Raw genomic sequence first — 115,343 nt, 5'->3', positions numbered from 1 at the left:
AGAGCGCAATACGCTCAAAATCGGTATCATGGATGAAGAGCGCCGTATGACGGTCAACTTAAAAGAAGCAATCCGCCAAGCCAAAGAGCGCGTTATATTCATTAACACAGGTTTCTTAGATCGTACTGGTGATGAGATGCATACCAGCATGAATGCAGGTCCATTTGTACCAAAAGGCGAGATGAAATCGCAAGCATGGCAGCCTGCTTACGAGCAGTGGAACGTCGATATCGGTCTAGAGACAGGCCTACAAGGTCGCGCGCAAATCGGTAAGGGTATGTGGGCCAAGCCTGATGAGATGAAAGAGATGATGGATACTAAAGCCGCTCATCCTAAGTCTGGTGCTAGCACTGCGTGGGTACCTTCACCAACGGGAGCTACCTTGCATAGCATACACTATCATCAAGTGAGCGTAGCTGATGTACAAGACACGCTAAAATCACGCGAGCGTGCTAGCTTGGATGACATCTTGACCATTCCATTGGCGAAAAATACCGACTGGACTGATGAAGAAAAGCAGCAAGAGCTTGAAAATAACGCCCAAGGTATCTTGGGTTATGTCGTACGCTGGGTAAATCAAGGCGTTGGTTGCTCCAAGGTGCCTGACATCAACGATGTCGGTCTCATGGAAGATCGTGCTACTTTGCGTATCTCAAGCCAACATATTGCCAACTGGTTGCATCATGGCGTGGTTAGTGAGCAGCAAGTGATGGATACAATGAAACGCATGGCCAAGGTCGTCGATGAGCAAAATGCAGGCGATGATGACTATCAATCGATGGCAGATAACTTGGATAGCTCTTATGCATTTAAAGCGGCTTGCGATCTAGTATTCAAAGGACGCGCACAGCCTAGTGGTTATACTGAGCCATTGTTGCATCAAGCACGTTTGGATCTTAAAGCAAACGCTTAGAACAATAGACCAAATATGACAGGTATCTAAGCATATTTGATGAGCAAGTATGCCAGTCAGTCTTGCTCGTTTGTAACTACCAAATGTGTCAAACATAAGTCAGAAACTGTTTTATGAGCGCTATTTGTGATCGATAAATAGCGCTCTTTTTTGGTATATTACTTAGTATCTATTATGTGCGTTTAAGACTATTAGTAACGGTATTAACCAATATTATTCGTATCTGATTGAGTAAATAGAAGTTTTTTCACAATCGTTCAAATATAAGAAAGTATCTGTTATTCGATAACGCGTGTATCGAAAAAGCAAAAAAATATGTTGCAAATTATGTCAAAGTTGTTATGCTTGTATTCGAAGTATGAGTTTGGTAACGGATGTTACGCACGGAGCAATAAAGACCAAACGTTACATGGCAGTTGCGTTGTTTAATCCCAGTCATGTGAGTCATGGTTTTTTATCTTAACTGTAATAGAAATTCGCCACACTTGTTTCTGACTAATCTCGGTAGCCAGTTACACATTATATCTTTGAGGATTTGTGACGATACCAATATGGGCGCCAGCTAATAATAGCTTGCTCATTACTAAAATTGTAAAGTGGAGATACCCCATGAAAAAACTACTTTTAGCTACAGCCGTTGCTGCTCTATCTGTTTCTGCAGCACAGGCAGCACCTACCGTTTATGGTAAAGTATTCGTTACTACTGATTACGTTAATGCTGAAATTGATGGTCAGAATATGGATAATAATAACAGAATTAATGAAGACAACGGTTCATTACAAGTTAATTCTAATCTTTCACGTTTAGGCTTCAGAGGCTCTGAAGCGATAACGGCCAACACTGACGTAATTTACCAATTAGAGTACGGCGTTAAAGTTGATGATAGTGGTAGCGATAACATTGGCTTCAAAAGTCGTGATACTTATTTAGGTTTAAAAAATAAAGACTTCGGTGAATTCCGCTTTGGTCGTAACTACACAGTCATTGACTATATCAATAACGTATCAGTTAATGAAGGTTATTGGGATAATCTTGGCTCTAGTACTCTGAACAACAACGACAGCTTTGCTAATATTTTGACCCCGACCGTTGGTAACCGTATCAATAATTCAATCGTTTGGAAAGCGCCTAAATACAATGACCTACCATTAGCGCTTGCGCTGATGTATGGTGCTGATGAAGACTTTATATCTGAGAGTGATCGTGACGCAGGCTATGGTGCCTCATTGATGTTTGATCCAGGTACAGGCATTACCGCTGGTATTGCTTATGAGCAAGACATGAGTGTTAGTGGTGATATTATCCGTGGCAGTGCTAGCGTCGATTTAGGTAAATATATCGCAGCTCCTGTAAAGTTAGGCGTTCTATATCAAGAAGCTGACTATGCCGGTACTACTACTGCAACAGAGGACGGTTTAGTGGTGAGTGCTGAAATGGGTCTTTCGAATTTTGCCCGTCCAGCCTCTGTTTATATTCAGTATGACAAAACCGACAATATCAGTGGTCTTGAGAATAATGACTCAAATCAAGTCGTTGTAGGTGGCAAATATGCGTTTAAAAATAATATGATCGCTCATGCCTATGCTGGTCTAAATTCAGCGGAATTAAACAATGGTCGTTTTGGTTCGAGAGACGAAGACGGCAATGTTAATGAAATCGACTTACGTGGTGATATTGATGTACTCGCTATCGGTGGCGGTCTAGAATACTTATTCTAATCTAAACATTAGAAACGTATTATAAAAAACTCATCCTTCGGGGTGGGTTTTTTTGTTTTGTAATCAATACTGTGTCTTGAACAACAGCGTGTCTTAAATAACAGAATCCGTAAAATTAATAATAACATTTGTGTAAACTTTGGTTTTTTCATCTTACTGTAATATTTGCTTGGTAAAGTTATGTCTAAGCAGTTCTTATGGCTCGCTATATATATGGTTTCGAAGGTATAGGACCTTGCCATTATATATCTAATGATCTTAGACCATTTATCACTCAAATCGTAAAGTGGAGATATCCTTTGAAAAAATTACTTTTAGCCACAGCCGTCGCTGCACTTTCAGTTTCTGCTGCCCATGCTGCTCCAACTGTATATGGTAAAGCATTTTTAACCTTAGATTATGTTAGTACAGACTACGATGCAGCTAACAAGACAGATGAAGATACATTTAAACTTAACTCTAATCAATCACGTATCGGTTTTAAAGGTGACGACGATTTAACTGATACCACTAAACTTATTTATCAATTAGAATATCAAATCTACCATGATGACGATAGCCAACAGTTTAGATCACGTAATACTTATGTAGGCTTAGCCCACAACACTTTAGGTACTGTACTAGCGGGACGCCATGATACCCCATTGAAACTTGCACAAAACAAAGTTGACGTGTTTAATGATAGCTTATTTGATATTAAAAATGCGGGTGTTTCAGGTGAATACCGTGCTAACAATATGGTGGCCTATCAATCACCTGTTATTGTCGGTATGCCAGTGAGTTTTATGGCAGCTACCGCATTATCAGAAACTGATGCCGACGGTGATATTCTCGTTTCCGCAGCATCTGGTACGAAGCCTGCAGTCTATCGTGATAGAAAAGTAAAAGATAACGGTTATTCTGCTTTATTAGCCTATGACAAAAATGGTGTTTATCTAGCCGGTGCTTATGACAAAGACATGGGTGCTAACAATGTAAATACTGGCGTGATTGATAATACGTGGCGTTTGGTTGCTGGTTTAGATATGGGCAAAATGAATATGGTTTCGGGCTTAACTTTAGGTGCTCTATACCAACAAAGCCAATACTACGATAATTATAGCATCGTTAACAACAACCGCGTTAACAAAGCCAGTGAAGATGAAAAATCTTGGCTAATTAGTGGTAAATATAAAGTTGGTGCAACACCTTGGGCAGTTAAAGCACAGTATGTTAATACCACTGACGAAAAAGGCGTAAAAGATGCTGATGTAAATGAAATCGCAGTTGGTGGAGAATATGCATTCAATAAAGCGACCACGGGTCATATTTATGCAGGGCAAATCAGCCGTGACAATAACAAAGATGACTTGATTGTAGGTACGGGTATTGAATACAAATTCTAATCTAAACATTAGAAAACGTATTATAAAAAACTCATCCTTCGGGGTGAGTTTTTTTGTTGTGACCTTTTTAAAGCCGCAGTGGGTTATAATAGCTACGTATTTACGATGATTACGCACTTATGACAATTAAGCGTTAAAAACTGAGTGTTTTAAAGAGTTTGCGCTTTTGCCCTATATTTTGTGGCGTATTTTTAGTAAAATCCTTCTTTACCAATTACCGACAGAGTACTATGACCAAGTTTATATTTGTGACCGGTGGGGTAGTGTCCTCACTAGGAAAAGGTATTACCGCAGCCTCTCTTGCCGCAGTCCTTGAAGCACGTGGCGTGAGCGTGACGATGACCAAAATGGATCCGTATATCAACGTCGATCCAGGTACGATGAGTCCGTTTCAGCATGGTGAGGTGTTCGTCACCGAAGATGGCGCAGAGACAGATTTGGATTTGGGCTATTATGAGCGCTTCTTGCGTCACTCAAAGATGAGTAAAAGTAATAACTTCACCAGTGGCCGTATTTATCAAAATGTTTTAAATAAAGAACGTCGCGGTGAATACCTTGGCGGTACGGTACAGGTGATTCCGCATATCACTGATGAAATCAAAAGTAAAATTCTTGCCAGTGGCGAAGGCTATGATATCGCCATTATCGAGATTGGCGGTACGGTCGGTGATATCGAGTCACTTCCTTTTATGGAAGCGGTACGCCAAATGCAAGTAGAGCTTGGACGCAATCGCGCTATGCTCATGCATCTAACGCTGGTGCCTTATATCGCTAGTGCAGGTGAAACCAAAACCAAACCTACCCAGCATTCGGTAAAAGAGTTACGTTCTATCGGTCTGCAGCCAGATATCTTGATCTGCCGCTCTGACCACCATATCTCGCAAGACAACCGCCGCAAGATTGCGCTGTTTACCAATGTCGAAGAGCGCGCAGTCATCATGTGTGAAGATGCCCAAAGCATCTATCAAATCCCGCGCACCCTACATGAGCAAGATCTTGACGATCTCATCTGTGAGCGTTTTGGTCTTGACGTCCCTGAAGCGGATTTGAGCGATTGGGACAAAGTGGTCGAAGCCCAGCTCAACCCTCAAGCGGTAGTGACGGTTGCGATGGTCGGCAAATATGTCGAGTTACCAGACGCTTATAAGTCGATCAACGAAGCGTTGCTACATGCCGGTATCGTGCATCAGTCAGATGTCAAAATTGACTATATCGATGCTGAGCTACTAGAGACGGACGATGAGCTGTATGCGCGTCTAAACGACGCCGATGCGATTTTGGTCCCAGGTGGTTTTGGTGAGCGCGGTACCACTGGTAAAATGAGAGCCATCACTTATGCTCGTGAAAACAACGTTCCATATTTAGGCATTTGCCTTGGTATGCAGTTGGCGGTGATTGAATATGCCCGTAATGTGCTGCATATCGATGCCAATTCCTCTGAGTTCCATCGTACCGCGGCCGAGCCTATCATCGGTTTGATTACCGAGTGGTTGGATGAGCGCGGCGAATTGCAGATTCGTAGCGATGATTCAGACCTCGGTGGCACCATGCGTTTAGGCGCGCAGCAAGCGGAACTGGTGGCTGGTAGTAAGCTTGCGCAAATCTATGGTTCAACCAATATCACTGAGCGTCATCGTCATCGTTATGAGATGAATAATCGCTATATCGAGCCATTAGAGCAAGCAGGTATGACGATATCAGGCTATTCTGCCAAGCAGCATTTGGTTGAGTCGGTTGAGATTCCTAACCATCCTTGGTTTATCGCCGTACAGTTCCATCCTGAATTTACCAGCTCGCCACGCGGTGGTCATCCATTGTTTAATAGTTTTGTAAAAGCGGCGAAGAACCATAGCGAAGCAAAATAACTCTCAGAATGTAATGTATATTGAAAGCGTTTATTATAAAAAAGACTGATCTTCGGATTGGTCTTTTTTTTGGCTAATAGTTATTAACAAGTCAATATCCTCATTAATAATCTCTAATTACGCTTGCATACTTTTTTTAATCAGGCTATCGGTTACAATATGGGATAGAGATATTAATAACAAAATAAGAGGTAATGGCTTCATGGAAAACCTATTGACCGCACAATCACATATCACGCTCAACACTCCTAACAACGATACGATTAATATTGGTAACGACCAGCCTTTTGTATTGTTCGGTGGTATGAATGTTTTAGAGTCTAAAGAATTGGCATTTGAGATTGCTGAGCAGTATGTTGATATTTGCAAGCGCTTGGGTATCGGCTATGTTTTTAAAGCGAGCTTTGATAAAGCCAATCGTTCAAGTCTGCATTCGTATCGTGGGCCCGGTTTAGAGCAGGGTATCGATTGGCTAGGTCAGATCAAAGAAAAATTCCAAGTACCGATTATCACTGATGTGCATGAACCACATCAAGCAGCACCCGTCGCTGAAGTGGCCAATATTATTCAGCTACCTGCATTTTTGTCGCGTCAGACAGATCTAGTGCATGCGATGGCAAAAACAGATGCCATTATTAATATCAAAAAGGCGCAGTTTTTGGCCCCTCACGAGATGCGTCATATCGTCAATAAGTGCTTAGAGGGCGGTAATGATAAATTGATACTTTGTGAGCGTGGTAGTGCCTTTGGCTATAATAATCTGGTCGTGGATATGCTTGGTTTTGATACCATGAAGCAGATGGATATACCGGTATTCTTTGACGTGACGCATAGCTTACAACAGCCAGGTGCACGTAGTGATAGTGCTGGTGGACGTCGTGAGCAGATTACAACGCTTGCCCGTGCAGGTATGGCCACAGGGTTGGCAGGGTTGTTTTTAGAAGCGCATCCAAACCCAGAAACTGCAAAATGTGATGGTCCATGTGCGCTGCGTATGAGTCAACTAGAGCCGTTCTTACGTCAGCTTAAGCAAATTGATGATTTGGTCAAAGGTTTTGAAGTATTGGATACTCATTGATACGGTACGCGATAAGAGGGCTATACAATGGCAATTCAAATGGCACAAGTAAGCATCGAAAATATCGATGATGTAGAAGGCTTAAATAGCATAATGACTGCGCTTAAGAACATCTCAGGCGTGACGGCTATCAATTTGGATCCTAAGCATAATGTCGCAACGGTAAGCTATGATGATACAGATACTAGTATCCATGCCTTAACAGCAGCGATTAGTATGGTGGACTATGTGACTCAGCCATTTCCGATTGATTCACCGCAGAACCCGCACCATAACGATTTATAATCACAAATAACTATTGTTATAAACTTGTCGATGCGCTCTTTTACGTTATTTGTTAATAAGTTACTGTTTCGTTAATAGCATCTCGTTAATAGCATCTCGTTAATAAAGCAACAACCAAACGGTCTTGTTGTCGAGGATAATAGGGCTTATGCTTATTTAATGTAGCTTTGATAGTTGCTCTTACTTTGATAACTTAAAAAATATCAAAGTAAGTATTAACAGAATCACTATTAGAGTTACTCATTACTGATAAAAATAAGGAGCCCAATATGGCAGATCAAACACGTATTATTAAAATTGACGGTATGACTTGTGGCGGATGCGTAGCAAGCGTACATACGGCAACAGCCGATATTGATGGATTAGAGACTATTACTGTTGACCTCGCTGATAACCTAGCGACGATAACCTTTGATGATAGCAAAACCAGTGCAGAGGCTATTGCTTCAGCTATTGATGATGCCGGATTTGAGGCGACAGTTGCTAACTCATAAATCTCATCACTTATTTACAAAACCAGCTAACATGTTATTACAAGCATGATAGCTGGTTTTTTAATGATTAACGATTATGAGCATTCAGTCTCAATACTTTGATACATTGCTACTTTGTCTAAAATACTCATACTGAATACGATATAACCTAATTGCTTTATTTGAATTTTTTGCCTACCCACTGATATTTTATCGTGGTTCCTACAAATTTATAGGCACCATGACGAGTTTTATTTATGAACGATACCACCCGTACTACCAAAGATGAGTCTTATGATGTCGAAACTGATGTTGAGTCCAACACGTCACTGACACCGCAACGCGCGCATTTGCAATTGGCGATTGACGGCATGACTTGTCAGGCCTGCGCCTCAAGAATCGAGAAGGTGCTTAACAAAAAGCCTTCGGTGTACGAGGTAAGTGTAAGTTTTGCTGGCGAGACTGCCAATGTTGATTATGATCCGACCCAAACGACGCCCGAACAGGTGACGGAGTGGGTGAATAAAACAGGCTTTGTGGCTAATGTGCAGGCAGCCGATAGCCTATTTGCTCAGACTGACGAAGATACCGCCACTCAATACCCATGGCGTTTGATCGGATTATGGGTTTGTTTGGTGCCATTTTTAGTGGGTATGGCAGGTATGTTGACGGGTTTTGGCATGGCGTGGATGCCGCCAGTCTGGGTTCAATTTATTTTAGCGACTGTAGTACAGTTTGGTTTAGCGTTACCATTTTATAAGAGCGCATGGGCATCTATAAAGGGCGGCCTTGCCAATATGGATGTGTTGGTAGTCATTGGTACAGTGACGATATGGGCGTATTCGACTTATCTTTGGCTCACGCATGGCGATGGTACTTTAAACAGTCTATTGCAAAGTGGGCATTTGGGCGAACACTGTGCGAGTAATAGCCCAGCCGTATATTTTGAAGCAGGGGTGATGGTCATTGCCTTTGTACGTACAGGTAAATATCTTGAGGAACGTACCAAGAAGCACAGCCTAAACAGTATTGATTTATTATTGTCATTGACACCTGATGAAGTAGAGCAGCAGCAGCCAAATGGTGAATTTCATAATATTGCGTTATCTGATGTACAAGTAGGTGACGTCCTACGTGCAAAACAAGGCAGCCGTGTCGCTACAGATGGTACCGTCATAGAAGGCAGCGGCTGGTGCGTGGAGAGTCATTTAACTGGCGAGTCGGTAGCTCTCAAAAAAGAACAAGGCGATGGATTGCTGGCAGGTGCTTTGGTAGAGAATGGCAGTCTGCTATACCGTGTCAGTGCGAAGGGCGGTGATACTAAGCTGGGTGATATGGTGCAAGCATTGAGTGATGCACAAGGTTCAAAAGCCAATCTAGCGCGTCTCGCGGATCGAGTAACGGCTATTTTTGTCCCTGTAGTGGTAACGATTGCGTTGGTTACCTTTGGAGTCACATGGTGGCTGACAGGTATGGTTGATACTGCACTAATGCACGCCGTATCGGTATTGGTCATTGCTTGTCCTTGTGCGCTTGGCTTGGCCACGCCAGCGGCGATCATGGCTGGTATGGGTGTGGCGGCGCGTCATGGTGTATGGTTTAAAGATGCGCAAAGTCTCGAGGCGGCAGGTAATATTGATACGGTGGTACTTGATAAAACAGGCACGCTGACCATTGGTAAGCCGACTATCGTTGATCAGGTCATGGTGGATAAGTCACTGGCCGTTGACGATGTGTTGCAGATTGCTGCCAGTGTCGAGGCGCACGCCAGTCATCCATTAGCAACAGCTCTGATCAATACGGCTAAAGACCGTCAACTATCTCTATTTAATGTGACTGACATCAGTGTGATAAAAGGCGCTGGTATACAAGCAAATATCGAAGGTCTTGGGCTGATAAAAGTAGGTACGGCAGAGTTTGCGAACTTGACGTTGCCAAGATTCATGCCAAAAGTATGGCAAATTGCCAGTACCGTTGCGATTAGTATCAATGATGAGCCACTAGGTGCGTTTGCACTAGCCGATGACTTAAAAGCAGATACGTCGCAAGCAATCGCTGCACTACAAGATGCGGGTATCAATGTCATTTTGATGAGTGGTGATAAGCAGTCCGTCGTCGATCATGTAGCAGGGCAGTTGGGTATTGATAAGGCTTATGGCAAGATGAGCCCACGTGACAAGGCCAGCCAAATTGCACTATTGCAAACTGCTGGTCATAAGGTAGCGATGGCAGGAGACGGTGTCAACGATGCGCCAGCGATGGCTACTGCCGATGCCAGTTTTGCGATGTTTGAGGGGACTGATGTCGCGCAGCATAGTGCCTCTGCACGTCTCATGGGCGAGTCGCTCATGCATATCGATGCGGCACAAAAAATCGCTCAAGCAACGCTACGCAATATTAAACAAAATCTATTTTTTGCCTTCATTTATAACTGTCTTGGTATTCCGCTTGCGGCATTTGGGTTTTTAAATCCGATGATTGCAGCCGCTGCTATGGCGCTTAGCTCCATCTCAGTACTCATGAATGCACTACGATTGACACGGTTTAAGACAGAGATTGAGTTAGATAATACGGTATCCACCTCTCATACGGATAATAAGCGCATAGCGAAATAGTAGCTATCATATTTGCTTAGGTATTCTACAAATATAAAAGAGGCAACCACCGCATATATGTATCTCTAAGATTGTTTTTATGACGGCAAGTCGGTGTAAGATAAGGGAAGTTTGGTAAAATATATGCTATGATGCCAAGCACTATAGCCGACTATTAATCTGCTTGATACACCTCTAATTGCTGGGTAACTATAGCCACAAGATGGAAAGGTATGAAGGGTTTTTAGGATTACGCGCTATATGATATTTTGCTTTATCTTTTTTGTATGCTAGCTGCCGTTATTTATCTCACAAACTTGGCATGACCAAAGGAATTAACAGACATTATGTACGCTGAAGAAACCAACAACGTCACCGCAATTAAAGACATTCGCGCTCGTGAAATTTTAGACTCGCGCGGCAATCCAACTATCGAAGCTGATGTTATCTTAGCTGACGGTACTGTCGGCCGTGCTGCTGCTCCAAGTGGCGCATCAACAGGCTCACGTGAAGCGCTTGAGCTACGTGATGGCGACAAAACCCGCTTTATGGGTAAAGGCGTCAAAAAAGCCGTTTCTAATGTCAACAGTCAAATCCGCAGCGCCTTGATTGACAAAGATGTGACTGAGCAACAGGCCATTGATGATGCCATGATTGCATTAGATGGTACAGAAAACAAAGAAAGCTTGGGCGCCAATGCCATGCTAGCTGTGTCACTTGCTACAGCCAAAGCGGCAGCCAAGTCACAGAATCTGCCATTACATCAATACATTGCCAATCTACGTAACCAAACGTCGTTGACCATGCCTGTGCCGATGATGAACATCTTGAACGGTGGTGAGCACGCGGACAACACGGTTGATATCCAAGAGTTTATGATTGAGCCTGTGGGCTTCACTAGCTTCTCAGAAGCGCTACGTGCTGGTACAGAAATTTTCCATAGCTTAAAGTCTGTGTTGAAATCACAAGGTCTAAACACTGCCGTTGGTGATGAAGGTGGTTTTGCACCGAACCTACGTAGCAACGAAGAAGCTATCACGGTTATCATGCAGGCGATTGAGCAAGTTGGCTATAAAGCTGGTGAAGATATTCATCTTGCGCTAGATTGTGCGGCTAGTGAGTTTTACAAAAATGGTCAATACGTTTTGGCAGGCGAAGGTAATAAAGCCTTTGATAGCCAAGGGTTTTCAGACTACCTAGTTGGGCTGGCACGTCAGTATCCTATTATCTCTATCGAAGATGGTCTTGATGAGTCGGATTGGGATGGCTGGAAGTATTTGACCGAGCAGATTGGCGATAAAGTCCAATTGGTTGGTGATGATTTGTTTGTGACCAATCCTGCGATCTTGCAAGAAGGTATTGATAAGCACATTGCCAATGCAATTTTGATTAAATTTAATCAAATTGGCACCTTGTCAGAAACGCTAGATGCGATTTATATGGCTAAGAAAAATGGCTATGCAACCATCATTTCACATCGTTCAGGTGAAACTGAAGACAGCACCATTGCAGATTTGGCAGTTGGTACAGCGGCAGGCCAGATCAAAACTGGCTCACTATGTCGTTCAGACCGAGTAGCGAAGTACAACCAATTGCTACGTATCGAGCAGCAAGTACGTGCAAGCTATCGTGGCCGTGAAGAGTTTATCGGTCTACGTGGCTAAAAATCTGACTGGCTTTTTAGCGTAATATACGTTGAAAAGCCTAGACTCATTAGCTGAAGTCAATATTTGGGCGATATATAATCATTTGTATATCGCCTAATCAGCTTAAATTTTACTATCCTCTTTTATACCGTTTGGCGTTATCACCTTATGAAATATTTTAGCCAATTTATACTACTTGCTTTAGCCGTTGCAGTGCTTTTAGGATTGCAATATCAGTATTGGTTGGGTGAAAATGGCCGTTTTGAACACAACAAGTTGACAGCTCAAATCGAAGAGCAACAACGTTTGAATGACAATCAAGTTGCGGCAAATAATCTATTACGCACCGATGTTCAAGATTTGAAAACGGGGCTTGAGGCCGTAGAAGAGCATGCTCGCTTAGATTTAGGTTTAATCAAACCGAATGAGACTTTTGTCCAAGTATCCACCGCACCAACCACGCACAGCAACTATTAGCTTTATAAATACACTAACTTTCACGGATATACTAACTTTTACGACATGAATTAATTTTCATGATGCAGCATCATAGTGTTGTTATCTGACACCATTCATCATACTTAACATCTGATTTATTCCTCTCTACATATACTGTCATGGGCTCAAACCATGAGTACACTACTATGAATACAACCCCTAATATACATGCCATGATCGTCGCAGCTGGTCGCGGCAGCCGTTTTGGTGCATCTATCGCCAAGCAATATACAATGCTAGAAGGTCAGACGCTGTTGCAGCATAGCGTGGCACGACTTGCTTATAGCGATTACATTGATAAGTGTCTATTGGTCATATCAGCCGATGACAGCACGGCTCAACAATTAAAGTTTGCACTTCCTGTACGATATGCAGTCGGCGGAGCAGAGCGTTGGCAGTCAGTACAGTCGGGCGTTGAGGCAATTAGTCAGACAGGTGCTGATGATTCAGATTTGGTGCTTATTCACGATGCAGCACGTCCCGCTGTACCGAATGTAGATATCGATCAAGTGATTGAAGCAGCGATGCTGGAGCCTTACGGCGCTATTCTAGCGACACCAGTGGCCGATACGTTAAAAGCTTCCTATCAGCAAGTTACCTCCGCAGAAGAGAGTCGTCCACATTCTTATACCAAAACTACCATTGATCGTAGCAACATGTGGCAAGCACAAACCCCGCAAGTTTTTCGCTTAGGTCAATTGAAAAAAGTCCTAAAACATGTGTTTGAGCACCAGCTCAGCATCACAGATGAGGCCAGTGCTTTTGAACAACTAGATTTACCAATCCGCTTAGTCTCTGGTAGTCGCCAGAATATAAAACTGACCTATCCTGATGATGCGGTACTGTTAACAGCGATTATGGCGCTTCAGTCTTAGTTTCAACTCTGCTTCCGCTAACGAGCATCAGTTTTACTCCTTTTATACTTAATGGTGGCCATGATAAGAATTATGGCTTCAGTAGCCACTATATCCTCGTTAGACTTTTCTGTACTATTCTTAAAAATTAATGAATCCAAAAATAATCTATTACTAAAGCCTATACCCAGAATATATATAATCTACTTTGGAATATAATATGGTTATTACATATGTTTTTTGTGTCTGAGCGGGCCTATGTCCAGTAATAGGTTGCTTTAATGACCAAACTAACCTATGATGTAACTAACTTAATACAATTAATATAAAAACTTATAAAATCAATAATATATCAGACCGATTCATTACACTTAGTTATGTTGTCTCTATATTTTTTCTGAAGTTAGTATGATTGTTTTAGCGACATTTACCTGATAATAGGGAGAAGCTGATTGTCAACAATCAACGATTCAACAAATCCAGTAACGCCAGATCTCTGCCAGCTTGTATATATAAGCCGGATTACCTCTACTGGTCTTTCAAGTCCTAGTACGCTTAATGATATCTCAGAGACCGCGGTTGAACGCAATCAAATAGATAATGTCACGGGTATTCTTTGCTATGGCAATGGCTACTTTTTACAGTGTGTCGAAGGCTCAGAGCAGGCACTAACCAATCTAAAAAATCGTTTGTTGGTAGATGATCGACATAAAGAATTAAAGATTTTAGATTTTTCTGAAATTACCAAACGCCGTTTTGCCAGTTGGTCATTACGTTCGATTACCCTTGAGCGTTGGATGACTAAAGAGCCTGAGCTTAAAAAGTTAATGCCATTCAAGCCGTATGAGTGGGATTCTAATGAGTGGCAGAAGTTCTTGGACATATTGCAGGGCTACTATGAAGAGCAAACGAGAACAGGTAACGTTGATACGCCTCCTGTCAAATATAGTACGCTAGGGGTCACTTTAAGTAAGGTTGTAGGGCAGCATCAAGCGTTCTTTTTAATCCAGACGATATTGGGATTGATGATAGTTGCTACGTTGCTATGGTTACTGCTGTAATCGATAGATATGAATAAAGTACCCATTGAGCCAAGCTATATTTATAATTAATAAGACAACCAAATAAAAAAGGCCAGCATTCAATTGATGCTGGCTTTTTTATTTAAAAAAATAAGTTGGCTCTTAAGGAGAGACATAAAAAAACCCAGTTCATAATAAATTATGAACTGGGTTTTGGTGGTACGCTTGTTAGTCTAATCTAATGCTAACAAGTGACGCCAAATAGTGGCGTCCCCAGGGGGATTCGAACCCCCGTTACCGCCGTGAAAGGGCGGTGTCCTAGGCCTCTAGACGATGGGGACTAGTAACAACACTTCAACTGCTTTCACCATTTATGCTGAAGTGGTGCGTATTTTAATAGCGTCGGCGCTTCCTGTCAAGCCTTTTTCTACGTCTTTTTAAAATTAAATATCTTTTTTTAATTGCGCGACGTGGATGCAGGTCATTTCGCTTTAAATGATAGCGAATCCATAAAGAAGTACAGGCGCTAATCGTCAATGCGAGCAGCATATAGCCGAGAATGGTGCCCCATAACTTGAGCTGTGGATCCATAATAAAGTCCCTCCTATTAATCTTGATAGTGCTTGCTATCAAGACAGTGTGAGCAACTTAAACCATCTATAGGATATAACTACATCGCTTAAGAGTGATATTTTATCATCAGACCGTTATTCATATCGAATAAAACAACTACGTTTTTCATCACGAAAATAGTTCCGTCTATTTATTATGATATCAATCATATCCCTATTGATTGCCAAATCAAGATGTCAAAGTCATCAAGTATTACAAATAGCACTATTATGTATGATTGGCAATATAGGATATGTGACTTATTGACTGTCGTTATCAGTTGACTCTTCTTTCGCGTCTTCATTATGCAGCGCATTGGCCAACATGGGATAGTTATTCAGTATATGACAGAATAGTTCAGCAGTCTTTTGAGTGTCATACAGAGCTGAGTGAGCATTCTTACCATCAAACTCTAACCCTGCTGCTTTACAAGCGCGTGCTAGGACGGTTTGACCAAAAGCTAATGCTGATAAGGTGACGGTATCGAATACTGAAAAGTTATGAAATGGATTGTGGTTTTTGCTATTGGTTCGTAGCACAGCTGCATTTAAGAAAGCCAAGTCAAAATGGGCATTGTGTCCAATTAAGACACATTGACGGCATTCTTCGTCACGGCGTACGTCTTTTAACCCTTTAAAGATTCGGCGCAATGCTGTTTTTTCATCTTCAGCAATAGCTTTGCGCATTGGGTTTTTAGGGTCAATACCGGTAAAGGCAAGCGCACTTGGCTCTAAGTTTGCGCCTTCAAAAGGCTCGATATGAGCGTTAAAAGCTTCACCTGGATAAAATACACCTTGTTCATTCACTAAGACGGGAATACAGGCAATTTCTAACAGTGCATCGGTCTGGGCATTGAAACCTGCTGTTTCCACGTCGACGACGACAGGCAAGAACTTGCGAAAGCGGTCTTTTAAGGCCATAGGCGCTTGCTCATCTGTCACTGAAGCTGCATCTTCAGTAGAAGTGCTTAGAGTAGCATCAAGACTGGCAGATTTAGGGTTTGATAAGTCTTCGTCAGGCAAGGTCGCTATGTTTTGATTGGTCATATAAAGTTAAATCACTTTTATCAGTCGTACTAATATATTGAATAAAAAATAAACATCCTATGATACTAACTGCACCTTTAGTACAAAGAAATCTACTACAAAGGTATCATTAATATCATAGGACAAAATAATAGGTCGTTTATTGAATGCTAAACTTTGCGGGCGTTAAGCCTTAATCGACCAAGGTAGCGTCTCACCTGCCATCAAGGGCGTCAATGATGCACCATCAAAATAAGGATAGTCAGTAGGTACTTGCATAGGCGTGTTGACAAGCGTGATAGTGCTTTCATTTAGAGGTAAGCCGTAGAACTGAGCACCAAAACGACTGGCAAAGCCCTCTAATTTGTCTATTTTTCCAACACTATCAAAGGCGGTCGCATACAAAGGCAGCGCCGTGGCTGCACTATAGCAACCGGCACAGCCACAAGCGGCTTCTTTTTTGTCTGTTGCATGTGGCGCAGAGTCAGTACCCAAGAAAAACTTTGGATTACCACTAGTGGCCACATCTAATAGCACTTTTTGGTGGCTCTCACGCTTTAAGATAGGTAGGCAATAAAAATGCGGTTTGATACCACCAACCAATAGATGATTGCGGTTAAACATCAAATGCTGCGGCGTAATAGTGGCAGCAACATGGTTACCTTGTGACAATACAAAATCTGCTGCATCGCTGGTAGTGATGTGCTCTACTACTATTTTCAACGTAGGGAATTTCACGATAATTTGTGCCAACACTTCATCTAAGAAACGCTTTTCGCGATCAAATATATCTATATGGTCTTGTGTCACTTCGCCATGTATCAGTAGTGGCAAGTTGTACTTTTCTAATGCTTCAAAGACATCGACGCAGGCATTGATGTTGGTGACGCCGTCTGCAGAGTTGGTAGTCGCTCCAGCAGGGTAGAGTTTGACAGCTTGTACGATACCTGACTGCGCTGCCAACTCGATATCTTGGGCAGTGGTGTTATCCGTTAAGTATAGAGTCATACGTGGATCAAAAGCTGACTTGCGCTCAAGACTTAAATCACTTGCTGCTAATTGCTCCATGATACGTGCGCGGTAAGCAATAGCATCCTGCGCATTTTTGACTGGAGGCACAAGGTTTGGCATACAGATGACACGGTTAAAGCTGCTTGCTGCATGAGGTACGGTCGTGCTCAAGGCGAGATCGTCACGCAAATGAATATGCCAGTCATCTGGCTGAAGGATGGTCAATTCTCTAATCGAATCAGTCATAGTGTCAAAGCGCTCTATATCGTCAAATAAAGGAAACAAAAGGGAGTGTTACTGTGGGTCTATCATAACAGATTTGCCCACTTGACTAAATATAAGGCTAGATATCTGTACATAATTCATCGGGCTAAGATTAATATCTTGTCGTTAAATGATGTTTAAATTCTAGTGGCAAAAATGAGGTTGACTAGAATTTAAGTCAAAAGCGCACGCCTTATGGCAGTTAGACTTTTGCCCATAGTAAATATGATGTACACTGAGCAGGTAATTATCGTTCGACTTGCTTTTGATTTGATCGTCGCCTTTTCTAAAACTATATTTCATAATGGGAGTTATTCATGGCTCAACTTGATCCAAAAAATATCAATAAAATTGTCTTGGCTTATTCAGGTGGTCTTGATACCTCAATCATCGCTAAATGGCTACAAGAAACTTATGATGCGGAAGTAATCACCTTTACCGCTGATATCGGTCAAGGCGAAGAAGTTGAGCCAGCACGAGCCAAAGCTCAAGCAATGGGTATCAAGCATATCCATATCGAAGATTTGCGCGAAGAGTTCGCTCGTGATTATGTATTTCCTATGTTCCGTGCTAACGCCATTTACGAAGGTGAGTACTTACTAGGTACGTCTATTGCTCGTCCATTGATTGCCAAGCGTTTGGTTGAGATTGCTAAAGAGCATAATGCCGATGCTATCAGCCATGGTGCGACTGGTAAAGGCAATGACCAAGTTCGTTTTGAGCTAGGTGCTGTCGCTTTGTCACCAGACGTAGTAACTATTGCTCCTTGGCGCGAGTGGGATCTATCAAGCCGCGAAAGCTTGATGAAATATGCTGAAGAGCATGATATCGCAATCGATTATGCGGGCAATAAGAAAAAATCTCCTTACTCAATGGATGCAAACTTACTGCATATCTCTTATGAAGGCGGTGTCCTAGAAGAACCATATACTGAAGCAGAAGATGATATGTGGCGCTGGTCTGTTAGCCCAGAAGAAGCACCTGATGAAGCACAGTATCTAGAACTAGAATACGAAAAAGGCGACATCGTTGCTATCGATGGTGAAGCACTTAAGCCTTATGAAGTCATGATTAAGTTGAACGAAATCGGCGGCAAACATGGTATCGGCCGTTTAGATATCGTTGAAAACCGTTACGTCGGCATGAAATCACGTGGTTGCTACGAGACGCCAGCGGGCACGATTATGCTAAAAGCGCATCGCGGTATCGAATCACTAACGCTTGATCGTGAAGCTGCCCATCTAAAAGATGAGCTAATGCCACGCTACGCAAAAATCATCTACAATGGCTATTGGTTCAGCCCTGAGCGTATGATGCTACAAGCATTGATTGACAAATCACAAGAATACGTCAACGGCACTGTACGTGTAAAACTGTATAAAGGTAGCGTGAGCGTCGTCGGCCGTAAATCTGACGATTCATTATTTGATGAAAAAATTGCCACTTTCGAAGATGATGCAGGCGCTTATGATCAAAAAGACGCAGAAGGCTTTATCCGTCTAAATGGCTTACGTCTAGCTATCGAAGCTAGCCGTGGTCGCGATTTATCTAAGTAAGTTTTTGGGCTACTGATAGCCAATTCATAACTTAGATCGCATAATAAAAAAGAGACTCTATGTTGATAGGGTCTCTTTTTTTATGGTTAGTAAATGATTGCTAAAACCATCACTTTTAGAATAGCTGTCTTAATAGTAAAGATTTTTACTCAGCTTTTTCTGTCTCTGTAACGTTAGATTCATCTTCATCTACCATGACGATGGCTACATCTTGCTGTTGACGCTCATCAATAGCATCTTGTTCTAATACTTCTTCAGTTGCCAGGATGGCTCCATCAGATTTTTGCGACTGGTATTTTAAAGTAGCGAGTGCACCAAGGACACCAACGACAAGTATGATGATAAGAATGACAGGATTTTTCCATAGCGGTGTGGAAGCCTCATATTCGATGGGCTTTTCACTAGTGGTGGTTGGTGTATTATCATTATTGCCGCCGATTAGTCCCAAACTTACTAAAGGCGGTTTAGGCGGATTGGCTGGTTCAGAGTTAACGCGCAGTCGATTTCGACTGAGATAGATATCTGAGATTTTGGCTAATTGAAGCAGCCAACGTTGATGTGGTAAGGCAACGGCATGCATCTCCGTAAATACTAGCATATCGTTGTGACGACCCTGCTGTAGATTGTCAGGTGAACGCCCAATGGCTTTTAGATAATTGCCTGTTGCCATTTGCATATCTTGCACAGGTTCATAGTTTTCAGGTTTGAATCCGGACAGTTCATACCAGTAAGGATCAAAAGAAGGTGGAATGCTTGATAACTGCTCAGCATTTAGTAACGTACGTTCCGCATTATTCTCTGAGTTGTTCTCTATCGCTTCAGCAGCTTCAGTAGTTGATTGGGGCAAGTCACTATTGCTTTCTGTCTCAGCAGATGAGGTATGCGCATGCTTTGGGCTAAATCGTGCCGCTGATAAAAACTGTGGTTGTAGTGCAAACCATTTATTGATCTCATCACTGTCTAGTTGACTGTATTCTGTCAGGATAGCCAATTCACGCAGCACAATCACGCATAAAGAGGTGAGTAGAGTTTGAGCCTGCTGCGTCGTTGCATCAATCTTCTCAGCGATATGTTCGCTTGCCTTTATGACACGGGCGTTATCACTAAATACAGCATCTGCTGCATCGTGACGATGGTAGAGTGTGGCGCTAATGGTTGCAAAGTTCATTGAGTTATACTGTCGTAACTCTTTGACAGCACTACGACCAAACAGCTTTTTGCTGACTGCTTGTCCCTGATGACGCTGCTGATAGGCGAGAAGCGCACTTACGATGGCTTGTAGACTGGCATCCATCCCTAAGCGAGCTTGCGGTAGAGAGAGCTGTGCCGCATCGGCCAAAAGTGACAGCATAGGCTGGGTATCATGATATAAAAAATCATACATCGACACACGTGTCGGTGAAATAGTCGTCATAATCTGCTAGCATCAAAAAGTGTGCCCCTATATTACGGTGCCAAATGTCTTGATACAATCCCTTGATAATAGAAATTTTCAATCATTTTGCTAATAACCTTGATAGTAATCTGATGAATGACTGATAGTCGGAAGCATTTATGACCAATAATAAGACGCTTGATAAACAACTCGTGATTAATATCGCTGAGCAAACATTGACGCTGTACCAGCAGCAGACTGAGGTTGCGAGATATGTAGTCTCCACTGCAAAGAATGGTATTGGTAGTCAGCAGGATAGTGGTTGCACGCCGCTTGGCAGGCATGTGATTGAACAGAAAATAGGTGGTAGTGAGCCTATGAATGCGGTATTTGTCGGGCGTGTACCGACAGGTGAGATATACGATACAAATCTTGGTGAGCTACATCCCAAGCGTGACTGGATATTGAGCCGTATTCTTTGGTTAAGCGGTCTTGAAGAAGGGTTAAACAAAGGTAGCAATAGCCAAGGTGGTTGCGATACTTATGAGCGCTATATCTATATTCACGGCACACCAGATACTGAACCAATGAGTATTCCGCTATCACATGGCTGTATCCGTATGCGTAATGAAGATATCGTAGAATTATTTGAGCAAGTAGAAGAGGGTATGCCCGTTACGATCGTTGCTAACTAGGTCGTTTTGCACATTTAGCCATGACGCTAACAGGAGCTATTTAAACACAATAAAAAAAGACAGTCTGTTATATAACAAACTGTCTTTTTTATGGAGTGGTTTTACTTTATGAAAGCAGTATTTGTCATAAAAACAATATTCCTACTTCTACCAAAACGTTGAGCTATCCGCAAATTTTGCTAAACATGCATCAATATGACTCTGGTCATCAGTCAGTATGGCCGTAAACCAACCTGCACCATATAAAGCATTAGCATCTGTTGTTGATTTCAATTCATAAAACTGCTGATATTGATTATCATCGTTCAGTTGTTCTAACGCTTTTTGCGCTTTTATTAGCCGTTTTAGCCAACGTTTGGTTTTCTTTTTAGCTTTTTTCTTGCTTAGTAAAGGTGTGGAAAATTCACTGATGTAACGCGAATCTTTTAATTGACTAAGCAGGTCGCTTTCAGGTTGGTCATTATCAGCAATGTCTGTGTTTACATCTAGATCTACGTCATTGCTCACAAGCTCGGTAACACTTACTTCATCACTTATTTCGTCAGCTTTTTTATTGGTCTTAAGGCATTTCTTATATTGTTTAGAGAGGACTTTAGTTAGCTTATCGCGGGCAAGCTGATCAGTCTGAGGTTCAATGCTTGGGTCGCTCATAGTAAAGGCAATCAGCTCTAACAGCGTTATCTGAAAGTCATTGGCTTGTAGCGTATTGATAGGTGTGATCTTGATATTTTCAATATCTGTCGTCCAGTCAACGGCAGGCGCGCCACATGCTTGTAGCTCAGGTTCGATCTGTGCGTTGATATAAGCAAGTTGATAGTAATCGCTAAGTAAGGTTGCAGTTTGCTTTAGTATCGGTAGCCATTCAGGGTTAATCTCATCAGAGAAGTCGGTAAATGCTTTCAACGCAGTACGCAAGCGATCAATACCAATCCGCAACTGTAGAATATGATCGTCATCTATGCTGCCAGCGACGATAGCACTGCTGTTTGGTAATATCTGCAATAAGCAATTGTGTACGACCGCACGTATAAAGGCAGGTGCGCTGCTGTCTTTGTCTATTTGCAATTGACTTAGGTTTGCGTTGACTGCTGGACTGTGATTTTGTCCGTTAATAAGTAAGCCGCCGTTTTCAGCTTTGGTAACGGTAGATAGACACAGCTTATAGCGTTTGCACCATGTTTTGGCAGTCGTAAATAGGAAATCTAAATCTCCTGACGCCAATTCAAATTCTATCTCTTGAATGGCTTTGCGTAGCGAGTCATCAGTACCATGAATAATCTCTCCATGATCGTAAGCCATTTCGATACAGTTATCGGTTTCATCCTCATTACTTTCTGTCAGCAACCGCGTAGTGCGCTCGACGTCAGTAACATAAAGTCGTGTCAGGTTTTTCGCCAACTTTTTGAGTTTAAAGTCAGCCAATGCTGCAGCGATTGGAGTGTCTTGATATATCGTTAAATCAGGCATCAACTCATTATTATCGAGCATCGTTTGTACTTGCTCATTATCGAGTGCGGCATTGTGCTCCAAGCGTGCCGCGATACCGTCACCACCAGCTTTAATGGTTTGAACCCATGTATCGCCTTCTTTGCGAATACGAAGACCGATACCTGCCTGTGCAAGCTGTTGGTCAGGCGTATCGTAATAATGTGCAGCCAGTTGCGTCACTTGTGAGGATTTAACGTGCGTTTGACGCATTAAACCCTTTAGCCGTGACTCTGGTACCAAAAACTTCAGCTCTATCTCTTGCATATTAGCTCCTAATAATTCTGACTGATGGCTCTGATCGATGGTCGTGATAAACCATTATTAGTCTACCATTCTCTGATTATTTAAACCGCAATAAAAAACCGCCCTACATGATGTAGGGCGGTTTTTTGATAAATACTGCTAGTCTGTCGGTTATTAGAACTGGTTCATCGTGTTCTTGCCGCCGCCAGCTTTCAGAGCGTTATCGCCTGAGAAGATTTCTTTGTGGTCATCGCCAAGGTCAGAACCAGCCATTGCTTGGTGCTTAACACAAGAGATACCTTCGCGGATTTCTTTACGCTGTACGCCAGCTGCATAAGCAAGCATGCCTTCTTCACCGAAGTAGCCTTTAGCAAGTTCATGAACGCTAAGAGCAGTCGTGTGGTAAGTCGGTAGCGTGATTAAGTGATGGAATACACCAGCTTCACGTGACGCATCACGTTGGAAGTTCTTAGCGGCTACGTCAGCTGCTGCATCAAGCTCAGTACCGTCATAATCAGCACTCATCAAGTCATCTTTATTGTATGCAGAGATGTCTTTGCCTTCTTCTTCCCACTGAGCGATAACTTGCTTACGGAAGTTAAGCGTCCAGTTGAATGATGGGCTGTTGTTATATACAAGCTTGGCCTTAGGCTGTTGCTCTTTGATACGGTCAACCATCATTTTGATGTGTTCTACGTCTGGAGTCGGTGTTTCGATCCATAGTAGGTCAGCGCCGTTTTCTAGAGCAGTTACACAGTCAAGTACAACACGGTCAATGTTAGTCTCTTCACGGAACTGATATAGACCGTTAGGTAGACGAACTGGGCGTACTAGTTTGCCGTTGTGCTTAAGTAGGCTGTCGTTTTCTTGAGCATTTTCTAGCGTTACTTCTTCCATTTCGATGAAATCGATGTATTTAGAAGCAAGATCGCCTGGCTCATTTGATACTGGGATTTTTTGCGTTAGTGATGCGCCTTCAGAATCAGTACGAGCAACGATAACGCCGTCTTCAACACCAAGCTCTAGGAATGCATAACGGATAGCGTTTAGCTTAGAGATGAAGTCTTCATGCGGTACAGTTACTTTACCAGCCTGGTGACCACATTGCTTAGCATCAGATACTTGGTTTTCAACCTGAATAGCACAAGCACCAGCTTCGATCATTTGCTTAGTCAATAGGTAAGTAGCTTCTTCATTACCAAAACCTGCATCGATATCAGCGATGATTGGCACAACATGTGAATCAAAGTTTTCAATTTTTTCTAGGATAGCAGAAGTATCTTGGCCAGCTTCTTCAGCAGCGTTTAGCTCACGGAAGTAGTCGTTCAATACTTTAGCATCTGCTTGACGTAAGAAGGTGTAGATTTCTTCGATTAGCTTAGGTACTGACGTTTTTTCATGCATAGATTGGTCAGGTAGTGGACCAAACTCAGAGCGTAGAGCAGCTACCATCCAACCTGAAAGGTAGATGTAAGTTTTAGAAGTCGTACCGAAATATTTTTTCTTAGCGTACATAGTTTGCTGTGCAACAAAACCATGCCATGCACCTAAAGACTGCGTGTACTGAGACGTATCATTGTCATAATCTTCCATGTCTTGACGCATGATTTTTGCAGTATATTTTGCGATATCCAAACCCGTTTTGAAACGGTTTTGTGACATCATACGTGCAGCATCAACTTCGCTAATGTTCTGCCAGTTGCCGTGCTTTTGCTTTAATTCACGTACTAAGTCGATCGCTGATTTATATGCAGTTGACATCTATAGTCTCCTTGGTGGGGTGTAAAAACAAATAAGTTAATTGTTAAAATAATGGGTATGTCGTTTTACTAAAATCCGCTTTACTAAAATCTTTGTACTAAAAAGTAATATTCAAAATTTGGTCTATCATTTATCTATTGAAGCTCTATTTACCCTAAACAAACCGCTAGGCTATTACAAGAAATTTGCTGAACTCAACAGTTGAAAATAATTGCTGGTTTATAAATATTTATCGATTCTCACTATATATCTAAAAGGTATCTGAATACTTAATAGCCAGTGATGTCATAATCGGTAGCAAGAGATGTTACAATAATGAGGTCGATTAACCGTATTTAACGACTGATAAAAACCATTAATATATTACTCAGCGACAATATTTAATCGGATAAAAACAGCTTATGAACCTAAAGTTCGTCCTCTATGCTGCAAATCCTTTATAGAACTCACTATAACCACCTTACCAAGATTTATCTAATTTATGATAGTTATCTTTGGTATTTCTGTATGATATAATGTTTATATAACAGGGTCTTACGATAGGTTGAATGAGTTATAATGTATATCTACCAGAAAAAACTAGAACGAAATTAGTAAAAAATAATGAAATTATGCTGTTATAGCGCACAAATCACCGTAGCAGCACTACAAATGCCAGCCTTAATATGGCGTTTATTCAAAAGCCAAGAGAACCAAATATGAATTTGCAGCGGGTTGATTTAAATTTATTAGTCCATCTAGATGTGTTGCTACGAGAAAAAAACGTTACTCGCGCAGCCGAGCAGCTTGGGATTACTCAGCCTGCTATGAGTAATATCTTGCGCCGTTTGCGTAAGCTGTTTAATGATCCATTATTGGTACGCTCGTCTGAGGGTATGACACCGACTGAACGCGCCCTTGAGCTACAGCCACGTATCCGCGAGATACTTGCTGACTTGACTCAAGTGTTGGAGCCGCGTACTGAATTCCGCCCTTATAGTACCTCTCGTGTGTTCCGTATCATGACATCGGATTATGCCGAAGCGACCCTAGTACCTAAGCTAGTAAAAGCACTACGTTCTGAAGCACCTAATGTGATTTTGGACTTTTTGACTCCATCAGACGTCTCTTATCGAGATATGGAGCAGGGACGAGTTGATTTGGCGATTAACCGTTTTAATGAGATACCACAAAGCTTTCATCAGGTTCTGGTATGGCGTGATACTTTTAGTTGCCTATTATCTTCTGACAGTCCTTATGCCAATCGTTTTAATCTGAAAAACTACCTTAAAGCACAGCACGTATGGGTATCTAAAACCGGTATGGGTGTGGGTTTTGGGGTTAATCCAGAGAAATCTGGTGGACTAGGATCTATCGATCAGGCCCTACAGCGCCTTGGGCAAAAACGTCAAATCAGTGTCTTTACTCGACACTATCAAATGCCTGCTATGCTTGCAGCAAATAAAGATTTGATAGCGACTTTGCCCACGCGTGTGGCAAGAATGCAGGCAAATAACGACAGCATTATGATGGAAGATCCGCCGTTTTTTATTCCTGAGTTTGAGCTTACGATGGCATGGTCTCCTTTGTTGCAGCATCACCCAGCCCATCGCTGGTTACGTCAGTTAATTATGCATGTGGCACGACAAGTCGTTGCTGAAGAAGAAAATCCACCACAAGAGATACCGGTTATTAATCATTTGTTTTGATTGGTTTGTGTGAGTTAAATCTATCTTTTATTAGAGCAGAATATTTTTGATTATCTGAATTTTAATAAAAATATTTTTCTTTAGCTCCCACTATATATAGTTATTAGACCAGCCACTAGGCTGGTTTTTTGTGTTATAGCGTTTAAGAGTTAGTATATGATATTTAGTTATACTTAATAAGTTAGTCACACTATTAACATCTTCAACACACTTCACAATATATTGTAAAACTCTTCATCAAATAGCTTGTTAACATAACGGCAGATAGAAAACGAGCTACCAATAGATTGTGCTATCGACGTAAATTTAATAATTAAAACTGTCACAGCAAAATAACTACAAGTGACAGTAAACCCGATTATAAATCCCAAATATAAATTCGAATAATAAGGACAGTAACTATGTCAGACATTACTACTATTAACCCAACCACGGGCGAAGAAATCAGTAACTACAATTATATGAGCAACGATGAAGTCAACAAGATTGTCGATGCTTCACATAACGCATTTCTAGAATGGCGTACAGTGAGCCATGAAGAACGTGGCCGTATCATCAAGTCTATCGGTGATAAGCTGATGGAATACAAAGAAGATCTGGCTAAGCTGATGACTGAAGAGCGCGGTAAGTTATATAGTCAGAGCATGCAAGAGATTGATCTCTGTAAAGCTATCTGTGATTACACTGCTGAAAATGGCGTCGCTTCTTTGGCTGATGATGTACGTGATATCGAAAGCATGAAAAAAGGGTTAGTGACGTATCAACCTATCGGTATCATCTATGGCATGCAGCCTTGGAATTTCCCAGCGTATCAAGTATTCCGTTATACCATCGCAAACTTGATGGCAGGTAACAGTGTTTTACTAAAACACGCATCTAACGTAACAGGCTCTGGTCTACTAATCGAAAAAATTCTTCATGAGTCTGAATTACCAAGTGATTTGTTCCGTACGATTATCATTGACCATGATCAATCAGAAGCATTGATTGGCAATGACAAAGTACGTGGCGTGACACTAACAGGTAGTGACAAAGCAGGCGTGATCGTTGGACAGCAAGCAGCTAAAGCAATTAAGAAAGCTGTATTAGAGCTAGGTTCAAACGATGCATTTATCGTATTAGAAGATGCAGATATCGAAACTGCAGTAGAAACTTGTACTCAAGCACGTTTAATCAACAACGGTGAAACTTGTGTAGCAGCCAAACGCTTTATCGTAGTTGATAGCGTATATGACGAATTCCGTAAGCGTATCGTTGAGAAATTTGAAGGTACTAAAGCGGGTGACCCAATGGATGATAGCTCAGATATCGGTCCATTAGCACGTGCAGATCTACGTAAGCAGCTACATGAGCAAGTAGAGCAAAGTGTGGCTAAAGGTGCAACGATTGCTGTTGGCGGTAAAGTACCTGAAGGTAAAGGTAGCTTCTATCCAGCAACTATCCTAGAGAACGTTGAAAAAGGTCAACCTGCATACGATGACGAACTATTTGGCCCTGTCGCTTCATTGATTCGTGCCAAAGATGAAGACGATGCAATGCGCATCGCTAACGACAGTCGTTATGGTCTAGGTGGCGCGATTTTCTCAAAAGACGAGGAGAAAGCTGTTCGTCTAGCACGTGAGCAGTTCGATACTGGTATGGTCTATATTAATGGTTATGGTCTTGCCAATCCTGCACTGCCATTTGGTGGCGTGAAAAACTCAGGCTATGGCCGTGAGCATGGCGGCTTCGGTATCAAAGAGTTTGTCAACATTAAAGCGGTTCATGTATTTTAAGAATGAACTAACTAGACAAATTACCTAAATAGATAACTATTTACGATTTTAAATGATAGTAAATAATAAACAGTTATCAAATAAAAAAGCCCAGTTGCTCGTAATGAGTAACTGGGATTTTTATTGAGCTATATAAAGTGGTATAAAAAGCAGCTTAATAAGCCGAGATTCTTATCCGTCTATAAGCAATTGCAAAGGCAACTTAGGTAGGTAAGTCTCCGTTTGCGATGATGTATTATTTGCTTCAAGTGACAATACGTTTTTTGCTTCAAGTGACAATACGTTTTTTGCTAACAGTAAAATCGTCCAAGGCAGCAATTGATGTTCAAGTTTCTGTACCCGTGACTGTAAGCTCTCTGCAGTGTCGTTAATATCGACATTCAATACAGCTTGAGTCAATACCTGACCCGCATCAAGCTCCGCTGTGACTTTATGAATACTACAACCGTGACGACGTTCACCCGCTTGTATGACCCGTTTATGAGTATCTAAACCCTTATAAACCGGAAGTAGAGAAGGGTGAAGGTTAATCATGGGCGCTGGTACATTGTCAATAAATGAGCCACTTAATACACGCATAAACCCAGCCAAGACGATCAAGTCAGGTTGCCATGCTATTAGCTGCTCGTTGGCATGGGTTTCAAACGTTTTAATGCCCATACGTTTACCACTAGCAACGTGTGACAATACCGCAACTGGAATATTGGCATCTTTAGCACGAGTCAATGCATAAGCATCTTCACGGTTACTGATAACACCAACGATTTCAATCGGTAGCGCACCTGCTTGCATTGCATTGATTAACACTTGCAGGTTGCTACCACTTCCTGAGACTAGAACAGCAATACGCAATGGTTTGATAGGCTGGCTTGCAGTATCAATTGACATTAACGGTACACCACTGCATCCGCCTGGTCATCAGTGCTGCGTTTGACCATTTCACCTAGTTGCCAAGCTGTCTCGCCTGCATCAGTCAAGGTCTGGATAGCAGCTTCTGCTTTGTCTTTTGGCATAACGATGACAAAACCAACGCCGCAGTTAAAGGTACGGTACATTTCACTCTGTGCGATATTACCTTGGGTCTGTAGCCAAGTGAATAGCTCTGAGAACTGCCAGCTATTGGTATCGATGCTAGCCGCTAGGTTATCAGGTAGTACACGTGGTAAGTTATCCGTTAGACCACCGCCTGTGATGTGTGACATCGCATGTAAGGCTGAGCTACCAAGCGTGTCTTGTAATGCTTTGATTGCTTTTACATAGATACGGGTAGGAGCCATTAGAGCGTCTTGAATAGGCTGACCGTCTAGTTGCTCGTCACTACTCGTAACATCCACACCGCTAACTTCGATGACTTTACGAACCAATGAGTAGCCGTTTGAGTGTGCGCCACTTGAGGCAAGTGCAATCAGTACGTCGCCTTCTGCGACATTTTCACCAGTGACGACTTCTGCTTCTTCAACCACACCTACACAAAAACCAGCTAGATCGTAATCATCATCTTGATACATGCCTGGCATTTCAGCAGTTTCACCACCGATAAGCGCACAGTTAGCTAACTTACAACCATCGCCAATACCAGTCACGACAGTCGCCGCTACATCAACATCTAGCTTACCAGTTGCATAGTAGTCTAAAAAGAATAATGGCTCTGCGCCGCAAACCAGTAGATCATTGACGCACATCGCGACCAAATCAATACCAATCGTGTCATGACGGTTCAGCTGTAGCGCCAGTTTTAGTTTGGTGCCGACACCATCAGTGCCAGAAACCAATAATGGTGAGGTATAACCTGTTGGGATACGGCATAACGCACCAAAACCGCCAAGTCCACCCACGACTTCAGGACGAGTAGTGGCTTTTGCAACGGACTTGATTCGCTGAACCAAAGCATCGCCTGCATCGATATCAACACCGGCATCTTTGTAGCTTAAAGAAGGCTTGTCACTCATAGTCATCTCACAGTTGGGGATAGATAATTGGGATTAGAAGGTAAAGTAATTGAGCACGCAAAAATCAGCGTTATAAAGTTCAAAAGCAAAGTTTAAAGACAGTGCGCGCATTATACCCAAAAACAGACCGTACTCGCAAAGCAACTTGCCAATATTTGACTAAGATTTGCATTAAGTGGCAAATAAGCCGTTAAGAAACAAAAAATGACTGATTTTTTGTTGTACTCTGCGATAATAGAACGCTAAATTTATTGTCAATAATGGCCTTAATAAAAGTTCAAATGTGATTGACAGAATAAAAAATACTAAACATAAATTTATTAAGAATCAGGCTTTTTAGGAACTTTGATACGTCTCAGTCTAGCTAGCTAAAACTAATGAGAAAAGAAAGCAATTCGCTTAGTGATACATCGTGATGGTTATAGTTATATCATTTAGTAATCGCTATTACTGACTCCCTGTCACTTTTTCAAACCTGTCACTTTTTTAACCTCGTCCAACTATAGGATTACTTGCCATGATGAACCAACCAATAGATCCTTTTTTTCGGCGTTTATTTATTGTCGTGGCGTTAGTTGTGGCTGTGTTTCTTTTGTATTTAATGATGCCCGTCATCGTGCCCTTCGTTTTTGCCTTTATGCTGGCCTACCTATTTAATCCTCTAGTCAAGCGCCTATCAAAATACATCAAGCGCTGGGTCGCGATTATTATCGTCTACTCAACGATTACTTTGGGGATGGCGTTATTATTATGGTGGTTGGTACCGACATTGTGGCATCAGCTGCAAGCGGCGTGGGATTATTTGCCAAAGATATTTAATTGGTATAACCAAGTAGTACGAGAGTGGTTCAATAGTAATACTCGTATCAAATTGCCCCAATTAGAGTCTAAAGAGTTTTCCGATACTCTCGTCGATTATATGCAAACGAACTATAAGTTCGCTGATGCTAGCACCATGATGAGCCAAATACTGACCTCAAGTATGAACTTCATCAATAATGCAGGTCTTATTGTATTAGTACCTATTTTAACCTTTTACTTCCTATTTAATTGGGATCAGCGTTTGCATAACTGGAAAATGGCGATACCAGGTGCTTACTGTCAAAAAGTGACTGAAATAGCCAAAGAATGTGATCTAGCATTAATGGCATTTATCAAAGGTCAATTGTTGGTAATGGTATTGCTAGGCGCTATTTATGCTGTACAGTTACAGCTCATTGGGCTAGAGCTTGGGCTTATCATTGGTATGGTAGCAGGCATTGCCAGTTTTGTGCCGTACTTAGGATTCGGCATTGGTTTTATCGCAGCTATTATCGCCTGCCTATTTCAGTTCGGATTGGACTGGACGTATTTGTCATTGGTCGTAGGGGCGTTCTTGATTGGACAAGCTGCAGAAGGTTATATCCTACAGCCATTGCTGTTAGGTGATAAGATTGGTCTATCGCCATTGTGGGTTATATTTGCCGTATTGGCAGGTGCCAGTCTATTAGGTTTCGTCGGTATGCTAATCGCCTTGCCAGTATCCGCTGTCTTAAACGTCCTGTTCCGCCATTTATACAACTACTATCGAACCACTGACTTTTATAAAGGCCGTAAACAACTGGCACTGTTTGAAAAAAGATAATTATCTTATTATTGAATACACTAGATAAAGATTGATATCTAATATCAAGATAGGAACGCAATGATTGATAAGGCTTAATGGGTAAAAGACTTGTCAGTCATTTTGTAAATATGTTATATATAGGCACAGTGTTGATAGTATCAACCGTTTTGGTACCAGCTTTCCTAAATTTGTTTTCGATAAAGCGACTAACCAATTTTTGCAAAGGCTATAGGGCCATCACTTACAGTTATATCGGCTAGTATTGACAGTAATGAATACAGCTCAAAGTAACCTTTCTTTTTCTATTATATTTTTCCATTGCACTACGCAACACGAGTTGATGATTCATGGCAGAAGCACAGCTAAGTCTCAATCTGGACATTAAGCATGATGCAAGTCTCAGCGACTTTGCCGGTCCCGGTTGGATGTCGATTATCGATGCAGTACGGCAGTTACATGTCGGCCTGATCGGTCAACTATATCTGTTTGGTAGCCCTGCTACAGGTAAGTCCCATTTGCTGTCTGCTATTTGCGAGTCATTTATCGAGATGGACAAATCGGCTATTTGTTTGTCCCTTAATGAGCTGATTCATACAGATGTCCACGTACTATCATCGTTAGAAAACTTTGATCTGATTGCTATCGATGATTTGGAAGTGCTTGAGCAAAGCAGTCAGTGGCAAGAAGCTTTATTTCATCTGATTAATCGTAGTCGAGAAGGGCAACGCCAGTTATTGTTTGCCGCTAATAAACCAGCCGACGACTTACCATTTCAGTTAAGAGATTTAATGACGCGTTTGGCACAAGCACCGACCTTTAAAGTGCCTACTGGTCATGATTTTGCAGATAGACAAGCATTATTACAGTCTATTTTGCGTCGACGTGGATGGCAGTTTGACGATCGAATTATTGATCATTTATTGACCGATGGACCGCATCGTATCGGTGCGATGATGGAAGTACTTAATTATATTCAACCAATGTTCTCTAACCTTGGTCGCAGTAATATCTCAAAAGCAGTCATAAGTGATGCTTTGCGCACCATCGATGAGCAGACGCTTGCCGCGGAACTGGCGGATATCGCTCAAGAGACACAAGTAGATAATGACACGCCTGATCAAGACCAACATACGATGCCACTTGATTTTTAGCAGCAAAACTCTTAGCAGTAAGACCTTTAGCAGCAAAAAATGAATAGCCGTAAGAATACGAATCTTTTGTCCAACTCGCTTTTACTATTAATGGAATAACTTATGAAATCGAATACTTTTTTGCTAAAGAAATTAACGATAGGCACGTTGTTGGTAGGTGCTGCCTCGGTCTCTATGTTGTCACAGGCAGCGGTTACTCTACAGGTTGATGACCATATCAAAGTAACTGCTATTAATGGGCAGGAAATTCAGCAGAGCGCTTTTCAGCCGCTGCAAAAAACATTTACGTTACAGCCTGGACAACATGCTATTACTGCTAAGTATGACCGTTTATATAACTTGCGTCGAGATGAGCATGATTATTTGCGTTCAGGTAATGTCAGTGTGACGGCACAATTGGCCGACAATCAAACATATCGTTTGACTATGCCTAATCAACCAGAAGATTATGAAGCTGCTAGAGAATATGCCAAGCAGCCTACGCTCGCTGTGCAACAAAACAATACTGTCATTGCTAGCCAGCAAAGTATGGCCGGTAACCAAGGTGGTTTATTTTCAGGCCTTGGTAAAGCGCTAGGCGGCGTGTTCGGCGGTGCAGGTGATGCAGAGTTACAGAACCAACGTGCTATCGCCTCTTTAGATCAACCAGCAGTAAATGCTACTAGCAACGTCAACACTGGCACGACCACTGTTAAGCAAACATCTAGCGTAAATACTTCTACTAGTACGTTAGATACGTTTATGCAAGTATGGCTACAAGCCACGCCTGCTGAACGTGAAAAAATGCGTCAATGGATCGAAAAATAAAACAGTCTTTTCTAAAAGATAGACAATAAAAAAGCACCTAATTAGGTGCTTTTTTATTATTTAGTATTTGATGATCATTAGGCTTATTAAAATTTAGCCTAGTAAAATCTAACGATTCTTAACCCAAAAACGCGTTATACATCCATACCAGTTTTTCTTGCTCTTGTACGTAAGCATCGATTAGGTCAGCTGAACCTTGGTCTTCGCTCTCTTCTGCTAACGCTGATACTTGGCGTTGCTCTGCAATTAACGCTTGTAAGCCAGTGACTACGCCTTTGACACAGCTTGTGCCATCTTTGACGTTTTTGTCTTCACTAATACTAGTATGCTGCGTAAAATCGCTATAAGCGTGAAGTGGTGTACCACCCAAAGTCAAGATACGCTCAGCGATTTCATCAATTTGTAATTGTAGTGACGTATATAGCTCTTCAAATTGTGGATGCAAAGTAAAGAAATGCTCACCTTTTACATTCCAGTGATAGCCACGTACGTTTAGATAAAACACGTGATACGTCGATAGTAGGTTGTTTAACTTGGCGATGACTTCGCTCATGTCTGCTTTTTCTAGACCGATCTGGTTAGTAGCATTGTTAGAATTGCTCATAGTATTGTCCTTATAGTGTGAGTGTAGTTATATGATAATAAATAAAGAAGAATAAAGACTCTAATCAATTGAAATACAGCGAAAATACTTTAGTTTTTATCTGTAGCTATCAATATAAACTCTATCTCTTCCTTTGATGCTTATAATAATAGCAAACTATTATTAATAAGTTAAATTTAATAAATACAATTTTACGATTGGTTTTATAAAACTAAAACCAAGTCTCTTTACTGTTTTTCTAAACGATAGAGAGACCTCATTACATTTACGCTGGTGGCTGCAAGTTTTCAGGATTTAAGCCTTTAACGGGAACCACTTCTTGTAAATGTTGACGTATCGTATCGATAGGAAACTTCTGTGCTTGCAAGCGTTTCGGTACGATTTGGCTACCTTGCTGACCTTTTAGCTCAAACATCATAAAGATATAGTCGTCAGTCTCATCCCAGCTCTTGATAGAGGTCCAAGGAATAACCGCTTGCTGAGTTGCGCCTGCACGCATTTGCATACCGCGCATTTGCGAGTTTTTCATCATATCAGGCTGGTTGCTTGGCATCGCCATGACTAGACCATGCTTTTGTACACCTAACTTCATTTGGCGCATTTCATCTGGCATCTCTTGGTCGGCCACTTGTTTGTCAAACTCTCTTTTTACGTACCATTTAAAACCTAAAGTACGCGCCAATAGATATATCACCACACCAACCAGCATTAACCAAAAGATAATGGTTGAATAGCCTGTTACAAAGATAAGTCCTGCAATAGCAAGTACCACAACCACTGCCATGATGATCCACTCTTTGGTCTTAAAGCTTGATAAACCAAAAGACGGGCTGGCACTGGCAAACAGTTCATACTGTGCTTGGTGGAATTCAGCCTCAGTTAGGTTTAAGGCGACAGGTTGGAGCGTGTAGGGGTACAGGGCCATAAAGGTTTCTCAAATACTTATATTAAAAGCGTTGGATTAAAACTGCCAAAGCGAAGCAGCGATGCCGTACTTGGCTAGACGTGAATAAAGGTATGCGCTTATCTTACCGAAAAGTACTCCTAAATGAAACATATAAGCAAGACTGTTCACGGATAGATGTCATATTAATGACGTAGTTCAAGCTCTATACTCAGCTTATTCAGACTAGACGAAAGCAAAAGTGAGCAATTAAAAACATAATAACTTGCTATAAGCGATTAGCATAATGAACAAAAGCTAGTGAGAGTCAGCCAAAAACAGGGAAAAGTAGCCAAAGATATCCAAAACATGGTCAAATCTGCCGTGTCTTGGTATTATAGCGACTACAAGATATGTTGATATAAAACATAACGTCATAGCCAGTTATCACAAAGACCGTGATAGCGATGTGCTAGGCAATTACCCTATTAATAATACTTTTAAACCTTTTACTCACCTTTAGTGTTACAGGCAACTACTATGATTGATCCGAAACTCTTACGCGGCGATTTAAGCGACCTACAGCAGCAGCTAGCCACCCGTGGTTATGAGCTTGATATGGAGTTCTGGCAGACGATTGAAAACGAGCGCAAGTCTCTACAAGTAAAAACCGAAGAGTTGCAATCGCGCCGCAATGCTGGTGCTAAGCAAGTAGGTGCCCTAAAAAAATCAGGCGAAGATGCCAGTGAGCTATTGGCTGAGATGCAAAGCGTTAGCGGTGAGATTAAAGCTGCGGAAGACGAGCTACGTACGCTACAAGAGCGCATCACTCAAGCGGCTTTGCAAATTCCGAATATTCCGGCGGCGGATGTACCAGTCGGTACGTCAGAAGAGGATAACGTAGAAGTGCGCAAATGGGGCACGCCGCGTACGTTTGATTTTGAAATTCAAGATCATACTCATATCGGTGAGACGCTTGGTATGCTGGACTTTGAGGCAGCGACTAAGTTGACTGGAAGCCGTTTTAACGTGCTAAAAGGTCAATTGGCACAATTGCATCGCGCACTAATTCAATTCATGTTGAACACGCATACTATGAAGTACGGCTATCTTGAGACCTATGTACCTTATATCGTCAATAGCGATAGCTTGAAAGGTACGGGTCAGTTGCCTAAGTTTGAAGATGATTTGTTTAAGCTAAGCAATCACACTAATAACGATGAGATGGATTTTTATTTGATCCCAACCGCTGAAGTACCAATGACCAATTTGGTACGTGGTGAGCGTTTGGATATTAAAGAGTTGCCATTAAAGTTCACGGCGCATACGCCATGTTTCCGTAGTGAAGCAGGTTCACATGGGCGTGATACTCGCGGTCTGATTCGTCAGCATCAGTTTGAAAAAGTGGAAATGGTCAATGTCGGTACTAGCGATCAGTCCGATGACCTATTAGAAGCGATGACAGGACAGGCTGAATATATTTTGCAGCAGTTGAACTTGCCATACCGCACGGTACAGCTATGTACTGGCGATATGGGTTTTGCTGCACAAAAGACCTATGACATCGAAGTATGGCTACCAAGCCAAGATACCTATCGTGAAATCTCTAGCTGCTCTAACTGTGGTGATTTCCAAGCGCGCCGTATGGGTACGCGTGTCAAAGATGGCAAACAAACTAGCTTGGCTCATACTTTGAACGGTTCAGGTTTGGCCGTGGGTCGTACGCTACTAGCAGTGATGGAAAACCATCAAAATGCTGATGGCAGCATTACGATTCCAGAAGTATTACGTCCGTTTATGGGCGGTACTGAGACTATTTCAGTTTAATAGATTGACTATAAGTAATGAGCTGCTTGTCACTTAGGTCACTCGCAGCTTATTATTTATAACTTAAATTGAAATATATAACTGTCTATCGTTTAACAAAACTGATGTGAGTCATTGCTAAATATAAACGGTCTTGTCACCGCATTTTTGGCTAGGCTCATAGCAAATATGTTAATATTGCATTTTTATTTTATAGCCTATCCATTGAGGACGCCTGCCGCGTTTTTGGTGGATTATCCTCTGAGTAAACTCTCATCTTATCTTTATACTACTCATTCGAATATTAGGACACTCTATGCCAGCTCCAATTAGCGAACGTAAACTAGCCAATGCCATCCGTGTACTGTCGTTTGACGCGGTTCAAAAAGCCAACTCTGGACATCCGGGTGCGCCAATGGGTATGGCTGATATTGCCGAAGTTTTGTGGCGCAAATTTTTGAAGCACAATCCAGCAGATCCTAATTGGCACAACCGTGATCGCTTTGTACTGTCAAACGGTCATGGCTCGATGCTTATTTATTCATTGCTACATTTATCAGGTTACGATGTGAGCGTTGATGACCTAAAAGGTTTCCGTCAGCTGCATTCAAAAACCCCAGGGCATCCTGAACTTGGTTATACGCCTGGTGTAGAAACGACGACTGGTCCACTAGGACAAGGTATTGCTAATGCGGTTGGTTTTGCGATCGCAGAGAAGACACTTGCCGCACAGTTCAACCGTGAAGGCCATAATATCGTTGATCACCATACCTATGCATTCTTAGGCGATGGTTGCTTAATGGAAGGTATCAGTCATGAAGTTTGCTCGCTCGCTGGCACACTAGCTCTTGGCAAACTGGTATTCTTCTATGATGACAATGGTATCTCAATCGATGGTAACGTCGAAGGCTGGTTCACCGATGATACCGAAGCGCGTTTTGAGTCTTACGGCTGGCAAGTGATCAAAGTCGATGGTCATGATACTGATGCAATCACGCAAGCGACTGAGCAAGCCATTGCAGAGACTGCTAAGCCAAGTCTAATTATTTGTAAAACCACGATCGGTGCTGGTAGCCCGAACAAACAAGGTCTAGCCGCCAGTCATGGTGCACCACTTGGTGATGATGAAATCGCCTTGACTCGTGATGCGCTATCTTGGAAGCATGCCCCATTTGAATTAGATGACGAAATCTATGAAGCGTGGGATGCTAAAGCCAAAGGCGACGTACAGCAAAAGAATTGGGATGCAGACTTTGAAGCATATAAGAAAGCCTATCCAGAGCTTGCAGCAGAACTATCACGCCGCCTAAATGGCGAATTGCCTGCTGACTTTGCTAGCCAAGCGCAAGCTTATATTCAGCAAACGCAAGAAGCGGGTGGTGATGTTGCTAGTCGTAAAGCCAGTCAAAATGCTATCAACAGCTTGCAGCCACTATTGCCAGAACTATTGGGTGGTTCAGCAGATTTAGCGGGCTCAAACCTTACGCTATTTAAAGGCGCGAAAGGCATCGAAAAAGACGCTGACGGTAACTATATCTATTACGGTGTGCGCGAATTCGGTATGACTGCGATTGCCAACGGTATTGCATTGCATGGCGGCTTTATTCCTTACGTCGCGACGTTCCTGATGTTTATGGAATACGCACGTAATGCGGTACGCATGGGCGCGTTGATGAAGCAGCGTGTCATCCATGTCTATACGCATGACTCTATCGGTCTGGGTGAAGATGGCCCAACGCATCAGCCAGTTGAGCAATTGACTAGCCTACGTACCACGCCAAACCTACGTACATGGCGTCCTTGTGATGCGACTGAATCTGCAAGCGCATGGGTAGAAGCAATCAAATCAGAAAACAACCCATCAGCATTGATCTTTAGTCGTCAGAGCTTGCCACATCAAGCACGTGATAGCGAGCAAGTAGTGAACATCACCAAAGGTGGTTATGTACTGGCAAAAGAACAAGGTGAGCTACAAGCTATCATCATCGCCACTGGTTCAGAAGTTGGCCTAGCGATGGAAGCGTATGAAGCCTTGAGCGCAAATGGTGTTGGCGTCCGTGTGGTCTCTATGCCATGTGCTGAGATTTTCGTTGAGCAAGATGCTAGCTATCGTGAAGCCGTATTACCTGCCAATATCCGTGCTCGCGTCGCAGTCGAAGCCGCGCATGTAGATTACTGGTATAAATTCGTTGGTCTAGATGGCAAAGTCATCGGTATGACGACTTATGGCGAATCTGCTCCTGCTAGTGATTTGTATAAAGAGTTCGGTATCACGACTGACGCTGTGGTCGAAGCAGTAAATAGTTTGGTGTAATCAACCTGACTTAGTTTTTGTTAAAAAAAGAGCCATCAGAGAAATCTGGTGGCTCTTTTTATGGCTTAATCTTTGACTTTTCTTTTGGTCTGCTTTCATCAATATGGCTATCGGTAAAATAACTGCTGCAATCAGTACTAAATTCTGTGCCTCAACATGATGATTTAGTGGTAAATTAGAATGGACTGATTGCTCATAAAGCTAAGTTTTATTTCTTGTGCATCTCTCATGTAAAAATAAATTATATGACTATAGAACTGGAAAAATTAGATGGATAGTATCGAGCTGGCAAATGCTATTACATGGCTAAAACAGATTGAACTAAGTGAAGGCTTGATAGCAGCCTGCATAATCGGAACATTTGGACTGTGCGGTATTCTCATTACTAAGAGAGCTGAACGCAAGAAGGAGTATGAAGCCTTTTTGAGAATAAAGTTTGAGGAAGTAGTTTTTAGATTGGTTGATTTTGCAGCCATTATTCAGGAAGTTCAATCCAAAAGTTTTTCAAGAAATTGCGATGAAGCTTTAGATGTTGATGAATTTTACAGAGAAGGTGGCAAGATAGAAATATTGATAGCTTTATATTTTCCAGAGCTTGAGAAAAAATATGAGTTGTTTTTAAATGCAGGGGGAGACCTGATAAATGCACAGCAGGAATATGAAGCTAATCCTAACGATAGTACTTTAGATGTACTTAAACAGCTTGATGAAGAGTATGATCGGGTTTATAAGAGTTTTTATAAACATATCAAATCATGTTCTTCTACTTATGCCAAGCCTTTAAAGCATCGTAAGAGAGTGCTGATTAATTAAGTTTAAAGAGTCTTGGTATTACGCCTAGTACATTCTATAACCATTCTAAAGATCGCTACCATGTCCCTAAAATCCTCCTTTAAAGGTTTCCTAGGCGAAACCAAAAATTATAAAGGCTGGATATAAAGATGAATATCGTGCATCAAAAAGTAGCTATCTATAACAATAAAATTAAAGAAAGTGCTGAGTTAATATTTGAAAGCTATTCGGATTCTTCTGAAAATGTTGGGCTAACTCTTGTATTGGCTGAACTTGGCAGGTATCAATTTCAAGATAGTGATTTTTATAAGGCTTTATTCGGACTAAGGGCACTATTAGAGCCTAAAAACATTGTTATATGTATCAATGGATGTAGATTAGATTTTGTCTGCTCAAGTATGGGGCAGCAAATGTCACAAGGAAAAGTTGGCTATATAATTGAAATAGGAAAGCGAGCAACCAATAGGGCTCGAACTTTTGATCGTTGTGATGATGAAAGTAAATTAACCACAGTAAATAAGCAAATGGACTATATCAGACAATGGAGTGAGTCGCTAAAAGGTTAGTTTACTGGTTATATTAAATGAATATTTGGTGTAAGTGCCAATTAAGTAGATACTATCGATAGAGTAAGAAACAATGTCCCTAAAATCCAGCTTTAAAGGTTTCCTAGGTGAAACCGTCATTAATGTCGCCATGTGGCTAAAGCTTGAAAAAGACGTCTACCACCGATTAAACGGTATTACCTTGCCACGAGCTAATGGTGGCAGTACCCAGATTGATCATATCATCGTCTCTATATACGGCATCTTTGTCATCGAAACCAAAAACTATAAAGGCTGGATATATGGTAGCGAGAACCAAAGACAGTGGACGCAAGCCTTCCCAAATGGAAGTAAATTCAAATTCCAAAACCCATTGCGCCAAAACTACTTGCACATTAAGACGCTCGCAGATTTATTAGGCTTGGAGTTGAGCTACTTTCATTCGATGATTGCTTTTATCGGTGAGTGCGAATTAAAAACCCGCGATGAGTTGCCCGAGTATGTATTGACGAGTGGTATGGTGTCTTATGTGAAGGAAAAGCAAAATAAGATACTCACTGAAGATGAGGTTGCATCTATCGTTGCGCAGATTAATAGCAATAGATTTAGTAAGTCTTGGCGCACCAATCGAGAGCATAAAGCCTATCTAAAAGACAAGCATAGCAATTCAAGCAAAAATACAAATAAGCAGCCTAGCGATAATACTAATGATAAACCAGTTGCTAAAGTGGCTCATGAGTCTATACCAGAGCCGATAGTAAAAGAGACCGCTAAACGAGCTATTCTAAAAAGTAGGGAAGTGCATCGATGGTCGGGTCAGACTGACATTGAATCTAGCGATTTACCAATTGATAGTATGGACACTCAGCAGGCAGATATTCAGCATACAATTACATCGCACGATATTGCTGATAAGGTTTTTCTTACGCCGTTTGAGATCGTAGAATCTGAGCCAAAAGTTAATGAACCTGCGACAATTGAGGTGATAGACCATACAGCTGATTTAATTCAAACGCCAACCTGCCCGAGATGTAACGGTGAGATGATCAAGCGCGTGGCAAAAAAAGGCCTGAATCAAGGTCAGACCTTTTTTGGTTGTAGCAAATTTCCTAAGTGCCGCGGTGTGGTTAATATTGATTAGTCGTTAATCATCTTAACCTTAATCATTTTAACCTTAGTCACCTTAACCATATATCTCTTCTAAACGTAAACAAGCAACCAATCGACCGTCCCATTCGCGCAGTTGCGGCTCTATTTCGCTGCATTGCTGCTTGGCATAGGGACAGCGTTTATGTAGGGCGCAACCACTTGGTGGATTGAGCGGACTTGGCAGCTCACCTTGTAGGGTTAAGTCATTCTTATGACCATTTACCGTTGGGGCAGCAGCCAATAGGGCGATGGTATAGGGGTGCTTTGGCGCATTATAAATCGCTTCTTTGGGGCCGTGTTCAACAGCTTGACCCAAATACATCACCATCACATCATCAGCGACGTGGCGCACGACCGACAAATTGTGCGAGATGAAAACGTAAGCGGTACGATACTCATCCTGCAAATCCATAAATAGATTTAAGACTTGCGCCTGAATAGATACATCGAGTGCGGAAGTTGGCTCATCAGCGACGACGATTTTAGGGTTGAGCATCATGGCGCGGGCGAGGGCAATACGTTGACGCTGACCACCCGAAAACATATGCGGATAACGACCAGCGTGTTCGGGACGTAGACCGACATGTCTCATCATCTCGTTGATTTTGTCGCGCTTTTCCTCTTTAGACAGTTTGGTATGGATATCCAATGGTTCTGTCAATTGATAGCCAATGGTATGACGCGGATTTAAGCTACCATAAGGATTTTGAAAGACCATTTGAATTTCAGTACGCAGCTCTTTTAGCGCTTTTCTGCTATAGCCTGTGGTGCCTTCATCGTTGATAAATAGCTCACCATGTGTAGGCGATTCGATCAGTGTCAACTGGCGGGCAAGGGTGGATTTTCCGCAGCCTGACTCACCAACTACGGCCAATGTCTTGCCAGCTTCAAGCTCGAATGAGACGCCATTGAGCGCTTTTACGTAGGCCTTTGCTTTGCCCAGACCTTGTGATACTGGGTAGTGCTTGTGTAGATTGTCTGCTTTTAGGACCACTTTATTACTCATACTTGTGACTCCAGGGTAGCAGCGTGAGAGGGGCGAGAGGTAATATTAGAATCAATACAACGCACCTTGCCATTGGGCGTATCTAAAATAGGTGGCGGTACTTCGCAAGCAGGCTCTTTATAAGGGCAACGAGGAGACAACAAGCAACCAGCTGGCCGGTCATATTGACTTGGCACGACACCGGGCAAGCTGTTTAGACGGTCTTGACCGATAGCGAGCTCTGGGATGGCTTGCAGTAATGCCTCGGTATAAGGATGAGCAGGATTTTGGAAAATCTCCGGTACGGTACTGGTTTCTACCACTTGTCCCGCATACATAACCGCGACATCACGCGAGTTTTGCGCGACAAGGCCCAAATCGTGGGTAATTAATACCATCGCCATTTGTTTTTCGCGTTGCAATCGGCTCAGCAAATCCATGATCTGCGCTTGTACCGTGACATCGAGCGCAGTGGTTGGCTCATCTGCGATAAGCAGTTTTGGCTCACAAGCAATGGCCATCGCAATCATAACCCGTTGACTCATACCGCCTGATAGCTGATGCGGATAGACTTTGAGACGGTTTTTGGCATCGGGCATTTCGACCAACTCTAGCAGTTCTAAGATGCGTGTTTGTACCGCTGCGCCTCGTAAACCAAGATGCTTGCGTAGAACTTCACCTAGCTGCATCTCAACCGTAAAGCTTGGATTTAGGCAAGACATAGCGTTCTGAAAAATCATAGAGATATCTTTGCCAATGATGCCGCGTCTCTCTTTGGCTGACATACTAAGCATGTCTTTATTGTCAAATACCACTCGCTGTGCACGAACGGTCGCAGAAGGTGGCAATAACCCCATCAGCGCCATCATGGTGACTGATTTACCTGAGCCAGATTCACCAACGACAGCGATGACCTCACCTTGGGTAATCTTTAGCGACACATCATCGACTGCGCGAAAGGCACGCACCCCTTGTCCAAAAGTGACCGACAGGTTTTCGATATCTAACAGCAATGGTGCGTCTTTTGTTGATGCACCATTCATAGACGTATGAGTGATAGGCGTATTAATTAATGGTTCAGTCATCTTAAGTCACCTGCTTTAATTTAGGATCTAGCGCATCGCGTAAGCCATCACCAGTCAGGTTAATCGATAGTGCAGCTAAGAAGATAGCGACACCCGGCCAGATTGCTAGCCAAACATTACTTTGAATATATTGACGTGCCGTACCTAGCATCGCGCCCCATTCGGCATCAGGTGGCTGTACGCCAAAACCTAGGAAACCAATCGCACCCGCTTCTAAAATAGCAGACGAGAAAATCATCGTTGCCTGTACGATAAGCGGTGCCATACAGTTGGGCAAAATGGTGATAAACAACAATCTGAGCACGCCAGCGCCCATCACTTGTGAGGCAATAAAATACTCACGTTGTAGCTCTACCATTGCTGTGGCACGAGTCAGACGAATAAAAGGCGGTGTACAGACCAGTGCGATCGTAATAATCGTATTGGTCATAGAAGGACCTAAGATAGCGGCAATGATAATCGCCAATAGCAAGCTCGGATATGACATCAGAATATCATTGACCAACATGACCGCCTTGCCCCAGACCTTTGGCCAAAATGCTGCACTCAGACCTAAAGAAATACCAACCAACATCGCCAGAGTCGTCGCGCTTAGACCGATAAATAATGAATAACGCGCGCCATACATCACTCGAGACAATGTATCTCGGCCTGCATCATCAGTGCCTAGCCAAAACATCGCATTGCCGCCATCTAAAAAGGCAGGTGGCAATTGCTCTTGACCGGTGAACAGCTCGTAAGGATCGTGAGGGGCAATAGCAGGCGCAAGTATGGCAACTAGAACCATCAATGCCAGTACGATAAAACCAATCACGGCGCCTTTGTTTCGGCAGAACGTCGATAAAAATAGCTGCCAAGATGACGGCGGTGTGGCTGCCATCAGATTGACATCAGAGGGGAGAACAGAAGGCTTCATGAGCATTTCCTATAGTGGCTAGCGCAGTGACATTTTTTAGAATCTTATTCATAAAAAAGTACTAAGCATTGCTAAAACTTCACTTGAGCGCTAATCATCACTATTTATAATGTGAGTATTTATTAATGTTAAATTAAGAAGTATGGCGAATACGTGGATTGATCAGACCATACAAAATATCAATAAATAAACTAACCAAAATCAGAGCGGTGGCGACCAATAAAATACCATTTTGTACAATAGGGTAGTCACGAGTGAAAAACCCATCGAGTAGCCAATTACCAACGCCTGGCCAACTAAAGATAGTCTCGGTAATAATGGCACCTGCGAGTAATGTCGCCATCTGTAGGCCAACGACGGTAACCACAGTAATCAAGGCGTTACGCATGACATGAACCAGTATTACTCGGCGTGGAGATAAGCCTTTGGCTCGTGCTGTACGCACATAGTCTTCATCTAATACCTCTAGCATTGCAGAGCGTGTCATCCGCGCAATCATCGCTAACGGAATGGTCGATAAGGCTATAGAGGGCAATATAAAGTGTTTGACCACGTTCCAAAACGCGCCAGGCTCTCCTGAGATTAGTGAGCCGAGTAACCATGACCCATACAGTGGTTGCACATCTAAAAACTGTGCGACAGATATCACCCCAGCGACGGGCAGTAGACCTAAATAATGAGCGAAGATACCAGTCAGGATAGGGCCCAATAAATAGATGGGCATAGAGTATCCTGCCAACGCGCCTGACATGAGGGTGTAATCAATCCATGTACCACGGCGCAGGGCAGCAAAGATGCCTAAGCTAACACCAATAACACTAGCGATGACAATAGCGCATAACGCCAACTCTAAAGTAGGAACAAAGTGAGCAAAGAAGTCTTGTAGTACGGGCGTACGAGTACGAAAGGACTGACCGAAATCACCCGTTAAGATGCCAGTCAAATAATCCCAATACTGGGCAACGAGTGGTTTGTCTAATCCTAGCCTTTCTAGGGCACGAGCATGTAGCTCGGGATCGACCATACGCTCGCCCATCATAATCTCTACCGCATCTCCAGGTACGAGACGAATCAGAGTAAAAGTCGATAGCGTTAGGCCAAGATAGACGGGTATTAAAATGGCAATACGACGCAGAATATAAAGTAGCATGGGCTGCTCAATAGTTGTGGTTCAATGATTAGAGTATTAGCGATGATGAAGAGATCCGTGACAAAGTGCTTAATTCATATTGTTCATATAAGTGCGGCTGGAGCAGAGTATCTGACCCAGCCGCACTTATATGAATGAATAAAATGAATAAATTGCTTATGTTGTAACGGAATTAATCAGTCAAGGTTATTCAACTTTTACACCATCGAAGCGTATTGAGCCAAGTGGGCTGATTTTATAATCGACCACATTTGGTGCGGTGAATACCGTCACTACCGAATGCGCCATTGTCGTCCAAGGAAGCTGCTCTTTGAATATCTGCTGAGCTTGCTCGTATTCACTGACACGCTCATCTTGATTGTTAATCTGACGGGCGTTGGTCACCAAATTATCGAAGTCTTTGTTACACCAGCGCGAGTAGTTATTGCCACCGACTGCGTCACAAGACAGTAATGAGCCAAGCCAGTTGTCTGGATCACCATTATCGCCAGTCCAGCCGGCTAGAATGACATCAGGCTCGCCTTTAGCAGCGCGTTTTAGGTACTCGCCCCACTCATAAGTCACAAGCTTGGTATCGACGCCAATCTTCGCCCAATCTGCTTGTAGCATTTCAGCCATTAGCTTGGCATTTGGGTTGTACGGACGCTGAACTGGCATATACCATAGATTGATAGAAAGATTATCCGCGCCAGCTTCTTTGATTAGTGCTTTTGCTTTTTCGACGTCGTAAGGCGCATCTTTAAGTGACTCATCATAGCCCCACTGCGTTGGCGGCATTGGATTGGTTGCCTTGAGGCCTTCGCTCTGATAAACCGCATTGATAATAGCGTCTTTGTTGATCGCCATATCTAATGCTTGACGCACTTTAAGATCGCTCAGTTGAGGTTTTTCTACGTTATAACCGACATAGCCGACGTTGAAGCCAGGCTGATCGAGAACAGTGGCTTTACCTGATTTTTTGACAGATTCGATTTCGGCAGGTTTTGGATAAGCGGACACATGACATTCGCCAGCTTGCACTTTCTGTGCACGAACTGCCGAGTCTTTAGTGATGACAAACACTAGGTTGTCGATATAGATGTCGTCTTTATTCCAATAGTCTGGGTTTTTGGTATAACGAATTTGCGCGTCTTTTTGATATGAGGTAAAGACGAAAGGTCCAGTACCGACTGGCTTAGTATTGATATCAGCAGCATTGCCAGAGGCTAGCAATTGATCTGCGTACTCAGCAGAACCAATATAAGCAAAAGGCATCGCTAGGTTCTGTAGGAACGGCGCATTGGTTTCGCTAAGGGTAATTTTTACCGTATAGTCGTCAACCTTTTCGATATTAGAGATAATATCAGGTAGCCCCATGCCGACCGAATATGGGAATTCAGCAGGATAAGCTTTGTTAAATTCAAAGTCTGGGTCAGTGATACGTTCTAGCGTAAAGACAATGTCATCTGCGTTGAAATCGCGAGTTGGAGTAAAGTAGTCAGTTGTACCGAATTTAACCCCTTTGCGTAGATTAAAGGTATAAGTCTTGCCGTCTTCGCTAATCTCCCAGCTCTCAGCTAACCCTGGTTGAATCTCAGTCTCCGCTCTTTTGAATTCTACCAAGCCATTGTAAATAGGGAAGGCACTCGCATCAAAATCCGTACCAGAAGTATATTGCGCTGGATCGAATCCAGCAGGGCTACCTTCTGAGCAATATAGCAATGTTTTGGCAGCTTTAGCGTCTGAGCTAGCAGCAGAGTCGTCAGTAGTTTTGTTGTCTCCACTACAGGCGCTGATACCTAAGACAAACGTCGCCAACATCGTAAGTTTGAAGAGTGATTTTTGCATTATTACATCCTATGTAATGGTAGGTAGGTACTCATGTATCCATATGTTCGTACTCGATTATGAATACGATGAGAAAGCGTTTAGTGACCTCTAAAGCATCTATCTATAAAATGTTTCATATATACAAAATAAAACATATTAAAGGTTGTTATAACTTTAAATTATATAGATGGAAACTAAAAATATAAACAAGTCGTTCGAATATACTCTCTTAATCTGTGGTAATGCAAGCTATAAATAGACTAATTTTGATAAAAAGTGCACGGTTTTGCCGTATTTAGCATCAATAAGATATTAAATACTAAATTCTATGGCTTTATGTTTGTTAATTTTCAATAGCAAAGAGACATACCTTTAAATTGCTAGCCAGTTACAATTTTACTAATTGTAAACAATTAGAAATGATAAAGTTATGTCTCTTTAAAGCAATCAGCTATAAGCAGTTTGCCTAATACAGCATCAAATAGGGCCATGATTCGCCTTAATGAGATCGGCCATTTTTTCGGCAATCATAATAGTTGGCGCATTGGTATTGGCGCTAATAAGCGTTGGCATCACTGAAGCGTCAATGACTCGTAATCTGCTCACACCTCGTACCTTCAATTCCAAATCGACCACAGAGCTGTCATCTGAGCCCATGCGGCAAGTACCTACTGGATGATAGATGGTATCTGACTTATTTCTGATATAGCCGAGCATGCCGTCTTTTTCGAGGTAAGGGGCAGGGTAGTCTTCAGTAATGTACTTAGCGAGTGCAGACTCTTGCATGATGGCGCGAGTACGCTCGGCACCGGCAACCATATACTCTACATCTTTTGGATGCGACAGATAGTTTGGATCGATCAAGACAGCATCGGAGGGGTCGGCTGAGTCCAGTCGTACAGTGCCTCGACTTTCAGGCCGTAAGTAGCAACTGTGACAAGAGACAGCAAATCCGCGTCTGAGATCGCGACCGTGCTCTATCACGCGCGAGATGACAAAGTGCAGCTGTGTATTTGGCCACTCCTTTGGGTCATCACCGACGCTAAAGAACGCACCTGCTTCTGCATAGTTGGTAGACAGCAGCCCTGTACCGTCTTTTCTCCACTGCCGAATGCTTTTGGTCAATGTCGAAATCGATGCCATGCCAATACCGATGACGTCAGTAGTATTGACCTCGTAATCAAAGACGACGTCTAAGTGATCCTGCAAATTACCACCGACTTCAGGTGCATCTACTACCACATCGATACCATGAGACTGCAAATGCTCTGCAGGGCCAATACCTGAGAGCATCAGGACTTTGGGCGAACCAAATGCGCCACCTGATAGTAGGACTTCATGACGCGCCGTGACAGTATGTTCGACACCGTCTTTTTCGTAGACGACGCCTGTCGCTTGATTGTCTTCGATAATGACGCGGTTAGCCTGCGCATGAGTGATGACAGTTAGGTTGGAGCGGTTTTGGACAGGATGTAGATAGGCGGCCGCGGCAGAGCAGCGTTGGCCTTGTTTTTCACCATGGAAATGAGTGACTTGATACAATCCTGTACCGTCTTGCTTTTCGCTATTAAAGTCAGGGTTATGATCTAGGCCATTGGCAATCGCAGCTTCTACGAATGCTTTGGAGATGTCTCGTGGACTGAGTAGGTCGCTAACATGCAGCGGCCCGCTATCACCATGTAGCTTATCGCTACCACGAATATTATTTTCAGCTTTGATAAAGTAAGGCAATACATCGTCAAATCCCCAGCCAGTACAGCCTTGCTCTACCCAGCGCTCATAATCTAGCTTACTACCGCGCGTATAGATCATGGCATTGATTGCTGATGATCCGCCTAGACATTGTCCACGCGGCTGAAAACCTTTACGATTATTAAGGTGCTCTTGCGGGGTGGTGTGAAAGCACCAATTGTTCAATTTCAGCGGTTTGCCAGGAACCATCAGAATCAGTCCAGCAGGCACGCGTACTGCTAGATCTTTGCCATCACCGCCGTACTCTAATAAGCAGACACTGATATCTGGGTTTTCAGTGAGACGGCTGGCGAGCACGCAACCCGCCGAACCTCCGCCGACGATGACATAGTCAAATGTTGTGTCAAATTCCATTTCATATTCCTTATAGCATCCATGCTAATTAAAATAGGGTACGCTTTACAGTAACTATTATTCTGCTGAAATAATAAAATAAAAATGACTCTGCGGTATCTGTTTGCGTCAATATCGTAGGACCAGCTAAGACTGTTATATTCGGTACATCGTCTGGAATTAATGCTACTTAATGTTGCGTCAAACGTCCTTATATCGCACAGATTTCTGAGCGTACGATAAAGCGTTTGCCTTCAGGGATTTCTAACGAAAAACTCGCACCGCGCCCATTGACGACATCAATGGTGAGATCCGTATGTTGCCATAGATTGTACTGTGCCTTACCCATATAAAATGGACAGCCAGCAAGCTCACCAACCAACACATCCTGACCACCCACTTTGAACTCTCCTAATGGATAGCACATGGGCGAGCTACCGTCACAGCAGCCACCTGATTGATGAAACATCAGCTCACCGTGCTTAGATTTCAATAGCTCAATTAACGCTTTACAAGATTCTGTTGCTGCCAGTTTCATATCGTACTCCTTCTTATGGCCCATCCATGGTTTATATAATTGCTCTCTAGTATCAGTATGCCACAGTCAAATCAAAAAGGTCGCATCATCTTCAGACACATCACAACTGGCATATGACTAAAAAGATACGACCTTCGGCTGATAATTGACAGTTGGAATAACTACGTAATAAGCTTATAACACTGTCATTTTACTATCCGTTATTGATTATAGTCGATGACGATACGACCTTCGATTTTGCCATTACGCATCCGCTCAAAAATATCATTGATGTTCTCTAACGGCTCAGCTTTGACGGTCGCTTTGACTTTGCCAGCCGCTGCCATATCTAGCGACTCTTGTAAGTCAAGACGTGTGCCAACGATAGAGCCGCGTATGGTGATACCATTGAGTACAGTATCAAAGATTGACACCGGGAAGTCGCCAGTGGGGAGCCCGTTACATACTAAAGTACCACCGCGACGTAACATGCTTAAGGCTTGATCAAAAGCTTTTGATGATACTGCAGTGACTAACACGCCATGAGCGCCACCGATTTTTTCTTGTAGCAACTCGCCTGGGTCTGTATTTTTGGCATTTACCGTCACTGTTGCCCCCAGCTTTTTGGCGAATTCAAGTTTTTCGTCATCAATATCAACAGCAGCAACATTGAGCCCCATGGCAATGGCATACTGTACAGCCATGTGACCAAGGCCGCCGATACCTGAAATAACAACCCAGTCGCCTGGCTTGGTGTCGGTCATTTTAAGACCTTTATATACCGTGACGCCCGCACATAAAACAGGGGCAATCTCAATGGAGTCGACACTCTCAGGAATAATGCCAACATAGTTGGCATCTGCAAGGACGTATTCTGCAAAGCTACCGTTCACTGAGTAACCAGAGTTTTCTTGCTTTTTACATAAGGTTTCCCAGCCACCCAAGCAATGCGTACAGTGACCACAAGCAGAGTATAGCCATGGCACACCAACGCGATCACCTGCTTTGACATGAGTTACGCCGTCACCGACCGCCGTGATCACGCCAACACCTTCATGACCTGGGATAAATGGCGGGCTTGGCTTAACAGGCCAGTCCCCCTCAACCGCATGCAAATCAGTATGACAGACGCCTGAGGCGTGCATTTTGACAACTATTTGCCCAGCACCTGCGGTTGGAATGTCGACTTCTTCGATTTTTAAGTCTTGACCGAACTCATGTAATACAGCGGCTTTCATTTTGTTAGTCATAATAAGCTCTCTTTTATGGGTGATTGATAAATGTTGATATAAAAAGTTGTTGCGATATTGCATTCAAAATATGCAAACACCTTATTTTGAACGCAAGACTGCTACAAATTTTTCCTGCTGTGCGCCTAAGCGCATTAGAGGATATAAAAATTCGTCTCAGTTTTTTATTTAGATCGTTGTAGCGAGCGGGCTATGTAACACTTGTGATAACCCGCTCCATGATTAGCAATGATGGTTTAGAAGAAGCCCATTTTTTTCTGACTGTACGACACCAGCATGTTTTTGGTTTGCTGATAGTGGTCGAGCATCATTAAATGGTTTTCACGTCCGATACCAGATTGTTTGTAACCACCGAACGCCGAATGTGATGGATAAATATGATAGCAGTTGGTCCATACGCGGCCTGCTTGGATACCACGTCCGAAGCGATATGCCTTGTGTACACTACGGGTCCATACACCAGCGCCTAAACCATACAAGGTGTCATTGGCAATCTGCATGGCTTCGTCATCGTCTTTAAAAGTAGTCACGGCAAGGACAGGTCCAAAGATCTCTTCTTGGAACACGCGCATGTCGTTGGTGCCCTCAAAGATCGTTGGCTTGACGTAGTAACCATCTGCTAAGTCGCCATCGTGTTTGGCTTGTTCTCCGCCGACGAGCACTTTTGCGCCTTCTTTTTTACCGATGTCGAGATAAGATAAAATTTTCTCTAGTTGGTCTGAGCTGGCTTGCGCGCCAATCATGGTGTCGGTATCGAGTGGGTTGCCCATTTTGATGGCCTCGACACGGGCGATACAGCGTTTGATAAACTCATCATAGATGCTCTCATGAACGAGTGCCCGCGATGGACAGGTGCAGATTTCACCTTGGTTCAGTGCAAACATCACTAGACCTTCGACCGCTTTGTCCAAGAAGTCATCGTCCTCATCCATAACATCGGCAAAGAAGATGTTAGGGCTTTTGCCACCAAGCTCTAACGTCACTGGAATGATGTTTTCGCTCGCGTACTGCATAATGAGGCGGCCAGTGGTAGTCTCACCTGTAAAGGCAACTTTATTGATGCGAGGGTTTGAGGCAAGTGGCTTACCCGCTTCGACCCCAAAGCCATTGACGACGTTTAGCACGCCCTTTGGCAAAATGTCAGCGATACCGATGGTCTCTAACATGAACAGAATAGAAACTGGCGTTTGTTCGGCTGGCTTTAGAACGACACAGTTACCAGCAGCAAGGGCAGGTGCTAGCTTCCAAACGGCCATTAGGATAGGAAAGTTCCAAGGAATGATTTGACCGACGACACCAAGTGGCTCATGAAAATGATAAGCCACAGTGTCTTCGTCAATCTGACTGATACCGCCTTCTTGTGCGCGAATGGCGCTGGCAAAATAACGGAAGTGATCAATGGCTAGAGGGATGTCGGCTGCGAGTGTCTCACGAACAGGTTTGCCGTTTTCGTAACATTCGGCAATCGCAATCGCTTCTAGGTTGGCTTCCATGCTGTCAGCAATTTTGAGTAACAAGTTGGCACGTTCAGTAACACTGGTCTTACCCCAAGCATCTTTGGCAGCATGCGCCGCGTCTAGGGCTTTTTCGATATCGGCTTCTTTTGAGCGGGCTACTTGGCAAATAGTTTTACCATCGATGGGGCTTGTGTTATCAAAATACTCTCCATCGATAGGAGCGGTCCACTCACCATTAATAAAGTTATCGTATTTTTCGCGGAACTGAACAGGGCTACCTTCCGTATTGGGATTTGCATACAGCATGAAACACTCCTTGTTGTGTTGTTTGTTTTATCGGATAATACAAGCGCAATTTTATCTATCCTAATATCTGTTATCGCAAAACAATATCAGTTGATGTTGTGATTGATTAACATCAATTGCTCTCTGTACACGTTTCATACTACTCGGCTTCTGCTGATAATCATACTAAAATTTTATAATGACTGATGAGTTAACACATAACAGGAAGTTTGCTTTAATGGCCATGATTTTATTGCTGTAAAGCCTAGAATGCATAGGCTTGGTATTTATGATCAAAGCAGATACTTTACGGAAAAAATTAAAAGATAAGCTATTGATTTTTTGCATTTATAAAAAATAAAGCATTTTTTATCTATATTCTATTGACAATTGTTTATTTTATTGTCGATACCTCAAGGTTGCACAGCCCGCAAATTTTAGGTGATTTTAGGCAAATGTTGCGTTTTTTTCCATTATGATGATGGTTTTATTATTCTCTTTTTTCACATTACTGGCTGGTTTGAATCTATGCGTCAATCTTCTGCTCTCGATATCTTAAAAACAGGTCAAAATGTCTTTTTAACGGGCTCAGCAGGCTCAGGTAAGACCTATACGCTCAATCAATATATTGATTATCTACGCGCTCGCCGTGTGCCTGTTGCGGTGACTGCCAGTACCGGTATTGCTGCCACACACATGAACGGCACAACGATTCATAGTTGGTCGGGTATTGGTATCAAGGATGAGCTGTCTGATCGAGATTTGACAAATTTATCACGCAAGCAGTTCTTAGCAGACAGACTAAAAGACACGGCTGTGTTGGTCATCGATGAGATATCAATGCTACATGCCAAACAGCTTAACTTGGTCAGCCAAGTCCTCAAGCATGTCCGCAAAAATAACAAAGCCTTTGGTGGTATACAAGTCGTTGTCGCAGGGGACTTTTTTCAGCTGCCGCCCATCGGTAGCAAGGGCGAGAGCAATCGTGAAAAATTTGCCTTTATGTCTGAGGCGTGGCTCGATGCCAAGTTCCATATTTGCTATCTGTCAGAGCAGCATAGACAAGTCAGTGACGCGGCGAATGGCGGGCTTGATCTAGATGATATTCTCAATCAAATCCGCCGTCAGGAAGTAACCTTTGAGGCGATTGCCGCTTTAGAAGCGACTTATGACCAAAGTGTCGATATCAAGCGTACGCGTCTGTATACCCACAATCTCAACGTCAATAAAATCAATGACAAAGAACTGGCGTCTCTAGATGGCGAGATGATGCGTTTTGAGGCGACGGCGACAGGCGATAGTAAGCTGGTTGAGACGCTAAAAAAGACCGTGCGTACCCAAGACGAGCTGATTCTAAAAGTCGGTGCCAAGGTAATGTTTATCAAAAACAACGCTGAGCTTGGTGTCTCTAACGGAACGATGGGCGAGTTAATTGGGTTTGCTGCTGTCAAAGTGGATGACAGTAAAGACAGCAGTGAGGCATTGATCGAAAATAACATTGATGCGGACCGTGAAGATACTGACGAAACCACGGATAAACAGACGACCAAGGGTAAAAAAAGCGCTGCTAAAAAAGAAGCCGATAAGCCAAAAGCAAAGAAAGCGGCGACGCAAAAAATGCCTGTGGTTAGACTAAACTCCGGACGTGAAGTCATCGCTGAACCTGAAGAATGGATCATCGAAGATGAAACGGGCGATGTGCTGGCAAGTTATTTACAAGTACCGCTCTGTCTAGCATGGGCAATCACCATTCATAAATCGCAAGGCATGACCCTTGACGCGGCTGAGATTGATTTATCGCGTACCTTTGAGCTTGGGCAAGGCTATGTGGCCTTGTCACGTCTCAAGTCGCTGGCAGGATTGCAGCTGCTGGGTATGAATGACATGAGCTTGCAACTTGATCCATTAGCACGCGGCGCAGACAAGCGATTTTTGGTGCTGTCTGACGAAGCTGATGCCAACTATGCCATGCTCGATGAAGAAAGCATGCAGCAGGCACATGAGAAGTTTGTCTTAAAGTCAGGTGGTACGCTCAGTCAATCCGTGATTGATGCCTATGCCGCGCTGCAAAAAAAGCGCCGCGAACAGCAGCAAGCGCAAATAGATAAAAAGCAAAAACAGGGCAATCAGGTCTCTGATAAGTCAGAAAGCACCTTGAGTGCAACCCGAGTGTTATTGGAGGAGAGTTTGACCATTGCGGAGATTTCAGAAGCACGTCAATTGTCACAATCGACCATCATGCGCCATATCGGTGAGCTAAAATCACAAGATCCGAGTCTTGCCTGCGATCATCTGCGTCCAGATGATGAGGTGATGACAGCCGTAGGTAATGCCTATGTCGCCATTAAAGTCGCCAATAATCCAAATGACTTCAATGATGACGGTAGCATCAAGCTGCGTCCGATATATGATCATCTCAAGCAAAGCATTGACTTCAATACCATTCGCCTCGCATTGATTTTTATCACCCCATAGTTTTGCTGCCTATAACTTTGTTACCTTTATTTTTATAGGCTTTATTTTTGCTATTTCTTAATATTCAGCAATCATTAGCGCACTCAACGTGATAACGCTCAGTTTTTACCCTCATTTATAGCGATACCCTTTATGTCCAATGTTATGCCTGATTTTTCGAGCGCTACTTATCAATTGACCTCTGACCCGATAGCGGCGACGTTCCGTACTACTGGTGAGCATACACAGCCACTTAGAGTCGCTATCAATGGCTTTGGTCGTATAGGGCGCAATGTACTTCGCGCTTTGCTAGAGCGCTTTGAAGTGTTAGGCCGTGCGATTCATGTGGTGGCAATTAATGACTTAGCGCCAGCGGATATCTTGCTGCATTTATTAAAGTTTGATAGCACCCATGGCCGCCTCAGTCGATTAGGGGTAAATGCTGAAATTGTAGAGAGTGAGTCAGGTGATACAAGCAAGACTGAGCTCTGTCTGACTAAGAATAATCTAACTTACTGTATCAATATGCTATCAGAGCCTGATCCCAAAAATTTACCTTGGCAGGCGCTGGGTGTTGATGTGGTTTTAGAATGTACAGGGCATTTTCGCTCGTATGAGCAGGCGACGCTACATATTGATGCTGGCGCGCAGCAAGTAATTATCGGTGCCGCGCCATTTGATGATGTGGATGCCTGTATCGTGATGGGCGTGAATACCGATGCGCTCACGCTTGAGCTACCGATTATCTCTAGTGTTTCTTGCACCACGCAGGCATTGGTACCGTTGATTGATACGCTAGATAAGGCGTTTGGTGTGCAGTCCGCCATGATGACAGAGATTCATGCAGTTACTGCTGATCAGACAGTGCTAGATCAAGCACATCGAGATCCAAGACGGGCGCGCGCTTCTGGCTATAATATCATTCCAACGACATCTAGTAGTATCGCTGCGACAGAGCGGGTGCTACCAGCAATGGTCGGCAAAATAAACGGACATTCGATACGGGTGCCCACTATCGACGTGGCTGCGATTGATGTCACCTTTGTATTTGATACGCCAGATGTCGATGTCGAGACAGTTCGAGAAGTACTCAAATCTGCCAGTCAGGCGCATCTGCATGACATCATGGCTTATACCGATGAGCCATTGGTATCTAGTGATTTTATCCATCAGACTGAGTCGCTTATCATTGATGGGCAACAACTTATGCAAGTAGGCGGTCAATATAAGGTTTTTGCATGGTACGATAATGAATGGGGCTATGCCAATAGGCTGCTCGATATGTGCTTACATCTGGCCTCAAGCAAGCGATAATGCATCAATTTACAAGTATTCGAAAATTAATTGAATTTTTTTAGTTTAGGGGCTTGCATTATAAAATGATATCTATATAATGATGCACCAATGGAGACGTGGCAGAGCGGTTGAATGCACCGGTCTTGAAAACCGACAAGGGTTAATAGCCCTTCGAGAGTTCGAATCTCTCCGTCTCCGCCAAATTCGAAAAAGCCCCAATCAGCAATGATTGGGGCTTTTTTTTATGGTATCGATAAAAGTATTAAATAATACCTTCTACTTCTATAAAAACCTCAATAGTAAGTTATACAGCTACTTCACCAGTGAGTTTTCAAATTCGATTGTCTGTTCGTCTGCTAAGGTAAGCGTACCTTTATTAATCTCGATAGTGATGCCACTAGCATTTTTGATAGCGCGCATGACATTGATATCCTCAATGCTGCTTTCAATAATGATCTTGCCAGACTGCTCTGGTGCGATAGGTGGATCAAAGGCTGTCAATGGCACATTAAAGTTTTTGCCCTTTGTCAGGTTGGCATCCTTCATGGTCAGCGTCCCTTTAAAACTTTTTATCGCGCCTTTGCCATGATTAGATAGCATAAACTGCATTTTGACTTGATTTAAGCTATCGCTATCACTGGTTTTCACAGGGAGCAGGGCGACAGGGTACATCTGTGCGGTAGCATTAGTCGCCTGACCTTTGACAATTGGGCTTTTCTTGCCCGTTGGGTTGTTTGGATGCAGACGCTCGTATTCACGCTGTTGTATTAGCGCCTGCTTAATAGTGGTGCGCGGCATGGCTCCTGATTCATAAGCGTCGCTCAATTTCATGCGCAGCATATATCTGCTGAGTACTTGTTGATCGGCCTCAGACAACTGTTCAAAAGTTTGCCCTAACTTTTTTTGCCATTGGTCAGAATCTGTCGGTATGGTTGTTTTACTTGGATCAGTCTGCGGCGATGAGCAGCCAGTTGCAATCACTAGCATTGCTACCGTCATGGTTGAAAACAAAGTTTTGTTGAAACGCTGATGTAAGCCCGTCATCGTACCCCTCCTTGCAGATCTTTATTATGTTAAAACCCTATAAATAGTCACGACTATATCCTTAATATACCTTGTTTAAACATCTGTTGTGTTTAATTATGGCTAACTACAGTCGCAAATATATCGGAGTACTTAAAAACATGTTTACTATAAATCAGATGCAAGAAGGGCGTAACAAGAGGAGAGTTAGAGAAAGATCAGTAATGCTTTAACTTTTATAACAGCCACAAAAAAGACCAAGCTCGCGTTAGCAAACTTGGTCTATTTTATTTTAATATTATCTAGCAGCGTTACTATTAATTGTTTAATCGTTGTCTTGCAGCTCAGATAGCGGATGAGTGATGTTGTTATTATGCGTTACTACAATCGCTTCATCAATAATATGTTGGCTAACGCCGCGCTTACGTAGCGTTTCGATGAATACTTCATCATGGGCAAGCGTATAATCCTGATGGTCACGATCTAAGCCCTGACGAATATAAAGACGAATCAGCCCTTGAATGCGCTTAAAGCCCAAGTCTGATGACGTCGTTTCTAATAGACCAATCATTTCTTCAGACAAACGAATACTAATCGGGCGCATGATCTTTTGCGGATGATCAGAAAACTTATTTTTTATACGTACAGGTATCATAATAAACCATTACTTTTAGTGAGTAAGAGCGAAGCACTCAAACAAAAACGAACCCAATCAAAACTAATCTTACCATACAACAAAAATGTCTAAAAGAACACCACAGCCGTGCTAATATTATTAGAAGTAAATATAAAAGACACAGCAATAAAAAAACCTCCATCAAATTATGATGAAGGTTTTTAGTATATGGCTCTCCAACCTGGGCTCGAACCAGGGACACACGGATTAACAGTCCGTTGCTCTACCAACTGAGCTATTGGAGAATAGCTGGTCATAACAGTAAGTTATTGATGCTTTATATTAAAGCAGTTAATTAGCTTGTTTGCGTTATGTGGGGCACATTTTAGCCAAGTCACTACAGGCTGTCAACCTTATTATGCGTTTAATTATAAATATTATCGCAATTATTGAAAATTAACGCCAATCCCTTATCAGATAGGCTATTTCAAGGCAGCACTCAGTAGAAAATGACGATAAATGTGCTTTAGAAATAAAAAATATTTTTAGAAACTTTTATATGGCACATAGGATAAACGATAAGAATATAGAGCCAGACGTCGATTCGGCAAAGTAAAATTGGATTTGATGCCTTGTATTTTTAAATATAAAGGTGGTGCGATACCGTTTGACACAATAAAGTTGCAAGACAGTCCTTCACATTGGCAGTAGAGTTCTATAAAATACCGACCATGTGGTTTCTTTGCTATGTTTTTCATAGCATGCGTTGAACAAAGGCGGGTGTTCTAAAGATGAGTCCTACTACTATTGCTTATGGTTACTTAGCCATTGCCATCATTTGTGAAGTGATCGGCACTACTTTTTTGATGAAGTCAGAGCAGTTCACCCGTTTGGTGCCAACTTTGATGATGGGCGCGCTCTATGCGGTTTCATTTTATCTAATGGCTCAGACGCTTAAGACCATACCGCTAGGTATTGCGTACGCGCTGTGGGGCGGACTCGGAATCGTACTGACATCACTCGTTGGTGTGGTGCTATTCAAGCAAAATCTTGATACAGCAGCAGTGGTCGGTATCGCGATGATCGTCGGCGGTGTTGTTGTGATGAACTTATTGTCTAATTCTGTGGTGCATTGATATGGAAAATGCTTATAAGCGTAAAAAACAGCCAGAAGTCATTCGTCGTGCGTTGTTAGATCAAGCAGCACGTATCACATTGGAGCAGGGCTTATCTAAAGTGACTTTTCAGGCGGTCGCTGATGCGGTTGGGGTGACAAAGGGTGGTGTGATGCATCATTTTTCTACCAAAAACGCACTCGTGCTAGAAGTCTTCAATGATGCAATGGCTAAGTTTGAGGCAGAAGTAAACGCAGCAATGGCTGACGATCCTGTTAAGTACGGTTCATTTACCCGCGCTTACATAGACGCCACCATCAGTCTCGGCGAGCAAGGGCAGGAAGAGTACGATAACCAAGCGACCTTATATGTGCTGATGCTAGGTGATAGTGAGCTGCGTGAGTTGTGGGCTAAGTGGGCGAACGAGCAACTCAAAAAACATGCAGCAACGGATAATACCGAGACATTATGTATGGTTCGCCTTGTCGCTGACGGTATTTGGCTCTCAGACTTTTCAGGTATCGATATCGCAGACAAACAGTCATTACGTGATCGCCTGATAAAAATGACGCAACAAGACTTTGATTCATAAAATGACGCTGTTTTATAAAATAATTTTTATTTCACTATTTAAAGACTAAATTTCTTAAAGACTAAATTTCGAAACTTAACTAACGACGACATTATATGGTAAGAGCCTATTTATAGCTGATTTTGCCAATCGTCCTGAGGAGAATTTATGACTGATATTAATAATTTGACAGATATTATCGATTTAGACCAAGTACAAACAGCTTATATCAACGGTCGCTATCTAGCGGTTGATGAATCGCTAACGACTTTTGAAGATATCAATCCAGCCACTGGTGAAGTATTGGCAACGATTCAGCAAACCAGCAATGAGCAAATTGACGAGGCCGTAAAAGCCGCACATAAAGGTCAAAAAGTTTGGGCGGCGATGACAGCGGTCGAGCGTGGTCGCATTTTATCAAAGGCTGTTGAGATATTGCGCGATCGCAATGATGTATTGGCACTACTTGAGACCAAAGACACAGGTAAAGCTTACTCTGAAACTAAGTACGTCGATATCGTTACTGGTGCTGACGTCGTTGAATACTATGCAGGTCTGGCACCGATGATTGAAGGACGTCAGATTCCATTGCGTGATACTAGCTTTGTCTATACTCGCCGCGAGCCTCTTGGCGTGGTCGCAGGTATTGGCGCGTGGAACTATCCTATTCAAATCGCGATGTGGAAAGCGGCACCTGCACTGGCTGCTGGTAATGCGATGATTTTTAAACCATCAGAAGTGACGCCATTGACGGCACTAAAACTGGCAGAAATATTGACCGAAGCTGGATTGCCAGATGGTGTGTTTAACGTCGTACAAGGTAACTATGAAGTGGGTCAAGCGCTAACCGATCACCCAGATATCGCAAAAGTATCGTTCACGGGTGGCGTACCGACTGGTAAAAAAGTCATGTCGAATGCAGCAAGCTCATCTCTAAAAGACGTAACTTTAGAGCTTGGTGGTAAATCACCTTTAATCATATTTGATGACGCAGATATCGATACCGCTGCTGACATCGCTATGATGGCCAACTTCTACAGTACGGGTCAGGTATGTACCAATGGCACACGCGTATTCATCCCTAAAGCGTTACAAGCTAAGTTTGAGCAAGCGATCTTAACTTGTGTTGAGCGTATTAAGCTAGGCGACCCTATGGATGAGAACATCAATATGGGTCCACTGGTTAGCTTCCCGCACATGGAGCGTGTGCTTGGCTATATCGAGCAAGGTAAAAAAGGCGGCGCACGTCTGCTAACAGGTGGCGAGCGCGTTACAACGAATGAGCTTGCCAACGGCGCATTTGTCGCACCGACAGTATTCACTGATTGCACGGATGATATGACTATCGTACGCGAAGAAATCTTTGGCCCAGTGATGTCGATATTGACTTACGAGACCGAAGAAGAAGTTATTCGCCGTGCCAATGATACCGATTACGGCTTGGCAGCTGGGGTTGTGACTGCAGATTTAAAACGCGCGCATCGTGTCATCGCTCAGATCGAAGCTGGCATCTGCTGGTTGAATACGTGGGGCGAGTCGGCAGCACAAATGCCAGTAGGCGGCTATAAGCATTCTGGTATCGGCCGCGAAAACGGTATCGAAGCGCTCGAACACTATACTCAGACCAAATCTATCCAAGTAGAGTTGGGTGCGTTTGAATCTGTCTTTTAATCAATCTTATTGAGAAAAACGAAGCCAGTAAGGTTTCTTATTAGCTTTAATTTAGCCTTTTTAGTAGACCTTACTGACCTTAAACGATGTATGTTTTTTCAATATTATGGAGTATGTTATGACATCAACCACACCTGAGTATGACTATATTATTGTTGGGGCAGGCTCAGCAGGAAATGTGCTGGCTACGCGTCTGACCGAAGATGCCAATATTAAGGTATTGCTGTTAGAAGCAGGTCGTCCAGATTATCGTTTTGACTTCCGTACCCAAATGCCAGCTGCGCTTGCCATGCCGCTACAAGGGACGACTTATAACTGGGGTTATAAGACAGATCCTGAGCCATATATGAATAACCGTGTCATGGACTGCGGTCGTGGCAAAGGGCTAGGTGGCTCATCATTGATTAACGGTATGTGCTACATCCGTGGTAATGCGCTAGATTTTGATGATTGGTCTAAAATAAAAGGCCTGTCAGACTGGACGTATTCGGATTGCTTACCGTACTTCAAAAAGCTAGAAAACTGTGACGCTGGCGAAAATGACTATCATGGCGTGGGCGGTCCTGTTGAAATGACCACCTCAAAGCCAGGGGTTAATCCACTGTTCCAAGCTATGATTGAGGCGGGCGTGCAAGCGGGTTATCCATGTACCGAAGATCTAAACGGCTATCAGCAAGAAGGTTTTGGTCCGATGGATCGATTCGTGACGCCTAACGGTCGCCGTGCATCAACGGCTCGCGGCTATCTTGACCGTGCCAAACCGCGTAGCAACATTACGATTTTGACAGGTGCATTGACTGACGTAATTTTATTTGACGGCAAGCGCGCTGTCGGTGTCAAAGTCGAACACGAAGGCCAGACCAAAAATTTCCATGCCGCTCGTGAAGTGATTGTCTCATCTGGTGCGATTGCCTCACCACAACTGCTACAGCGTTCAGGTATCGGTCCTGGTCAGTGGTTAAAAGATGCTGGCGTGACTGAAATATTGGATCTGCCAGGTGTCGGTAATAACTTACAAGACCATCTAGAGCTATATATGCAGTATGAATGCAAACTGCCAGTGTCAATTGCGCCTGCCAATAAATGGTGGAATAAGCCTGCGATTGGTGCGGAATGGTTGTTCAATGGCACAGGTCTTGGTGCGTCTAACCAATTCGAAGGTGGCGGGTTCATCCGTACGGATGAGAAGTTTACCCATCCAAATATTCAGTATCATTTCTTGCCACTAGCCGTACGCTACGATGGCCGCAGTGCTGTGAAATCACACAGCTTCCAAGCACACGTCGGCTCACTGCGCTCACCGAGCCGTGGCCGCGTCAAGCTAAAATCACGTGATCCGAAAGCACATCCAAGTATCTTATTTAACTACATGTCGCATGATCAAGACTGGCAAGAGTTCCGTGCTGCAATGCGTATCACGCGTGAGATCATGCATCAGCCAGCGCTTGACCCTTATCGTGGTCGCGCGATTGCACCGACCGATGATTTGGTCACCGACGCCCAGTTAGATGAATACGTACGCAATCATAGTGAGACGGCTTATCATCCATCTTGTACTTGTGCGATGGGTGAAGATAATGATTCGGTGGTAAACGGCGAAGGTCTGGTACATGGTATTGATGGCTTGCGAGTCGTCGATGCGTCTATCATGCCAAACATTATTAGTGGTAATCTCAATGCTACAACTATTATGTTGGCCGAAAAAATCGTCGACAAGATGAGAGGCGTACAGCTGCCACGTTCAACGGCAGATTATTATGTGGCCAATGGTGCACCGCTGCGCTCAGAGCCAATGCGCGATTATCTCTCGACGGTGTAGGCTGCGATATAAGCCTGCATACAGGTTACTGAATAAATAACGATATGAGAAAATTTTAACCAAAAGGCCTTTCCAAGTAGAGGCCTTTTCTATCAGCGCTAACGTATTAGAATAATGAATACCGTTCAGGTTGAATTTGTTTATAATTTTATTAGCTTTTTATTTATTGGTACTGCTTTGTCCGTCATGCGATTGGTTCTACGTATACGGTTATAGATCATCAGTCTACTATTAGACGATGCCGGACAAAGCAATATCGGACCCTGTTTAATTTATATATTGAGGTCTTTTATGTACAGTTCGCCATCACAAGATGTGACGAAACCTCTGACCCTAAACAAAACCGTGTTTATGGGCTCAGCTATTATTTCTATTTTATTGATAATCTGGACCATCGTTTTTCCAAATTATAGTGAGGCCTTGTTGAGCGCAAGCATGACTTGGGTATCAGACAAGTTTGGCTGGTATTATATGTTGGTGGTTGCCGCTTATAGTATTTTTGCGTTGTTTGTTGGTTTTTCTAAGTACGGTGATATAAAGCTTGGTCAAGACCACGAAAAAGCACAATTTCCGTTTTTAGCGTGGGCGGCCATGCTGTTCTCAGCGGGTATTGGTATTGACCTGTTGTTCTTTGGTGCCTCTGAGCCTTTGATGCATTATTTGACCCCGCATACAGGCTTAGAGCCTGCTAGTGCTGAGGCCATGCGCGAAGCACTTGCTCAGACTTTCTTGCATTGGGGTCTACACGGGTGGGGTATTTATGCACTAATCGGTATGGCGCTGGCTTACTTTGCTTATCGCAAAAACATGCCACTCGCGTTACGCTCGCCGTTGACACCGATATTTGGTGAACGTTTAATCAAAGGTTGGTTAGGCGATGGTATTGATACCTTCGGTGTCGTCTGTACGTTGATGGGTATTGCAACCAGTTTAGGTATTGGGGTATTGCAGGCCAATGCTGGCTTGACCCATGTGTTCGGTATCGAATCTAGCAAAACGGTTCAGGCGCTCATCATCGTAGGTGTTGTCGCGGCTGCTGCTATCTCTGCGATGACAGGTGTCGAAAAAGGCGTTCGTCGTCTATCTGAATTCAACATGCTGTCGTCAATACTCTTGTTGCTTGCCATATTGGTAATGGGCAATACGGTGTATCTATTAAATACCTTTACTCAAAATATCGGTCAATATTTCCAAACCATCATTTATAAAACCTTTGACGTTTATGCTTATGACGGTGCTGCTGGTGCCGAGTGGAAATCTTGGTGGACGATATTTTTCTGGGCATGGTGGGTTGCTTGGGCACCGTTTGTCGGTCTGTTTATCGCGCGTATTAGCCGTGGCCGTACTCTACGTGAGTTTGTATTTGGTGTGATGTTTATTCCGCTTGGTTTTATCTTCGCATGGTTCTCTATCTTTGGTAATTCAGCGATAGATTTGGTTGCCAATGGCGCAACAGAGCTTGGCGAAATCGCGGTCAATGATGCGGCAATGGGCATGTTTGCGCTGTTTGAGTACTTCCCTTACAGTGAGGTATTGTCATTTGCTGGTGTGGTTATTGGTCTTATTTTCTTTGTGACTTCTGCTGACTCAGGCGCGTTAGTACTAGCGAACCTGAGCTCAAGAGGTATGACCAATGATACCGATGCTCCTGTTTGGTTACGTCTGTTTTGGGCAGCAGCGACTGGTCTTATTACGTTAGGACTGTTATTTGCAGGTGGCTTTGCCTCATTGCAATCTGTTTCTGTTATTGCAGGTTTGCCATTCTCTATTATTCTTGTGCTCTACATGATGTCTATGTGGAAGTCGCTAAAAGAAGAAGGCAACAAGCGTAAAGCTAGTACAATCGGCACGGCAAATGTGTTGGACAGTGGGAAGAGCTGGAAAGCGCGCTTGCAACGTATTGTGAGTTTCCCAGGACATGCACAGGTTGAAAAATTCTTGCATACGGTCGTGATGCCAGCGATGTCTGAGGTCGAAAAAGAATTTAAAGCAGGTGGTCTCAAAACCTCGTTAGATACCAAAAACCTTGCCAGTATCGGTGAAGGTATCGATGCAGGCATGGACCAAGATAGTGGTCAGGTAGACGGTCTAAAACTGCGTGTCGGTCACGGCGATGAAGATGACTTTATTTATGAAGTCAATTTGATTAAAGCTCATCGTCCTAACTTTACATTGAGCACATCTACCAAGCACGCAGAGTACTACTACCGTGCGGAAGTTTTCTTAAGTGAAGGCTCGCAGGAGTATGACTTGGTTGGCTACTCAAAAGAGCAGGTATTGGTTGATATCCTAAATCAGTACGAACGTCACTTGCAGTATCTGCATTTAGAGCGTTAATCAGGCAAACTTTTTAAGTAAAACTATCAGTAAAAATATCCCCATAAGTTGAACGCAGCTTATGGGTTTTTTTATGACTAACTATTTATAAATAACTGTCATTTAAGTTGAAGATATATCCCAAATAAGTGGCAAACAAGCGCCGCAAATATAAGGTAAAATTCATTAAGATTAAATTGATCGACTGATACGCTGCAACGTATTAGCAAAGGATACATTTGTGACCAAATTAAAGTACATAGCGCATTACTCAGAACAGATTCAAACTCAAGCTGCTCAGCTTATCAGTGATGGTAGGTTGGGCGAGTATCTGGAAAAAAAATACCCAACTCAGCATCAAATCCAAAGCGACAAAGCGCTCTATCAGTATATCAATGAGATAAAAACCCAATACATGCGTAAGATTGGTCAGCTATCAAATGTCAGCTATAGCAGTAAATTGAAAGTTTTAAAACATGCCCTAGGTATCCATACGACGCAATCGCGCGTACAGGGCAGTAAGCTGAAATCGCACAATAGCATCACGGTAGCCAGCCTATTTAAAGACGCGCCGCCAGAGTTTTTGCGCATGATAGTGGTGCATGAGCTTGCCCATTTCAAAGAGCATGAGCATAACAAAGCGTTTTATCAATTATGCTGCCACATGGAGCCTGAATATCATCAATTTGAGCTGGATACGCGACTGTGGTTGCACTGGCGCGAGTTGTAACCCTAATATAGTCAAGTCTATATAAATCCGCTACATCATCGTCATCCTCGCTAAGCATACTAATGTATAACTTGCGCTCGGTTGCCTTGTGCTGCTTTTAAATTGAATCGACTATAGTATGAATAGCAACCTTAATAAGGTTCATAGTAATCTTAATAACAGCCACATAAATATTGTGTTCTTCTCTGTAGCAATCATCTGAGCCGCTAGGGCGTGTCCTCAATTCAATTGATCATATCTAAACGGGCTAAAAATGGCTAAATTTTGCCAAACATCGTTAAATAGCTGGTTAATATCCCGATATTATCTGCGCTACTTTCCTTGTTTGACTGCAGTTTATCTCATTTTTATCACCATTTTTAAAATGAGGACACGCCCTAGAATTACGTTATAATCCTAACCACACACGATATAGTCAATAAAAGGTTGTAAACAATGATTAATACCAAAATATATAAAGCCATTTACACCTTAGCCGAAGAATTGTTAGAAGCGGATCGCAGAGGCAATCAAGAAAAATTTGATTCGTTATATGCTGAACTAAACGCCATTTGTACCGACAATGAAGGCACTGACAAAGACCACCCAGAACAATGGGAAACGCTTGCTGATTTCACAGAAGATTTGGACGCAGCACTGGTGATTTATGACAAAGCACTGGCCAAGGCTACTGCCATTAACTCAAAAGATCATATGTCATCGATTGCTTTTTCTATGGCGGTGCTACAGCTTGAGACAGGCGAAAAAGAAGCCGCTATCCAAAGCCTACAAAATGCTAAAGTCACAGCCAATAAAATTGAAGACAAAGAGTTTAAGGTTGAGATTGATGAGATGCTGACTAAGTTGTTGGGTGAGTAGTTTCACTCGAACAATTTTGATCGAGTAGTCCTGATTAAATGTACTTGATGAGATAGGACGTATTTGATATGCAAAACGTACCAGTGGTGATCGTCGGTGGTGGATTAAGTGGATTGTATGCTGCCTTCTTATTAGAACAAAAAGGCATTGATTATATACTGATAGAGGCTCGTGATAGATTGGGCGGGCGTATCACTGTTGCCAAATCATCAGTGGGTCAGAATGTTAGCGATCAAAGTGGCGATCATGAAAAATCAAACGATGGCTTTGATTTAGGGCCGTCGTGGTTTTGGCCAGAGTATCAGTCGCAGTTGAGCAGTCTTATCGAGGCATTAGGTTTACCACGTTTCGCCCAGTTCGAAGAAGGCGATATGATGGTTGAACGTGGCCCCAGTGAGTTGCCTATCCGTACGCAAGGTTATCAGAGCTCGCCACCATCTATGCGCCTCGTGGGTGGAATGACGGCGCTAATTAATGCTTTATATGCTCGCTTGGATGTCAAGCGTATCTTAACGGGACAGACAGTAAGGCGCTTAACCAAGACTGGTCAGCATATTAAAATAGACAGCGAGTATGGCTCTGAACATATCAACGCTGGTCAAATAATCACTTATCAAGCGCAGCATGTATTACTTGCGCTACCACCGCGGTTGGCGGTTAGTAATATCGTATTTGAACCTACTTTACCGCAAGATTTAGCGATAGAGTGGCAAGAGACCGACACTTGGATGGCTCCCCATGCCAAATACGTCGCTATTTATGAATCACCATTTTGGCGAGATGCTAGTCTCTCGGGTGCTGCGCGCAGTGCAATAGGGCCGCTTACTGAGATACATGATGCCTCGACATTAGAGAACGATGGGGCATTGTTTGGTTTCTTTGGCGTTCCTGCTCAAGTACGTCGGAGCGTCTCTGATACGGTGCTAAAAGAACATTGCCGTGCCCAGTTGGTGCGACTATTTGGTGCGCAGGCAAGTACTCCGAAAGCTGAATATCTTAAAGACTGGGCAACAGACCCATTAACAGCGATGCCCGCTGATGCTAGCGGCAACGGTCAGCATGCAGTAGCTCCGCCATCCAAGCCAAAAACAGGCGTGTGGCAAGACTGTCTAACAGGTTGTGGTAGTGAGTGGTCGGCGCAGTTCCCTGGCTATGTCGCTGGAGCAATTGATGCAGCAACCGTCGCTGTACAAAGCTTACCTGCTGATATTTTTTGCCAGTAGCTATTAGGGTGCTGTTATAAGTTATTTTAAAGGCCATCTAACATGATTAAGAAATTTCGTCATCCAATAGGATAGTCGATGAATGACTCGCTCAAACAAACCAGTATTCACAAAACTACTTGGTTGGTGCCTTTTGTTTGTATGCTGGCAGGTGGGGCACTCACTGGTATCTCGACCAATGTGGCAAAGTACGCTATCGATGTCGGTCTGACCCCATTAGGGTTTTTGTTTTGGTCGATTACTGGCGCTGCTGTTATCTTACTGATGGTAGCGCTCATCAGAAAAGAACTCCCTCCTCTTAATGCGCGCAGCTTAGAGTATTACTTTGTCGCGGCGCTGGTCAGTGTCGCGGCCGCCAACTTACTGTTATTTTCTGCCATTCCTCATGTGGGCGCAGGTTTCGTCGCCTTAATCCTCTCATTGCCGCCACTGCTAACTTATCTTGGTGCGCTGTTACTACGTATAGAGCAATTTTATATTGTCCGTGCGCTTGGGGTCATCGCGGCACTCATTGGAGCAGGGGCATTAGCCGTGCATAAATTCTTTGCGCCAGATTCTAGTGTATTTTGGATTTTAATCGCGCTTTGTGGCCCAGTGCTACTTGCTATTGGTAATATATATCGGACATTACGCTGGCCTGATAATGCGTCTTCTGGTGCACTCGCTCCAGGTATGTTGATTGCGACAGCGCTGCTGCTAGGTTTGTTTGGTATGATGTCAGACTTTTCTATTGCTGTACCTTTAGAGAATTGGTTGCCGCTAAGCATGATAGCTACACAAGCATGCGTATTCGCTGGACAGTTTTTACTGTTATTTCTATTGCAAAAGACAGGTGGACCCGTGTTGCTAAGCTTACTAGGCGCAGTAGGAGCCATTGTGGGCGTGCCCATCGCTATTTTTTTGCAAGGGGAGAGTCCACCAGAAGGTTTATTTTTAGGTGCGACCTTAATTGCTATTGGTGTGGCATTGGTGACATGGGGCGGCGTAAAAATAGCAAAAGTAAAAGAAGAAGTTTAATAAATGTGTATAAGCGATAGCATTAAACTATAGAGTTATTAAAACCGTTACTGCCTAATGCGCACTTTTTATCTCGCTCTGGTTGTCAGTATCTAGCTTATCAATAGCTGCTATGACTCAATAATTGGTTACGATTAACTTAAATCACTTTTTGTGGATACGACAAAAAAGGAGTATAAGTATCGTGGTTATCGTTGTCATGGACTCAGGCTATGAATGCAGCCACGCGTTATCGGTTATTAAACAATTTTACGATTCTTATTAGTGTCATCGGGGTAGCGATTGCCTTGTTAGATAGTGGTTTTACACTACCGACGTGGCTCCAGCAAGTATTCCATATTTTCTATTTGGTCATTATTTTTCTCAGTTTTATGGTGACCGCTGGGCGTTACATCTATACCAAAAAGCCATTAACGCTTAATAAAGTCGCCGTCTTTGACGCACTGACCAGCATTGCCATTATCATTTTATTGACCGCGCATTTTACGGACTTAGTACGTTCGGGCCTATCTGCTGCCGTTGATGGCTTTGTCGCGATAAAGATAGCGGTGTTTGTCACCTTCGTCCGCGAACTCTCCGATCACAATTTTAATCTCAATCGTACCTTTCTACATCCTGCCCAGTTTTTTATTCTAAGCTTTTTAGTCGTGGTGCTGGTTGGTGCCTTGCTATTGATGATGCCCAATGCGACGACGCAACCACTGTCTTTTGTTGATGCGCTTTTTACCGCGACCAGTGCGGTTTGTGTGACGGGGCTTATCGTAGTGGACACTGCCACCTATTTTACGACTTTTGGACAAGTTATTATTATGGGGCTGATACAAATTGGCGGTTTGGGTATTTTGACCTTTGTGACCTATTTTAGTTATTTCTTTAAGGGCGGTGTCAGTTATGAGACACAAGCCAGCATCAGCGAGATGTCTTACATGCGCGGTATGGGTGATGTGGTGTCGACACTTAAGTCTATCTTATACGTCACGTTTGCGGTCGAGGCGGTAGCGGCTGCGCTGATTTATATCAGTATTTATGACATACCCAATATGGATTGGTCTGAGCAGCTATTCTTTTCAGTCTTTCATGCGATTTCTGCTTTTTGTAATGCTGGATTTTCGACATTTAGTGCTGGCTTGTACGATGATTCGCTACGTTTTAATTATTCGCTACAGCTGATTCTGGCGATGACATTTATCTTCGGTGGTATGGGTTTTACTATTGTGGTCAATGTGCTTAGGTATTTACGTTATCGTGCTCAGCGGCTGATCAATCGCCATGACCAACGCTATATTTATCAGCCTTGGTTACTTAATATCAATAGTCGTATTACTTTGATTACCACAGGCGCATTACTGTTGGTCGGTCTGATTGGGGTGATGATATTTGAATACAATAATGTGCTCGCTGACCATACCAGTTTCCTCGGTAAGCTAGTAACAGGGTTTTTTACTGCGGCTACCCCGCGTACGGCAGGATTCAATGTGATTGATATGGGTGAGCTTACGTTTCCAACGGTGATGCTGACGATATTTCTAATGTGGATTGGTGCTTCGCCAAACTCGACAGGTGGGGGTATCAAGACCAGTACCTTTGCGATTGCGTTATTGAATACATTGAGCCTAGCTCGTGGACAGACCAAGATAGAGGTGTTTAAACGAGAGATTGCGGAGATTTCAGTTCGCCGCGCATTTTCTATTATGTGGCTGTCGCTACTGGTCATCGGTACGGGCGTGACACTCATCAGTTATGATCAGCCAGAGCTTGATTTGATTAAAGTGGTATTTGAGTGCTTTTCAGCGTATAGCACGGTGGGGCTAAGTTTAAACCTGACAGCAGACTTATCAGATTTTAGTAAAATAGTGGTTTCGGTCATTATGTTTGTTGGCCGCGTCAGTATGCTGACGATATTTATCGCACTGCTAAAAAATATGCGTCAACGTAATTATCGCTATCCTACTGAAGAGATTACGATTAACTAATCCGTCGTAAACAGACTGAGTCGTTCTTAATAAATAGCAAAAAAATACTAAAAAAGGTTGTTTAAGTTATGAAGTACATCATCGTAGGGCTAGGAAATTTCGGTGCATCGTTAGGATCGGCATTGACCAGTCAAGGGCATGAAGTGATTGCTATTGATAGTAGTATGCAACGGGTTGAAGCGTATAAAGAAGTGATTTCTCATACGTTGTGTATGGATGCCACGGACGAGTATACGGTTAGCGGATTACCAATCGTTGATACCGATATTGTCATCGTGGCAATTGGCGAAGATCAAGGCGCTAATGTCATGGCAACGGCGCTGTTTAAGACGTTAAAAGCAAAACGTTTGATCAGCCGTAGTATCAATCCGCTACATGAAAAAGTCCTACAAGCCATCGGTGTGGATGATTTGATTCACCCTGAAAAAGAAGCGGCCAATCGCTGGGCCAAGCGTCTGTCACTACGTTATTTTGTCGATTCGTTCGAATTGAGCGATAACTTCAGCATGGTAGAGATTAAGATTCCAAATGTGCTGATTGGTAAGACCGTTGACGACTTACAGTTAGAGCAAAAGTTTAATATCCGATTGCTTAGTACGTTGCGCTATGAGTATTATGAAGACAGTTTTGGTCGTACGCAGAGCAAGCCTAGTATTCAAGGTTTGGCGACGCCTGAGCAAGTATTGCAAGAGCGCGATGTACTGGTGATCTATGGTGCCAACAAACACATCAATCAGTTCTTACGTAGTGTGGGTGTGAAAATCAAATAGCAGCTTGTCATCGCAGTGATACCAGAAGGTATAGGGAAATGATTATGAATAAGCGAAGTATATCTGTCCTACTGATCGCTATAATGGCACTACTGTCAGGTTGTGATCAGTCCGCGCAAGACCCGAACGTTCTTCTGTCTGAGCATCAAAAAGACCCGATTAAAGAGTTGGCGATTACCTCAGACGTGGATCACAGTCAGTTTGGTTACAAGCAAACCTTTTATGTACCGATTTATTCTGATATCTATACCGATAGAGACGCACGCAAAGTGCTGCTATCGGCCACGCTGAGTGTACGTAACACCACGCTCAAAAAGTCACTGTATATCAATAAAATTGATTATTACGATACAGATGGAGCATTGGTCAAATCATATCTAGATAAGCCTATCGAGCTACCAGCGATGGCGACGCTTAACTATATCGTCGAAAAAGAAGAGGATAAAGGCGGTTCTGGTGCCAACTTTATCATCGAAGTCGAAGGTGTGGATGAAACCGTCAGACCAGTGATAGAAGCGGTCATGATCGGTAACTTTAGCAATAAGGGATTTGCCTTTAGTACAGAAGGCACGCCCGTGATACATTGATATATGTATAGTCGGTACGTAGTTCAGAGTATTAAAAGAGCATCGTAACATAGGTAAAAATAGTTTCGATTTTGCCAACTAGTAATGATCGTATAAATGTATTAATCGAATCAACATGGACAGTTCAATTCAAGGAAGCCTTATGTCTGCAACCAAAGAAGAAATCAGCGCCTTTATGGCATTGGAGTTTCCACAAACCAAATGCGTCGTTGAGGCGGTCAATGAAAATGGTGCGACCTTATCGCACGAGATTGGCATAAATGAGTTGCGTCCCGGTGGCACAGTCTCGGGCCCTGTCATGATGGCCGTCGCTGATGTGGCTATTTATGTCGCGATACTCGGAAGAATCGGTATAGTCCCATTAACGGTGACGACGAGTTTGACCATCAATTTTTTGCGTAAGCCATCAGCGGACTCTCGTATTATCGCCGAGTGTACTTTATTGAAAGTGGGACGTACGTTGATAGTAGGTGAGGTATCTCTTTATTCGGAAGGGTCTGATGATGTGGTGGCTCATGTAGTCGGCACATATTCAGTGCCGCCTAAGCGTAGTTAAAGCTAGGCATAAGAGTTCGAATACTTTGTAAGGTAGCTAGCTTATAGTGTATTTTACTTACTCACTAGGGTCTGATCCTGGTGGGAAGTCATGGCGTAGCTGTGCGACATTAGCAGTAGTTACTGTATCAGTGAAGCTATTTAGATCGCTATGCACGTATTGTGTGACAGCTGCTATTTGCTCGTCATTCATCATACGGTGGAACGATGGCATACCGCGCAGGCCATTGATAACGACACTAATAATATAGTACTTCGATTGCATCTTGCTATTATTTGCCAGTGGTGGATAGTAGCCTGTGCCTTGCGCGCCTTCACCTTTTTGCATATGACAACCTGCACAAGAGTCATCGTAGAGCTTTTTGCCATTGATCGTAAAGAACCCAGTTTTACCTTGTATGCTGCCTTCAAATTTAGTGAGCCACTGCTGCATGCTAGCATCATCGCTCATTTTTGGTATTGAGCGTACATCGACAATGTTGCTGGTGGGTTCAGCCAATTCTGCTTTGGACATATATACGCCGCCCCATGCACCTTGATTGCGACTGGCCTGATTGTCAAAACTGTTGCCAAATAGCATGGGCGCTGTTTGCGGGCTGGCGATAGTGGCTGCGTTTTTTGCCTTATATTGACTACAGCCTGACAACGTTGTTAATGCGATTGACCCGCCAATCATGAGCATCATTATTGCCTTACTCGAGCTGAGCGAGCTAGACGATTTAAATGGGTTTACTGTCACCATATTCATGATTATTCCTAATATGCCTAGTCTCATTGTTATCATCCTTGCTTCAACGCCAGACTGGTTATCCAAAAGCTTATTAAAAAGACACTGCTATCCAAGCTTTTTGGCCTTTTGATGCAAGCGTTTGGCAGCATCCATACCGGATAATATCGCGCCCTCTTGCCACGCAGGAATGTGCGAACAGTGCTCACCTGCCAGTACGATACGGTGGTCAATTTCGCAGAGTGTCTCATAGTACTGCTCACGGCTGGACTCGCTCCAGATACCATAACAGCCAAGTGACCAAGGGATACGGTGCCATGCGACGGATGTGCCAGCGCGGAACTCCTTTGTATATTGTGGATGAATCTGTTTGCCATAGGCGAGCGCCGCGTTGATACGTTCTTTGGGTGTCAATGAGTTAAATTTGTACGAAGTCTCGCCAAATCCATAAGCACCAAGTAGCACACCTGAGCCTGAGCTAAACATATCCTGTGACGGATAGGAGATTTGGGTGATCGGCAGATCAGTATAGGTGATGCCGCCATAGATCCATTCATCCTCTTCCCAAAACCGTCGTTTAAACTCCAAACCCACTTTGTAAGAGCTATCATAAGGAACGGCTGCCATCGCTTGTTTCATTGGCGCGGAGACGTTGATGTCAATTTGAGTCAGTATGGACAAGGGGATAGTGCAAATACACCAATCTGCGCGCACTATTTTGGCTGCACCGTCAGGGCTATTACTATCGACATAGTCAACGGTTACGCCAGTTTCGTCTTGATTGATCTTGGTGACTTTGGCATTGAAGGTAATCATATCTCGACATTCACGTGTGAACGCATCACCGATTTCCCCCATACCACCGACAGGCTGAAACATCGTTGGTTGATGCACATGCACGGTATAGTTGCTATAAATATCCGACCACATACCTGAGTCTAATAATTTGTTCATCGGTATGGGGGTTGATGGCTTGGCATCTGGCATAAGACCACCACCGGGATATACACTATAGCCGCGATGCTTACCAGTCTCATGGCTTTTGACATAACGATAGTTGGTATCTAACACGCCCCAGCCCTTGAGACCTTCGAGTAGTTTTTCTTTGTCTTCTTTATTGACCGTACTATCTAGACTGCCCTTATTGACGGCTTTGGACAATAACTCTGACACGTAACCGCGGATATCGTTTTGCACCTCACCCAAACGCTGCGGCGCACCATTGAAGTGATTGGTACGGTGTAGATAAGCGCGATCATTGTTTTGGATAAAGGGCTGCAATGCCACACCGAACTTTTTGCAGTAATGAAAGACCGCGTAGTGATGAATGGGCAGTCGCCATGGCCCGCCATTAAAATAATTGCCTTTTTCAAAGTCGCACGTGACCTCAGCACCGCCCAGCTCTGTATATTTGTCACCGCTGTTGAGTGTCCAGCTACGTCCGCCGCCACGATTTTGGTACTCAAGCACGGTCATTTTGTAGCCTGCTTTGCGCAGCTCATAGGCGGCAGTTAGACCACCTAATCCTGCACCCAATATCACGATACTAGCGCCAGCCGGTGCGCCTTTGAGGTTCATTTCTTCGTTAAAGCTTGACTCGGATGCAAACCCCAACGTGGTCATCGCTTGATACATCGCGGTCGCGCCTGCCGTCTTGCCTATCATTGAGAGCAGTTGTCGCCGCGTAGGAGATTGGAGCAGGTCATTCATAGGACTATCCTTATCGTGCTGAGTCTTTACATTATTATAAAAGCGAAGATTAGAGCGTATTTTTTATAGTTAGTTTTATGGTTAGCTTTTTTCTTTTATCACACGCGTGACATCCGCCGCGCTGACATCGCTGTTAGATAGACCACCAAAGGTGACTCGTACGTAGTTAGTAATATTAGCAATCTGCGCAGGACTTAAGTCTTCTGAAAAACCAGGCATTTTTGGTGCTGTGTTAAATGCCCCTTTTGCCCCAAATGCAATGACGCCAATGAGTGCATCAGGTTTTACGCGGCGAATGCTACTGAGGCCAACGATGGATGCATAGCGGGCATCGGGCTGGGCGTAACCATCGATGCCATGACAGCTGGCGCAATGTGTCAGATACAACTCTTTTGGCGTGTTGCTGTTCAGACCGCTATTGTTGGCACTGCTGACAGTATTGGTTTTGGCACGCGCCAAATAGTCTTTTTGCTCAAGTAAGTCGTAAGTAATCGAGTTACTGACTGGTTGCGGTAGGCGAGAGACATTGACAGGTATCAAATAATCATCGGTCTTAATGGCTGGAACGACTTTTAAATAGTCAGCCATCGCTATCAGGTCTTCATCAGTGAGATAACGCGTACTATGCGCCACGGCTTCTGCCATCGGGCCGCCCGCATAAGCACGCTTATCAAGCGTGCCTGTACGCAGGTAAGTCACGATATCCATTTCGCTCCAAAGGCCGATACCCGTATCGTTGTCAGGCGTAATATTTGGTGCAAACCATTTACCAAGTGGCGCTCCGGATAAATAGCGGTCTTTATCAAGACCTTGTGTTAAGTTGCGCGGTGTATGACAGGTACCGCAGTGCTCTAAGTTATTGACCAGATATTCACCGCGCTGCTGAGTTTTCGTCAGTCCTGAGCGATTTTCGGTAGAAGGCACATTGATGACATTCCATGCCAGCATCAAGCTACGAATATTTAACGGGAAAGGCAAATGAGTGGTTTTTTCAGGTGGTTTGTCTACGATAGCAACGGTCTGAAAGTACGCAAATAATGCACTGATATCCTCATCTGTCATGCCATGATAGGACGGGTAAGGCATCGCAGGATAAATCTGATGATTGGGTGCACGACCTTTTTGCAAAGCCTTTTTGAAGTCAGATTCAGTATAGTTGCCGATGCCATAGCGCGTTGACGGTGTAATATTGGTCGAGTAGATATTGCCAATGGGCGTCTCAATTGGTACGCCGCCACTATAGTCATCACGGTGGCAAGCCATACAGTCGGCGCTGCGTGCTATGTAAGCGCCGCGATTGGCAAGCGCACTATTAGCAGGGCTGACATTTGGTAGGGTTATTCGACTGGGCAAAGTGTCTATTGGCAGGCTGACCGTGCCTGCCATCACGACGGTAGACACTAAGCTGAATCCCAATGTCAGTGTTATTATCGAAGAAAATGACAATGCTGGCATGATTGCAGAAAGCGGTTTCGCAATACTCTTATAATACCGATGAATCATGTCTAATTCCTTTTTAAGCTTTCTGAAAATCACTACCAGTATCCATTCAGACAATGGCGAAACATTAAAAATACTATAGTCTGGCTGCTTCGACCTTGATACTTAAGTCAAGGTTTTTGGTCAGTCCGAACTAAGCGAATTTATTGATATTCCATTTTGTGCGATTAATCGTAGCAGTGAACTCGCCACCGCAAACATCCTTTCTGATGCTCGTGTTTAGATAACAATCAAACTTAGTCGTGGTTAGGCTAATTGGGTGTGTCTCGCCATGTAAGGTCAGTTGTCCATCTACCCGAGTGACCTGAGGGCTTTTTTTATCTTGATTGAAATACCATCTTGTCGATTCAAAATGCGCTGAAGGAAACCTCTGCATATCAAAAAATTCAGGCCCCGTTAAACTATTATTAAAAGAAGGGTTGCCCGTATTTAAAGAGTTTATCGGTATGATTAATGAGATATCGCCAATACTTAGGTTTGGATCTTATTGCAAATGACCTTTGATATTATAAAAGCCACCAGTCGTGGCCGAGCTTTTAAAGCGTTCGATGGCAAATCGGATGTGAGTGCTGGCAGGATTAATAGTGTAGTTGGCCGCTTGACTGCTATTTGTAGCGCCTACAAGCAGCAATGGAATGGTCAAAAAAGAATAGATATGCGAAGGTTTTGGCCTAATAGACAACAAGCGCATAGCTACATTCCTGTGCAGGCTATTGATATAGAGGAGCTTATTCACAAGCGCTATCCGTGCGTTTGCTTAACAATAAGCCAGTGATTGTTAATTATTTATACAGGGTTTTTTCAAATACTTAGTAGTGCTATTTTAGTAAAGAGATAACGAACGGCTCTGTTATATTCGAACGTCAATTCCAACTATTAATGCATAAGTATTGATACCTAATTATTGAAGCTAAGTACTGATGCATAAGTACTGAACCTAAGTGCTGAATTTAAATGTTAGAGTGCTCAATGTTAGACAAGCTCAGACCAGTATGTCCTTTATCATCGTTGGTGCTGTGTGCTTTATTTTTAATTGATTGTTTGAAAAATAGAGCAGCGAGCGCACAGGCTATGGTTAATGACAGCAGCATTGAGACCAATGTATGGCTAAAGAAGTGATCGCCAAATAGCATCTTATACAGTCCCATTGTCCAGCCCAAAATAGTTACTGATATGACTATTTGATAGCGGTATTTTCTTAGTGTCGGTAAAAAAGCCAATCCATATAAAGAAAACCCTGCGCTGGCGTGAGCTGCTGGGAAGCATCTGGCAGGCGTTGTTGCTACGATGTTTTGCCAAAGATTGAGGTAGGGCAAATCCCCATTAAAAATAACCAAGTCATTTGGGCAGCTAACATGGGTGACACCTTTGAGCATGGCAATGGTAGCAGGTACAATCGCCAATATAATCAGTAGGTAGCTTATCTCGCGCATAGGTAAAGAAAGCATAAATTGATCAAGCTTATTATGACTGAGCTTACTGCGATTTAGCTTATTGCAGTTTAGGGCAGTAGCATTAAGCCTTGACTGTCTGTACTTGATGATTAAAACCGCTATGAGGTAGACAGCCAATAGAATCAATAATGCTTTGGGCAAATCATAAAAAATAAATGCATAAGGCTGCGCACCTTTTTCGAGTAGCCAGTGTCCATTGTTATAAAAAAGCTCACTGATACGTACGTCTAATTGGCTATGCTCAAAAACCAAGGTGGCCATGATGGTGACGCACAGTAGTTTTAGCCAGTCCCAAGTCATTGCGTTTTTTTTTGAAGTCATGACTACACCTAATAACGTACGTGAGATGTTGAGAGATCCTAATACGATTTTCGTTTTATTGTTTACTTAAGATAGTGCTAGCAATGCCTTGCGCTGATATGCGAGTGCTTGTCATGCTTTAATAAAATAGAACAGACAATGCCATTACCCATAAGATCAGTAACAAACATAAAGACAAAAACTGTGCAGCAGAGCCGACATCTTTTGCGATTTTTGCGAGCGGGTGTTTGGCGGTTGAAGTATGGTCAACACAGGCTTCAATTCCTGTATTGAGCAGCTCGACAATCAAAGATAAAAAAGAAGCGACGACCAGCATCATTTTTATACCAAGCGCAAAAGGCATAACGATGACAGCAGCTAGCAGTACAAGATTGAGCCACACAACTTGTCTAAAAGCCGCTTCAAATTTATATGCGGCCTTAAAGCCGTCCATTGAATAGCCAGTAGCTTTTATAATGCGGTAAAGCCCTGTTTTACCTTTAGCATGACTTGCAAAGCTATCAGCTGCGAGTGCATTATCATGCGTCGTCTGATTGATAGAACTATGCTCGGCTGATGGGCCTACAAGGTTGGTATGAGTAATTTGCTTCATATGGCATTCTTAACGGTCTATTAAAATTAAGATAGCCTGAGTATAAGACGGGAGAGGTTAAGAAAACGTTAAGAGGATATAGAGGGATGAGAATAAAGCATAATGGGTGTTTAAATTTTTCATTTCCCAATCAGTAATCAATGATTAGGAAATGAAGATGTCTTTGGATTATCATAAGGTTACTTATAATAAATACTAAAGGTGCTACCACCTGAGCGATTGGCTTGGTGAGTGAGCTGCCAGCCCATATGTGACATGATACGCTGGACGATACTGAGTCCTAGACCTGAGCCTTCAACCTTATGTTTTGTATCATGCTCTGACAACAGAATTGTTTGCTCGTCTTTATACTGAGACTCTAATCGCTCAAACCGTTCATAGAGTAAAGGCATCATTGCTTCAGGAATACCTAAACCAGTATCAGTCACCGTGATTTTTTCGTCATCGATAGTAATGGTTACCTCGCCATCATCGGTATATTGAAACGCATTTTTTATGAGATTGCCTAGTGCCATTTTTAGTAGTTCGGGGCGTACGTAAGCGCTGTATTCCTGCTCAGCAATTATCTGACAAGTGACAGACTTATACCGCAGCAAGTATTTTAGGCGCTGCATTTCCGCTAAAGCGATACTATTAATAGAGGTTTGCGGTGCGTCTAACTTTTCAGGCGCGCGCGATAGTAGAAGCAGGGCGGTGATGATCTCAGAAGTTTCTTTGGCAGTAGTGCTAATGCGATTGGTAAATTCATTTAAGTGGCTGTCAGCGTCTAATTGCGAGGCCAACACTTCAGAAGCTCCCATGATAATAGTCAACGGCGTGCGTAACTCGTGGCTGACATCACCAGTAAACAGTTGCTCGCGCTTGAGATATTGCTCTAACTTGTGGTTTTTCTCATCGATGGCCCGTGCCAAGACACCAACCTCAGATGGCAAGTGTGTCAAGTCGCTTAAGTTATGATGGTCAGTCTCGATGGCTTGCTTCAAATCCAATAAAGGCTTGATGATCTGTTTGGAAGATAACTGAGAGAAGATAGCGGCGATAAGTAAGCTTAGAATCACGGCTACTTTTAGCGTATCTGCAAATATGTCTTCTAGGTGCTCAAATATCGCCAAGACTGGGTAATTTCCCATCACCATTTCGGTGTTTTCTAGGTAAGTCAAAATATAGGTTTGACCATCTTGAGTATAGGCGAAAAGATGCAGGTTGGCATGACCTGCTCCAGAGGTTTTACTAACAGTGACAGAAGTCTCTTGTACCGTGTCATTGGCTATCGCTTGCAAACTGGCAGGTGCTTTGTCATAGCGATAAATCTTGATACCTGGTTCAGCGACATAGATAGGCTGGTCACCGTACTTTTCTTGACTGAGTTCTAGCTGCTGCAATAGGCGAGCCTTGACCAAATCTTGCTCTATTCGGCTCTCCGCGTACAAGAAAATACTGACAAAAGCTGCGCACAGTAATAACGCGAATATGAAGTAAGACAGTCTGAACTTATTGGCTATCGAGTCTATATTGAGCATGGCATGGGACAACCTAATAGAAGAAGGCGATATATAACAGGGCTATATATAATAGAGCGACAAATACGATATGGTAAGTCGGTTAGTAAGTCACATGAGGTTTATTTAATTCATACTGCAATCACGACTACGCGCTTGCTGATTTATTAGGGTCAACAACTTGGTAGCCCACGCCAGGTACGGTGACTATCATGGGTGTGTTAAATGGCTTATCAACCTGCGCCCGTACGCTATGCATATGGGTGCGCAGTGCATCACTACTGGGTATATCTAGCCCCCATACTTTTTCTTCAATCTCAGTTTTACTGACGACTCTAGGCGCTGCACTCATGAGGATATGTAATATTTTAAAGCCAGTTGGGGTAAGCTTCAGTGATTGTCCGTCGCGCATAATGGTATGCTCGCTATTGTTTAAGGACAACGGTCCGACGGCAATACTGTGGGCAAAATGATCGTCCTCATGGCGACGTATGAGCGCTTTGATACGGCACTCTAGTTCAACCAACGAAAACGGCTTGACCAAATAATCATCAGCACCGCTATCAAACCCAGCGACTTTATCTAAGATTGTATCGCGAGCCGTGAGCATTAGCACGGGAGTCTTGTCATGCAACTCTTCCCTGAGTTTTTTGCACAGCTGCGTGCCATCCATACCCGGTAACATCACATCTAGCAGTATCACGTCATAGCGATTGTTTGAGGCAAGTGTTAGCCCGCTATAACCATTATGTGCGTTGTCCAACTCAAACCCTTTTGGCTCAAAAAAAGCATAAATATTGGCCACGATATCGGGGTTGTCTTCAATGACGAGTATCTTGTACATGATGCTGACCTAAAAAATAGTGGTTACCTAAAAGGACTGAGTAATATAAAAACGAATGTAGAGAGCTGTTTTTAACAAATTAGTTGGAATAACTCACTTTTAACCACTCAATTAGAACGGGACAGTTTGAAAAGGGTTGCTTCACCTTTGACTTCATCGGTCGTAATACCAAAAAAGCTAAGCAATGTCGGGGTAATAAAATCGTGTGACACTGGCTGATTGACCATACTAGAAAGACTCTCAGTATCGATACTATTACTATTGGGCGACCAAACTATCGTAGGCACGTGTTTTTGGGTATCTGGTGCGAACTTATAGGGTAGGCCGTGCAAGTAGATATTATTTTCACCCAAACTCTCCCCGTGATCACTAATATATACCATTACTACATCATAATCTTGCTCATAAGGCTTTAACGTATCAATCACATTACTCAAAAAGTGATCGGTATAACGAATCGCATTATCGTAGCCATTTATCACAGACTGAGCATCACATTTAGACAGCTCATTGGTCATGCAGACAGGGTTATACGCTTCAAATGCTTTGGGATAGCGCTGATAATAGGCGGGGCCATGATTGCCCATTTGATGCAGCAAAATAAGTGTGTCTTTCGGCATCTCTTGCTGTGAGCTGCCTGACTTTACAAGTTCATCAAACCCATCAAGCATACCGATATCTCGGCATTCGACATCACAGTTCGGATTGGTATCAGCCGTTTTGTAGTCCTCAAAAGTAACACGATCAGCCACGCCTTTAGAGCTGGAGTTATTGTCGCGCCAAATAACATTAACCCCTTGCTTACTTAGTGTATCTAGTACGTTTTCATTATACTTGGCTGTATCGATATCGTAGTCTGCTCGATTTGCATAGCTGAACATGCAGGGTACGGAGTAGGCCGTAGAGGTGCCGCAAGAGACAGCATTCTGAAAACTATAGAGGTCTGATTGTTTTGAGAGCAGCGGTGTGGTGTTGCGTGTATAGCCATTTAAACCGAAGTGATCAGCGCGAGCCGTTTCCCCAACCACAAACACCATCAGTTTTGGTTTAGCATTGCCACTCACACTATTAGCAGGTGACACACGCTTTGCATCCGTCGCATGCAGCGTCAAAGTATCAGGACGGCGTAGCTCATCGATATAGTTTTCGCCAAGTTTGATCGTAGAGTAAATAGGCGTGATCGGGTTAGCATAATAACGGACTTGTTTATGCTGACGAAAGAAGCTGGCGTACTGGTCACCAAAGGGTAAAAGACACGCTGCGATCAATGCGATAGACAATATCAACGTGGCTGTTTTTTGTAGAATACTGCGTTGCCAAGTAAAGCGTTTTAGACGAATTTTGCTAATGATAAATGCTGGCAACACGCCTAATATCAGCACCCGAATGACCATGCTGGGGGCAAACAATCCCATCGCCTCTGCTTGATCGGTCTCCAGACTGTTAATCAACATGTTGGTGTCAAATATCGTCCCATAAGCATCGGTAAAATAACCGCAAATGGCAGCGATGATCAGGAGCGTAGCCAATACGGGCTTAGCAACTGGGCGATAGCACAGCAGCTGTAATACCAGCCACATCAGTCCAAATAACAAACCTGTGATGGAGAGTATAAAACCCATGTTTGTGCTAAATGGATAGACATTTAGCACCTGCTCAAAAAACCCAATATTTGCAGTCGCTACCAAATATAAAGCCACGATAATAATAAGATAACTGAGATTTATCTCACGATCATAGAGCCTGCTAAGGTAGCTGGTTTTTGCTTTGATTTTGAGCACATTGGTCTTGATGGCTTGAGGTATGGACATACAGATACTTCTCAACAGATGGTAGGAAACGTCATTCCTTACCATAGCAAGTGGTCTGTTAAGAAGATGTTAAGGCGATTGATGCTAACTAGAATAAGTTAGATGGTGAGGTGTTTTCTGAGATGATTTTATACATTTAAGTCAGGCAGGATTCATCATTGCCATCAATTGGGGTTTGTCCTTTATGGTGATAAAACCATAGTGCATATCGATAAGGTGCTGCTTTTGCCACGATTGGATGATTTTATTGATGGTTTGTCTGGTAGTACCAAGCATAAAGCCAAGCTCTTCTTGCGATAAGCGCAGATCTATTTTGATATCGTCTCCTATTTGCTTACCATAAGTGTCAATCAGCCCAATTAGCATGCTAGCCAATCGCGCTGAGGTATTGAGTGAGGTAGCATCATCAATCCATTTAAATGCTCGGCGGATTCGCTCGCAGGTTATAAGTGCGAGGTGCTTGTATAAAATCGGATGCAACTGCGCTGCCCGAATGACTAGGTTTCTAGGGATAGAGATTAGCGTTACTTTGTTAATCGTCCATGCATCATGGGTGCGAGGATTGTCATCTATGATAGATATCTCACCAAACCGCTCGCCACTAGATAGATGCGCCAACGTCATGGCGTGGCCACTAGCGCTCACGTTACAGACTCTAATCGTACCCGACACGACAAAGTGTAGCGCCGCATCATCGTTATCACCGATGGCATGAATCATTTGGCCTTTTTGGTATACCTTTAGCACCGCATCGCCTGCCAGTAGCGGCTGCACAATGGCTGGCAATTGACTAAACCATGGGTCGTTATTTAAATAATGATTGATATTCATAAGTGTAATGTTTTTGACAGATTTGGTTTTATGAAATGGTGTAAAGTAATCATTCAGGATATCTAACACAGTAAAGGAATACACCATGCAAACAACTATGCAAACCGCGACATCGACCGATTCAACTTCGAGTGTACACCATAACATGAGCGAACAAGAGTGGCAGATGCGCGTAAATCTTGCCGCCTGTTATCGAATGATTGCTTCTTATGGCTGGGACGATCTGGTATTCACTCATATCTCTGCCCGCGTGCCAGGCACTGAGGATGAGTTTTTAATCAATCCATACGGAATGTTATTCGAAGAGATTACCGCTTCTAGCTTAGTTAAAGTCAATAAAGCAGGCGAAAAAGTATCGCCATCAGAGTTCGACGTAAATCCAGCTGGATTTATCATTCACAGTGCTGTGCACGAGGCTCGTGATGATGCGCATTGCGTCATTCATTTGCACACAAATGATGGCGTGGCCGTCTCAGCGCAAGAAAAAGGCCTACTACCTATCTCGCAACAATCATTATTTCCGCTATCCAATTTGGCATACCACGACTACGAAGGTGTCGCATTAAACCCTGAAGAAAAAGTACGCTTGGTTGCTGATTTAGGTGATGCTCACTTTATGATTTTGCGTAACCATGGTCTGCTCACCTGTGCCGATACGGTTGCCAATGCATTTTTGTACATGTATATCATGCAAAGAGCTTGTGAGATTCAGATCAAAGCGCAGAGCGGGGGCGGTGTATTGACACCGATACCAGCACAAATCTTGGCAGGTATCCAAGCTGCATCAGAGCAAGTGACCCGAGGTGCAAATGGTGATATCGCATGGCCTGCGTTACTAAGAAAATTGCGCCGCACTGACCCATCATTTGAGGAGTAAGTCTCTAATGATAACTCTTGATGAGTGGCAAAGGCAGGGGCAATATGAATCAATTCATGGACACCAAATCTTCACTCGGTATGCAGGGGATAAAAGTGCGCCCGTATTGCTATTGATTCATGGTTATCCTAGTGCCAGTTGGGACTGGGAGGGCATGTGGGATGCGCTAACCGAGCATTATTATGTTATTACCCTCGATATGCTGGGGTTTGGATTATCAGACAAACCCAAAAACGCGCGCTATCTAATCAGTGAACAGGCTGATATTTATCAAGTTGTTTTGCAAAAACTGGACGTCAGTGATTATCATATCTTAGCGCATGACTATGGTGATACGGTAGCTCAGGAGTTGCTAGCCAGACAAGTCGAAGGGAGCGCTGAGCGACACATTGCCAGCGTATGCTTCTTAAACGGTGGTCTATTCCCTGAGACGCACAAACCTATCTTGGTGCAGAAACTACTGCTATCACCATTAGGTCCTATGGTATCAAAACTGATTAATAAACAGAAATTTGCAGGCAGTCTACAGCGGATATTTGGCCCAAACACGCCGCCCACAGTAGAGGTGATAGACACGCTATGGCAGCTGTTAAATCACAATGATGGGTTGGGTGTGATGCATAAGCTGATTAACTATATGCCACAGCGTCAGCAGTACCGCGAGCGATGGGTAGGCGCGATTATCAACAGTACTGTACCAGTGAAATTGATCGCAGGTGCCAAAGATCCTATCTCAGGTCAGCATATGATTGATCGTTATCGCCAGCTGATACCCAACGCTGATATAACCAATATGCCTATGTTAGGCCATTATCCGCAGGTAGAAGATGCAGTGGCAATCACAGCGGCCTATCTGCAATTTAGATACAGTATCCTGTAAATACAGTTCAATCTAACAAACGCAGGGCTTCAAATGGTGCTCTGCGTTTTTTATTCTCTTGTTATCTTTTAGCTTTCAAGAAAAATGTGTAAGTTTAAATGAGACTAACATCCGTGAGCGTAGTCACATAGCTGTGGAAAAGGTTTTTGATAAGATGATCACTAATAAATGGCTAATTATGATTGAGTGGTCTATATGCGTGGTGCTACAAGATACTGATGATTTGATAAAAAAGATATTTTGAAAAACTTGAGGTTTTGGAGCGTATTATAAGAGGTTGTCTTTTCCAGTCCCCACTAGGGACTTAAACCTCAACACTATCTGTCCAAGAGAACTCTTCTAAGATACGCATCCATTGCTCGTCTAATCCTGCTTGTAGTACTAGTGGCTCACCAGTGACGGGGTGGCTGAGTGCCAAAGTCTGTGCATGCAGCAACATACGCGTGCAATCATAGTGAGTACGAAAAAACCGTGTATGACGTATATCGCCGTGACTGGTATCACCCACGATGTGATGGAATACATGTCTCATATGCCGACGTAGCTGATGTTTGCGCCCAGTTTCAGGCGTTAAGCGCACCAGACTATAGCGGCTAGTGGCATGCTTCTTTGATACTGCAAATGGCAGCTCAATTTGTGCCAAACTCTGCCAGTGGGTGACCGCTTCTTGAGCAGGTTTATCTAAGTTGGCAAATTTATCGGCAATGGCATCAGGCTTAAAGCTCAACGCATAATCAACAGTACCTTGTTCAGACATAAAGCCGCGCACCACGGCCACATATTGCTTGGTCACTTTGCGTTCAGTAAACGCTTCGGTAAGGCTACGTGCAACGGCTGAGCTCTTGGCAAATAACAATACACCTGATGTAGGTTTGTCTAACCTATGCACTGGAAATACATGACAGCCTACCGCATCACGGGTGAGCTGCATGGCAAAGCGTGTCTCGCCTTTGTCCAGCCAACTGCGATGCACCAACAGACCCGCTTCTTTATTAATCGCTACTATATACTCATCTTCATAGATAATTTCTATTTGATCAGCAGTATTGCCTTCGATATCCATGTTTTTATTGCTCATATTTTAGATGCGTCAATTATATATCCTTTTTATTGTACCTGTAGTGGCATAATAAATTTAGAGTCAGACTTTGAGTACGGTATCTTGGTTTCAGAAGGAGAGGTAGCGTCCGAAGGCAAGGTTTGTCAGCAAGACCAGTTATTCCGTTTTCATAATAGCGATATTGCTAATAACAAAAGTATTAAGTTGGCTGCTAAAAAGGGCACACGTATCATGTTTATCGGCGGCGAACCGCTGAATAACCAAGTACTAATGTGGTGGAACGGTAATCCCCCCACTAAATAAGAACACTTAGAAATAGAGATTAACTGCTAAAATATATCAGCAGGAGAATCCTATGAAAAAGACACGCTTTACTGACAACCAAATCGTTAATATCCTAAAACAAGCCGAACAAGGTGTCCCTATCACCGAGCTTTGCCGTGAGCATAATATCAGCCAAAGTACCTTTTATAACTGGCGCTCAAAGTATGGCGGCATGGATGCCTCTTTGATTGCGCGCTTAAAAGAACTTGAAATTGAAAATGCACGTCTTAAGAAGATGTATGCTGATGAATGTCTTAAATCCGATATCCTACAGGATGCCATGACAAAAAAGTGGTAGCGCCCCAAAGGCGCAGGAAAATGGCTTGTCATTACATTGAAGAGCATGGTATTAGCATACGTCGTGCTTGCCGTATCTTTAACATCAGCGTGACCTGCTATTACCATAAGTCAATGGCCACGGATGAGAACCAGCAGATCGCGGACTTACTCATCAAACTGACTGATGAGAATAAGAACTGGGGCTTTGGTTTATGCTTTTTAAGCCTGCGTAATGTCATGGGACTGCCGTACAACCACAAGCGGGTATATCGCATCTACTGTGAGCTTGAACTCAACCTTAGAATCAAGCCCAAGCGTCGCATTAAACGCGCTAAACCAATACCATTAGCAGTACCTGATAGGATAAACCAAAGCTGGAGCATGGACTTTATGCACGACGGCTTAAATGACGGTCGCAGCTTTAGACTGTTTAATGTGATTGATGATTACAACCGTGAAGCGCTCACCGTTGAGATTGACTTCTCACTACTAGCACAAAGGGTCATACGCACATTAGACCAGCTCATTGAATATCGAGGCAAACCTGTACAAATAAGATGCGATAACGGTCCTGAGTACATCAGCAATGCGCTCAAAGACTGGGCTGAGCAGCAAAGCATTAACTTAAGCTATATTGAACCTGGCAATCCACAGCAAAATGCCTATGTGGAACGCTTTAACAGAACCATGAGATATGATTGGTTAAATCAGGAGCTGTTTGATAACTTAGAGCAAGTACGCACACAAGCAGAAAACTGGTTATATCATTATAATCATGAGCGCCCAAACATGGGCAATGGCGGTTTTACGCCCATACAGAAACTCAATCAAGCAGCTTAATTCTATTTGTTAGGTGTCTTAGGTTTGGGAGGGTTACCGAACATATGAAGCATGTTACTTATATTCATGAACATCTAAACTGGACTGAATGGCAATGGTCGGACAAAAAGCTATTGCCACTTGTTAGTCGTGTACGGATATTACAAGGCCATTTACTAGGAAAGCTGCTAACACTAGGGTTCGATCTGAATGTTGAGGCACAATTAGATGCGGTGACCTTAGAGATTATCAAAACTTCTGAGATAGAAGGTGAGACACTAAATGATGAGCAGGTTCGTTCTTCAGTTGCGCGGCATTTAGGGCTGAATAATGCCAGTATGCCAACCAATACTCGTGAGATCGATGCAGTGGTAGAGATGATGCTAAGTGCTACCTATCATTATCAACAGCCGTTATTATTAGATGATCTACTCGGATGGCATCGAGCATTATTTCCAGATGGATATAGTGGGCTTTATGTGGGCTAGTTTTAGGTGTGCTATCTGGTGCACAAAATGAGCAGCAGCTGGTGAAATATGAACCTGATACAGTGTTAAGCAAGCTGACTGAATTAAAAGCGCTTATTTAACTCAAAGCTAGGTTTAAGCTTCAAAATATACAACAGAGCAGTAAAGCCATAAAAGTAATGACTTTTATGGCTTTTTTTAATTTTGGAGAGACCATTCTTATAGTTGCTGCGTCAAGATTAAATAGGCTATACCAGCTGATTCTCTTGTCTGTAATGGCTTGGCGTCATGCCATAGTTTTTTTTGAAGGTGCTAGAGAATGCACTGTTATCGATAAAGCCGCTTGCTAGTACGATTTGGCTAATAGGCAGCGTAGTATGTTTAAGAATATATTTGGCGTGTTCAAGGCGCAATCGCACGTAATACTGTTGCGGTGAACAACTAAAATTTTTATTAAATATGCGCTGTAATTGTCTACTTGATAATCCAAGATGATGGGCAATATCCTTAACGCTTAAAGGCTCTTCAAGATTGGTTTTCATCAATGCAATAGCATCTATTACATTGGTATAGCTACTGCTCAGTATTTTTGGCTTGGGCATATGCTGTACGTAAGTAGGCTCACGTATAGAGGTGATAATAAACATGTCTTGTATCTTGGAAACGATATGATGACCATGATGCTTATTGATGATATGTAAAGTCATATCCAATGCGCAAGCTCCACCTGAACAAGAATATAGCTGCGGTGCTATTGTAAATATTTGGTCATTAAAAATAACACCTGGATAGCTTTCTTGGGCTACGCTGATGTTCTCCCAATGCAATGAGGCTGCTTGCTGCTCAAGTAAGCCCGCAGCAGCCAATGCTAGCGCTCCTGTACACAAACCGCCAAGTGCAATATCCCGTACTGCCAATCGCTGAATTAAGGTAATGAGCTTACTAGATTCCAAGTAATCTGTTTGGTGTCCTCCGCATACAAATACCAAGTCGCAGGTTAATAAGTAGTCGAGTGGTGCAGTATGACTTAACTTAATACCGTTACTACTACTGGTTTTATTGTCATCGAACCCTGCCACCACCCACGAGTATAAGAGTTGCTCGCTCACATAATTCGCCATTCGAAGTGGCTCAATGATATTGCTGAACGCGAGCATGGTAAAGCCATTAATCAGTAGAAACCCAATACGCCTAGGCTTGTCTATCATCTTTTCCGTTATCTGAGTCATTTTTTGTCGCCTTCAGAACATACCTAAAGTTCTGGCTAATGTTAAGTTGTTTGTCTATATGTCCGATTATAAACATAAAATGTCGCTTATGAAAAAATACCTTATTAATTTTACCTCTATTATCGAACGTGTTCTCAGTTAATTATTACCTACCTTGGAGACGTTCCATGTCAGCACTAAAAGACCTTACTAGCACGTTATCTTCTACAGATTTTTCTCGAAAATGGATGAATTCATTAAACCTAACCTCTTTAGATGGCTCATTAGATAATCTGCATCTCCCAAGTCTAATCGAAATTAAAAACGGCCAGAAAGTGCAACCGACTTTTAGTCATCAAGAATATGCAAATCGTCATGAGAAACTTCGTGAGTATTTAGATAATCATGGCATTGTGGCGGCGCTTTTCACCTCGATACATAACATCAATTACTACTCTGACTTTATATATTGCTCTTTTGGGCGACCTTATGGACTAGTCGTTACTTCAAAAGAAGTCGTGTCAATCTCTGCCAATATCGATGGTGGACAGCCTTGGCGGCGTACTGTGGGCGACAATAATATTGTTTACACTGATTGGCAGCGTGATAACTATTTCAAAGCCATTGCTCAACAAATTCCTCATCACGGCCGCGTCGGTATTGAGTTTGATCATTTACCAATGGATCGCTTTGCTAAGCTCAAAGCTATTTTACCCAATGTAGAGTTTGTTGATATTAGCCTAGCATGTATGACCATGAGAATGGTTAAGTCCGCTGAAGAGATAGCGCTAATAACAAAGGGCGCTCAGGTCTGTGATATTGGTGGGGCGGCATTGGTACAGGCTGTTTATGATGGCGTGCCCGAATACGAAGTTGCCTTGGCATCTACACAAGCGATGGTGAAGGCTATTGGGGAGCAGTTTGGTCAAGTAGAACTCATGGATACATGGACATGGTTTCAGTCAGGTATTAATACGGATGGTGCCCACAATCCAGTAACCAATCGCCGTGTCCAGTCGGGTGATATATTGAGTCTTAACTGTTTTTCTATGATAGCAGGCTACTATACCGCGCTTGAACGCACATTGTTCTTGGATAAATGTGATGCAGATTCACTACGCTACTGGCAGATAAATTGTGAAGTGCATGAAGCAGGTCTTGAGCTTATCAAACCTGGCGTGCGCTGCTGCGATATCGCACATGAGCTGAATAAAATTTATGCAAAATATGACTTATTAGAAAAACGCAGCTTTGGTTATGGCCATTCTTTTGGTGTGCTTAGCCATTATTATGGACGCGAGGCAGGACTTGAGCTACGTGAAGATATTGAAACAGTGCTTGAGCCCGGTATGGTCATCTCTATGGAGCCGATGATTATGATTCCAGAGGGCATGCCGGGTGCTGGCGGTTATCGAGAGCATGACATCTTAGTCATCAATGAGACGGGCGCTGATAATATCACAGGCTTTAAGTACGGCCCGGAGCATAATATTATCGGTCGTTAATGTAGGGGAGTGTCATCAATAAATACTGTCTATATTGAGTGGGCTACCATGAATAATTTTCTTATTTTAAGCCCGCCAACATAGATGATGATGCGCCTCGCACGATGCAATTATTTTCACATTTCACTTATTAAGGAAATAACATTATGGACCTGTTTCTTAACAGCTGGACGTTATTTTGGTTTTTGACCATTAATGTACTGACGCTATTACTGGCAGTGAGTTATTTCTTCGTAGAGCGTCATAACAAGTAATGTAGTAAACGATACGAGGAATCGACATGTTTATTAATTGGATGATATTGTTAGCAGCAATTGCGCTTCTCATTGTATTGGCTAGTAAAGCTTCAAAAGTCATGTCAGCAGATGAGGAAAGTGGTTTTTTAGTAGCCGGTCGCTCATTAGGGCCTTTTGTTATGGCAGGTACTGTCGTGGCTACTGGGTTTAGTGGTTGGGGCTTTATGGGTTCACCTGGTGCCGCATACCAATATGGGACGATTGAGCTTTTAGGTAATTTCTTTTTTGCACCAGCCATGGTCGTCGCCGTATTATTTTTTGCGGTCTATTTGCGTAATAGAGCCATGAAGATGGGTAGTAGTACCATTCCTGAATTTATCGTTAACTTGCACTGTAATGATCGAAATTCAATATCTGCTCGCACTTTGCGTATTGTCACGTCTTTGGGCATGATTATATTTTTGACCGTATTTTTGACGGCTCAGATTAGAGCGCTTGGTATGTTAGGTAGTAGCTGGCTCGGTATTTCACCTCTTCTGGCTTCTGCGCTTTTATTGGTAATTATTACTATTTATACCATGGCAGGCGGATTGCTCGCCGTTGCTTGGACCGATACTTTTATGGTGATTGGGATGGCCACTGCTGCCATTTATATAGTGGTTCAGGTGTTCACTGACATTCCGTTAGCAGATATGATGACGCAGCTGAATGCGATAGATCCAAACCTTGTCAATCCAGAAAATTCTAACCCATATGGTAATGCCAAAGCTTCTGTTTTTCTAGTATTTGTCTATGCGCTTATCTTTAGTACTGCATTGCCCTATATGTCAGTACGTTTTTTGGCGATGAAATCTAATATCAGTATTGCCAAAACAGGCTTTTATACGGCCATTCTAGGGTGTATTTTGAGCTTGGTGCCTATCGTTGGCTTATATGTTCGTATCAAAAACCCAGGTCTGATCAATCCCGATGAAGCAATGCCTTGGTATTTAGCCAATGCTATTCCAAGTGTGGTGGGTAGTGTGATCACTTTGTTTATTCTTTTTGCTATGAAATCTACGGCAAACTCTATCTTGCATACCTTATCAACTGCTGCCTCACATGATTTGCGTTTGGCAGTATTTGACAATAAACCTCGCACTGAGGCTGAGCTATTGAAACTGAATAGATTGTGGGTCGCTATTGTGGCTGCTATCGCCTTCATTTCTACTTTCTTCTTACCTGAAGCGATGCTTAGCTATCTAGGCATATTCTCTAGCGGTACTTTAATGGCAGCTCTATCTGGTGTACTTTTGGTGACCATCTTTTATAAAGGCTCAACGATGGCTGCTATTGCCTCTATTATCGTCGGTGCTGTTTGCAGTAGTTATCTCTTAACATCAGGTATTGTCGGCTGGGTAGAGGGACCTCTTATCGGATCAGCTGCATCAGCCATCACTTACGTGGTCGTTAGTGTATTGGTTCCTAATAGAGTCAAAGCCATATCAGAAGAAGCTGTCAGCGCTTAGATATAGTTACTTATATTTATGAATACTTAACAGAGCCTAAGTTAACCGCTGAGTTTATTGACTGATAGTCATAAATTCAGCGGTTGACGTATTCAGTAAGGCTGGCAAGTATGAGTTGTATAGATAAGCTAATGCTGATTAACACTCAGTTATTTTGTACCAGTTTTATATTTACTCAATGATATTACGAACATTTTATGTTCAATAATAGAGGTGACTAGTCGTGGAAGTATTGAAAATCAGACCTATAGCGGTTGATGTCAAGCCATGGATTGGCACCATACAAATTGTCATGGCGGCCATATGTTGGGGCACACTTGGTATATTTTCGACTTATCTTAGTCAATTAGGTTTTAGTAGTTGGCAAATTACGATATTGCGTATCATAACGGCAGCTATTATTGCTATAGCGATGTTGCCTAAGATCTGGAAACCATTAAGTAGGCTAACACTCGGTCAATGGTTTGGGCTTGGTCTACAATCCCTAATTGGCGTACTGGGTATGACGGTTTGCTACTTATTTGCAGTGCTTCATGTGGGTGCAGGCACGGCAGTCGCATTACTCTATACGGCGCCGGTCTTTAGCTTGATATTCTCGCACCTATTATTAGATGAGCGAATTACTTATAAAGCTGCATTATTAGCAGTTGTAGCAGTGATTGGCGTTGGTATGACTACGATGGGTGGCACTACTGAAGGGAAGTTGGGTATTGCCGTTGGGCTGCTCTCTGGCGTTTGTTACTCTTTGTATGGTGTGCTTGGTAAACGCGCCATGCATCATAAACACTCTGCACCGCTTGTCTTTTTTACGTCAATTTTGTTCAGTGGCATTGTATTATTGTTCATTCCTACCACGTATACAACTTATTATAAGCTGATACAGCTTCCCGTTATTAGCTGGATATATGTACTGGGCTTATCTTTGGTGGGTACGATTGCACCTTTTGCATTATATATGAAAGCATTAGAAAAACTACCAGCCACACGCGCGTCAGTATTTACTATCTTTGAACCTTTGACCGCAATATTTTTGGCAGTGTTGCTCCTGCATCAAATGTTATCAGGTGTTCAATATATAGGTGTTTTTTTGATTTTGCTCGTTGCTCTATTAAATGGGCTAACAAATTCGACCAATGTACAACTGCCGAGATGGTTTAGAAGACAAAAATTATCGTAATTTAGTTTTATAGACATTATTATTTATAATACAACTCTCTCAAATCAGTTGCTTCTAAAAAATAATTTGATATAAGAGCTACGACTCTAATGGCAGGATGGTTATCATTTCTTCTTAAAGTATGCAGCGTAGAAACTCAGCTTAGATGAAATAGGTATATTTTGCTATATCCTGGTATATTTTGGTATAAGTGACTGAAATTACTTATTATTTTACAATAATTACTTGCAATTTCTGTAGATAACAGTAGATTAAATTATATAAGATTTCAATAAGTATGATTGGATTTCACTATTTATGAAAAAGACTTACCTAAACGATATAAAGCAAAAAGAGCTAAGTGTTCATAAAGCTAATATTGGCTACTATAAAATATTTAATCACCTTATTTTGCCTTACATGTTAAAGAGCGATATTGAATTTTGGACTCGAATTCAGTGTTCGCAAGTGTTTCAAGTAGAAAAGCAAGGTAGTAGAGGGTATTTATTCTACGACAATTGGAGTTTGTAAGATGATAGTTAACCATCTCCCAACTTTACTAGCTGAAAGAAGGCTAAAAGTAGCGGATGCCGTACGAGCAACAGGGGTAAGCAAGACGACATTACATAAGATATATAACGATCAATCATCTAGAATTGATTTTGATACTATAGATAAGCTTTGTGAGTATTTAGAAGTAGAGGTGGGGGATATTTTTGAATATGTAAAAGAGGATAAAGAGAAAAATACTCAGAAATAGGTTTTAGCTTACAGTTTAAAGTAGAGGTCAAAAAGAGGGTTTTAATTTTAATGGTTTTTAAGGGTCGGTCACCATTTGGTCACCATCACTTTTTTGAATGATTTAAATCTGATTGCATAATCATGACTATGAGGTGATATAAGAAAGTATTTTTCGCTACAGCCCATATATTACAGACAAAAAAAGCCCCAATCTTAAGATTGGGGCTTTTCGAATCTGGTAGGCGTAATCGGATTCGAACCAACGACCTCTACCATGTCAAGGTAGCGCTCTAACCAACTGAGCTATACGCCTATTTAGGTTGAGCATTTTAGCAAGTTTCCCAGACTTTGCAAGTCTTTTTTAGCATAAACCTCTTTTATTATCATAATATCTGCTATTCAGGCTTATATTAGTTATTTAGATATATTCTTGTGTATATTTACTAAATACTGAATTTAATAGGTTTAGTTTTTATTGTTAATAAACAGGGTAACGTTAATGATTAAACCTTTATAACTGATATGATATCTTTCTAAGCGATGTAATCATCATGATAATAATGACTTCAAGTCAGTCATGTTGACTAAGCGTTAAACAAATATTAAAAACAGTTGGAGAATAACATGGGTCTCTTGGTAGACGGGCAGTGGCAAGACAAGTGGTATGAGACAAAAGAGAGTGGCGGCCGCTTTCAGCGTGAAGATGCTGGTTTTAGAAACTGGGTAACGGTAGATGGTAGCGCAGGGCCTACAGGTATTGAGGGCTTTAAAGCCGAGCCTGACCGCTATCATCTATACGTGTCGCTAGCCTGTCCTTGGGCACACCGTACCCTTATCTACCGCAAGCTTAAAGGCTTAGAAGACATCATTCCGCTATCTGTAGTACATCCATATATGGGTGAGTATGGTTGGACGTTTGCAGAAGGTGCAGGCGTCGTTGCTGATCCAGTTATCAATGCAGACTATGCCTATGAGCTGTATACCAAGGCCAAGCCAGACTATACAGGCCGTGTCACCGTACCTATCTTGTGGGATAAAAAAACAAACACGATCGTGAGTAATGAATCATCTGAAATCATTCGGATGTTTAACTCTGCCTTTGATGAGGTTGGGGCGCTAGCAGGTGATTTTGTGCCAGCAGAGTTGTTACAAGAAATTGATGATATAAATACCTTCGTCTATTCAACTATCAACAATGGCGTGTATAAGACAGGATTCTCTACCACACAAGAGGCTTACGAAGAGGCTGTGATTGAGCTATTTGCGGCATTAGATACACTTGAGACGCGCTTAGCACATCAGCGTTATCTAACAGGTAGCACCATAACTGAAGCAGATTGGCGACTATTTACGACGTTGGTTCGTTTTGATGCTGTTTATGTTGGGCACTTTAAATGCAATCTGCGTCGTATCGTTGACTATCCAAATCTTTGGGGCTATCTGCGTGATTTATATCAGGTACCTGGTATCTCAGAGACAGTAAATATGAATCATATCAAGCAGCATTATTACACCAGTCATGCCAATATTAATCCCACATGTATTGTCCCTGCTGGCCCAGTGATTGATTTTAATGAGCCACATGATCGTGCACGTCTATAGTTTTATTTTAATAGAGTAACCGCATAAAAAAGCCCCAGCTACTAATAGTCAGCTGGGGCTTTTACATTATAAAAGGTAGTTTAACTACTATTAGGCATTGTTTAGCTGGCGGGCCGCTTCTAGAGCAAAGTAGGTCAAGATACCATCAGCGCCAGCACGGCGGAAACCAATCAGCGACTCTAAAATCACTGCATCACTCAACCAGCCATTCTGAATGGCTGCCATATGCATGGCATATTCGCCAGATACTTGATACGCAAAGGTTGGTACGCCAAAGGTGTCTTTGACTTCACGAATCAAATCAAGATAAGGCTGACCTGGTTTGATCATGACCATATCTGCGCCTTCGTTGATATCCATAGCCACTTCATGTAACGCCTCAGCACGGTTACCAAAGTCCATCTGATACTGTTTCTTATGGCCACCTTTTAAGTTGCCAGCACTGCCGACGGCATCACGGAATGGGCCGTAGTAAGCAGAAGCATATTTGGCTGAGTAAGCCATGATAGCCGTATTCACAAAACCTTCTGCTTCAAACGCATCACGCATGGCCTTGATACGGCCGTCCATCATGTCACTAGGAGAGATGATATCTGCACCGGCACGCGCATGTACCAGCGCTTGCTTGACCAGTACTTCGATAGTTGCATCATTGATGACGTAACCGCTGTCATCAAGCAGACCATCTTGACCATGTGAGGTATAAGGGTCTAGCGCTACATCAGTCATGACGACCATTTCTGGCACAGCGTCCTTAACTGCTTTTATCGTACGTGCAGTCAGGGCATTTTCGTCATAAGCGGCGCTACCGTCTGGTGTTTTCAAAGCGTTATCGATCACAGGGAAAAGGTCGATGGTTGTGACACCTTCTGCTAACAGTTCTTTGGCATAGTTAATTAGCAAATCAATCGATAAGCGTTCAACACCCGGCATACTAGCGATGGTTTCGCGTTGGTTTTCGCCTTCTAAGACAAAGACAGGGGCAATAAAGTGCTTAGGATGCAGCTCTACTTCACGAATCATTGAGCGTACATTGTCATTGTAGCGCAGACGACGTAAGCGAGTAGCAGGGTATTGACGGTTAAAGGTATAGCTCATAATAATTCCTTATGATTGTTTTAATAGTTATCATGTTACATGGTTAAAATAATATCGCTATAAGCGGTATTTTATAGAATCAGCTTATCAAAATCTGTGCTTTATAAGTGGCTGTATATAAAGCGACCTCATATAAAGAGAGCTTACATAAAGTGAGCCTACTATAACCAAAAGACGTCAATAAAAGCAAAAATCCCCACCACGTTAAGTCGGTAGGGCTGATAGTACGTATCGACTGTCAATATGATGATAGAGCTGCGTCATCAGATTAAGGTTGGGTCATTTAAGGCTCAACAATCTGGGTCACAGGAACTTGCTCAACACTATTGTTATTGAAGCGAGTCTCTTCAGTGACCACACCGACAGCGGCATCCTTCTTACCATCTTCATTCACATCGACGATAGCAGTCGGTTTGAAAGTAGTCGTTTCTACCGCTTGCGACTGCTTAATGGCGACAGCTTCTTGTGGCGTAGTCACACGCGCTGAACCAGCTGCTTTGATGGCATTTGTCGCTTTGGTTTTTGCACTAGTAGCAGTTCCAGTGACAATCTGTGCCAAGTTGGTGTGCTGCGGTACAGGAATGACAGACGGTACATCAAGGTTCGCACCGCCACCAAGCGCTTGGTACAACTCAATCTGGCTAACGATTTTCTGTAGCTCTAAATCTAGGATGCCTTGTTGGGTCGAGAATAGCGAACGCTGGGCATCGAGTACATCTAGATAGTTTGAGATACCGGCTTTAAAGCGTGCATCGGCAATTTGATAAGTCTGCTCAAAGTTATCTTGTAGACGATACTGTGCTTCTAGCTGCTCACCCAAGGTGGCGCGTGTCGCTAGTACATCCGAGACTTCACGGAATGCCGTTTGAATAGAACCTTCATAGTTGGCAAGCGTTTGCTCACGTTCAATTCTGGCCACATCATATTCTGCATCTAAACGACCTGCATCAAAGATTGGGACACTAATACTTGGGCCGAATGACCAGCCGACAGCGCCGCTCTTGAATAAGTCATCTAAGCTACCGCTACTGACACCAATACTACTCGCTAGGCTAATAGAGGGGAAGTAAGAGGCACGTGCCACTTCTATATTGGCACCAGCGGCTTTTAGGTTGTATTCCGCTTGCAGGACGTCAGGACGATAGCGCAACAACTCACTTGGTAGGCCAGCATTAAAGATTTTCTGGCTAGTTATATTGCTAACGGCAGGCGTTGGAATCAGCTCGTTAGGAATCGGCGCACCAATCAAATATTGCAGGGCATTACGCGAGGTCAAGATACTGCTCTGCGCCCGCAATACGGCAAGTTTAGCATTCTCTAAAGAAGCACTGGCTTGCAACGAAGGCAGTCTAGGATCAATCCCTGCCTCAAACCGTTTGGTCGCAATGAATAACGATCGTTCACGACTCTCAACCGTGGCTTCTGCCAACTTAAGCTGCGCTAAGCTATAGCTTAGATTGGCATAGCTTTGGGCAATGTTACTGATCAGACTGATCTGCGTCGAATCTTTGGCTGCGGTGGTCGCCAAGAAATTTTGCAAAGCTTGGTCTTTTAGACTAGCAATCTTACCCCAAAAATCCAGCTCATAGTTGGCCAACCCTAGGTTGACGTTATAACTACTATTGGGGTTTTTGTCCGTTCTGTTCTGTGCTTGGCGCGTGTAACCACCACTACCATTGATGGTCGGCAGATCGTTAATATCGGTGATTTGATATTGCGCTCGTGCTTTTTCGATAGCTAGGCGTGCGCTCTCAAAGTCTTTATTGTTCTCTAATCCTAATGCAATTAGCCCTTTTAGGCGCTCATCGCTATAGAAGTTCTGCCAGCGTTGTCCCGCAATACTAGGCTGGGCTGCGTTACTGGCCGTTTCCTTATCAAAGGCACCGTAGCTTTGTTCGATAGGGATGTTAGGCTCGGCAAGTACAGGACGGCTATCGGCTTTTGGAATGGTATTACAAGCCGCCATGCTCATCGCTAAAGCCGTTAAGCTGATTAAGCGAACACTATTTCTGCGCACTCGTGCAATAGTTGGGCTCGCAAATCTAGCAACCAGCGCTGCCTGTTCGCCTGACATTGGGCGCACATGAGCAGTAGTTGTGACTACCGCTGCTGAGTTAGTAGTAAAAGGTTGTGAACTCATTGTGTATTATCTCCAAAGCTTGCAGGCTGATAACTCTCAGAGGGAGTTGGGTTCTGCGGACCAGGCGTACCATTGTCATCGCCGCCATCGCCTTTATCATTTGGCTTGTTGTTGGCATATTTGTACGGGAACGCACTGCGTACCCAAATGTAGAACATCGGGATAAAGAAGATGCCTAACAAGGTTGCCGTTACGACACCGCCAACCACACTGGTACCGATGGCGTTTTGACTGCCTGAACCTGGGCCGCTCGCCAAGAATAATGGCACAACACCCAGACCAAAGGCAAGTGAGGTCATGATAATTGGACGCAGACGTTGGCGTGCCGCCGTCATGACCGCATCTTTTAGACTATAGCCTTCCTCTTGATGGTCTTTAGCAAACTCGATAATCAAGATGGCGTTTTTAGCCGATAGACCAACCACCGTCAGTAGACCTACTTGCAAGTAGATATCGTTGGCGAAGCCTCGTAACCACGTAAATATCACCGCACCCAATACCCCAAGTGGAATAACCAATAGGACAGAGAAGGGGATAGACCAGCTCTCATATAGTGCCGCCAAGCACAAGAATACGACTAAGATTGAAAGCGCGTAAAGCATCGGCGCCTGGGCACCTGATTTTTGCTCTTCCAATGACATACCCGTCCACTCGTAACTGATGCCTTCAGGTAATTTGTCTATCATGGCTTCCATTGAGCTCATGGCTTCACCAGTACTCAAACCTGGGGCTGCACTACCTTGGATATTCATTGATGGTAAGCTGTTATAGCGGGTCAGACGCGGTGAGCCTGACTGCCATTCACTGGTCGAAAAGGCATCAAATGAAATCATATCATTCGTCTCGTTTCGTACATACCACTTACCAATGTCATCAGGGTTGGTACGGCTGCTGGCTTCACCTTGTACATAGACACGTTTGATACGGCCACGATCGATAAAGTCGTTGACGTAGCTTGAGCCCCATGCAGTCGAGATGACGCTATTGATATTACTCAATGATAGACCATAAGCGGCTGCTTGCTCTTGGTTGATATTGACCTTGAGCTGCGGTGAGTCTTCTTGACCGTTTGGACGTACACCAGCGACTTGATCGTTCTGTGCTGCCATCCCTAAGAGCATGTTACGGGCTTCAAGTAATCCGTCGTGCCCGAGGTTGCCACTGTCTTGTAGCATCAAATCAAAACCACTGGCATTACCAAGCTCAGTAATGGCTGGCGGTACAATGGCAAATACTTGAGCTTCATTTATCTGAGTAAAGAAGTACCCCATCGCTCGACCAGCGACAGCCTGAGCGGTATTTTCATCGCCCGAGCGTTCCTCCCAGTCTGATAAGCGCACAAACGCTAGACCCATATTCTGACCTTGACCTGCAAAACTAAAGCCTGCAATGGTAAAGACCGAAGCGATATTATCAGTTTCTTGGGTATCGTAATAGTTTCTAACTTTATCCAATACGTCTTGCGTCTCATCTAACGTAGAGCCAGCCGGAAGCTGAACCAAGGTAAACATAATGCCTTGATCTTCTTCTGGTAAAAACGAGCCTGGAATACGTAAGAATACGACCGCCATGATACCGATAATGGCTGCGTAGCCAATCATGTATAACCATTTAAAACGAATACTTTTGCCGACAAAGTTTTCGTACGAACGGCTAAGTTTGAAGAAGCCGCGGTTGAACCAACCGAAGAAGCCTTTTTGCTTTTCGGTACTGCCTTTTTCATGACTTTTGCCACGTTTCAGCAATGTCACACATAGGGCAGGGGTAAATACAAGCGCGACCATGGCAGAGAGCACCATGCTGGTAATCAGCGTAATAGAGAACTGACGATAAATCACACCTGTTGAGCCACCAAAGAAGGCCATCGGTACGAATACTGCAGACAAGATAAGCGCAATACCAATAACGATTTTACTGATTTCACCCATCGACTGGATAGTTGCATCTTTGATAGAGATGTGAGGATCTTCTTCTAGTATTCGCTCGACGTTCTCTACGACGACGATCGCATCATCGACCAACAGACCGATGGACAATACCATGGCAAACATGGTCAAGACGTTGATACTAAAGCCTGCAATATACAACACTGCAAAGGTACCCAAGAGTACGACAGGTACGGCAAGGGTCGGGATAATGGTGGCACGCCAGTTCTGTAAGAAAATGAACATAACGATAAATACCAACACAATCGCTTCAATGAGGGTCATAACGACTTGTTCGATAGACAAGCGTACAAATGGTGTGGTGTCATACGGAACGACTGAGGCTAGACCAATTGGGAAGTTTTTTTCCAGCTCAGCCATACGTGCGCCGACGGCTTCACGAGTCTCAAGGGCGTTTGCGCCACCAGCGAGTGAAATACCTAAACCGGCTGCTTCTTGACCATTGTAGAGAGAGACAACGCTATAGTTTTCACTGCCAATCTCGACATCTGCCACATCGCCTAAGCGCACTTGTGCGCCTGAGGTATCTGTTTTTAGTAGAATGTTTTTAAATTCTTCAGGCGTTTGAAGATAGCTTTGTACAGTAACAGTGGCGTTGATAACTTGTTTGTCTGTGTCGGCAGGTGCTTGACCCAATTGACCAGCAGATACCTGAGCATTCTGTGCTCGTATCGCATTGACGACATCTGAAGGTATCATGTTGTAGCTACGTAGGCGTGATGGGTCTAACCAAACACGCATCGCATAAGTAGAACCAAAGACCTGAACTTCACCCACACCCTCTACACGACTGATCGAATCGACGACATTAGAGTTAATATAATCGGCAATATCTGCCCGATCCATGGTGCCATCTTCAGAAATAAATGCTTGCACCATCAAAAAGCTGCTAGACGATTTATTGACGTTGACACCTTGACGCTGAACAGACTCAGGCAAGGAGCTCATCGCTGCTTGCAGTTTGTTCTGTACTTGTACTTGAGCTGTGTCAGGATCTGTGCCGTTTTCAAAGGTAAGCGTCACTGAAGCACTACCATTTGACGAGCTCGATGACGACATATACATCAGACCATCGAGGCCTTTCATACGCTGCTCAATGATCTGTACTACTGAGTTTTCTACGGTTTGTGCATTAGCACCAGGATAGCTTGCACTGACCGAAATAGTCGGCGGTGCAATACGTGGATACTGTTCGATCGGTAGATTAATAACCGATATCACCCCGATGAGCATGACCAAAATAGCCATAACCCATGCAAAAATAGGGCGATTAATAAAAAAACGTGACATAGTATATCCCTAAGTCTTCCTATCTTTGAATGGAATTAGTTAGCAGCGATTTCTGTAGGTTTCTTAGCAGAAGTTTCGTTACCAGCTGGCTTATCCACCGTTTTTGCAGCTTGCTGAGGCGTTTTGGCGTTTGGCGCGCCTTGTCCTTTTGCAGATGGTGCTGGATTGGCGTTTTCGAGTGGCTTAGCGACTACCTCTTGTTCAGGTTTGACTTTTGAGCCGCCAATCACCACCACTTTATCACCTGCTTTTAGACCGTCAGTGACAACCCACTGTCCGTTGTAAGTACCATTAATAGTAACTGGACGTACTTGGATTTTGTTGTTTTCATCGACGATATAGACTTGCGTCTCACTCTTAGGTGTACGTGTCACTGCGCTTTGCGGGACTAATGCCGCATTGGTAATGACACTTTGGGTCAAGCGGGCAGTCACATACATACCTGGCAGCAAGATGTTGTTGCTGTTTGGGAAGATGGCACGTAAGGTAACCGCGCCAGTTGACTCATCCACTTTTGCTTCAGATAGCGCAAGCTTACCGCGTACCGGATAGACCGAGCCATCCTCTAGTACCAATTCAACCGAGTTCATACCGGGCTGCGCTTTGCCTTCCGATATTTGCTGGCGCAATTTTAACAGCTCAGACGAAGACTGACTGATGTCGACATAGATAGGATCTAAGCGCGAGATAGTCACCAACGGATTGGCTTGACTGGCACTAACCAAAGTACCAGCCGTCACATTTGAGCGCTCTGTGCGCCCTGAGATTGGTGCCCGTACGATGGTGCGATTCAGATCAAGAGTACTGGACTCTAAACCTGCTTTCGCGGTTTGAATGCCCGCTTTTGCGCTTTCGATACCTGCTTGCGTTTGACCGACAGTCGCTCGTGCACTATCTAATGCAGCTTGTGCAGTACGGACTTGCGTTTGTGCTTGATCGTATTGTTGCTTCGAGATAGCATCAATCTCCACAAGCCCTTGTAGGCGCTGGAAGTCATTAACCGCTTGAGCTAATGACGCTTGGCGACTGCCTAATTCAGCTTTGGCATTGGCATTATTAGCCAGTGCTGTCTGATAATTGGCTTGTGCTTGAGCGACCGCTGCTTCTCCACTAGTAATAGAGGTAGCGTAGTTGTCCGTATTGATACGATACATCGGTTGGTCTTTTTTGACATTACCGCCCTCACGGAACAGTACTTCGTCAATGACGCCGTTGACCTGTGGACGAACGTCAGCGGTTTGATAAGCCGCTGTACGTCCAGAAAATGTTTGTACTTGAGGTACCGTATCGAAAGTGACAGTTTGGACGTTGACGACGGCAGGCGGCATCTGCTGCTGTGCAGCGGCATCAGCGCCAGCGGCGTCCTCGTTTTTGTCACAGCCAACCAGTACAGCTCCAGATAGTACAGATGCTATTACAAGCGCAAGATAAGAGTGCTTCATCAATGTCCTCGGCAATATAAAATAAATAATGACAGTATAAAAAGTTTATAAATAAATCTTAACGTATTAAATTCTTTAAAGAGTAAATATATGGGTAGTCTTGAGGCTATGTGCCTCGGCATATTTTGCTCATCGCATTGTTAATAAAATCAGTTTTAATAGCACCAATTTTAGTAGCGGATTATGACCAAAATATTCGGTCGCTAAGGTTGTATGCGCAATAATGAGGCAAGATTTTTAGCGTCATAGATGTAGGCAAACCATAAAGTTGATTAGTAAATTTAATCAGTTATTATAAACTAATGGGGTTACCCCATAGTCAAGTACTTTAGAATAGGGTTTGCCAAAAAAAACAGCGACTTTAGTTGTGAATCTTGCGCTAAGTGCCGTGGTTACAAGCGACACACCAACGAATAACCAAAAAAGTCATCTAGAGGCTTCGATGACAAAAAATGTTAACTTTTGTTATAAAAGTCATATGAGACGGTTATTCCTACCTGTTTGACCTCAAAAATCCCATGTGCAACCAAAACCTTTATTTTAGCAACCGTTAAATGTGACCATTAAATAAATGAGCCAAAACCTGTATCGAAGACGACTTTTATAGACACAGATATGGGCACAGCGTAAATGTTAGCAGTCAGACTATAATAAACGTGCGCTGGCAAGCTCTGTTAATTGGTGCAGCCCTTGGCGATAACGATTGTCAGGCAAGGTACTTAGCGCTTGTTGTGCCAGCTTCGTTTCTTCCAAAGCGCGCAGCTTACAATAGTCTAATGAGCCAGAGGTGCGTACCAATTCGATAAGCTGCTCTGCATTGGGTGTTTTGCCCGTTTGTACAGCGACACGTAATTGCTCATAGCCTGCTTTATCACTGTCTTTTAATAATTCAAGCGCTTTAATAGTCGGTAGGGTCGGTTTGCCTTCGGCTAAATCATCACCCAAGTTTTTACCCATTAGCTCACTATCACCGCTGTAATCGAGTACATCGTCGATAATCTGGAAGGCATTACCGAAGTGCTGACCAAAATCGCCCAGCGCGGTCATATATTCTGTTTTGTCTTGCAAGATAGCTGCGCCTTGGGTCGCCATCATAAACAGACGAGAGGTTTTGCCATCGATAATATTGAGATAATCGGTTTCAGTCGCGGCAGGGTTATGCTGATGTTGCAGCTGCAATACTTCACCTTCGGCAATATCACAAGTCCCGTCTGAGAATACCTGCAGTAGTGGCAAGCTTTGAAAACCAACCAACAAGTTAAAGGCGCGGGCAATCAGATAGTCACCGACCAGTACTGCTGTGGCATTGTCCCAAGTGGCATTCGCCGTTGGCTTACCACGGCGCTGCCCTGACTCATCAATCACATCGTCATGCACTAAAGTTGCCGTATGCAGCATCTCAGTAATGGCTGCCAAATGCATGGCCTGCTGTGATGGTGCATCATTGAGCATGCGCGCACATAACAAGGTAATCAACGGGCGCATCCGCTTACCACCTGCATTAATCACATGCTGTGAGACGCTCATCACCAATTGGACTTTTGAGTTCAGACTACCGAATACTTGCTTGTCCATAATTTCAAAATCATCCGCCACGATATTTTGGATATCAGCATAGGTCAGCGTAGATTGAGAAGTAGGAGAGATGTTATCTAAAAGGGTACTGGTCATAATAAATAGTCATATTAATGAAAATAAAAGGGTGGGTAATAGCCCTAATCTATAGCTAGGATAGCTACCTACCTAGGGTTATTGTCTGGCTTATAATAGCATAGCTAGGCGTCTCAATTGTTGAATAAAGTAAGACATGACGCAGAGTATCGACTCTAAAACTGCCTGTATCTCTCTATTAAATACCAAATAAAAATGATAAAAACAAAAAAGAATTATAAATAGTTTTATGGGGCATTATCAACAATGGCTGCTTAAGCAAAAGCGATTGATAAAAGACTGTAAGCAACTGATTATATGCGTTATAATGGCCGCTGTTGGGCTTAATCTATCACTTATCATTACTATTTCTCATGTTTATATTCGCATTGTCGTTTATCGACTTTCTTTGATGAGCAGCAGTTATAGCAAAATGAGAGATGGTCATTAGTGTAACCACCTTGCAAAAACAAGAGGCGCGGCTTGCTTTTATGAGCAAAAAGACGTAAAATCTTGCCTTTAATTTTTCCCTGTCGTGTTCGTCGTAAAAGCGTTGGTATAACATCAGCCACGGCACACGGGTTAAACGGAGTCATACAATGTACGCAGTAATCAAAACTGGTGGTAAACAGCACCGTGTAGTCGTCGATGAATTGCTTAAAGTTGAACTACTAAAAGCAGAAAAAGGCGAAACAATCAAATTTGAAGACGTGTTGATGGTTGTTGACGGCGATAACGTCAAAATCGGTCAGCCTGTTGTTGACGGCGCTAGCGTAGAAGTTGAAGTTGTTGAGCATGGTCGCGGCGAAAAAATCCGTATCATCAAGCACAACCGTCGTAAGCATTATCACAAAGAACAAGGTCACCGCCAATGGTACACCTTGTTAAAAATCAAAGCGATTAATGCCTAATTATCCATTTAGCAATTATTGCTAAATAGCGCACTAAATGCTTAAGAGTTATCGCATCAGCGATAAGTCAAATTAACAAGGAGATTTTCTCATGGCACATAAAAAAGCTGCCGGTTCGAGCCGTAACGGTCGTGATTCAAACCCAAAAATGCTAGGCGTAAAAATCTTTGGTGGCCAAGCTATCACAGCTGGTAACATCATCGTTCGTCAACGTGGTACAGAATTCCACGCAGGCGAAGGCGTTGGCATGGGTCGTGACCATACTTTATTTGCACTGAATGACGGTGTTGTAAAGTTTGCGACCAAAGGTAAATTTAACCGTCGTTATGTTACGGTTGAAAACGCATAATTATCTATTTAGATCGTTTTATTCGTTGAATAAAATGATCAGATAATTAAAAAAGCCCTTACTGCCTTATGGTAGTAAGGGCTTTTTACGCTTGTAAGGTGATATAAATTAATAATAATTCTAAGCGATATCTTTAAAGCCACTATTAGCATAATTACTGTAGCTAATAATTATAAATGCAAACTTTTACCGTGTAACTGTATTGGTTACAAGCGTGTATGGCAGCCGTAGTAAAGATTGCAAATCATGACTAGGCGCGTAATAAAAAAACTGGCACACTGTTGCCATTGCTGATAGTTACCAGCTTTAGCTTGGTAAAATCAGTATTTATAGAAAACAAAAATTTCAATAGAATATTTTATTTTTAGCGACAACTTTAAAGCGATTATGCTTTTTTAGAGAGGATTTATGATGAACTTATCTACGAAAAAATCAACCAAACAAAAAATGATGAGTGGGGCTTTAGCAGGTGTATTAATGACATCGCTAGGTGTCGCAGCGCCAATGATGGCATTGACTCAAACGGCTACAGCAGCTCCTGCTGACAACCTAACAGCTGCTAAACGTTTGAACAAATTGCTGACCAATACCAAGAGTATGACAGCCAATTTTAGTCAAACAACTAAAGGCGCGAGTAGTGGTACGTTTACAGGCTCTATGAGTGTTCAACGTCCAAATAACTTCCGCTGGGAAACCAAGTCACCATCAGAGCAGCTTATCGTTGCTAATGGGAACTCTATGTGGGTTTATGACAAGGATTTAGAGCAAGCGACTAAGCAGAATGTTGACAGTCAAGTAGGTAATACACCAGCGTTACTACTGTCAGGTGATCCAAGCAAGATTGATCAAAACTTTAAAATCACTCAGCCATATGACAACAAGAACTACTATGTGCTCTATCCTAAGTCAGACAGCGCAAGTTTCAAAAGTCTTTCAATAAGCTTTAGTGGTGGCAAACCTGTCATGATGGTATTGAATGATACCTTGGGTCAAACAACTTCTATCAAGTTTAGCGGTATCAAAATGAACCCAAGTATCGGTAGCAGTCAGTTTAAATTTACACCATCAAAGGGTGTTGATGTGATTAATCAGTAATTAACATAGATATTGCTAGGTTTTGATATCAGTTCAAAATTAGCAACATAATAAAAAGGACAGATCCTATGAGGTCTGTCCTTTTTTATGTGAGTAACTATAGTTTGTTCAGCAGAAAACTTAAGACATAGCTCGTATGGTTTCCATATCTGGCATAGGTGGTAGTTCATCTAAATGGCTTAATCCAAACGCATCTAAAAACTGCGCAGTAGTATGAAGCAACGCAGGACGACCTAAAGTATCTTTAAAGCCTTTCTCCACAATCCATCCTTTATCAAATAACTGGCGCAGTATATTGCTCGATAATGTTACTCCGCGTACATGCTCGATATCACTGCGTGTCACAGGTTGCTTGTATGCAATGACACTTAGGGTTTCAAGTAAAGCTTGGCTCAGGCGTTCTTGACGCTGCGGGAAAGTACGCTGGATTAAACTGCTATAGTCATCAGATATCTGTAAGCGATAACCGCTGGCGGTCTCATGTAGCTTAAGCACACCTATATCTAAGCGTTGTTGCAGCACTTCTAAGGTTTGCTTTAATTCTTTAGTAGATAATGACAAATGTTTTTTTAATGCGTGAGCGGTCAGCGGTGCCTCTGAGGCATGCAGCAGCACTTCGATACGTTTACTCATCTCTTCCAAAGAATCATGCTGCGCGTCAGCTGGTGGAGATGTAGTCATAGTTATTGGTTCTTGGGTCTCGTCATGTTGCTTTGGGTCTTCAATATCTACCATCTAAAGTATGCTCTTATTTCAATATTGTGATTTTGATAGAGAATGGGCTAGGAGACAATCTTAGAGCCTACTAGGCTAGCCACTGTAATGTGAGATTTGTGGATTCATTATTCATATTAGTCTGATCAGAATTATTGGAAACAGAGTTGACGATACCGCTATCTGTCTCAATATTGACCACACCAACTAACTGCCGCTTTATAAGCTCAAGTACGGCGACAAAACTCACGACCACGCCTATTTTACCTTGTGCCTTGTCTAGTAGCTCATAAAAGGAGTGCGCCCCATCTGTACTTAATTGCCTGCTAATACTGGCAATACGATCGGCAAGTGGTACTGCATCAACTTTGATCGTATGCATTTGATAGTCAGGCTGTAGCTGCATTTTAAATAAACTATCAATCAGCAAGTTAGGTGAGTAGCTTGGCAGTTCCGCATTCATAACGTCTTGATCAGGCATACTAACCATTGCCAAAAACACATCGCGCTCTAGACGTACTAGATTGTCTAAGCGCTGACTGACTACCTTGATTTGCGCGTACTCTTCGAGGCGTTCGATCAGTTCTGCTTTTGGATCACGCTCGTCGGTTGGGGTATCAGGGGCAGGCAATAGCAGTTCGGTTTTGATGGCGATGAGCGTTGATGCCATAAGAAGATAATCACCCGCTAATTCAAAGTGCTCGGTATCCAATTCACCGATATAAGCTAAGTACTGCTCAGTGATAGGCAGAATAGGCATTTGGGTCAAATCGACGTTGTTCTTTTTGACCAAATACAATAGAAAATCCAATGGACCAGCAAACTGCTCTAACCAAATAGCAAATGCTTGCGGTGGGACATAAAGATCGTCTGGCAAATGCTGCACAGGCGTTTGATAGATACGTAGCGACATATCATGGTTGACTGATTCATCAGGCTCATTCTGATTGTCCATAGGCTCAGAAGTTGAATCAGCCATAGCAGATAAGGCGGCTTTAGACAAAGCCGCCTGTTTGGTGTTTGGTTCAGTTTGCACGTTTAGCACCCGCTTTGATAATAAATTGCGCCAGTAAAACGACTATTCCAGCAACGATTATTTAAGCTTAGCAAGCGGACGGATACCGATAGCACGGCGAGCTTTGTCTAGTTGCTTACGACTATGGCGACGGGCTTTATCCGCACCCATCTGCAAGATTTCTTCTAGCTCTTTTGGATTGGCCATCAGCTCTTCATAACGTGCACGGAATGGCGCGATTTCGTCATTAATCTTATCAAACAGAGCTTGCTTAGCGTCACCCCAGCCAATACCAGCGGCATAACGCGCACGCATATCAGCAATCTCTTCAGGGGTCGCAAATGCTTTATAAATCTCAAAGATAGCTGAATCATCAGGATCTTTTGGCTCATCAGGTAGCTGTGAGTTAGTCACAATTTTCATGATGGCTTTATGCATTTGTTTTTCAGGACTAACTTGTGGATTTGGCTCACCAAATAGGGGAATCGTATTGCTATAGCTCTTACTCATCTTGCGGCCATCAAGCCCAGTAAGCAGCGGTATATCGTTATCAACGACTGCTGACGGTAGCGTGAAAAGCGACTTATAACGATGATTAAAAGTACCTGCGATATCACGCGCCATCTCGATATGCTGCACTTGGTCACGACCAACAGGCACGTGGGTCGCATTAAACATCAAAATATCAGCCGCCATTAGCACGGGATAACCGAATAGACCCATGGTGACACCTTGATCAGGATCGACATCGGCTTTTTCTGTATTGATATCAACGGCTGCTTTATAGGCATGGGCGCGGTTCATCAAACCTTTGGCACATGAACAGTTCAAAATCCAAGCAAGTTCTGGAATCTCAGGCACGTCTGACTGACGATAGAACGTGACGCGCTCTGGGTCTAGACCACAAGCAATCCACGTAGCGGCAATGGCTCTCGTCGACTCATGAATGATAGCAGGGTCATAACAACCGATAATGCCATGGTAGTCTGCCAAAAAGAAAAACGCTTCATGATCACTGTTCTGAATAGACTCAATCGCTGGACGAATCGCGCCAACATAGTTACCTAAATGTGGAATACCAGTTGGTTTGATACCAGTCAAGATGCGCTTAGCTTCGGTTGAAGTATCAGAAGTTTGATTGTCAGGAGTACTGTTATTGCTCATGGAAAATCCGTTATTTTGTTTATAAAATTATTATCAGTGCATAGCTAAAATGCAAAATATTAGCCGCAAAGTATAGCAAACTTCACCAGTATTTTTGGGAATAAAGGCTTACTTATAGATATCAGTACGACCGTTTGGCCCATGTTTAAAACGACGATGGAACCACATCCACTGCGTAGGATCAATACGAATGAGCCCTTCTAAAACTTCATTGACCCGAGTGGCATCAGCGACTTCATCTTTACTTGGATAGTTGTCTAATTCTGGCGTAATTGTTAAATGATAATGGGGACGTTTACCACGCGGCAAGTTGTCAGGCGTTTGCCGATAAGTATGCAATGCCATGACAGCTGGTGGCTTTGCTTTGCTACCCAGTTTTGCCATGCGACGCGATGCAGTGATAGTCGCGGCGGGCACACCGAAAAATGGTGCCATGACCCCTTGCTTAAGGCCATAGTCTTGGTCAGGAGAGTACCAAATGACGTGTCCTGCTTTGATAGAAGTAACTAAGCTTCGCATATCACGACTAGAGATTTGCTTACCAAATATATTGGTACGACCATTATAGATAATCCAGTCCAGCAAAGGGTTGTTTTGCGTACGATACATACAATCTACTGGGAAAAACTGCGCACATAATAGTCCACCCAAATCTAGCATCGTATAATGTGCACCGAGCAGGATAACTGGTCGCTGCTCATTTTGCGCATTAACAATATGCTGTAGCCCTGAAATGGAAACAGTTCTAGTAAATATATTTGGCCTGAACCAAGCGCATAACGTTTCAAACACACCAATGCCTTGATTGACAAATACTTGCTTGGCCATTAGTTCACGTTCAGCTTCGGGCTTTTCTGGAAATGCCAGCTTCAGATTGATTAGCGTATCGCGTCTACGCGAGCCAGCAGCTTTATAAATCAATATACCAAGCTTACGACCTAGCCAAAACTGCCAACGTAGTGGCAGATATATCATTGGTAGCATTATTAAGAATAATAACCAAATGCCCCAATTCTTTGGTGATAAAAACTGCCACTGAAATGGCTTGTTATCTGCTTGCGCTGTACGCTTATGATTTTGGGTAATTGTCGGTGTGCCAGCAGGTATCGCAGGCGACTTAGCCGACTGTTTCATGCTAGGCGGCACGCTGCTATTGGCAGATGGTTTGCTAGGGTCAAATTGTTCTGGCGCTTTCATAATATCCTTCTGCAGCACGGTTTGAGGCATCATGGCAAATAATAAAAAGTTACTGATATGATGGGGTAGCGTTTAATGCTTTGCAAGTTAGAATTTCTACAGACGCTCTACTTTGCAGCGTTGAAACAAGGCACTCATGTTAGTTATTGCCGTAAAACAAAGCTGGTTTGATGAAGACAATCGGATAATCAACACGCTATCAGTAGGCATAAAAAAACCTTATAAGCTGTGACCAGCTTATAAGGTTTTGCAAAACCAGACTCTTATTTAACTTTGCTACTGAAGCTCTGAGAAAAAGACAACAGCAGCAAAAATATAAGAGATAGTTTTGATTAACGTTTTGAGAACTGTGGACGTTTACGTGCTTTACGTAGACCCAGTTTCTTACGTTCAACTTGACGTGAATCACGAGTAACAAAACCAGCTGCTTTTAGGGCAGGCTTCAAAGTTTCGTCAGCTTCGATTAATGCACGTGTGATGCCGTGGCGGATTGCGCCAGCTTGACCACTAATACCACCGCCTGCAACAGTTACATATAAGTCATATGCGTTAACAGAGTCTAGTAGTTCTAATGGCTGACGTACAACCATGCGTGAAGTTTCACGGCTGAAGTATTCGTCAAGTGGCTTACCGTTAACAACGATACTACCAGTACCTTTTGATAAAAATACACGAGCAGTAGACGTCTTGCGGCGACCAGTTCCGTAATTGCGTTCCATAAGTATATCCTTAGATGTCTAGTTCTTTAGGTTGCTGTGCAGTATGTGGATGATCAGTACCCGCATAAAGTTTCAGCTTCTTGATCATCGCATAGCCAAGAGGGCCCTTTGGAAGCATACCCTTAACTGCTTTGTGTAGAACATCTTCAGGCTTATGTGCAAGCAACTTATTGAAGTTGGTTTCTTTAATACCACCTGGGTAGCCACTGTGACGATAGTACTTTTTGTCTTGTGCTTTTTTACCCGTTACCGTGATTTTGTCAGCATTGATGACAACAATAAAGTCACCAGTATCAACGTGCGGAGTAAAAGAAGGCTTGTGCTTGCCACGTAAGCGAGTTGCGATTTGAGTGGCTAAGCGACCAAGGGTTTTGCCGTCAGCATCTACGACATACCAGTCATGGGTCACTTCAGCTGGTTTTGCACTAAGTGTTTTCATGATAAAACCTTAAAATTAGAATTCGTTGAGAGTTTAGCTGGGAACGGGGCTCTCAAAAAACAGACTGCACATTATAAGCAGTAGCGCCTACGCTTGCAAGCTGCATTGGGGTTTATTTTCGCCTTATATACATTAAACTGCAGCGTCGGCCAGTTTTTAGCGGTTCTAAACATTTGTAAAATACGTTAACGGCTTTCATTAACCCGACAATTATGACGATGATAGACGATAAAGTCCAGCGACAACTTGTCCGACTTTGGTTTGTTTCAAGCATTCAAAAGTGATTGGTTGCTGAGTAACGCTCGATTGAGAGGCTAAATTCTCATTTAGCGACGCTTCCAATTGCTTAAGCTGTGCTGACAAATCTTTATCAGCTTCTAAATAAATTAGTGTTTCAGTATTGATTAAGGCATTGGTAATAAGCGCAGTCAAAATAGGCTGCCATAAATCCTGAGCATAAGGTGGATCGATAAATACAATGTCAAAAAGGCGTGCAGTCAGTTGCTCTTGACGTAATACTTGCTTAGCAGTGCCAGTGATGATTTGGTAAGCAGCAGCTTCAAGACGTAATTGCTCAGCACTCTGACGTAGCATGTTACTTTGTGCTGGATTGATTTCGATAAATGTTGTGTGGGCCGCACCGCGAGATAGTGCTTCAA

The 115,343-nt window shown here is 43.1% G+C and carries 98 protein-coding genes and 4 tRNA genes (2 of these 102 running past the window's edge); 53 read left to right on the top strand and 49 right to left on the bottom strand.

Translation table 11 applies throughout. The features are described 5' to 3' along the window. From ACQKCG_RS01255 to ACQKCG_RS01200, 12 genes are all read left to right on the top strand, one after another. Positions 1 to 913, top strand: partial view of a malate synthase G gene (locus ACQKCG_RS01255; RefSeq protein ID WP_101206297.1) — the 3' end only. It extends 1,286 nt beyond the left edge of the window; only the last 913 of its 2,199 coding nucleotides appear in the window; the start codon falls outside the window, past its left edge; its stop codon occupies positions 911 to 913. Positions 914 to 1,522: 609 nt separating this feature from the next. Beyond that, complete coding sequence (locus tag ACQKCG_RS01250; protein ID WP_101206298.1) at positions 1,523 to 2,632, top strand: porin; 1,110 nt, start codon at positions 1,523 to 1,525, stop codon at positions 2,630 to 2,632. Between the two features lie 299 nt (positions 2,633 to 2,931). Then, positions 2,932 to 4,017: a porin gene (locus ACQKCG_RS01245; RefSeq protein ID WP_134292215.1), complete on the top strand. Its 1,086-nt coding sequence runs from the start codon at positions 2,932 to 2,934 to the stop codon at positions 4,015 to 4,017. A gap of 230 nt (positions 4,018 to 4,247) precedes the next feature. Continuing rightward, positions 4,248 to 5,882 carry a CTP synthase gene (locus tag ACQKCG_RS01240; protein WP_134292216.1) on the top strand — a complete coding sequence of 545 codons (1,635 nt, stop codon included), beginning with the start codon at positions 4,248 to 4,250 and terminating at the stop codon, positions 5,880 to 5,882. A 202-nt stretch (positions 5,883 to 6,084) separates the two neighbouring features. Then, positions 6,085 to 6,960, top strand: a complete 876-nt coding sequence (gene kdsA / locus ACQKCG_RS01235; protein WP_101206300.1) for a 3-deoxy-8-phosphooctulonate synthase — start codon at positions 6,085 to 6,087, stop codon at positions 6,958 to 6,960. 27 nt (positions 6,961 to 6,987) lie between these two features. Next, a complete protein-coding gene (locus tag ACQKCG_RS01230) occupies positions 6,988 to 7,245 on the top strand; it encodes a heavy-metal-associated domain-containing protein (protein WP_101206301.1) in 258 nt (85 codons plus the stop codon). Between the two features lie 269 nt (positions 7,246 to 7,514). After that, positions 7,515 to 7,739 (top strand): heavy-metal-associated domain-containing protein, encoded by a 225-nt coding sequence (locus ACQKCG_RS01225; RefSeq protein WP_057761178.1) that lies wholly within the window; start codon positions 7,515 to 7,517, stop codon positions 7,737 to 7,739. A 236-nt stretch (positions 7,740 to 7,975) separates the two neighbouring features. Further along, complete coding sequence (locus ACQKCG_RS01220; RefSeq protein ID WP_101206302.1) at positions 7,976 to 10,333, top strand: heavy metal translocating P-type ATPase; 2,358 nt, start codon at positions 7,976 to 7,978, stop codon at positions 10,331 to 10,333. A 326-nt stretch (positions 10,334 to 10,659) separates the two neighbouring features. After that, positions 10,660 to 11,976: a phosphopyruvate hydratase gene (eno, locus tag ACQKCG_RS01215; RefSeq protein ID WP_057761174.1), complete on the top strand. Its 1,317-nt coding sequence runs from the start codon at positions 10,660 to 10,662 to the stop codon at positions 11,974 to 11,976. A gap of 150 nt (positions 11,977 to 12,126) precedes the next feature. After that, positions 12,127 to 12,435, top strand: a complete 309-nt coding sequence (locus ACQKCG_RS01210) for an FtsB family cell division protein (protein ID WP_057761172.1) — start codon at positions 12,127 to 12,129, stop codon at positions 12,433 to 12,435. Positions 12,436 to 12,602: 167 nt separating this feature from the next. Next, entirely contained in the window at positions 12,603 to 13,331 is a 729-nt protein-coding gene (ispD, locus tag ACQKCG_RS01205) for a 2-C-methyl-D-erythritol 4-phosphate cytidylyltransferase (protein WP_227522984.1), read from the top strand. 431 nt (positions 13,332 to 13,762) lie between these two features. Then, positions 13,763 to 14,371 carry a BLUF domain-containing protein gene (locus ACQKCG_RS01200; RefSeq protein ID WP_101206304.1) on the top strand — a complete coding sequence of 203 codons (609 nt, stop codon included), beginning with the start codon at positions 13,763 to 13,765 and terminating at the stop codon, positions 14,369 to 14,371. Between the two features lie 226 nt (positions 14,372 to 14,597). Here the strand turns inward: ACQKCG_RS01200 and ACQKCG_RS01195 are convergent. From ACQKCG_RS01195 to pyrC, 4 genes are all read right to left on the bottom strand, one after another. Continuing rightward, positions 14,598 to 14,673: transfer RNA gene (locus ACQKCG_RS01195), tRNA-Glu, on the bottom strand. Positions 14,674 to 14,725: 52 nt separating this feature from the next. After that, on the bottom strand, positions 14,726 to 14,923 hold the full coding sequence (locus tag ACQKCG_RS01190) for a hypothetical protein (RefSeq protein WP_134292217.1): 198 nt from the start codon (positions 14,921 to 14,923) through the stop codon (positions 14,726 to 14,728). A 281-nt stretch (positions 14,924 to 15,204) separates the two neighbouring features. Beyond that, positions 15,205 to 15,864, bottom strand: a complete 660-nt coding sequence (gene rnt, locus ACQKCG_RS01185) for a ribonuclease T (protein ID WP_102078582.1) — start codon at positions 15,862 to 15,864, stop codon at positions 15,205 to 15,207. Positions 15,865 to 16,155: 291 nt separating this feature from the next. Next, complete coding sequence (gene pyrC / locus ACQKCG_RS01180; protein ID WP_101206305.1) at positions 16,156 to 17,226, bottom strand: dihydroorotase; 1,071 nt, start codon at positions 17,224 to 17,226, stop codon at positions 16,156 to 16,158. A 335-nt stretch (positions 17,227 to 17,561) separates the two neighbouring features. Here pyrC and ACQKCG_RS01175 point away from each other — a divergent pair, with 335 nt between their 5' ends. Further along, a complete protein-coding gene (locus ACQKCG_RS01175; protein ID WP_057761167.1) occupies positions 17,562 to 18,800 on the top strand; it encodes an argininosuccinate synthase in 1,239 nt (412 codons plus the stop codon). Positions 18,801 to 18,945: 145 nt separating this feature from the next. Here the strand turns inward: ACQKCG_RS01175 and ACQKCG_RS01170 are convergent, their stop codons facing one another. Further along, the gene (locus ACQKCG_RS01170; RefSeq protein ID WP_101206306.1) at positions 18,946 to 20,214 is read right to left on the bottom strand and encodes a hypothetical protein; all 1,269 of its coding nucleotides are present in this window, start codon (positions 20,212 to 20,214) and stop codon (positions 18,946 to 18,948) included. A 140-nt stretch (positions 20,215 to 20,354) separates the two neighbouring features. Here ACQKCG_RS01170 and ACQKCG_RS01165 point away from each other — a divergent pair, with 140 nt between their 5' ends. Beyond that, positions 20,355 to 20,870: a L,D-transpeptidase gene (locus tag ACQKCG_RS01165; protein WP_101206307.1), complete on the top strand. Its 516-nt coding sequence runs from the start codon at positions 20,355 to 20,357 to the stop codon at positions 20,868 to 20,870. Between the two features lie 147 nt (positions 20,871 to 21,017). Here the strand turns inward: ACQKCG_RS01165 and ACQKCG_RS01160 are convergent, their stop codons facing one another. Then, on the bottom strand, positions 21,018 to 22,622 hold the full coding sequence (locus ACQKCG_RS01160) for a CYTH and CHAD domain-containing protein (RefSeq protein ID WP_101206308.1): 1,605 nt from the start codon (positions 22,620 to 22,622) through the stop codon (positions 21,018 to 21,020). Positions 22,623 to 22,775: 153 nt separating this feature from the next. Then, complete coding sequence (locus ACQKCG_RS01155) at positions 22,776 to 24,362, bottom strand: isocitrate lyase (protein WP_101206309.1); 1,587 nt, start codon at positions 24,360 to 24,362, stop codon at positions 22,776 to 22,778. A 698-nt stretch (positions 24,363 to 25,060) separates the two neighbouring features. Here ACQKCG_RS01155 and ACQKCG_RS01150 point away from each other — a divergent pair. Beyond that, positions 25,061 to 26,050 (top strand): LysR family transcriptional regulator, encoded by a 990-nt coding sequence (locus tag ACQKCG_RS01150; RefSeq protein WP_057761159.1) that lies wholly within the window; start codon positions 25,061 to 25,063, stop codon positions 26,048 to 26,050. A gap of 401 nt (positions 26,051 to 26,451) precedes the next feature. After that, the gene (locus tag ACQKCG_RS01145) at positions 26,452 to 27,825 is read left to right on the top strand and encodes an NAD-dependent succinate-semialdehyde dehydrogenase (RefSeq protein WP_101206310.1); all 1,374 of its coding nucleotides are present in this window, start codon (positions 26,452 to 26,454) and stop codon (positions 27,823 to 27,825) included. Positions 27,826 to 27,996: 171 nt separating this feature from the next. Here the strand turns inward: ACQKCG_RS01145 and purN are convergent, their stop codons facing one another. Together purN and purM are read right to left on the bottom strand one after the other, a co-directional pair. Next, a complete protein-coding gene (gene purN / locus ACQKCG_RS01140; RefSeq protein WP_101206311.1) occupies positions 27,997 to 28,713 on the bottom strand; it encodes a phosphoribosylglycinamide formyltransferase in 717 nt (238 codons plus the stop codon). Next, a complete protein-coding gene (purM, locus tag ACQKCG_RS01135) occupies positions 28,713 to 29,774 on the bottom strand; it encodes a phosphoribosylformylglycinamidine cyclo-ligase (RefSeq protein ID WP_101206312.1) in 1,062 nt (353 codons plus the stop codon). Before purM ends, purN begins: the two co-directional genes overlap by 1 nt. A gap of 517 nt (positions 29,775 to 30,291) precedes the next feature. On the opposite strand from purM, the gene ACQKCG_RS01130 reads away from it, so the two are divergent. The 3 genes from ACQKCG_RS01130 to ACQKCG_RS01120 all read left to right on the top strand — a co-directional run bounded on the left by ACQKCG_RS01130 (position 30,292) and on the right by ACQKCG_RS01120 (position 33,338). After that, positions 30,292 to 31,398, top strand: a complete 1,107-nt coding sequence (locus tag ACQKCG_RS01130; RefSeq protein WP_057761151.1) for an AI-2E family transporter — start codon at positions 30,292 to 30,294, stop codon at positions 31,396 to 31,398. A 329-nt stretch (positions 31,399 to 31,727) separates the two neighbouring features. Continuing rightward, entirely contained in the window at positions 31,728 to 32,531 is an 804-nt protein-coding gene (hda, locus tag ACQKCG_RS01125) for a DnaA regulatory inactivator Hda (RefSeq protein WP_420229410.1), read from the top strand. A 102-nt stretch (positions 32,532 to 32,633) separates the two neighbouring features. Continuing rightward, a complete protein-coding gene (locus tag ACQKCG_RS01120) occupies positions 32,634 to 33,338 on the top strand; it encodes a DUF2057 family protein (protein WP_427584956.1) in 705 nt (234 codons plus the stop codon). A 118-nt stretch (positions 33,339 to 33,456) separates the two neighbouring features. Here ACQKCG_RS01120 and ACQKCG_RS01115 read toward each other — a convergent pair whose 3' ends face one another. Together ACQKCG_RS01115 and ACQKCG_RS01110 are read right to left on the bottom strand one after the other, a co-directional pair. After that, entirely contained in the window at positions 33,457 to 33,942 is a 486-nt protein-coding gene (locus ACQKCG_RS01115; protein ID WP_101206316.1) for a Dps family protein, read from the bottom strand. 265 nt (positions 33,943 to 34,207) lie between these two features. Next, the gene (locus tag ACQKCG_RS01110; RefSeq protein WP_101206317.1) at positions 34,208 to 34,867 is read right to left on the bottom strand and encodes a YcxB family protein; all 660 of its coding nucleotides are present in this window, start codon (positions 34,865 to 34,867) and stop codon (positions 34,208 to 34,210) included. Positions 34,868 to 35,365: 498 nt separating this feature from the next. Between ACQKCG_RS01110 and serS the strand changes: the two genes are divergently transcribed. The 5 genes from serS (at position 35,366) to ACQKCG_RS01085 (ending at position 41,423) form a co-directional block, all read left to right on the top strand. Continuing rightward, positions 35,366 to 36,652, top strand: coding sequence for a serine--tRNA ligase (gene serS, locus ACQKCG_RS01105; protein ID WP_101206318.1), 1,287 nt, complete (start codon positions 35,366 to 35,368; stop codon positions 36,650 to 36,652). 295 nt (positions 36,653 to 36,947) lie between these two features. Then, positions 36,948 to 38,945, top strand: coding sequence for a transketolase (gene tkt / locus ACQKCG_RS01100; RefSeq protein WP_101206319.1), 1,998 nt, complete (start codon positions 36,948 to 36,950; stop codon positions 38,943 to 38,945). A 270-nt stretch (positions 38,946 to 39,215) separates the two neighbouring features. After that, entirely contained in the window at positions 39,216 to 39,758 is a 543-nt protein-coding gene (locus tag ACQKCG_RS01095; RefSeq protein WP_101206320.1) for a hypothetical protein, read from the top strand. Between the two features lie 128 nt (positions 39,759 to 39,886). Further along, positions 39,887 to 40,303, top strand: a complete 417-nt coding sequence (locus tag ACQKCG_RS01090; RefSeq protein ID WP_101206321.1) for a hypothetical protein — start codon at positions 39,887 to 39,889, stop codon at positions 40,301 to 40,303. A 73-nt stretch (positions 40,304 to 40,376) separates the two neighbouring features. Then, on the top strand, positions 40,377 to 41,423 hold the full coding sequence (locus ACQKCG_RS01085; RefSeq protein WP_101206322.1) for an NERD domain-containing protein: 1,047 nt from the start codon (positions 40,377 to 40,379) through the stop codon (positions 41,421 to 41,423). A 42-nt stretch (positions 41,424 to 41,465) separates the two neighbouring features. Here ACQKCG_RS01085 and ACQKCG_RS01080 read toward each other — a convergent pair whose 3' ends face one another. From ACQKCG_RS01080 to exaC, 9 genes are all read right to left on the bottom strand, one after another. Continuing rightward, positions 41,466 to 42,437 (bottom strand): peptide ABC transporter ATP-binding protein, encoded by a 972-nt coding sequence (locus tag ACQKCG_RS01080; protein ID WP_057761132.1) that lies wholly within the window; start codon positions 42,435 to 42,437, stop codon positions 41,466 to 41,468. Continuing rightward, positions 42,434 to 43,501: an ABC transporter ATP-binding protein gene (locus ACQKCG_RS01075; RefSeq protein WP_228706759.1), complete on the bottom strand. Its 1,068-nt coding sequence runs from the start codon at positions 43,499 to 43,501 to the stop codon at positions 42,434 to 42,436. The genes ACQKCG_RS01080 and ACQKCG_RS01075 overlap by 4 nt, the downstream gene beginning before the upstream one ends. 1 nt (position 43,502) lies before the next feature. Then, on the bottom strand, positions 43,503 to 44,417 hold the full coding sequence (locus ACQKCG_RS01070; RefSeq protein ID WP_057761128.1) for an ABC transporter permease: 915 nt from the start codon (positions 44,415 to 44,417) through the stop codon (positions 43,503 to 43,505). 133 nt (positions 44,418 to 44,550) lie between these two features. Continuing rightward, positions 44,551 to 45,567: an ABC transporter permease gene (locus ACQKCG_RS01065; protein ID WP_101206323.1), complete on the bottom strand. Its 1,017-nt coding sequence runs from the start codon at positions 45,565 to 45,567 to the stop codon at positions 44,551 to 44,553. Between the two features lie 186 nt (positions 45,568 to 45,753). Continuing rightward, entirely contained in the window at positions 45,754 to 47,394 is a 1,641-nt protein-coding gene (locus ACQKCG_RS01060; RefSeq protein WP_101206324.1) for an ABC transporter substrate-binding protein, read from the bottom strand. A gap of 459 nt (positions 47,395 to 47,853) precedes the next feature. Beyond that, the gene (locus tag ACQKCG_RS01055) at positions 47,854 to 49,482 is read right to left on the bottom strand and encodes a GMC family oxidoreductase (RefSeq protein WP_101206325.1); all 1,629 of its coding nucleotides are present in this window, start codon (positions 49,480 to 49,482) and stop codon (positions 47,854 to 47,856) included. A gap of 190 nt (positions 49,483 to 49,672) precedes the next feature. After that, a complete protein-coding gene (locus ACQKCG_RS01050) occupies positions 49,673 to 49,999 on the bottom strand; it encodes a DUF779 domain-containing protein (RefSeq protein WP_101206326.1) in 327 nt (108 codons plus the stop codon). Positions 50,000 to 50,199: 200 nt separating this feature from the next. Further along, on the bottom strand, positions 50,200 to 51,228 hold the full coding sequence (gene adhP / locus ACQKCG_RS01045) for an alcohol dehydrogenase AdhP (RefSeq protein WP_178379299.1): 1,029 nt from the start codon (positions 51,226 to 51,228) through the stop codon (positions 50,200 to 50,202). 236 nt (positions 51,229 to 51,464) lie between these two features. Then, entirely contained in the window at positions 51,465 to 52,991 is a 1,527-nt protein-coding gene (exaC, locus tag ACQKCG_RS01040; protein ID WP_101206327.1) for an acetaldehyde dehydrogenase ExaC, read from the bottom strand. Between the two features lie 507 nt (positions 52,992 to 53,498). On the opposite strand from exaC, the gene ACQKCG_RS01035 reads away from it, so the two are divergent. From ACQKCG_RS01035 to ACQKCG_RS01025, 3 genes are all read left to right on the top strand, one after another. Beyond that, positions 53,499 to 55,445 (top strand): AAA family ATPase, encoded by a 1,947-nt coding sequence (locus ACQKCG_RS01035; protein ID WP_101206328.1) that lies wholly within the window; start codon positions 53,499 to 53,501, stop codon positions 55,443 to 55,445. A 144-nt stretch (positions 55,446 to 55,589) separates the two neighbouring features. Further along, a complete protein-coding gene (locus tag ACQKCG_RS01030; RefSeq protein ID WP_101206329.1) occupies positions 55,590 to 56,738 on the top strand; it encodes a type I glyceraldehyde-3-phosphate dehydrogenase in 1,149 nt (382 codons plus the stop codon). A gap of 92 nt (positions 56,739 to 56,830) precedes the next feature. Next, positions 56,831 to 56,921 (top strand) — tRNA-Ser (locus ACQKCG_RS01025). Positions 56,922 to 57,032: 111 nt separating this feature from the next. On the opposite strand, the gene ACQKCG_RS01020 is transcribed toward ACQKCG_RS01025, so the two are convergent. The 3 genes from ACQKCG_RS01020 to ACQKCG_RS01010 form a co-directional block, all read right to left on the bottom strand. Then, entirely contained in the window at positions 57,033 to 57,764 is a 732-nt protein-coding gene (locus ACQKCG_RS01020; RefSeq protein ID WP_101206330.1) for a hypothetical protein, read from the bottom strand. Between the two features lie 304 nt (positions 57,765 to 58,068). Beyond that, complete coding sequence (locus tag ACQKCG_RS01015) at positions 58,069 to 58,398, bottom strand: hypothetical protein (protein ID WP_057761113.1); 330 nt, start codon at positions 58,396 to 58,398, stop codon at positions 58,069 to 58,071. Between the two features lie 190 nt (positions 58,399 to 58,588). Next, positions 58,589 to 58,664: transfer RNA gene (locus ACQKCG_RS01010), tRNA-Asn, on the bottom strand. A 486-nt stretch (positions 58,665 to 59,150) separates the two neighbouring features. Between ACQKCG_RS01010 and ACQKCG_RS01005 the strand changes: the two genes are divergently transcribed. From ACQKCG_RS01005 to ACQKCG_RS00945, 13 genes are all read left to right on the top strand, one after another. Continuing rightward, positions 59,151 to 59,495 carry a DMT family transporter gene (locus tag ACQKCG_RS01005; protein WP_101206331.1) on the top strand — a complete coding sequence of 115 codons (345 nt, stop codon included), beginning with the start codon at positions 59,151 to 59,153 and terminating at the stop codon, positions 59,493 to 59,495. Between the two features lies 1 nt (position 59,496). After that, positions 59,497 to 60,066 carry a TetR/AcrR family transcriptional regulator gene (locus ACQKCG_RS01000; protein WP_220456015.1) on the top strand — a complete coding sequence of 190 codons (570 nt, stop codon included), beginning with the start codon at positions 59,497 to 59,499 and terminating at the stop codon, positions 60,064 to 60,066. 147 nt (positions 60,067 to 60,213) lie between these two features. Further along, a complete protein-coding gene (gene betB / locus ACQKCG_RS00995) occupies positions 60,214 to 61,716 on the top strand; it encodes a betaine-aldehyde dehydrogenase (RefSeq protein ID WP_101206333.1) in 1,503 nt (500 codons plus the stop codon). Between the two features lie 118 nt (positions 61,717 to 61,834). Next, on the top strand, positions 61,835 to 63,535 hold the full coding sequence (gene betA / locus ACQKCG_RS00990; protein WP_101206334.1) for a choline dehydrogenase: 1,701 nt from the start codon (positions 61,835 to 61,837) through the stop codon (positions 63,533 to 63,535). Positions 63,536 to 63,826: 291 nt separating this feature from the next. Further along, on the top strand, positions 63,827 to 65,872 hold the full coding sequence (gene betT, locus ACQKCG_RS00985) for a choline BCCT transporter BetT (protein ID WP_101206335.1): 2,046 nt from the start codon (positions 63,827 to 63,829) through the stop codon (positions 65,870 to 65,872). A gap of 220 nt (positions 65,873 to 66,092) precedes the next feature. Next, complete coding sequence (locus ACQKCG_RS00980; RefSeq protein WP_101206336.1) at positions 66,093 to 66,581, top strand: M48 metallopeptidase family protein; 489 nt, start codon at positions 66,093 to 66,095, stop codon at positions 66,579 to 66,581. Between the two features lie 435 nt (positions 66,582 to 67,016). Then, positions 67,017 to 67,439 carry a Replicative DNA helicase gene (locus ACQKCG_RS00975; protein WP_101206337.1) on the top strand — a complete coding sequence of 141 codons (423 nt, stop codon included), beginning with the start codon at positions 67,017 to 67,019 and terminating at the stop codon, positions 67,437 to 67,439. Positions 67,440 to 67,507: 68 nt separating this feature from the next. Further along, positions 67,508 to 68,662, top strand: coding sequence for a flavin monoamine oxidase family protein (locus tag ACQKCG_RS00970; protein ID WP_101206338.1), 1,155 nt, complete (start codon positions 67,508 to 67,510; stop codon positions 68,660 to 68,662). 78 nt (positions 68,663 to 68,740) lie between these two features. Next, positions 68,741 to 69,679 carry a DMT family transporter gene (locus ACQKCG_RS00965; protein ID WP_101206339.1) on the top strand — a complete coding sequence of 313 codons (939 nt, stop codon included), beginning with the start codon at positions 68,741 to 68,743 and terminating at the stop codon, positions 69,677 to 69,679. A gap of 212 nt (positions 69,680 to 69,891) precedes the next feature. Beyond that, positions 69,892 to 71,652 (top strand): TrkH family potassium uptake protein, encoded by a 1,761-nt coding sequence (locus ACQKCG_RS00960; RefSeq protein ID WP_101206340.1) that lies wholly within the window; start codon positions 69,892 to 69,894, stop codon positions 71,650 to 71,652. Between the two features lie 68 nt (positions 71,653 to 71,720). After that, positions 71,721 to 72,422, top strand: coding sequence for a potassium channel family protein (locus ACQKCG_RS00955; protein WP_057761091.1), 702 nt, complete (start codon positions 71,721 to 71,723; stop codon positions 72,420 to 72,422). Positions 72,423 to 72,466: 44 nt separating this feature from the next. After that, positions 72,467 to 73,009: a DUF3124 domain-containing protein gene (locus ACQKCG_RS00950; protein ID WP_101206454.1), complete on the top strand. Its 543-nt coding sequence runs from the start codon at positions 72,467 to 72,469 to the stop codon at positions 73,007 to 73,009. Between the two features lie 142 nt (positions 73,010 to 73,151). Then, on the top strand, positions 73,152 to 73,565 hold the full coding sequence (locus tag ACQKCG_RS00945) for a PaaI family thioesterase (RefSeq protein WP_101206341.1): 414 nt from the start codon (positions 73,152 to 73,154) through the stop codon (positions 73,563 to 73,565). A gap of 57 nt (positions 73,566 to 73,622) precedes the next feature. On the opposite strand, the gene ACQKCG_RS00940 is transcribed toward ACQKCG_RS00945, so the two are convergent. The 11 genes from ACQKCG_RS00940 to ACQKCG_RS00890 all read right to left on the bottom strand — a co-directional run bounded on the left by ACQKCG_RS00940 (position 73,623) and on the right by ACQKCG_RS00890 (position 84,853). Beyond that, positions 73,623 to 74,312, bottom strand: coding sequence for a c-type cytochrome (locus ACQKCG_RS00940; protein ID WP_404944623.1), 690 nt, complete (start codon positions 74,310 to 74,312; stop codon positions 73,623 to 73,625). Between the two features lie 87 nt (positions 74,313 to 74,399). Continuing rightward, complete coding sequence (locus ACQKCG_RS00935; protein ID WP_101206342.1) at positions 74,400 to 76,001, bottom strand: flavin monoamine oxidase family protein; 1,602 nt, start codon at positions 75,999 to 76,001, stop codon at positions 74,400 to 74,402. 81 nt (positions 76,002 to 76,082) lie between these two features. Next, positions 76,083 to 77,456 (bottom strand): cytochrome c, encoded by a 1,374-nt coding sequence (locus tag ACQKCG_RS00930; RefSeq protein WP_101206456.1) that lies wholly within the window; start codon positions 77,454 to 77,456, stop codon positions 76,083 to 76,085. Positions 77,457 to 77,634: 178 nt separating this feature from the next. Further along, positions 77,635 to 77,961, bottom strand: coding sequence for a YceI family protein (locus ACQKCG_RS00925; protein WP_227522994.1), 327 nt, complete (start codon positions 77,959 to 77,961; stop codon positions 77,635 to 77,637). Between the two features lie 24 nt (positions 77,962 to 77,985). Continuing rightward, positions 77,986 to 78,192 (bottom strand): hypothetical protein, encoded by a 207-nt coding sequence (locus ACQKCG_RS00920; RefSeq protein WP_227522985.1) that lies wholly within the window; start codon positions 78,190 to 78,192, stop codon positions 77,986 to 77,988. 259 nt (positions 78,193 to 78,451) lie between these two features. Further along, positions 78,452 to 79,276, bottom strand: coding sequence for a PAP2 family lipid A phosphatase (locus tag ACQKCG_RS00915; protein WP_101206343.1), 825 nt, complete (start codon positions 79,274 to 79,276; stop codon positions 78,452 to 78,454). Between the two features lie 118 nt (positions 79,277 to 79,394). Further along, the gene (locus ACQKCG_RS00910) at positions 79,395 to 79,868 is read right to left on the bottom strand and encodes a diacylglycerol kinase (protein ID WP_101206344.1); all 474 of its coding nucleotides are present in this window, start codon (positions 79,866 to 79,868) and stop codon (positions 79,395 to 79,397) included. Positions 79,869 to 80,047: 179 nt separating this feature from the next. Then, complete coding sequence (locus ACQKCG_RS00905) at positions 80,048 to 81,388, bottom strand: sensor histidine kinase (RefSeq protein WP_101206345.1); 1,341 nt, start codon at positions 81,386 to 81,388, stop codon at positions 80,048 to 80,050. A 127-nt stretch (positions 81,389 to 81,515) separates the two neighbouring features. Continuing rightward, positions 81,516 to 82,211 (bottom strand): response regulator transcription factor, encoded by a 696-nt coding sequence (locus ACQKCG_RS00900; protein ID WP_101206346.1) that lies wholly within the window; start codon positions 82,209 to 82,211, stop codon positions 81,516 to 81,518. Between the two features lie 107 nt (positions 82,212 to 82,318). After that, entirely contained in the window at positions 82,319 to 84,022 is a 1,704-nt protein-coding gene (locus ACQKCG_RS00895) for a phosphoethanolamine transferase (RefSeq protein WP_101206347.1), read from the bottom strand. 141 nt (positions 84,023 to 84,163) lie between these two features. Further along, the gene (locus ACQKCG_RS00890) at positions 84,164 to 84,853 is read right to left on the bottom strand and encodes a Crp/Fnr family transcriptional regulator (protein ID WP_166739212.1); all 690 of its coding nucleotides are present in this window, start codon (positions 84,851 to 84,853) and stop codon (positions 84,164 to 84,166) included. Between the two features lie 85 nt (positions 84,854 to 84,938). On the opposite strand from ACQKCG_RS00890, the gene ACQKCG_RS00885 reads away from it, so the two are divergent. Together ACQKCG_RS00885 and ACQKCG_RS00880 are read left to right on the top strand one after the other, a co-directional pair. After that, entirely contained in the window at positions 84,939 to 85,730 is a 792-nt protein-coding gene (locus tag ACQKCG_RS00885) for a class II aldolase/adducin family protein (RefSeq protein WP_227522986.1), read from the top strand. Between the two features lie 7 nt (positions 85,731 to 85,737). Further along, positions 85,738 to 86,610 (top strand): alpha/beta fold hydrolase, encoded by an 873-nt coding sequence (locus tag ACQKCG_RS00880; protein ID WP_101206349.1) that lies wholly within the window; start codon positions 85,738 to 85,740, stop codon positions 86,608 to 86,610. A 304-nt stretch (positions 86,611 to 86,914) separates the two neighbouring features. Here ACQKCG_RS00880 and truC read toward each other — a convergent pair whose 3' ends face one another. Then, a complete protein-coding gene (truC, locus tag ACQKCG_RS00875) occupies positions 86,915 to 87,688 on the bottom strand; it encodes a tRNA pseudouridine(65) synthase TruC (RefSeq protein WP_259358651.1) in 774 nt (257 codons plus the stop codon). On the opposite strand from truC, the gene ACQKCG_RS00870 reads away from it, so the two are divergent. From ACQKCG_RS00870 to ACQKCG_RS00860, 3 genes are all read left to right on the top strand, one after another. After that, positions 87,578 to 87,973 carry a pirin-like C-terminal cupin domain-containing protein gene (locus tag ACQKCG_RS00870; RefSeq protein WP_134292219.1) on the top strand — a complete coding sequence of 132 codons (396 nt, stop codon included), beginning with the start codon at positions 87,578 to 87,580 and terminating at the stop codon, positions 87,971 to 87,973. The genes truC and ACQKCG_RS00870 overlap by 111 nt on opposite strands. Positions 87,974 to 88,025: 52 nt before the next feature. Beyond that, a protein-coding gene (locus ACQKCG_RS00865) for an IS3 family transposase (protein WP_166739213.1) occupies positions 88,026 to 89,113 on the top strand; the annotation gives its coding sequence in 2 pieces (ribosomal slippage) (positions 88,026 to 88,278 and positions 88,278 to 89,113; 1,089 coding nt in all). A 44-nt stretch (positions 89,114 to 89,157) separates the two neighbouring features. Next, complete coding sequence (locus ACQKCG_RS00860; protein WP_227522987.1) at positions 89,158 to 89,580, top strand: DUF4172 domain-containing protein; 423 nt, start codon at positions 89,158 to 89,160, stop codon at positions 89,578 to 89,580. 227 nt (positions 89,581 to 89,807) lie between these two features. Here ACQKCG_RS00860 and ACQKCG_RS00855 read toward each other — a convergent pair whose 3' ends face one another. Then, positions 89,808 to 90,788, bottom strand: a complete 981-nt coding sequence (locus ACQKCG_RS00855) for a GlxA family transcriptional regulator (protein ID WP_101206352.1) — start codon at positions 90,786 to 90,788, stop codon at positions 89,808 to 89,810. Between the two features lie 227 nt (positions 90,789 to 91,015). Here ACQKCG_RS00855 and ACQKCG_RS00850 point away from each other — a divergent pair, with 227 nt between their 5' ends. The 4 genes from ACQKCG_RS00850 (at position 91,016) to ACQKCG_RS00835 (ending at position 95,932) form a co-directional block, all read left to right on the top strand. Continuing rightward, on the top strand, positions 91,016 to 92,272 hold the full coding sequence (locus ACQKCG_RS00850; protein WP_178379308.1) for a M24 family metallopeptidase: 1,257 nt from the start codon (positions 91,016 to 91,018) through the stop codon (positions 92,270 to 92,272). A gap of 280 nt (positions 92,273 to 92,552) precedes the next feature. Next, positions 92,553 to 94,016 carry a sodium:solute symporter family protein gene (locus ACQKCG_RS00845; protein ID WP_101206353.1) on the top strand — a complete coding sequence of 488 codons (1,464 nt, stop codon included), beginning with the start codon at positions 92,553 to 92,555 and terminating at the stop codon, positions 94,014 to 94,016. Positions 94,017 to 94,239: 223 nt separating this feature from the next. Continuing rightward, a complete protein-coding gene (locus ACQKCG_RS00840; protein ID WP_227522988.1) occupies positions 94,240 to 95,193 on the top strand; it encodes a DMT family transporter in 954 nt (317 codons plus the stop codon). A gap of 511 nt (positions 95,194 to 95,704) precedes the next feature. Beyond that, positions 95,705 to 95,932: a helix-turn-helix domain-containing protein gene (locus ACQKCG_RS00835; protein ID WP_075107579.1), complete on the top strand. Its 228-nt coding sequence runs from the start codon at positions 95,705 to 95,707 to the stop codon at positions 95,930 to 95,932. A 217-nt stretch (positions 95,933 to 96,149) separates the two neighbouring features. Here the strand turns inward: ACQKCG_RS00835 and ACQKCG_RS00830 are convergent. Next, a tRNA-Val gene (locus tag ACQKCG_RS00830) sits at positions 96,150 to 96,226 on the bottom strand. Positions 96,227 to 96,537: 311 nt separating this feature from the next. On the opposite strand from ACQKCG_RS00830, the gene ACQKCG_RS00825 reads away from it, so the two are divergent. Then, on the top strand, positions 96,538 to 97,515 hold the full coding sequence (locus ACQKCG_RS00825; protein WP_101206355.1) for a glutathione S-transferase family protein: 978 nt from the start codon (positions 96,538 to 96,540) through the stop codon (positions 97,513 to 97,515). A gap of 90 nt (positions 97,516 to 97,605) precedes the next feature. On the opposite strand, the gene hemB is transcribed toward ACQKCG_RS00825, so the two are convergent. The 5 genes from hemB to ACQKCG_RS00800 all read right to left on the bottom strand — a co-directional run bounded on the left by hemB (position 97,606) and on the right by ACQKCG_RS00800 (position 107,102). Continuing rightward, positions 97,606 to 98,613, bottom strand: coding sequence for a porphobilinogen synthase (gene hemB, locus ACQKCG_RS00820; protein ID WP_101206356.1), 1,008 nt, complete (start codon positions 98,611 to 98,613; stop codon positions 97,606 to 97,608). A 283-nt stretch (positions 98,614 to 98,896) separates the two neighbouring features. Beyond that, a complete protein-coding gene (locus ACQKCG_RS00815; RefSeq protein WP_101206357.1) occupies positions 98,897 to 100,753 on the bottom strand; it encodes an efflux transporter outer membrane subunit in 1,857 nt (618 codons plus the stop codon). Then, positions 100,750 to 103,989, bottom strand: a complete 3,240-nt coding sequence (locus ACQKCG_RS00810; protein ID WP_101206358.1) for an efflux RND transporter permease subunit — start codon at positions 103,987 to 103,989, stop codon at positions 100,750 to 100,752. Before ACQKCG_RS00810 ends, ACQKCG_RS00815 begins: the two co-directional genes overlap by 4 nt. 35 nt (positions 103,990 to 104,024) lie before the next feature. Next, positions 104,025 to 105,431 (bottom strand): efflux RND transporter periplasmic adaptor subunit, encoded by a 1,407-nt coding sequence (locus tag ACQKCG_RS00805; RefSeq protein WP_101206359.1) that lies wholly within the window; start codon positions 105,429 to 105,431, stop codon positions 104,025 to 104,027. A 645-nt stretch (positions 105,432 to 106,076) separates the two neighbouring features. After that, complete coding sequence (locus ACQKCG_RS00800; protein WP_101206360.1) at positions 106,077 to 107,102, bottom strand: polyprenyl synthetase family protein; 1,026 nt, start codon at positions 107,100 to 107,102, stop codon at positions 106,077 to 106,079. A 578-nt stretch (positions 107,103 to 107,680) separates the two neighbouring features. On the opposite strand from ACQKCG_RS00800, the gene rplU reads away from it, so the two are divergent. The 3 genes from rplU (at position 107,681) to lolA (ending at position 109,436) form a co-directional block, all read left to right on the top strand. Then, positions 107,681 to 107,992 carry a 50S ribosomal protein L21 gene (rplU, locus tag ACQKCG_RS00795; protein ID WP_057761012.1) on the top strand — a complete coding sequence of 104 codons (312 nt, stop codon included), beginning with the start codon at positions 107,681 to 107,683 and terminating at the stop codon, positions 107,990 to 107,992. Between the two features lie 91 nt (positions 107,993 to 108,083). Then, a complete protein-coding gene (gene rpmA / locus ACQKCG_RS00790) occupies positions 108,084 to 108,341 on the top strand; it encodes a 50S ribosomal protein L27 (RefSeq protein ID WP_021813611.1) in 258 nt (85 codons plus the stop codon). A gap of 408 nt (positions 108,342 to 108,749) precedes the next feature. After that, positions 108,750 to 109,436 carry an outer membrane lipoprotein chaperone LolA gene (lolA, locus tag ACQKCG_RS00785; protein ID WP_404944624.1) on the top strand — a complete coding sequence of 229 codons (687 nt, stop codon included), beginning with the start codon at positions 108,750 to 108,752 and terminating at the stop codon, positions 109,434 to 109,436. Between the two features lie 120 nt (positions 109,437 to 109,556). On the opposite strand, the gene scpB is transcribed toward lolA, so the two are convergent. From scpB to rsmD, 7 genes are all read right to left on the bottom strand, one after another. Beyond that, entirely contained in the window at positions 109,557 to 110,117 is a 561-nt protein-coding gene (gene scpB / locus ACQKCG_RS00780) for an SMC-Scp complex subunit ScpB (RefSeq protein ID WP_101206459.1), read from the bottom strand. A 124-nt stretch (positions 110,118 to 110,241) separates the two neighbouring features. Continuing rightward, positions 110,242 to 111,105 carry a segregation and condensation protein A gene (locus ACQKCG_RS00775; protein ID WP_101206460.1) on the bottom strand — a complete coding sequence of 288 codons (864 nt, stop codon included), beginning with the start codon at positions 111,103 to 111,105 and terminating at the stop codon, positions 110,242 to 110,244. Between the two features lie 138 nt (positions 111,106 to 111,243). After that, a complete protein-coding gene (locus ACQKCG_RS00770; RefSeq protein WP_101206362.1) occupies positions 111,244 to 112,329 on the bottom strand; it encodes a tryptophan--tRNA ligase in 1,086 nt (361 codons plus the stop codon). Positions 112,330 to 112,437: 108 nt separating this feature from the next. Continuing rightward, positions 112,438 to 113,526 (bottom strand): lipid A biosynthesis acyltransferase, encoded by a 1,089-nt coding sequence (locus tag ACQKCG_RS00765; protein WP_101206363.1) that lies wholly within the window; start codon positions 113,524 to 113,526, stop codon positions 112,438 to 112,440. Between the two features lie 332 nt (positions 113,527 to 113,858). Further along, positions 113,859 to 114,245: a 30S ribosomal protein S9 gene (rpsI, locus tag ACQKCG_RS00760; protein ID WP_101206364.1), complete on the bottom strand. Its 387-nt coding sequence runs from the start codon at positions 114,243 to 114,245 to the stop codon at positions 113,859 to 113,861. Between the two features lie 10 nt (positions 114,246 to 114,255). Then, positions 114,256 to 114,684, bottom strand: a complete 429-nt coding sequence (gene rplM, locus ACQKCG_RS00755; RefSeq protein ID WP_057761004.1) for a 50S ribosomal protein L13 — start codon at positions 114,682 to 114,684, stop codon at positions 114,256 to 114,258. Between the two features lie 210 nt (positions 114,685 to 114,894). Further along, positions 114,895 to 115,343, bottom strand: the 3' portion of a protein-coding gene (rsmD, locus tag ACQKCG_RS00750) for a 16S rRNA (guanine(966)-N(2))-methyltransferase RsmD (protein WP_101206365.1). The gene runs 238 nt beyond the window's last position; the window shows 449 of its 687 coding nt (coding positions 239–687); its start codon lies beyond the right edge, outside the window; it ends in the stop codon at positions 114,895 to 114,897.

Origin of the sequence: Psychrobacter sp. NPDC078929, from assembly GCF_050267985.1 — a bacterium.
Classification (GTDB): Bacteria; Pseudomonadota; Gammaproteobacteria; order Pseudomonadales; family Moraxellaceae; genus Psychrobacter.
This window is presented reverse-complemented; position numbering and strand designations above follow the sequence as displayed.

Coding starts and splice junctions, on each gene's coding strand:
- ACQKCG_RS01250 (WP_101206298.1), top strand. CDS start 1,523: ATGAAAAAACTACTTTTAGCTACAGCCGTTGCTGCTCTATCTGTTTCT.
- ACQKCG_RS01240 (WP_134292216.1), top strand. CDS start 4,248: ATGACCAAGTTTATATTTGTGACCGGTGGGGTAGTGTCCTCACTAGGA.
- kdsA (WP_101206300.1), top strand. CDS start 6,085: ATGGAAAACCTATTGACCGCACAATCACATATCACGCTCAACACTCCT.
- ACQKCG_RS01230 (WP_101206301.1), top strand. CDS start 6,988: ATGGCAATTCAAATGGCACAAGTAAGCATCGAAAATATCGATGATGTA.
- ACQKCG_RS01225 (WP_057761178.1), top strand. CDS start 7,515: ATGGCAGATCAAACACGTATTATTAAAATTGACGGTATGACTTGTGGC.
- ACQKCG_RS01220 (WP_101206302.1), top strand. CDS start 7,976: ATGAACGATACCACCCGTACTACCAAAGATGAGTCTTATGATGTCGAA.
- eno (WP_057761174.1), top strand. CDS start 10,660: ATGTACGCTGAAGAAACCAACAACGTCACCGCAATTAAAGACATTCGC.
- ACQKCG_RS01210 (WP_057761172.1), top strand. CDS start 12,127: ATGAAATATTTTAGCCAATTTATACTACTTGCTTTAGCCGTTGCAGTG.
- ispD (WP_227522984.1), top strand. CDS start 12,603: ATGAATACAACCCCTAATATACATGCCATGATCGTCGCAGCTGGTCGC.
- ACQKCG_RS01190 (WP_134292217.1), bottom strand. CDS start 14,923: ATGGATCCACAGCTCAAGTTATGGGGCACCATTCTCGGCTATATGCTG.
- rnt (WP_102078582.1), bottom strand. CDS start 15,864: ATGGCCTTAAAAGACCGCTTTCGCAAGTTCTTGCCTGTCGTCGTCGAC.
- pyrC (WP_101206305.1), bottom strand. CDS start 17,226: ATGACTGATTCGATTAGAGAATTGACCATCCTTCAGCCAGATGACTGG.
- ACQKCG_RS01175 (WP_057761167.1), top strand. CDS start 17,562: ATGGCTCAACTTGATCCAAAAAATATCAATAAAATTGTCTTGGCTTAT.
- ACQKCG_RS01170 (WP_101206306.1), bottom strand. CDS start 20,214: ATGACGACTATTTCACCGACACGTGTGTCGATGTATGATTTTTTATAT.
- ACQKCG_RS01165 (WP_101206307.1), top strand. CDS start 20,355: ATGACCAATAATAAGACGCTTGATAAACAACTCGTGATTAATATCGCT.
- ACQKCG_RS01160 (WP_101206308.1), bottom strand. CDS start 22,622: ATGCAAGAGATAGAGCTGAAGTTTTTGGTACCAGAGTCACGGCTAAAG.
- ACQKCG_RS01155 (WP_101206309.1), bottom strand. CDS start 24,362: ATGTCAACTGCATATAAATCAGCGATCGACTTAGTACGTGAATTAAAG.
- ACQKCG_RS01150 (WP_057761159.1), top strand. CDS start 25,061: ATGAATTTGCAGCGGGTTGATTTAAATTTATTAGTCCATCTAGATGTG.
- ACQKCG_RS01145 (WP_101206310.1), top strand. CDS start 26,452: ATGTCAGACATTACTACTATTAACCCAACCACGGGCGAAGAAATCAGT.
- purN (WP_101206311.1), bottom strand. CDS start 28,713: ATGTCAATTGATACTGCAAGCCAGCCTATCAAACCATTGCGTATTGCT.
- purM (WP_101206312.1), bottom strand. CDS start 29,774: ATGAGTGACAAGCCTTCTTTAAGCTACAAAGATGCCGGTGTTGATATC.
- ACQKCG_RS01130 (WP_057761151.1), top strand. CDS start 30,292: ATGATGAACCAACCAATAGATCCTTTTTTTCGGCGTTTATTTATTGTC.
- hda (WP_420229410.1), top strand. CDS start 31,728: ATGGCAGAAGCACAGCTAAGTCTCAATCTGGACATTAAGCATGATGCA.
- ACQKCG_RS01120 (WP_427584956.1), top strand. CDS start 32,634: ATGAAATCGAATACTTTTTTGCTAAAGAAATTAACGATAGGCACGTTG.
- ACQKCG_RS01115 (WP_101206316.1), bottom strand. CDS start 33,942: ATGAGCAATTCTAACAATGCTACTAACCAGATCGGTCTAGAAAAAGCA.
- ACQKCG_RS01110 (WP_101206317.1), bottom strand. CDS start 34,867: ATGGCCCTGTACCCCTACACGCTCCAACCTGTCGCCTTAAACCTAACT.
- serS (WP_101206318.1), top strand. CDS start 35,366: ATGATTGATCCGAAACTCTTACGCGGCGATTTAAGCGACCTACAGCAG.
- tkt (WP_101206319.1), top strand. CDS start 36,948: ATGCCAGCTCCAATTAGCGAACGTAAACTAGCCAATGCCATCCGTGTA.
- ACQKCG_RS01095 (WP_101206320.1), top strand. CDS start 39,216: ATGGATAGTATCGAGCTGGCAAATGCTATTACATGGCTAAAACAGATT.
- ACQKCG_RS01090 (WP_101206321.1), top strand. CDS start 39,887: ATGAATATCGTGCATCAAAAAGTAGCTATCTATAACAATAAAATTAAA.
- ACQKCG_RS01085 (WP_101206322.1), top strand. CDS start 40,377: ATGTCCCTAAAATCCAGCTTTAAAGGTTTCCTAGGTGAAACCGTCATT.
- ACQKCG_RS01080 (WP_057761132.1), bottom strand. CDS start 42,437: ATGAGTAATAAAGTGGTCCTAAAAGCAGACAATCTACACAAGCACTAC.
- ACQKCG_RS01075 (WP_228706759.1), bottom strand. CDS start 43,501: ATGACTGAACCATTAATTAATACGCCTATCACTCATACGTCTATGAAT.
- ACQKCG_RS01070 (WP_057761128.1), bottom strand. CDS start 44,417: ATGAAGCCTTCTGTTCTCCCCTCTGATGTCAATCTGATGGCAGCCACA.
- ACQKCG_RS01065 (WP_101206323.1), bottom strand. CDS start 45,567: ATGCTACTTTATATTCTGCGTCGTATTGCCATTTTAATACCCGTCTAT.
- ACQKCG_RS01060 (WP_101206324.1), bottom strand. CDS start 47,394: ATGCAAAAATCACTCTTCAAACTTACGATGTTGGCGACGTTTGTCTTA.
- ACQKCG_RS01055 (WP_101206325.1), bottom strand. CDS start 49,482: ATGGAATTTGACACAACATTTGACTATGTCATCGTCGGCGGAGGTTCG.
- ACQKCG_RS01050 (WP_101206326.1), bottom strand. CDS start 49,999: ATGAAACTGGCAGCAACAGAATCTTGTAAAGCGTTAATTGAGCTATTG.
- adhP (WP_178379299.1), bottom strand. CDS start 51,228: ATGACTAACAAAATGAAAGCCGCTGTATTACATGAGTTCGGTCAAGAC.
- exaC (WP_101206327.1), bottom strand. CDS start 52,991: ATGCTGTATGCAAATCCCAATACGGAAGGTAGCCCTGTTCAGTTCCGC.
- ACQKCG_RS01035 (WP_101206328.1), top strand. CDS start 53,499: ATGCGTCAATCTTCTGCTCTCGATATCTTAAAAACAGGTCAAAATGTC.
- ACQKCG_RS01030 (WP_101206329.1), top strand. CDS start 55,590: ATGCCTGATTTTTCGAGCGCTACTTATCAATTGACCTCTGACCCGATA.
- ACQKCG_RS01020 (WP_101206330.1), bottom strand. CDS start 57,764: ATGACGGGCTTACATCAGCGTTTCAACAAAACTTTGTTTTCAACCATG.
- ACQKCG_RS01015 (WP_057761113.1), bottom strand. CDS start 58,398: ATGATACCTGTACGTATAAAAAATAAGTTTTCTGATCATCCGCAAAAG.
- ACQKCG_RS01005 (WP_101206331.1), top strand. CDS start 59,151: ATGAGTCCTACTACTATTGCTTATGGTTACTTAGCCATTGCCATCATT.
- ACQKCG_RS01000 (WP_220456015.1), top strand. CDS start 59,497: ATGGAAAATGCTTATAAGCGTAAAAAACAGCCAGAAGTCATTCGTCGT.
- betB (WP_101206333.1), top strand. CDS start 60,214: ATGACTGATATTAATAATTTGACAGATATTATCGATTTAGACCAAGTA.
- betA (WP_101206334.1), top strand. CDS start 61,835: ATGACATCAACCACACCTGAGTATGACTATATTATTGTTGGGGCAGGC.
- betT (WP_101206335.1), top strand. CDS start 63,827: ATGTACAGTTCGCCATCACAAGATGTGACGAAACCTCTGACCCTAAAC.
- ACQKCG_RS00975 (WP_101206337.1), top strand. CDS start 67,017: ATGATTAATACCAAAATATATAAAGCCATTTACACCTTAGCCGAAGAA.
- ACQKCG_RS00970 (WP_101206338.1), top strand. CDS start 67,508: ATGCAAAACGTACCAGTGGTGATCGTCGGTGGTGGATTAAGTGGATTG.
- ACQKCG_RS00965 (WP_101206339.1), top strand. CDS start 68,741: ATGAATGACTCGCTCAAACAAACCAGTATTCACAAAACTACTTGGTTG.
- ACQKCG_RS00960 (WP_101206340.1), top strand. CDS start 69,892: ATGAATGCAGCCACGCGTTATCGGTTATTAAACAATTTTACGATTCTT.
- ACQKCG_RS00955 (WP_057761091.1), top strand. CDS start 71,721: ATGAAGTACATCATCGTAGGGCTAGGAAATTTCGGTGCATCGTTAGGA.
- ACQKCG_RS00950 (WP_101206454.1), top strand. CDS start 72,467: ATGAATAAGCGAAGTATATCTGTCCTACTGATCGCTATAATGGCACTA.
- ACQKCG_RS00945 (WP_101206341.1), top strand. CDS start 73,152: ATGTCTGCAACCAAAGAAGAAATCAGCGCCTTTATGGCATTGGAGTTT.
- ACQKCG_RS00940 (WP_404944623.1), bottom strand. CDS start 74,312: ATGAATATGGTGACAGTAAACCCATTTAAATCGTCTAGCTCGCTCAGC.
- ACQKCG_RS00935 (WP_101206342.1), bottom strand. CDS start 76,001: ATGAATGACCTGCTCCAATCTCCTACGCGGCGACAACTGCTCTCAATG.
- ACQKCG_RS00930 (WP_101206456.1), bottom strand. CDS start 77,456: ATGCCAGCATTGTCATTTTCTTCGATAATAACACTGACATTGGGATTC.
- ACQKCG_RS00920 (WP_227522985.1), bottom strand. CDS start 78,192: ATGCGCTTGTTGTCTATTAGGCCAAAACCTTCGCATATCTATTCTTTT.
- ACQKCG_RS00915 (WP_101206343.1), bottom strand. CDS start 79,276: ATGACTTCAAAAAAAAACGCAATGACTTGGGACTGGCTAAAACTACTG.
- ACQKCG_RS00910 (WP_101206344.1), bottom strand. CDS start 79,868: ATGAAGCAAATTACTCATACCAACCTTGTAGGCCCATCAGCCGAGCAT.
- ACQKCG_RS00905 (WP_101206345.1), bottom strand. CDS start 81,388: ATGCTCAATATAGACTCGATAGCCAATAAGTTCAGACTGTCTTACTTC.
- ACQKCG_RS00900 (WP_101206346.1), bottom strand. CDS start 82,211: ATGTACAAGATACTCGTCATTGAAGACAACCCCGATATCGTGGCCAAT.
- ACQKCG_RS00895 (WP_101206347.1), bottom strand. CDS start 84,022: ATGTCCATACCTCAAGCCATCAAGACCAATGTGCTCAAAATCAAAGCA.
- ACQKCG_RS00890 (WP_166739212.1), bottom strand. CDS start 84,853: ATGAATATCAATCATTATTTAAATAACGACCCATGGTTTAGTCAATTG.
- ACQKCG_RS00885 (WP_227522986.1), top strand. CDS start 84,939: ATGCAAACAACTATGCAAACCGCGACATCGACCGATTCAACTTCGAGT.
- ACQKCG_RS00880 (WP_101206349.1), top strand. CDS start 85,738: ATGATAACTCTTGATGAGTGGCAAAGGCAGGGGCAATATGAATCAATT.
- ACQKCG_RS00870 (WP_134292219.1), top strand. CDS start 87,578: ATGCACCAACAGACCCGCTTCTTTATTAATCGCTACTATATACTCATC.
- truC (WP_259358651.1), bottom strand. CDS start 87,688: ATGAGCAATAAAAACATGGATATCGAAGGCAATACTGCTGATCAAATA.
- ACQKCG_RS00860 (WP_227522987.1), top strand. CDS start 89,158: ATGAAGCATGTTACTTATATTCATGAACATCTAAACTGGACTGAATGG.
- ACQKCG_RS00855 (WP_101206352.1), bottom strand. CDS start 90,788: ATGACTCAGATAACGGAAAAGATGATAGACAAGCCTAGGCGTATTGGG.
- ACQKCG_RS00850 (WP_178379308.1), top strand. CDS start 91,016: ATGAATTCATTAAACCTAACCTCTTTAGATGGCTCATTAGATAATCTG.
- ACQKCG_RS00845 (WP_101206353.1), top strand. CDS start 92,553: ATGTTTATTAATTGGATGATATTGTTAGCAGCAATTGCGCTTCTCATT.
- ACQKCG_RS00835 (WP_075107579.1), top strand. CDS start 95,705: ATGATAGTTAACCATCTCCCAACTTTACTAGCTGAAAGAAGGCTAAAA.
- ACQKCG_RS00825 (WP_101206355.1), top strand. CDS start 96,538: ATGGGTCTCTTGGTAGACGGGCAGTGGCAAGACAAGTGGTATGAGACA.
- hemB (WP_101206356.1), bottom strand. CDS start 98,613: ATGAGCTATACCTTTAACCGTCAATACCCTGCTACTCGCTTACGTCGT.
- ACQKCG_RS00815 (WP_101206357.1), bottom strand. CDS start 100,753: ATGAGTTCACAACCTTTTACTACTAACTCAGCAGCGGTAGTCACAACT.
- ACQKCG_RS00810 (WP_101206358.1), bottom strand. CDS start 103,989: ATGTCACGTTTTTTTATTAATCGCCCTATTTTTGCATGGGTTATGGCT.
- ACQKCG_RS00805 (WP_101206359.1), bottom strand. CDS start 105,431: ATGAAGCACTCTTATCTTGCGCTTGTAATAGCATCTGTACTATCTGGA.
- ACQKCG_RS00800 (WP_101206360.1), bottom strand. CDS start 107,102: ATGACCAGTACCCTTTTAGATAACATCTCTCCTACTTCTCAATCTACG.
- rplU (WP_057761012.1), top strand. CDS start 107,681: ATGTACGCAGTAATCAAAACTGGTGGTAAACAGCACCGTGTAGTCGTC.
- rpmA (WP_021813611.1), top strand. CDS start 108,084: ATGGCACATAAAAAAGCTGCCGGTTCGAGCCGTAACGGTCGTGATTCA.
- lolA (WP_404944624.1), top strand. CDS start 108,750: ATGATGAACTTATCTACGAAAAAATCAACCAAACAAAAAATGATGAGT.
- scpB (WP_101206459.1), bottom strand. CDS start 110,117: ATGACTACATCTCCACCAGCTGACGCGCAGCATGATTCTTTGGAAGAG.
- ACQKCG_RS00775 (WP_101206460.1), bottom strand. CDS start 111,105: ATGGACAATCAGAATGAGCCTGATGAATCAGTCAACCATGATATGTCG.
- ACQKCG_RS00770 (WP_101206362.1), bottom strand. CDS start 112,329: ATGAGCAATAACAGTACTCCTGACAATCAAACTTCTGATACTTCAACC.
- ACQKCG_RS00765 (WP_101206363.1), bottom strand. CDS start 113,526: ATGAAAGCGCCAGAACAATTTGACCCTAGCAAACCATCTGCCAATAGC.
- rpsI (WP_101206364.1), bottom strand. CDS start 114,245: ATGGAACGCAATTACGGAACTGGTCGCCGCAAGACGTCTACTGCTCGT.
- rplM (WP_057761004.1), bottom strand. CDS start 114,684: ATGAAAACACTTAGTGCAAAACCAGCTGAAGTGACCCATGACTGGTAT.